The 107,894-nt window shown below is 67.2% G+C and carries 107 protein-coding genes, 4 tRNA genes and 1 pseudogene; 40 read left to right on the plus strand and 72 right to left on the minus strand.

The genetic code is table 11. The features are described 5' to 3' along the window. Positions 1-403 (plus strand): annotated as a pseudogene (locus tag ACFXKN_RS08425) (hypothetical protein); the annotation flags it as partial. A gap of 282 nt (positions 404-685) precedes the next feature. Here ACFXKN_RS08425 and proB read toward each other — a convergent pair. The 9 genes from proB to ACFXKN_RS08470 form a co-directional block, all read right to left on the minus strand. Further along, positions 686-1,801 (minus strand): glutamate 5-kinase, encoded by a 1,116-nt coding sequence (gene proB, locus ACFXKN_RS08430; RefSeq protein ID WP_378972383.1) that lies wholly within the window; start codon positions 1,799-1,801, stop codon positions 686-688. A 105-nt stretch (positions 1,802-1,906) separates the two neighbouring features. Beyond that, positions 1,907-3,370, minus strand: a complete 1,464-nt coding sequence (gene obgE / locus ACFXKN_RS08435; protein WP_378972372.1) for a GTPase ObgE — start codon at positions 3,368-3,370, stop codon at positions 1,907-1,909. A 122-nt stretch (positions 3,371-3,492) separates the two neighbouring features. After that, positions 3,493-3,759, minus strand: a complete 267-nt coding sequence (rpmA, locus tag ACFXKN_RS08440; RefSeq protein ID WP_056821498.1) for a 50S ribosomal protein L27 — start codon at positions 3,757-3,759, stop codon at positions 3,493-3,495. A 24-nt stretch (positions 3,760-3,783) separates the two neighbouring features. Then, on the minus strand, positions 3,784-4,095 hold the full coding sequence (rplU, locus tag ACFXKN_RS08445) for a 50S ribosomal protein L21 (RefSeq protein WP_194828727.1): 312 nt from the start codon (positions 4,093-4,095) through the stop codon (positions 3,784-3,786). A gap of 262 nt (positions 4,096-4,357) precedes the next feature. Beyond that, the gene (locus ACFXKN_RS08450) at positions 4,358-7,540 is read right to left on the minus strand and encodes a translation initiation factor IF-2 N-terminal domain-containing protein (protein ID WP_378972354.1); all 3,183 of its coding nucleotides are present in this window, start codon (positions 7,538-7,540) and stop codon (positions 4,358-4,360) included. 534 nt (positions 7,541-8,074) lie between these two features. Next, the gene (ndk, locus tag ACFXKN_RS08455; RefSeq protein WP_266298471.1) at positions 8,075-8,491 is read right to left on the minus strand and encodes a nucleoside-diphosphate kinase; all 417 of its coding nucleotides are present in this window, start codon (positions 8,489-8,491) and stop codon (positions 8,075-8,077) included. Between the two features lie 108 nt (positions 8,492-8,599). Continuing rightward, positions 8,600-8,995 carry a DUF4233 domain-containing protein gene (locus ACFXKN_RS08460; RefSeq protein ID WP_378972345.1) on the minus strand — a complete coding sequence of 132 codons (396 nt, stop codon included), beginning with the start codon at positions 8,993-8,995 and terminating at the stop codon, positions 8,600-8,602. A gap of 71 nt (positions 8,996-9,066) precedes the next feature. Continuing rightward, on the minus strand, positions 9,067-10,437 hold the full coding sequence (locus tag ACFXKN_RS08465) for a bifunctional folylpolyglutamate synthase/dihydrofolate synthase (protein WP_378972524.1): 1,371 nt from the start codon (positions 10,435-10,437) through the stop codon (positions 9,067-9,069). 107 nt (positions 10,438-10,544) lie between these two features. Beyond that, positions 10,545-13,223: a valine--tRNA ligase gene (locus ACFXKN_RS08470; RefSeq protein WP_379432796.1), complete on the minus strand. Its 2,679-nt coding sequence runs from the start codon at positions 13,221-13,223 to the stop codon at positions 10,545-10,547. 298 nt (positions 13,224-13,521) lie between these two features. Here ACFXKN_RS08470 and ACFXKN_RS08475 point away from each other — a divergent pair, with 298 nt between their 5' ends. After that, on the plus strand, positions 13,522-14,220 hold the full coding sequence (locus tag ACFXKN_RS08475; protein WP_378972326.1) for an AAA family ATPase: 699 nt from the start codon (positions 13,522-13,524) through the stop codon (positions 14,218-14,220). Positions 14,221-14,231: 11 nt separating this feature from the next. On the opposite strand, the gene ACFXKN_RS08480 is transcribed toward ACFXKN_RS08475, so the two are convergent. Both ACFXKN_RS08480 and ACFXKN_RS08485 read right to left on the minus strand, forming a co-directional pair. After that, positions 14,232-15,179, minus strand: a complete 948-nt coding sequence (locus ACFXKN_RS08480; RefSeq protein WP_378972321.1) for a diacylglycerol kinase family protein — start codon at positions 15,177-15,179, stop codon at positions 14,232-14,234. Further along, positions 15,176-16,804 carry an FAD-binding oxidoreductase gene (locus ACFXKN_RS08485; protein ID WP_378972304.1) on the minus strand — a complete coding sequence of 543 codons (1,629 nt, stop codon included), beginning with the start codon at positions 16,802-16,804 and terminating at the stop codon, positions 15,176-15,178. The genes ACFXKN_RS08480 and ACFXKN_RS08485 overlap by 4 nt, the downstream gene beginning before the upstream one ends. A gap of 195 nt (positions 16,805-16,999) precedes the next feature. On the opposite strand from ACFXKN_RS08485, the gene ACFXKN_RS08490 reads away from it, so the two are divergent. Both ACFXKN_RS08490 and ACFXKN_RS08495 read left to right on the plus strand, forming a co-directional pair. Then, positions 17,000-17,617: a TetR/AcrR family transcriptional regulator gene (locus tag ACFXKN_RS08490; RefSeq protein ID WP_378972297.1), complete on the plus strand. Its 618-nt coding sequence runs from the start codon at positions 17,000-17,002 to the stop codon at positions 17,615-17,617. Then, positions 17,607-19,163 carry a glycerol-3-phosphate dehydrogenase/oxidase gene (locus tag ACFXKN_RS08495; RefSeq protein WP_379432797.1) on the plus strand — a complete coding sequence of 519 codons (1,557 nt, stop codon included), beginning with the start codon at positions 17,607-17,609 and terminating at the stop codon, positions 19,161-19,163. The genes ACFXKN_RS08490 and ACFXKN_RS08495 overlap by 11 nt, the downstream gene beginning before the upstream one ends. 160 nt (positions 19,164-19,323) lie before the next feature. On the opposite strand, the gene ACFXKN_RS08500 is transcribed toward ACFXKN_RS08495, so the two are convergent. Together ACFXKN_RS08500 and ACFXKN_RS08505 are read right to left on the minus strand one after the other, a co-directional pair. Further along, on the minus strand, positions 19,324-19,989 hold the full coding sequence (locus ACFXKN_RS08500; RefSeq protein ID WP_378972285.1) for a GNAT family N-acetyltransferase: 666 nt from the start codon (positions 19,987-19,989) through the stop codon (positions 19,324-19,326). Next, positions 19,986-20,645 (minus strand): TetR/AcrR family transcriptional regulator, encoded by a 660-nt coding sequence (locus ACFXKN_RS08505; RefSeq protein WP_378972281.1) that lies wholly within the window; start codon positions 20,643-20,645, stop codon positions 19,986-19,988. The genes ACFXKN_RS08500 and ACFXKN_RS08505 overlap by 4 nt, the downstream gene beginning before the upstream one ends. 177 nt (positions 20,646-20,822) lie before the next feature. Between ACFXKN_RS08505 and ACFXKN_RS08510 the strand changes: the two genes are divergently transcribed. After that, positions 20,823-22,031 (plus strand): FHA domain-containing protein, encoded by a 1,209-nt coding sequence (locus tag ACFXKN_RS08510; protein ID WP_378972271.1) that lies wholly within the window; start codon positions 20,823-20,825, stop codon positions 22,029-22,031. 77 nt (positions 22,032-22,108) lie between these two features. Here ACFXKN_RS08510 and mihF read toward each other — a convergent pair whose 3' ends face one another. Continuing rightward, entirely contained in the window at positions 22,109-22,423 is a 315-nt protein-coding gene (gene mihF, locus ACFXKN_RS08515; RefSeq protein ID WP_019045768.1) for an integration host factor, actinobacterial type, read from the minus strand. Positions 22,424-22,899: 476 nt separating this feature from the next. On the opposite strand from mihF, the gene ACFXKN_RS08520 reads away from it, so the two are divergent. Continuing rightward, the gene (locus ACFXKN_RS08520; RefSeq protein ID WP_378972253.1) at positions 22,900-23,715 is read left to right on the plus strand and encodes a hypothetical protein; all 816 of its coding nucleotides are present in this window, start codon (positions 22,900-22,902) and stop codon (positions 23,713-23,715) included. Between the two features lie 66 nt (positions 23,716-23,781). On the opposite strand, the gene clpX is transcribed toward ACFXKN_RS08520, so the two are convergent. The 5 genes from clpX to ACFXKN_RS08545 all read right to left on the minus strand — a co-directional run bounded on the left by clpX (position 23,782) and on the right by ACFXKN_RS08545 (position 28,821). Continuing rightward, positions 23,782-25,062, minus strand: coding sequence for an ATP-dependent Clp protease ATP-binding subunit ClpX (clpX, locus tag ACFXKN_RS08525; protein ID WP_266298437.1), 1,281 nt, complete (start codon positions 25,060-25,062; stop codon positions 23,782-23,784). Between the two features lie 242 nt (positions 25,063-25,304). After that, on the minus strand, positions 25,305-25,970 hold the full coding sequence (locus tag ACFXKN_RS08530; RefSeq protein WP_067456730.1) for an ATP-dependent Clp protease proteolytic subunit: 666 nt from the start codon (positions 25,968-25,970) through the stop codon (positions 25,305-25,307). Positions 25,971-26,013: 43 nt separating this feature from the next. Beyond that, positions 26,014-26,589: an ATP-dependent Clp protease proteolytic subunit gene (locus ACFXKN_RS08535; protein ID WP_378972517.1), complete on the minus strand. Its 576-nt coding sequence runs from the start codon at positions 26,587-26,589 to the stop codon at positions 26,014-26,016. Positions 26,590-26,756: 167 nt separating this feature from the next. After that, positions 26,757-28,121 (minus strand): trigger factor, encoded by a 1,365-nt coding sequence (gene tig, locus ACFXKN_RS08540; protein ID WP_378972234.1) that lies wholly within the window; start codon positions 28,119-28,121, stop codon positions 26,757-26,759. Between the two features lie 151 nt (positions 28,122-28,272). Further along, positions 28,273-28,821 (minus strand): FKBP-type peptidyl-prolyl cis-trans isomerase, encoded by a 549-nt coding sequence (locus tag ACFXKN_RS08545; protein WP_379432798.1) that lies wholly within the window; start codon positions 28,819-28,821, stop codon positions 28,273-28,275. A 166-nt stretch (positions 28,822-28,987) separates the two neighbouring features. Between ACFXKN_RS08545 and ACFXKN_RS08550 the strand changes: the two genes are divergently transcribed. Both ACFXKN_RS08550 and ACFXKN_RS08555 read left to right on the plus strand, forming a co-directional pair. Next, on the plus strand, positions 28,988-29,788 hold the full coding sequence (locus ACFXKN_RS08550; RefSeq protein WP_379432799.1) for a metallophosphoesterase: 801 nt from the start codon (positions 28,988-28,990) through the stop codon (positions 29,786-29,788). A gap of 125 nt (positions 29,789-29,913) precedes the next feature. Further along, positions 29,914-30,267 (plus strand): hypothetical protein, encoded by a 354-nt coding sequence (locus ACFXKN_RS08555; protein ID WP_378972215.1) that lies wholly within the window; start codon positions 29,914-29,916, stop codon positions 30,265-30,267. An 8-nt stretch (positions 30,268-30,275) separates the two neighbouring features. On the opposite strand, the gene fabG is transcribed toward ACFXKN_RS08555, so the two are convergent. The 3 genes from fabG to ACFXKN_RS08570 form a co-directional block, all read right to left on the minus strand. After that, entirely contained in the window at positions 30,276-31,034 is a 759-nt protein-coding gene (gene fabG, locus ACFXKN_RS08560; protein ID WP_378972204.1) for a 3-oxoacyl-ACP reductase FabG, read from the minus strand. 63 nt (positions 31,035-31,097) lie between these two features. After that, positions 31,098-31,174 (minus strand) — tRNA-Pro (locus tag ACFXKN_RS08565). A gap of 42 nt (positions 31,175-31,216) precedes the next feature. Further along, positions 31,217-31,287 (minus strand) — tRNA-Gly (locus tag ACFXKN_RS08570). A gap of 683 nt (positions 31,288-31,970) precedes the next feature. Between ACFXKN_RS08570 and ACFXKN_RS08575 the strand changes: the two genes are divergently transcribed. Further along, positions 31,971-32,924, plus strand: a complete 954-nt coding sequence (locus tag ACFXKN_RS08575) for a GGDEF domain-containing protein (RefSeq protein WP_056821857.1) — start codon at positions 31,971-31,973, stop codon at positions 32,922-32,924. A gap of 160 nt (positions 32,925-33,084) precedes the next feature. On the opposite strand, the gene ACFXKN_RS08580 is transcribed toward ACFXKN_RS08575, so the two are convergent. From ACFXKN_RS08580 to ACFXKN_RS08590, 3 genes are read right to left on the minus strand one after another with little or no spacing between them, the layout of a single operon-like run. Beyond that, positions 33,085-33,591, minus strand: coding sequence for a hypothetical protein (locus ACFXKN_RS08580; RefSeq protein WP_379432800.1), 507 nt, complete (start codon positions 33,589-33,591; stop codon positions 33,085-33,087). Between the two features lie 40 nt (positions 33,592-33,631). Beyond that, the gene (locus ACFXKN_RS08585) at positions 33,632-34,435 is read right to left on the minus strand and encodes an Fpg/Nei family DNA glycosylase (protein ID WP_379432801.1); all 804 of its coding nucleotides are present in this window, start codon (positions 34,433-34,435) and stop codon (positions 33,632-33,634) included. 3 nt (positions 34,436-34,438) lie between these two features. Further along, positions 34,439-34,912: a ribose-5-phosphate isomerase gene (locus ACFXKN_RS08590; protein ID WP_378918204.1), complete on the minus strand. Its 474-nt coding sequence runs from the start codon at positions 34,910-34,912 to the stop codon at positions 34,439-34,441. Positions 34,913-35,209: 297 nt separating this feature from the next. Between ACFXKN_RS08590 and ACFXKN_RS08595 the strand changes: the two genes are divergently transcribed. Continuing rightward, positions 35,210-36,136, plus strand: coding sequence for a M48 family metallopeptidase (locus tag ACFXKN_RS08595; RefSeq protein WP_378972512.1), 927 nt, complete (start codon positions 35,210-35,212; stop codon positions 36,134-36,136). Between the two features lie 40 nt (positions 36,137-36,176). On the opposite strand, the gene ACFXKN_RS08600 is transcribed toward ACFXKN_RS08595, so the two are convergent. Next, positions 36,177-36,821: a DsbA family protein gene (locus tag ACFXKN_RS08600; protein ID WP_378972111.1), complete on the minus strand. Its 645-nt coding sequence runs from the start codon at positions 36,819-36,821 to the stop codon at positions 36,177-36,179. A gap of 150 nt (positions 36,822-36,971) precedes the next feature. Between ACFXKN_RS08600 and ACFXKN_RS08605 the strand changes: the two genes are divergently transcribed. From ACFXKN_RS08605 to ACFXKN_RS08625, 5 genes are all read left to right on the plus strand, one after another. Next, positions 36,972-38,192 (plus strand): NAD(P)/FAD-dependent oxidoreductase, encoded by a 1,221-nt coding sequence (locus ACFXKN_RS08605; RefSeq protein WP_379432802.1) that lies wholly within the window; start codon positions 36,972-36,974, stop codon positions 38,190-38,192. Between the two features lie 94 nt (positions 38,193-38,286). Continuing rightward, positions 38,287-38,685 carry a YciI family protein gene (locus tag ACFXKN_RS08610; RefSeq protein WP_378972095.1) on the plus strand — a complete coding sequence of 133 codons (399 nt, stop codon included), beginning with the start codon at positions 38,287-38,289 and terminating at the stop codon, positions 38,683-38,685. Further along, positions 38,682-39,899, plus strand: a complete 1,218-nt coding sequence (locus tag ACFXKN_RS08615; protein ID WP_379432803.1) for an RNA polymerase sigma factor — start codon at positions 38,682-38,684, stop codon at positions 39,897-39,899. The genes ACFXKN_RS08610 and ACFXKN_RS08615 overlap by 4 nt, the downstream gene beginning before the upstream one ends. 26 nt (positions 39,900-39,925) lie before the next feature. Next, positions 39,926-40,402: an NUDIX domain-containing protein gene (locus tag ACFXKN_RS08620; RefSeq protein WP_379432804.1), complete on the plus strand. Its 477-nt coding sequence runs from the start codon at positions 39,926-39,928 to the stop codon at positions 40,400-40,402. Between the two features lie 18 nt (positions 40,403-40,420). Next, complete coding sequence (locus ACFXKN_RS08625; RefSeq protein WP_379432805.1) at positions 40,421-40,852, plus strand: nitroreductase family deazaflavin-dependent oxidoreductase; 432 nt, start codon at positions 40,421-40,423, stop codon at positions 40,850-40,852. Positions 40,853-40,903: 51 nt separating this feature from the next. On the opposite strand, the gene ACFXKN_RS08630 is transcribed toward ACFXKN_RS08625, so the two are convergent. Beyond that, the gene (locus ACFXKN_RS08630) at positions 40,904-41,851 is read right to left on the minus strand and encodes an AraC family transcriptional regulator (RefSeq protein ID WP_379432806.1); all 948 of its coding nucleotides are present in this window, start codon (positions 41,849-41,851) and stop codon (positions 40,904-40,906) included. A gap of 68 nt (positions 41,852-41,919) precedes the next feature. On the opposite strand from ACFXKN_RS08630, the gene ACFXKN_RS08635 reads away from it, so the two are divergent. After that, positions 41,920-42,720, plus strand: a complete 801-nt coding sequence (locus tag ACFXKN_RS08635) for an NAD(P)H oxidoreductase (protein WP_378972073.1) — start codon at positions 41,920-41,922, stop codon at positions 42,718-42,720. A 187-nt stretch (positions 42,721-42,907) separates the two neighbouring features. Here the strand turns inward: ACFXKN_RS08635 and ACFXKN_RS08640 are convergent, their stop codons facing one another. After that, on the minus strand, positions 42,908-43,726 hold the full coding sequence (locus tag ACFXKN_RS08640) for an NAD(P)-dependent oxidoreductase (protein ID WP_378972070.1): 819 nt from the start codon (positions 43,724-43,726) through the stop codon (positions 42,908-42,910). Positions 43,727-43,852: 126 nt separating this feature from the next. Here ACFXKN_RS08640 and ACFXKN_RS08645 point away from each other — a divergent pair, with 126 nt between their 5' ends. After that, a complete protein-coding gene (locus ACFXKN_RS08645; RefSeq protein WP_378972065.1) occupies positions 43,853-44,209 on the plus strand; it encodes a winged helix-turn-helix transcriptional regulator in 357 nt (118 codons plus the stop codon). Between the two features lie 12 nt (positions 44,210-44,221). Here the strand turns inward: ACFXKN_RS08645 and ACFXKN_RS08650 are convergent, their stop codons facing one another. Beyond that, on the minus strand, positions 44,222-45,049 hold the full coding sequence (locus ACFXKN_RS08650; protein WP_378972058.1) for a phosphoribosylaminoimidazolesuccinocarboxamide synthase: 828 nt from the start codon (positions 45,047-45,049) through the stop codon (positions 44,222-44,224). A 274-nt stretch (positions 45,050-45,323) separates the two neighbouring features. Between ACFXKN_RS08650 and pepN the strand changes: the two genes are divergently transcribed. From pepN to ACFXKN_RS08665, 3 genes are all read left to right on the plus strand, one after another. Then, positions 45,324-47,915, plus strand: coding sequence for an aminopeptidase N (gene pepN / locus ACFXKN_RS08655; RefSeq protein ID WP_378972054.1), 2,592 nt, complete (start codon positions 45,324-45,326; stop codon positions 47,913-47,915). 169 nt (positions 47,916-48,084) lie between these two features. Next, complete coding sequence (locus ACFXKN_RS08660) at positions 48,085-48,690, plus strand: ClpP family protease (protein ID WP_378972049.1); 606 nt, start codon at positions 48,085-48,087, stop codon at positions 48,688-48,690. 127 nt (positions 48,691-48,817) lie between these two features. Then, entirely contained in the window at positions 48,818-49,408 is a 591-nt protein-coding gene (locus ACFXKN_RS08665; RefSeq protein WP_056821542.1) for a ClpP family protease, read from the plus strand. A gap of 36 nt (positions 49,409-49,444) precedes the next feature. Here the strand turns inward: ACFXKN_RS08665 and ACFXKN_RS08670 are convergent, their stop codons facing one another. The 3 genes from ACFXKN_RS08670 to ACFXKN_RS08680 form a co-directional block, all read right to left on the minus strand. Next, a complete protein-coding gene (locus ACFXKN_RS08670; protein WP_378972042.1) occupies positions 49,445-50,278 on the minus strand; it encodes an SDR family oxidoreductase in 834 nt (277 codons plus the stop codon). 34 nt (positions 50,279-50,312) lie between these two features. Continuing rightward, positions 50,313-51,788 (minus strand): flavin-containing monooxygenase, encoded by a 1,476-nt coding sequence (locus tag ACFXKN_RS08675; protein ID WP_378972037.1) that lies wholly within the window; start codon positions 51,786-51,788, stop codon positions 50,313-50,315. Positions 51,789-51,972: 184 nt separating this feature from the next. Beyond that, a complete protein-coding gene (locus ACFXKN_RS08680; RefSeq protein WP_378972031.1) occupies positions 51,973-52,968 on the minus strand; it encodes a patatin-like phospholipase family protein in 996 nt (331 codons plus the stop codon). A 60-nt stretch (positions 52,969-53,028) separates the two neighbouring features. Here ACFXKN_RS08680 and ACFXKN_RS08685 point away from each other — a divergent pair, with 60 nt between their 5' ends. Further along, positions 53,029-53,643 (plus strand): TetR/AcrR family transcriptional regulator, encoded by a 615-nt coding sequence (locus ACFXKN_RS08685; RefSeq protein WP_378972027.1) that lies wholly within the window; start codon positions 53,029-53,031, stop codon positions 53,641-53,643. A gap of 139 nt (positions 53,644-53,782) precedes the next feature. On the opposite strand, the gene ACFXKN_RS08690 is transcribed toward ACFXKN_RS08685, so the two are convergent. The 7 genes from ACFXKN_RS08690 to ACFXKN_RS08720 form a co-directional block, all read right to left on the minus strand. After that, entirely contained in the window at positions 53,783-54,184 is a 402-nt protein-coding gene (locus tag ACFXKN_RS08690; protein WP_378972022.1) for a helix-turn-helix domain-containing protein, read from the minus strand. 182 nt (positions 54,185-54,366) lie between these two features. Next, a complete protein-coding gene (locus ACFXKN_RS08695; RefSeq protein ID WP_378972016.1) occupies positions 54,367-55,566 on the minus strand; it encodes an alpha/beta hydrolase family protein in 1,200 nt (399 codons plus the stop codon). Positions 55,567-55,678: 112 nt separating this feature from the next. Next, the gene (locus ACFXKN_RS08700; RefSeq protein WP_378972011.1) at positions 55,679-56,545 is read right to left on the minus strand and encodes an alpha/beta fold hydrolase; all 867 of its coding nucleotides are present in this window, start codon (positions 56,543-56,545) and stop codon (positions 55,679-55,681) included. A 207-nt stretch (positions 56,546-56,752) separates the two neighbouring features. Next, complete coding sequence (locus ACFXKN_RS08705) at positions 56,753-57,217, minus strand: DUF5130 family protein (RefSeq protein ID WP_378972006.1); 465 nt, start codon at positions 57,215-57,217, stop codon at positions 56,753-56,755. Beyond that, positions 57,204-57,479 carry a hypothetical protein gene (locus tag ACFXKN_RS08710; protein ID WP_378918236.1) on the minus strand — a complete coding sequence of 92 codons (276 nt, stop codon included), beginning with the start codon at positions 57,477-57,479 and terminating at the stop codon, positions 57,204-57,206. Before ACFXKN_RS08710 ends, ACFXKN_RS08705 begins: the two co-directional genes overlap by 14 nt. Before the next feature lie 73 nt (positions 57,480-57,552). Beyond that, a complete protein-coding gene (locus ACFXKN_RS08715; RefSeq protein ID WP_378972001.1) occupies positions 57,553-59,154 on the minus strand; it encodes an alpha-amylase family glycosyl hydrolase in 1,602 nt (533 codons plus the stop codon). A gap of 190 nt (positions 59,155-59,344) precedes the next feature. Then, positions 59,345-59,755: a globin gene (locus ACFXKN_RS08720; protein ID WP_378971995.1), complete on the minus strand. Its 411-nt coding sequence runs from the start codon at positions 59,753-59,755 to the stop codon at positions 59,345-59,347. Between the two features lie 164 nt (positions 59,756-59,919). Here ACFXKN_RS08720 and ACFXKN_RS08725 point away from each other — a divergent pair, with 164 nt between their 5' ends. Next, entirely contained in the window at positions 59,920-60,633 is a 714-nt protein-coding gene (locus tag ACFXKN_RS08725) for an HNH endonuclease (RefSeq protein WP_378971991.1), read from the plus strand. 14 nt (positions 60,634-60,647) lie between these two features. Here the strand turns inward: ACFXKN_RS08725 and ACFXKN_RS08730 are convergent, their stop codons facing one another. Next, the gene (locus ACFXKN_RS08730) at positions 60,648-61,217 is read right to left on the minus strand and encodes a helix-turn-helix domain-containing protein (RefSeq protein WP_378971985.1); all 570 of its coding nucleotides are present in this window, start codon (positions 61,215-61,217) and stop codon (positions 60,648-60,650) included. Between the two features lie 67 nt (positions 61,218-61,284). Between ACFXKN_RS08730 and ACFXKN_RS08735 the strand changes: the two genes are divergently transcribed. Then, on the plus strand, positions 61,285-61,977 hold the full coding sequence (locus ACFXKN_RS08735) for an AzlC family ABC transporter permease (protein ID WP_378971976.1): 693 nt from the start codon (positions 61,285-61,287) through the stop codon (positions 61,975-61,977). A gap of 79 nt (positions 61,978-62,056) precedes the next feature. After that, a complete protein-coding gene (locus ACFXKN_RS08740) occupies positions 62,057-62,377 on the plus strand; it encodes an AzlD domain-containing protein (protein ID WP_378971970.1) in 321 nt (106 codons plus the stop codon). 497 nt (positions 62,378-62,874) lie between these two features. On the opposite strand, the gene ACFXKN_RS08745 is transcribed toward ACFXKN_RS08740, so the two are convergent. The 7 genes from ACFXKN_RS08745 to ACFXKN_RS08775 all read right to left on the minus strand — a co-directional run bounded on the left by ACFXKN_RS08745 (position 62,875) and on the right by ACFXKN_RS08775 (position 74,601). Beyond that, the gene (locus tag ACFXKN_RS08745; protein ID WP_378963548.1) at positions 62,875-63,546 is read right to left on the minus strand and encodes a hypothetical protein; all 672 of its coding nucleotides are present in this window, start codon (positions 63,544-63,546) and stop codon (positions 62,875-62,877) included. Between the two features lie 4 nt (positions 63,547-63,550). Then, a complete protein-coding gene (locus ACFXKN_RS08750) occupies positions 63,551-64,021 on the minus strand; it encodes an acyl-CoA thioesterase (protein WP_378963546.1) in 471 nt (156 codons plus the stop codon). Beyond that, positions 64,018-68,904 (minus strand): NAD-glutamate dehydrogenase, encoded by a 4,887-nt coding sequence (locus ACFXKN_RS08755; protein WP_378963544.1) that lies wholly within the window; start codon positions 68,902-68,904, stop codon positions 64,018-64,020. The genes ACFXKN_RS08750 and ACFXKN_RS08755 overlap by 4 nt, the downstream gene beginning before the upstream one ends. Positions 68,905-69,137: 233 nt before the next feature. Continuing rightward, positions 69,138-70,814, minus strand: coding sequence for an energy-dependent translational throttle protein EttA (gene ettA / locus ACFXKN_RS08760; protein ID WP_378963543.1), 1,677 nt, complete (start codon positions 70,812-70,814; stop codon positions 69,138-69,140). Between the two features lie 69 nt (positions 70,815-70,883). Then, complete coding sequence (locus ACFXKN_RS08765) at positions 70,884-71,450, minus strand: single-stranded DNA-binding protein (RefSeq protein ID WP_378963541.1); 567 nt, start codon at positions 71,448-71,450, stop codon at positions 70,884-70,886. Positions 71,451-71,578: 128 nt separating this feature from the next. Continuing rightward, positions 71,579-72,556 carry a serine/threonine dehydratase gene (locus ACFXKN_RS08770; protein WP_378963540.1) on the minus strand — a complete coding sequence of 326 codons (978 nt, stop codon included), beginning with the start codon at positions 72,554-72,556 and terminating at the stop codon, positions 71,579-71,581. Continuing rightward, on the minus strand, positions 72,553-74,601 hold the full coding sequence (locus ACFXKN_RS08775) for a cytochrome c oxidase assembly protein (RefSeq protein WP_378963539.1): 2,049 nt from the start codon (positions 74,599-74,601) through the stop codon (positions 72,553-72,555). The genes ACFXKN_RS08770 and ACFXKN_RS08775 overlap by 4 nt, the downstream gene beginning before the upstream one ends. 137 nt (positions 74,602-74,738) lie before the next feature. Between ACFXKN_RS08775 and ACFXKN_RS08780 the strand changes: the two genes are divergently transcribed. Both ACFXKN_RS08780 and ACFXKN_RS08785 read left to right on the plus strand, forming a co-directional pair. Continuing rightward, positions 74,739-74,812, plus strand: a tRNA-Arg gene (locus ACFXKN_RS08780). 98 nt (positions 74,813-74,910) lie between these two features. Further along, the gene (locus ACFXKN_RS08785; RefSeq protein WP_378963538.1) at positions 74,911-75,843 is read left to right on the plus strand and encodes a tyrosine-type recombinase/integrase; all 933 of its coding nucleotides are present in this window, start codon (positions 74,911-74,913) and stop codon (positions 75,841-75,843) included. Between the two features lie 129 nt (positions 75,844-75,972). Here the strand turns inward: ACFXKN_RS08785 and ACFXKN_RS08790 are convergent, their stop codons facing one another. The 17 genes from ACFXKN_RS08790 to ACFXKN_RS08870 form a co-directional block, all read right to left on the minus strand. Then, a complete protein-coding gene (locus ACFXKN_RS08790) occupies positions 75,973-76,308 on the minus strand; it encodes a hypothetical protein (RefSeq protein ID WP_378963537.1) in 336 nt (111 codons plus the stop codon). A 20-nt stretch (positions 76,309-76,328) separates the two neighbouring features. Beyond that, a complete protein-coding gene (locus ACFXKN_RS08795) occupies positions 76,329-76,826 on the minus strand; it encodes a hypothetical protein (RefSeq protein ID WP_378963536.1) in 498 nt (165 codons plus the stop codon). A gap of 742 nt (positions 76,827-77,568) precedes the next feature. After that, positions 77,569-77,700: a hypothetical protein gene (locus ACFXKN_RS08800; RefSeq protein WP_378963535.1), complete on the minus strand. Its 132-nt coding sequence runs from the start codon at positions 77,698-77,700 to the stop codon at positions 77,569-77,571. An 880-nt stretch (positions 77,701-78,580) separates the two neighbouring features. After that, positions 78,581-79,036, minus strand: a complete 456-nt coding sequence (locus ACFXKN_RS08805; RefSeq protein ID WP_378963534.1) for a hypothetical protein — start codon at positions 79,034-79,036, stop codon at positions 78,581-78,583. 79 nt (positions 79,037-79,115) lie between these two features. Next, the gene (locus tag ACFXKN_RS08810) at positions 79,116-79,907 is read right to left on the minus strand and encodes a DUF2637 domain-containing protein (protein ID WP_379432807.1); all 792 of its coding nucleotides are present in this window, start codon (positions 79,905-79,907) and stop codon (positions 79,116-79,118) included. Beyond that, the gene (locus tag ACFXKN_RS08815; RefSeq protein ID WP_378963533.1) at positions 79,904-80,230 is read right to left on the minus strand and encodes a hypothetical protein; all 327 of its coding nucleotides are present in this window, start codon (positions 80,228-80,230) and stop codon (positions 79,904-79,906) included. Before ACFXKN_RS08815 ends, ACFXKN_RS08810 begins: the two co-directional genes overlap by 4 nt. Then, the gene (locus ACFXKN_RS08820; RefSeq protein WP_378963532.1) at positions 80,227-81,237 is read right to left on the minus strand and encodes a hypothetical protein; all 1,011 of its coding nucleotides are present in this window, start codon (positions 81,235-81,237) and stop codon (positions 80,227-80,229) included. Before ACFXKN_RS08820 ends, ACFXKN_RS08815 begins: the two co-directional genes overlap by 4 nt. Next, positions 81,234-83,258: a hypothetical protein gene (locus ACFXKN_RS08825; protein ID WP_378963531.1), complete on the minus strand. Its 2,025-nt coding sequence runs from the start codon at positions 83,256-83,258 to the stop codon at positions 81,234-81,236. Before ACFXKN_RS08825 ends, ACFXKN_RS08820 begins: the two co-directional genes overlap by 4 nt. A gap of 179 nt (positions 83,259-83,437) precedes the next feature. Beyond that, positions 83,438-83,950 carry a hypothetical protein gene (locus ACFXKN_RS08830; RefSeq protein ID WP_378963530.1) on the minus strand — a complete coding sequence of 171 codons (513 nt, stop codon included), beginning with the start codon at positions 83,948-83,950 and terminating at the stop codon, positions 83,438-83,440. A gap of 28 nt (positions 83,951-83,978) precedes the next feature. Then, the gene (locus tag ACFXKN_RS08835) at positions 83,979-86,069 is read right to left on the minus strand and encodes an AAA family ATPase (protein WP_378963529.1); all 2,091 of its coding nucleotides are present in this window, start codon (positions 86,067-86,069) and stop codon (positions 83,979-83,981) included. Next, positions 86,066-86,848 carry a hypothetical protein gene (locus ACFXKN_RS08840; protein WP_378963528.1) on the minus strand — a complete coding sequence of 261 codons (783 nt, stop codon included), beginning with the start codon at positions 86,846-86,848 and terminating at the stop codon, positions 86,066-86,068. Before ACFXKN_RS08840 ends, ACFXKN_RS08835 begins: the two co-directional genes overlap by 4 nt. Further along, a complete protein-coding gene (locus ACFXKN_RS08845; protein WP_378963527.1) occupies positions 86,845-87,264 on the minus strand; it encodes an RRQRL motif-containing zinc-binding protein in 420 nt (139 codons plus the stop codon). Before ACFXKN_RS08845 ends, ACFXKN_RS08840 begins: the two co-directional genes overlap by 4 nt. Continuing rightward, positions 87,264-87,569: a hypothetical protein gene (locus ACFXKN_RS08850; RefSeq protein WP_378963526.1), complete on the minus strand. Its 306-nt coding sequence runs from the start codon at positions 87,567-87,569 to the stop codon at positions 87,264-87,266. The genes ACFXKN_RS08845 and ACFXKN_RS08850 overlap by 1 nt, the downstream gene beginning before the upstream one ends. Further along, positions 87,566-87,964 carry a hypothetical protein gene (locus ACFXKN_RS08855; RefSeq protein WP_378963525.1) on the minus strand — a complete coding sequence of 133 codons (399 nt, stop codon included), beginning with the start codon at positions 87,962-87,964 and terminating at the stop codon, positions 87,566-87,568. Before ACFXKN_RS08855 ends, ACFXKN_RS08850 begins: the two co-directional genes overlap by 4 nt. After that, positions 87,961-88,110, minus strand: coding sequence for a hypothetical protein (locus ACFXKN_RS08860; RefSeq protein WP_378963524.1), 150 nt, complete (start codon positions 88,108-88,110; stop codon positions 87,961-87,963). Before ACFXKN_RS08860 ends, ACFXKN_RS08855 begins: the two co-directional genes overlap by 4 nt. Beyond that, a complete protein-coding gene (locus ACFXKN_RS08865; protein WP_378963523.1) occupies positions 88,110-88,382 on the minus strand; it encodes a hypothetical protein in 273 nt (90 codons plus the stop codon). Before ACFXKN_RS08865 ends, ACFXKN_RS08860 begins: the two co-directional genes overlap by 1 nt. Further along, positions 88,379-88,588 carry a helix-turn-helix domain-containing protein gene (locus ACFXKN_RS08870; protein ID WP_378963522.1) on the minus strand — a complete coding sequence of 70 codons (210 nt, stop codon included), beginning with the start codon at positions 88,586-88,588 and terminating at the stop codon, positions 88,379-88,381. Before ACFXKN_RS08870 ends, ACFXKN_RS08865 begins: the two co-directional genes overlap by 4 nt. A 141-nt stretch (positions 88,589-88,729) precedes the next feature. Between ACFXKN_RS08870 and ACFXKN_RS08875 the strand changes: the two genes are divergently transcribed. Together ACFXKN_RS08875 and ACFXKN_RS08880 are read left to right on the plus strand one after the other, a co-directional pair. After that, entirely contained in the window at positions 88,730-89,497 is a 768-nt protein-coding gene (locus tag ACFXKN_RS08875; protein ID WP_378963521.1) for a helix-turn-helix domain-containing protein, read from the plus strand. Further along, positions 89,472-89,939: an NUDIX hydrolase gene (locus tag ACFXKN_RS08880; RefSeq protein WP_378963520.1), complete on the plus strand. Its 468-nt coding sequence runs from the start codon at positions 89,472-89,474 to the stop codon at positions 89,937-89,939. Before ACFXKN_RS08875 ends, ACFXKN_RS08880 begins: the two co-directional genes overlap by 26 nt. On the opposite strand, the gene ACFXKN_RS08885 is transcribed toward ACFXKN_RS08880, so the two are convergent. Further along, the gene (locus tag ACFXKN_RS08885; RefSeq protein ID WP_378963519.1) at positions 89,932-90,480 is read right to left on the minus strand and encodes an HD domain-containing protein; all 549 of its coding nucleotides are present in this window, start codon (positions 90,478-90,480) and stop codon (positions 89,932-89,934) included. The two genes, ACFXKN_RS08880 and ACFXKN_RS08885, sit on opposite strands and share 8 nt — an antisense overlap. 116 nt (positions 90,481-90,596) lie before the next feature. Between ACFXKN_RS08885 and ACFXKN_RS08890 the strand changes: the two genes are divergently transcribed. Beyond that, positions 90,597-90,659 (plus strand) — tRNA-Arg (locus ACFXKN_RS08890). A 165-nt stretch (positions 90,660-90,824) separates the two neighbouring features. Here the strand turns inward: ACFXKN_RS08890 and ACFXKN_RS08895 are convergent. Beyond that, positions 90,825-91,682, minus strand: a complete 858-nt coding sequence (locus ACFXKN_RS08895; RefSeq protein ID WP_379432808.1) for a hypothetical protein — start codon at positions 91,680-91,682, stop codon at positions 90,825-90,827. A 342-nt stretch (positions 91,683-92,024) separates the two neighbouring features. Here ACFXKN_RS08895 and ACFXKN_RS08900 point away from each other — a divergent pair, with 342 nt between their 5' ends. Beyond that, complete coding sequence (locus tag ACFXKN_RS08900; protein ID WP_379432809.1) at positions 92,025-92,549, plus strand: OmpA family protein; 525 nt, start codon at positions 92,025-92,027, stop codon at positions 92,547-92,549. Positions 92,550-92,595: 46 nt separating this feature from the next. On the opposite strand, the gene ACFXKN_RS08905 is transcribed toward ACFXKN_RS08900, so the two are convergent. After that, positions 92,596-94,086 (minus strand): alpha/beta hydrolase, encoded by a 1,491-nt coding sequence (locus ACFXKN_RS08905; protein ID WP_379432810.1) that lies wholly within the window; start codon positions 94,084-94,086, stop codon positions 92,596-92,598. Between the two features lie 187 nt (positions 94,087-94,273). Here ACFXKN_RS08905 and ACFXKN_RS08910 point away from each other — a divergent pair, with 187 nt between their 5' ends. From ACFXKN_RS08910 to ACFXKN_RS08935, 6 genes are all read left to right on the plus strand, one after another. After that, positions 94,274-94,897, plus strand: coding sequence for a TetR/AcrR family transcriptional regulator (locus ACFXKN_RS08910; RefSeq protein WP_379432811.1), 624 nt, complete (start codon positions 94,274-94,276; stop codon positions 94,895-94,897). Further along, the gene (locus ACFXKN_RS08915; RefSeq protein WP_379432812.1) at positions 94,894-95,301 is read left to right on the plus strand and encodes a RidA family protein; all 408 of its coding nucleotides are present in this window, start codon (positions 94,894-94,896) and stop codon (positions 95,299-95,301) included. The genes ACFXKN_RS08910 and ACFXKN_RS08915 overlap by 4 nt, the downstream gene beginning before the upstream one ends. Before the next feature lie 268 nt (positions 95,302-95,569). Continuing rightward, entirely contained in the window at positions 95,570-96,076 is a 507-nt protein-coding gene (locus ACFXKN_RS08920; protein ID WP_379432813.1) for a hypothetical protein, read from the plus strand. Between the two features lie 283 nt (positions 96,077-96,359). Next, complete coding sequence (locus tag ACFXKN_RS08925) at positions 96,360-97,223, plus strand: ABC transporter permease (RefSeq protein ID WP_379432814.1); 864 nt, start codon at positions 96,360-96,362, stop codon at positions 97,221-97,223. A gap of 67 nt (positions 97,224-97,290) precedes the next feature. Next, a complete protein-coding gene (locus ACFXKN_RS08930) occupies positions 97,291-98,049 on the plus strand; it encodes an ABC transporter permease (protein ID WP_378963510.1) in 759 nt (252 codons plus the stop codon). 3 nt (positions 98,050-98,052) lie between these two features. Beyond that, positions 98,053-99,045, plus strand: a complete 993-nt coding sequence (locus tag ACFXKN_RS08935; RefSeq protein WP_378963509.1) for an ATP-binding cassette domain-containing protein — start codon at positions 98,053-98,055, stop codon at positions 99,043-99,045. Positions 99,046-99,047: 2 nt separating this feature from the next. On the opposite strand, the gene ACFXKN_RS08940 is transcribed toward ACFXKN_RS08935, so the two are convergent. After that, positions 99,048-99,368 (minus strand): hypothetical protein, encoded by a 321-nt coding sequence (locus ACFXKN_RS08940; RefSeq protein ID WP_378963508.1) that lies wholly within the window; start codon positions 99,366-99,368, stop codon positions 99,048-99,050. Positions 99,369-99,703: 335 nt separating this feature from the next. Here ACFXKN_RS08940 and ACFXKN_RS08945 point away from each other — a divergent pair, with 335 nt between their 5' ends. Further along, a complete protein-coding gene (locus ACFXKN_RS08945; RefSeq protein WP_379432815.1) occupies positions 99,704-100,234 on the plus strand; it encodes a DUF4254 domain-containing protein in 531 nt (176 codons plus the stop codon). A 4-nt stretch (positions 100,235-100,238) separates the two neighbouring features. Here ACFXKN_RS08945 and ACFXKN_RS08950 read toward each other — a convergent pair whose 3' ends face one another. The 3 genes from ACFXKN_RS08950 to ACFXKN_RS08960 are packed head-to-tail and all read right to left on the minus strand — an operon-like array spanning position 100,239 to position 102,830. Beyond that, positions 100,239-100,556: a hypothetical protein gene (locus ACFXKN_RS08950; protein WP_379432816.1), complete on the minus strand. Its 318-nt coding sequence runs from the start codon at positions 100,554-100,556 to the stop codon at positions 100,239-100,241. Then, positions 100,556-101,704: a fatty acid desaturase family protein gene (locus tag ACFXKN_RS08955; RefSeq protein WP_379432817.1), complete on the minus strand. Its 1,149-nt coding sequence runs from the start codon at positions 101,702-101,704 to the stop codon at positions 100,556-100,558. The genes ACFXKN_RS08950 and ACFXKN_RS08955 overlap by 1 nt, the downstream gene beginning before the upstream one ends. Before the next feature lie 34 nt (positions 101,705-101,738). Then, positions 101,739-102,830, minus strand: a complete 1,092-nt coding sequence (locus ACFXKN_RS08960; protein ID WP_379432818.1) for a ferredoxin reductase — start codon at positions 102,828-102,830, stop codon at positions 101,739-101,741. A gap of 153 nt (positions 102,831-102,983) precedes the next feature. Here ACFXKN_RS08960 and ACFXKN_RS08965 point away from each other — a divergent pair, with 153 nt between their 5' ends. Next, the gene (locus tag ACFXKN_RS08965; RefSeq protein ID WP_378963558.1) at positions 102,984-103,631 is read left to right on the plus strand and encodes a TetR family transcriptional regulator; all 648 of its coding nucleotides are present in this window, start codon (positions 102,984-102,986) and stop codon (positions 103,629-103,631) included. A 51-nt stretch (positions 103,632-103,682) separates the two neighbouring features. Here ACFXKN_RS08965 and ACFXKN_RS08970 read toward each other — a convergent pair whose 3' ends face one another. Beyond that, positions 103,683-105,020 (minus strand): MFS transporter, encoded by a 1,338-nt coding sequence (locus ACFXKN_RS08970; RefSeq protein WP_378963502.1) that lies wholly within the window; start codon positions 105,018-105,020, stop codon positions 103,683-103,685. 168 nt (positions 105,021-105,188) lie between these two features. Between ACFXKN_RS08970 and ACFXKN_RS08975 the strand changes: the two genes are divergently transcribed. Both ACFXKN_RS08975 and ACFXKN_RS08980 read left to right on the plus strand, forming a co-directional pair. Then, entirely contained in the window at positions 105,189-105,743 is a 555-nt protein-coding gene (locus ACFXKN_RS08975; protein WP_378963501.1) for a PadR family transcriptional regulator, read from the plus strand. Beyond that, entirely contained in the window at positions 105,740-107,770 is a 2,031-nt protein-coding gene (locus ACFXKN_RS08980) for an FAD-dependent oxidoreductase (protein WP_378963499.1), read from the plus strand. The genes ACFXKN_RS08975 and ACFXKN_RS08980 overlap by 4 nt, the downstream gene beginning before the upstream one ends. The last annotated feature ends 124 nt before the right edge of the window (positions 107,771-107,894 follow it).

The raw sequence follows: 107,894 nt of genomic DNA on the forward strand, positions 1-107,894 counted from the left end.
ACAGCAGGATTCGAACCCACCTGCACCGAAGCCGCCGACCGCAGAGAATCCGCAGCCGGCGCAAACCCCCGCGCCGGCCTCGGAACAACCCGCGCCACCACCGGTCTCGACGTCACCGCAGCCGCTTGTCACCGAGCCGGCGCCGCCGCACGTCCCGGAACCACCCGCACAGCCGAACGTCCCCACGCCGACCGCGGAGCAACCAGCCTCCCCGGCACCACCCGGCCGCCAAGCGCCACAACCACTTCCGCTGCCCGGCATGCCCGACATGTCCGACCCAGGCGGACAGCCCGGTGTCACCGGCCCGGTTCCCGGGGCAGACGTGTCGCCGTCGCAGCCCGCCACACCGAAGGCACCACCGCCGGAAACCGATCAGCCGGGCGTCGTGCCGCCACAGCGGTAAATCCGCCATGACCGCACTCCCAACCCCCACCCGCGACCCATAGGGAGCGACGGCCACGAAGTGGCCGGTCCGCGGCCGGGTCGCCGGTTAGCGCTCGAAAGCGCTGAGCCGAAGGCTCTAGTCTCGAGCGCTAACCGGCGGCCCCTCAGGGCCGCGGACACGCGCGCGCCAGCGCGCCAATAAACACAGCGTCAAACCTCCTGGGACTACTCAAACCCCGGTCATCTCTTCACGACCCGCGCCTGCCGACCGCGGACAGCCCAAACGAACAGAAGTCCCTGTTCAGACCTTGACCAGATCGTCCGCGTGAATCACCGGACGTTGCATGGTGTCGGGAAGGTCGATGGTGGACCGCCCGAGCATGGAAGCAAGTTCGGTGCTGTCGTATTCGACGACGCCCCGGGCGACGACCTCGCCGTCAGGACCGACCAGGTCCACCACATCGCCGCCGAAGAACCGGCCGCGGATCTCGGTGATGCCCGCAGCCAGTAGGGAGTGCCGTTGAGCTACCGCGTCAACAGCGCCCGCATCGAGCAGGACCGCACCGCGGGGATCGGCGGCATGGCGAACCCAGAACTTACGACCGGACAGGCGAATCGGGCGCGCGGCGAAGGCCGTGCCCACGGCCCCGTCGGTGAGCGCGGACGAGGCGTCGGCAGCCGAGGCCAGCAGGACCGGAATGCCCGCGTCGGCAGCCAGCCGGGCGGCGGAGAGTTTGGAGGCCATGCCGCCGGTGCCGAGCGCGCCACCGCTGCCCGCGATGACGCCGTCGAGGTCGGCGCTGCCGCGCACCTCGGGGATGAAGTTGGCGGCGCCCTTACGCGGGTCACCGTCATAGAGGCCCGCCACATCCGACAGCAGGATCAGCGCTTCGGCGCCCACCAGATGCGCCACCAGGGCGGCGAGGCGGTCGTTGTCGCCGAAGCGGATCTCCTCGGTGGCGACCGTGTCGTTCTCGTTCACCACGGCGATCGCGCCGAGCGAACGCAACCGGTCGAGGGTGCGCTGGGCGTTGCGGTGATGCTCGCGACGGGCGAAATCGTCGGCGGAGAGCAGGATCTGGCCGACGGTACGGTCGTAGCGGGCGAACGAGGTACCCCAGGCGTGGGCGAGAGCCAGCTGGCCGACGCTGGCCGCGGCCTGCTTCGTCGCCAGGTCCTTGGGCCGCTTCGACAGGCCGAGCGGCGCGAGTCCCGCTCCGATCGCGCCCGAGGACACGACCACCACATCCGAACCCGCCCGCATCCGCGCTTCGACCGCGTCGGCCAGCAGATCGAGTCGACCGGTATCGAGCCCGCCTTCGAGGCTGGTCAACGCCGACGAACCGATCTTCACCACGACGGTGCGCGCCGACACGATCGCCGCGCGTCCCTGACTCAGCTTCGAACCCACCTGCATCGTTGCACTCCCTGCACCACGATCACCGAGCTAACCGGAACCATCGCAGTATGCCGATCGAACGGCCGTGCCCGACAGCGAATTTCGCCGGGCACGACCCCACTCTCACTCTTTTCGTTCGCCGTTTTCGTCGAGCAGACCACGTCGCGCCTGCGAGGCGAGCTTGCGCTCGGCCGCACCGATGCGGTCGTTGGTCTCGAGCCGGAGGTCGGTACCGCGGCCGGTCGGCTGCATATCGACACCCGCCGAGATCATCGGCTCCCATTCGAAGGTGACGCCGGCGATGGTGACCGGGCAACCCGGCTGGGCACCCTGCTTGACCAGCGCGGCTTCGACACCGAGTCGAGCCAACCGGTCGGCCAGGTAGCCGACGGCCTCGTCGTTGTTGAAATCGGTCTGCCGGATCCAGCGCTCGGGGCGAGTGCCGCGCACGATGAAACCACCGGGCTCGTTCGGATCGGCGATGACGCTGAAACCGGTCTCGTCGGTCGCGATCGGGCGGATGATGGTGCGCTTGGGCGCGGCCTTGGGGTGCGCTTCGCGGTACTGGCGGACCATGTCGGCCAGCGCGAAGGTCAACGGGCGCAGGCCGGCACGGCTCACCGCGGAGATCTCGAACACCGGCCAGCCACGTTCGGCGAACTCGGCCGACACCATCTCGGCGAGTTCGGCAGCGTCGGGCACGTCGGTCTTGTTGAGGATCACCACGCGCGGCCGGTCGGCCAGGTCACCCAGGCTGGCGTCACCTGACAGTGCAGGCTTGTAAGCGGCGAGTTCGGCTTCCAGCGCGTCGACATCGGAGACCGGGTCGCGACCGGGCTCGAGTGTCGCGCAGTCGACGACGTGGGCGAGCACCGCGCAGCGTTCCAGGTGGCGCAGGAAGTCCAGGCCGAGACCGCGGCCTTCGCTGGCACCGGGGATCAGGCCGGGCACATCGGCGACGGTGAAGGTGGTGTCACCGGAGAGCACGACGCCGAGGTTCGGGACGAGCGTGGTGAACGGGTAGTCGGCGATCTTGGGCTTGGCGGCGGACAGCACCGAGACCAGCGACGACTTGCCCGCCGACGGGAACCCGACCAGGCCGACATCGGCGACCGACTTCAGTTCGAGAACGAGATCGAGCTCTTCGCCCTCTTCACCGAGCAGCGCGAAACCGGGCGCCTTGCGCGCCTTCGACGCCAGCGAGGCATTACCGAGGCCACCACGGCCGCCACGGGCGATGATGAACCGGTTGCCCACGCCGACGAGGTCGACGACGACCTTGCCGTCGCCATCGACGACCACGGTGCCGTCGGGCACGGCGAGCACCAGATCGCCGCCGTTCTTGCCTTCGCGATTACTGCCCTCGCCCGGCTTGCCGTTGCCCGCCTTGGCGTTGGGGTGGAAATGGAAATCGAGCAGGGTGTGGACGTTGGCGTCGACCTCGAGGATCACGTCACCGCCGTTACCGCCATTGCCGCCGTCGGGCCCGCCCAGCGGCTTGAACTTCTCACGATGCACCGAGGCGCAACCGTGTCCACCTCTACCGGCACGAACATGCAGCACGACGCGGTCGATGAATTTGGACATGGGTTGATCCTCCTCCTTCTGACTGGTCGTTTGCGGTAAGGGGTGGGGAGAACACGACAGAGCGGATCAGGGAATCAACCCTGACCCGCTCTGGTGTCTGTGGGGAGCGAAGCTCCAGGCGGTCAGGCCTGGACCGGCTCCGGTACGACGATGTTGACGGTCTTGCGGCCACGCTTGGTGCCGAACTCGACCGCGCCCGCCTCGAGGGCGAACAGCGTGTCGTCGCCACCACGGCCGACGTTCACGCCCGGGTGGAAGTGGGTTCCACGCTGACGGACCAGGATCTCGCCCGCGCTGACCTTCTGGCCGCCGAAACGCTTCACGCCGAGGCGCTGGGCGTTCGAATCGCGGCCGTTCCGGGAGCTGGATGCGCCCTTCTTATGTGCCATTGCTTCGTCTCCTCGGGAAAATTCTTACTTGATGCCGGTGACCTTGATGACCGTCAGCGGCTGACGGTGACCCTGGCGCTTGTGGTAGCCGGTCTTGTTCTTGAACTTGTGGATCCGGATCTTCGGGCCCTTGGTCTGGTCGATGACCTCAGCGGCCACGGAGATCTTGGCCAGCTTGTCGGCGTCGGTGGTCAGATCGGTGCCGTCGACGACGAGAACCGGGGTCAGCGCCACGGCGGTGCCGACGGGACCCTCGATCTTCTCGACCTTCACCAGGTCACCGACCGCGACCTTGTACTGCTTTCCGCCGGTCTTGACGATTGCGTACGCTGCCATCGGTCGGCTTCCTCCACTCACATTGGTCCTGCACATGTCCACGCCGCAGCTGCGACGCGTATTACTGGGCTCATCCCCGCAAGAGCGGGGGAAGAACGTTTGCTGCCTGCGGTATACACCCGGCCTGTTCGGCCAGATGCTCAATCACTGGGCAGCGACCGACCTAGGTTACCAGAGCGGTATCCACTCCCCCAATTCGGCCGGTCAGGGCCCGAATCGAGGCTTGCGTGCGCGGAGGGGATCCGCGCACGCAAGCGTCGGGCTACTTCGATTCGGCGGCCGGAGCGCCCGCGGGACGACCCACGGCGCGACGACGCGGCTTGCGTTCCGGGACGATGACCGGCTCCGCGGCGAAGTCGACGACAGCCGCTGCGGGCGGCTGCTCGTTCGCCGACAGCACGAACACGGCTCCCGCGCTGTCCGGTGCGGGTGCTGCCGTCGACCGGGCTACGCGACGCCTACGAGGCGCCCGCGGTGCGGGTTCCTCGGCGGCCGGAGCCGGTTCGGACGTCTCGGGCTGTGGCGTCTCGACGACCGCGGCCGGTTCGGGCTGCGCGGTCTCGGCGACAGCGGCATCGGCAGGCGCCGAGCTCACCACTTCCTCCTCGACCTCGGCGGCCTCGGGCTCTGCCTCGCCGGCGATGACCCCGGTGAGCGGACCCTCGGTGCTCGGCTCGGTATTCGCGGCAGCGGCACCGCGACCCGATCGGCGCGACCGAGACCGTGAGCGCGACCTGGTCGGCTCGGCGGGCGCTTCCTCGACGACCTCGGTGCGCTCGTCGGTCTGCTCGTCGTCGTGATGACCTGCCATCGCGAGCACCACCGGGTGGGCCCGCTTGACCGCGATGTCCTCCTCGGCGTGTTCGGCGGCAGGCGCGGTGCCATTGGTCGCCGGTGCGGCGGTGGTGGTGGCGGGCTTGTCGCGGTCCTTGCCGCGGCGACGGCGCGAACCGCCCTCCTTCGCCCTCGGTTCTTCGACGCCCGACCCGGAATCCACCGGGTAGGAGTGCACGAGGATGCCGCGACCGTGGCAGTGCTCACAGGTGGTGGAGAACGCCTCGACCAGTCCGGTGCCCAGCTTCTTGCGGGTCATCTGGACCAGGCCCAGCGAGGTGACCTCCGATACCTGGTGGCGGGTGCGGTCGCGGCCGAGCGCCTCGGTGAGACGACGCAGCACCAGGTCACGGTTGGACTCGAGGACCATGTCGATGAAGTCGACGACGATCATGCCGCCGATATCGCGCAGCCGCATCTGGCGCACGATCTCTTCGGCCGCTTCCAGGTTGTTCTTGGTGACGGTCTCTTCGAGGTTCGACGAGCCCGAGCCGGTGAACTTGCCGGTGTTGACGTCGACGACGGTCATCGCCTCGGTGCGGTCGATCACCAGGGTGCCGCCCGAGGGCAGCCACACCTTGCGATCGAGAGCCTTGGCCAGCTGCTCGTCGATCCGGAACGTGTCGAACACGTCGACACCGTTGTTCTCGTGCCGGTTGACCCGCGGTAGCAGGTCGGGCGCCACGGTGCGGACGTAGGTCTCGACGGTGCTCCACGCGCGGTCACCCTCGATGACCAGCTTGGCGAAGTCCTCGTTGAACAGGTCGCGGATGACCTTGACCAGCATGTCGGGCTCTTCGTAGAGCGCCTTCGGTGCGTTGGTCTCCTTGGCGGCGGCCTCTTCGATGGTGCGCCAGGCGGCCTGCAGTCGCTCGACGTCGCGAGCCAGTTCGGGCTCGCTGACACCCTCGGACGCGGTCCGGATGATCACCCCGGCGTCGGACGGGACGATCTCGCGCAGAATCTCCTTGAGCCGCTTGCGCTCGGTGTCGGGCAGCTTGCGGCTGATCCCGGTGGAGGTGCCACCCGGCACGTACACCAGGAAGCGACCGGCCAGGGAGATCTGGGTGGTCAGGCGGGCGCCCTTGTGACCGACCGGGTCCTTGGACACCTGCACCAGCACCTGATCGCCGGGCTTGAGCGCCTGCTCGATCTTGCGCTCACGACCACCGAGACCGGCGGCTTCCCAGTTCACCTCACCGGCGTAGAGCACACCGTTGCGGCCGCGGCCGATGTCGATGAACGCGGCTTCCATGCTGGGCAGCACGTTCTGCACCTTGCCGAGGTAGACATTGCCCACCATCGACGCCTGACCGGAACTGGTCACGAAGTGCTCGACGAGGATGTTGTCCTCCAGGACCGCCACCTGCGTGGTGGTCTGGTGGCCCGGCGCGTGTTCGGCGGGGTCGAACGACTTCTCGCGCACGACCATCACCCGGTCGACCGCCTCGCGGCGGGCCAGGAACTCCGACTCGGTCAGGATCGGCGGACGGCGACGCCCGGCCTCCCGACCGTCACGGCGACGCTGACGCTTGGCCTCCAGGCGGGTGGAGCCCGAAATGCCCTGTACTTCGTCGGGGTTGGTCGAGCTGGAACGGCCGCGGCTCTTGTTGCGGGGCTCGCGCTCGTGCACGACAGTGTTCGGCGGATCGTCCTCGGTCGCCGCCTCGGCGTCGGCGGACTCGCCACCGACCTTGCGACGACGGCGACGACGGCGACGACGGCTCGCGCCATCGGAGGATCCGTCTTCGTCCTCGGTCTCGGCTTCGGTGTCTTCGGCCTGTTCGGCCTCGTCGGTGACCTGCTCGGCCTGCTGCTCGGCCTCGTCGGTGTCGTCGTCTTCGGTGTCGGACTCGTTGTCCTCGCCGTCGGCGGACTGCTCGCCACGGCCACGGCCACGGCCACGGCGGCCACGGCGACGGCGGCGCGGCTGGCCGTCGGCGTCGTGGTCACCGGACTGATCGGCGGACTCGTCCTCGACCTCGGCTTCGAGCTCCTCGGCCTTCGGCGCGACAGGCTCTTCGACCGGCGCAGCGGCGGGCTCTTCGGTCCGCTTGGGAGTCCGCTCGGCCCGACGGCGCTTGCGGGCTTCCTCGGCGGCGGTGGCATCCGGCGGGAGGAACAACGGCATGCCCACAGACGCGGGCGCCTCGAAGGTCACCGGCTCGGCCTGCACGGGGGTTTCGGACACCCGGTGGGTGAACAGATCGGTATGCGCGTCCTCGCGCATCGTGGCGAACACCTCGTCGGTGCGCGCGACGTGATGCGCGGAGAACAGCGACGCGGGCGCCGCTGACGTGTCGGCCGGCTGCTCGGCGACGGGTGTGGACGCGGCGCGTTTCTTCGCGCGCGTCGTGGGTGCGGGTGCGGTGGCTTCGTCGGGGGCGCCGGGTTCGGCGTCAGCGGCGGCGATCGCGTCGCGCACCGTTTCGGCGACCGAGCGGTCGACATTGGATTGAACGCTGCGCGCCTCGGCGCCCAGCTCGGCCAGTTTGGCCAGGATGCGTTTGCTGGTCACTCCCAACCGTTTGGCCAGTGCATGAACTCGAATTCGCTCCGGCAATTGATCGGCATCCTGTTGTGTTGTGTCCAGCGGCTCTTTTTCGGCCACGAAGTCTCCTCGGGCCCCCGGGCGCGTCCTTCCCCGGTACGGGAGTGACGCGGCCGACGCGGGGGCATCGTCCGTGCACCTCGTACCCGATGGTACGAGGGTCATCTGGTCTCGCCCCGCGTGTCCGGTCGCACCTTGATCGATCGTCTGGCGCGCCAACCGGTCACACGGCGCCTGGCTGTACGGCGTGGCACCGCGCTTTCGAGCGCTCATCCAGCGTGCCTGCGCGGGCAACCCCAGCAACAGGGTTGTCCGTGGCAGCGATGATCGGCATCAACCGCGGTGTCATCCGGTCATGTCCGCCGCCGCGTCACGTACCTGCGCGACAGGTCGGCGTCGAACACATCCGTAGTCAGTATCCCATACGGTTCGCGCGGGGATCGCCATCGGCGCAACTCACGCGAACTCCGCCCCGCTCACGGCTGTCGTTTCAGCGGCGGATCCAGCGAGCGAGGGTGACCCGGCCGAGCGGAGTTCGATACCGCCTGACCGGGTGTCCGACTATCTCTCTCGCGCTGGGCGAGGCGAGGCGGGTCAGGCGGGAAATTCGGGGAACCAGAGGGCGATCTCGCGCTTGGCGGACTCGGGCGAGTCGGATCCGTGGACCAGGTTGAACTGGGTCTCCAGGCCGAAGTCGCCGCGAATGGTGCCGGGCACGGCCTTCTCCACCGGGTCGGTGCCACCGGCGAGCTGACGGAACGCCGCGATCGCGCGCGGGCCTTCGAGCACGGCCGCGACGACCGGGCCGGAGGTGATGAATTCGATGAGCGAACCGAAGAAGGGCCGCTCGGCATGTTCGGCGTAGTGCTCGGCCGCGAGTTCCGCGGACACGTTCTTCAGCTCCAGCGCCTGGAAGGTGAGGCCCTTGCGCTCGATGCGCGCCAGGATCTCGCCGGTGAGGCCTCGGGAGACACCGTCCGGCTTGATGAGTACCAACGTCTGCTCAGTCACCGGGTAACCCTAGCGTCGCCCGGGTCAGTACGCCGATCGGGCCCTCGAGCCGTCAGGACTTCGTCTGGGTTCGCTGGCTGGGGAGCAAGCCTGCGTACCCGGCAACCGTCAGGGCTTCGTCTGGGTTCGCTGGCTGGGGAGTAGGCCTGCGTCCATGCGTCGCTGGACGTCCGAGCGCAGGATCAGGATGAATGCCCATACCGCGATGAACACCACCGCGATCACACCGATCGACAGGTGGATGAACGTGCCTGCGAGCAGCAACACCTGCAGACCCATGTTGAACGGGATCGCCCACGACTTGCGCTGCACACCCGCGCCCAGGATCATCAGCAGCGAGAGCACCACCAGATAGGTCCCGGACAACCAGGTGACACCGCCGCCGACATCGGCGACCACCGGCAGCGCCAGCAGGACCACGATCGCCTCGAGAACCAACGTCCCCGCCATGACCCCGCGCAACCCCTTCCAGGGATCGTTGGCGGGAGGAGGCACTTCACTCATGCTGTGTCCATTCGGCGTGCTCGGGCGGCCTCCGTGGTCACGCTCCGCTTCCTCCTCCGGCCGCTGACCGTTCACGCCGGAGCCTTTCCGAACAGGGCGCGCGCCGCACCCGCGGTGACGACCGACCCGGTGACGATCACGCCCGCACCCGAGATCACGTCGCCTTCGTCACCGGCCTGCTCGGCCAGCGCGATCGCCGACTCCAGCGCGTCGGGCAGCGTGTCGGCGGTGATCACTCGTTCATCGCCGAACCGCTGCACGGCCAGGTCGGCCAGTGTGTCCACATCCATGGCTCGCGGTGAACCGTTGCTGGTGACGACGATTTCGTCGAAGACCGGTTCGAGCGCGTCGAGAATCCCGGCCGCGTCCTTGTCGGCGAGCACCGCGACCACCCCGACCAGCTTGCGGAAGTCGAACTCGCCGGTGAGCGTCGCGGCCAGCGCCTGCGCACCCGCCGGGTTGTGGGCGGCGTCGACGAAGATGGTCGGCGCGTTGCGCATCCGTTCCATCCGCCCCGGGCTGGCTACTGTCGCGAAACCGGTGCGCACGGCCTCGATATCGAGCTGGCGATCCGCGCCGGCGCCGAAGAACGCCTCAACGGCGGCCAGCGCCAGCGACGCGTTGCGAGCCTGGTGCTCGCCGTGCAGCGGCAGGAAGATCTCGTCGTAGACACCGCCGAGTCCCTGCAGGGTCAGCAGCTGTCCGCCGACGGCGACGGCCCGTTCCAGCACCCGGAACTCCGCGCCCTCGCGCGCCACCGCGGCGTCCTCGGCGACGGCCCGGCGCAGCAGCACATCCATCACCTCGGGCTCCTGCTCGGCGATCACCGCGACGGTATCGGTCGGGATCAGCGCCTCGGGGGCGCGCTTGATGATCCCGGCCTTCTCCTTGGCGATCGACTCGAGGTCGGGACCGAGGTATTCGGTGTGGTCGAGGCCGATCGGGGTGATCACCGCGACCTGGGCGTGGATCACATTGGTGGCGTCCCAGGTGCCGCCCATGCCGGTTTCCACGACGGCCACGTCGACCGGTGCCTCGGCGAACGCGGCGTAGGCCATGCCGGTGAGCACCTCGAACTTGCTCATCGCCGGGCCGCCGGATTCGGCGGAGCGCTGGTCGATCATGCCGATATACGGCGCGAGCTCGTGATAGGTCGCCACGTAGTCGGCCGGCGAGATCGGCGCGTTGTCGATGCTGATCCGCTCGGTCGCCAGCTGCAGGTGCGGGCTGGTGATCCGGCCGGTGCGCCGGTGCAGCGCGGTGAGCAGAGCGTCGATCATCCTGGTCACCGAGGTCTTGCCGTTGGTGCCCGCGATATGGATGGCCGGATAGTTGTTCTGCGGGTTACCCAGCAGATCCATCAGGGTGGCGATCCTGGTGAGCGACGGCTCGATCTTGGTTTCGGGCCAGCGCTTGTCGAGTTCGGCCTCTACCAGGGCCATTTCGGCGAGGTCGACCGGCGACGGCCCGGTGCCGATCGGGGCCGCGTGGTAGTCGCTGCCGCCGAAGTCGGCGTCTTCGGGGTCGAGGTCACCGGGGCCCAGGTCGCTCACTTGGCGCTCAGCTCCGCCAGGCGGGCGCCGATGCGCGTGACTTCGGCCGCGGCCACCTCACGTCGCCCGGTGATCTTGTCGACGACCGGCTGCGGCGCCTTGGCCAGGAAGGCCTCGTTGCCGAGTTTGGCCGTGGTGGTGTCGAGGTCCTTCTGCGCGGCCGCGAGATCCTTTTCCAGCCTGCGGCGTTCGGCGTCGAGGTCGATCGCGCCGGAGGTGTCGAGCTGCACGGTGACGGTCGCGTTCGACAGCCGGACCTGCACCTCGGCGGTGGTGGCGAAGTCGTCGCCCGGTTCGGTGAGGCGGGCCAGGTTGGCCACCGAGTCGGCGAACCCGCCGAGCCCGGCCTCGTCGATCCCGACGAGGGTGGCCTTCACCTTCTGCTTGTCGGCCAGCCCCTGGTCGCCGCGGAACCGGCGGATCTCGGTGATCAGCCGCTGCGTATCGGCCACTCGCTGGGCGGCGACTTCGTCGGTCGCGATGCCACTGGCCTGCGGCCACGCGGCGATCACCACCGATTCGCCGCCGGTGAGCGCCTTCCACAGGGTCTCGGTGACGAACGGGATCACCGGGTGCAGCAGGCGGAGCACCGCGTCGAGCACGCTGCCGAGCACCACCGCGGTGCTCTCGGCGCGCGCGTCGGATTCGGCGAACTGCACCTTGGACAGCTCCAGGTACCAGTCGCACAGCTCGTCCCACGCGAAGTGGTAGAGCGCCTCGCAGGCCTTGCCGAATTCGTAGGCGTCGAAGGCGGTGTCGACCTCGGCGCGGACCTCGTCGAGCCGGTCGATGATCCAGCGGTCGGCGTCGGTGAGAGTCTCGCGCGGGGGCAGCTCGCCGATGCGCGCGCCGTTCATCAGCGCGAACTTGGTGGCGTTGAACAGCTTGGTGACGAAGCTGCGCGAGGCCAGCGCGTGCGCGTCGCCGACGGAGAGATCGCCGCCGGGCTGGGCGCCGCGGGCCAGGGTGAAGCGCAGTGCGTCGGCGCCGTAGGAGTTGATCCAGTCGAGCGGGTCGATGCCGTTGCCGCGCGACTTCGACATCTTCTTGCCGTGCTGGTCGCGGATCAGTCCGTGCAGGAACACATCCTGGAAGGGCACCTGCTCGCGTCCGCTCTTCCCGGCGGTGAGCACCGGGTCGTCGCTGACGTACATGCCGAACATCATCATCCTGGCGACCCAGAAGAAAATGATGTCGTAGCCGGTGACGAGCGCGCTGGTGGGATAGAACTTCGCCAGCTCGGGGGTGGCGTCGGGCCAGCCCATCGTGGAGAACGGCCACAGGCCCGAGGAGAACCAGGTGTCGAGCACATCGGGGTCCTGCACCCAGCCCTCTGGCGCTTCCTCGCCGGGGCCCAGGCACACCATCTCGCCCTCGGGGCCGTACCAGATCGGGATGCGGTGTCCCCACCACAGCTGACGCGAGATGCACCAGTCGTGCATGTTGTCGACCCAGTCGAACCAGCGCGGTTCCTGGCTGGCCGGGTGGATCTTCACATCGCCTTCACGCACGGCGTCCCCGGCGGCCTTGGCCAGGGTGTCGACCTTGACCCACCACTGCATCGACAGGCGCGGCTCGACCGGCTCGCCGGAGCGCTCCGAGTGACCGACCTGGTGCTTGTAGGGGAACTTGCGGCCGACGATGCGACCTTCGGCCTCGAGCCGCTCGCGGATCTTGACGCGGGCCTCGAAACGGTCCATGCCGTCGAATTCGGTGCCGCTGTCGGCGATCCGGCCCGTCTTGTCCATGATCGTCGGCATCGGCAGACCGTGGCGCAGGCCGAGTTCGAAGTCGTTGGGGTCGTGTGCCGGGGTGATCTTCACTGCGCCGGAACCGAATTCGGGGTCGACGTAGTCGTCGGCGACGATCGGGATCTGGCGGCCGGTGATCGGGTGGTAGAGCGTGGTGCCGATCAACGCCTGGTAGCGCTCGTCGTCGGGGTGCACCGCCACCGCGGTGTCGCCGAGCATCGTCTCCACGCGGGTGGTGGCAACGACGACGTGCGGTTCGTCGTCGTTCAGCGAACCGAATCGCATGCTCACGAGCTCGCCGTCGACCTCCTTGTGGTCCACCTCGAGGTCGGAGATACCGGTCTGCAGCACCGGCGACCAGTTCACCAGTCGCTCCGCGCGGTAGATCAGCCCCGAGTCGTAGAGCCGCTTGAAGATCGTCTGCACCGCGCGCGAGAGACCGTCGTCCATGGTGAAGCGGTCGCGGCTCCAGTCGACGCCGTCACCGAGGCGACGCATCTGCCCCTGGATCTGCCCGCCGGACTCGCGCTTCCAGTCCCACACCTTGTCGATGAACAGCTCACGCCCGAAGTCCTCCTTGGACTTCCCGTCGACGGCGAGCTGCTTCTCCACCACCGTCTGCGTCGCGATACCGGCGTGGTCCATGCCCGGCAGCCACAGCACCTCGTAGCCCTGCATCCGCTTGCGGCGCGTGAGCAGGTCCATGATCGTGTGGTCGAGCGCGTGGCCCATGTGCAGGGTGCCGGTGACGTTCGGCGGCGGCAGCACGATCGAGTACGGCGGCTTGTCCGAGGAGGCGTCGGCGGCGAAGTACCCGGCGCTTACCCAGCCCTCGTACAGGTCGGCCTCTACCTCGCTGGGGTTCCAGCTCTTGGGCAGGGCATCGGCACGATTACGCGAGTTGTCAGGGGCTGCGCTGGTCACGTCCCAATCCTAAGGGGAGGCGGCAACCAGCTTTTTCCCGCCTACCCCAGCACAAAAAAAGACGGAATCTTCGGTGGATGAGGGACACCGAAGACTCCGTCTACACCAGTGATCCTACCGGCGATCAACCCCACCGAGCAGAATCCATATGGAATTCTCAGCTTCGCCTCGCGCTGGTCGGCAAGGCCTGTGACGCGCCATGACGACACGCGGAAACCCTTGTGCCCCAGGCCTCGAACCCGAATATCCGGGTAACCCCGGATTGCCGTTTTGTCCCTTTTACCGGACCCTGGAGAAGGTGACGCCCCCGCTCGATTCCTCGTCCCCCGTTCCCGCATCGGCGCCGAGGATCATCACCCCGACCGCACTGGTCGACCTCCGCGCGAGCGAGGTCGAGGAACTGCGCTACCCGAACACCACCGTCCTGGTCTTCGCCGGTGTGCCGGGCGCGGGAAAGTCCACCGCGTTACACCGCTTCTTCGGCGCGGGCCCCGACGCCGAACATCCGGTGCGCACCGCGTCCGGCGCCCTGGTTCTCGACTCGAACCACACTCGCAACCGCCTGCGCCATCGCTTGGGCTGGGCGCCGTACTCGCTGTGGCGCCCACTGGTCCACCTCGCGCACTATCGTGCGATCCGCGACGCACTGCGCGAGGGTGCCGGACCGGTCGCCATCCACGACTGCGCGACCTTCCGCTGGAGCAGGCGCCTGATCACCCGCTGGGCCGCGCGGAGTCAGCGCGAACTACACATGGTGCTCATCGACGTTCCCGCGGAGCAGGCCAGATCCGGTCAGATCAGTCGAGGCAGAAGCGTCAACAGCATCGCCTTCACCGCGCACTGCCGCCGCTGGGAAACGATGATGGGCTCCCTCGGAGCCCGCGACACCACCTACGCGCCGGACCCGGAGACGCGACCGCTGTCATCGACCTCGGTGGTGATCATCGACCGTCCGACGCTGCACGCGGTGTCGCGCATCGCCTTCGACCCGGCCTGATCGAGGCGCGCTCACGGCACCAGCACGCTCAGCGCCCCCGGCATCGCCTGCACCGTCACCGGCAACATCCCCGCGGGCTCACCGTCGGCCGTCGCGTACCCGCCCTCGGCGCTGACCGTGATCCGCCGGGCCCGATAGCGCTTCGTTGCGGGATGGTCGATCCGCTTGCCCGCCGACAACGCGGGCAACAGCCGCGCCATCTCCAGCCGCGACACCGCACCGACCACCGTGATGTCGAGGTAGCCGTCGTCGGCGAGTGCTTCCGGACACACCAGCATCCCGCCGCCGTAGGTGCGGGTGTTGCCGATGGGTGCCATCACCGCGTCGGTCAGGATCACCACGTGCGAGTCGGGTGGATTGTCGAGCGCACCGGGCGCGAGGCCCGACATCTCGATCCGGAACGGCAGTGTGTAGCCCCGCATGAGCTCGGCCACAGCGGCCGCGGTGTAGCGCAGGGGGCCGCGTGGGTAGCGCATCTTGTTGGCGCGCAGGGTGACTCGCGCGTCGAACCCGGTGCCGACCACGGTCGCGAACCAGGTGGGGGTGGCATCCGGCGATTCGATCCGCCCCAGATCGATGGTCCGGGCTCGACCGCCGAGCACGATCTCGACGGCGGCCAGTGGGTCACCGGTCGGTATGCCGAATTCGCGCGCCAGGTCGTTGCCGGTGCCCGCGGGCACCAGCCCGAGCGGTACTCCGCTGTGCGCGACAGCGGCCAGCAGCACGTTCATCAGCCCGTCACCGCCGACGCAGATCACCGCATCCGGCCGGTCCTCGCCCGCGATCAGCGTCCTGACCTGCGTCACCGACTCGTCCGCACTCGGCGCGCGCACCTCGACCACGTCGACATCGCGGGCCAGCAGTTCGGCCAGTACCGCCTCGGCGACACCGTCGCCACGGCCCGACCCGGAATGCGGGTTCGTGACAACTACTACGCGCCGCACCGAATGTTGGTTCACGGCACCAGCTTCCCAGGGTTGAGCACGCCGGTGGGGTCGAGTTCGCGCTTCACCGCACGCAACACCCGAACCCCCAGGTCACCGATTTCGGCGCCCATCCACGGACGGTGGTCGGCGCCGACGGCGTGGTGGTGGGTGATGGTGCCGCCCGCGGCGACCATCGCGTCGCTCGCGGCGGATTTGGCGATGCGCCACTGCGCGATCGGATCGTCGAGCTGCTTGGTGACCACGGTGAAGTACAGCGACGCCCCGGTCGGGTAGGTGTGCGAAATGTGGCACATGACCAGCGCGGGCGTGCCCTGCGCCCCGAGCGCGTCCATCAGCGCGCCGGTGACCTTCACCTTGAGATTGCCCAGGTTGGCCCAGCTGGTGGCGGTTTCGAGGGTCTCGCACAGCACGCCGACATCGAGCAGCGCGTCGCGCATGTAGGGCGCGGCGAAGCGGCCGTGCTCCCACTGCTGCGCGGGTGCCTCGCCGAGCGCGGTGCCGCCCGCGGCGGCGAGCAGGTCACTCGCCTCGACAGATCGGGCGGCGACGTGGGCCTTACTGCCCTCGAAGGTGGTGATGGCGAGGCAGCCCGAGACCGGGTTGCCGCCGACATCGGCGGAGCGGGCCAGGTTCAGGCCCGTTTCGGCTTCGTCGGACAACCGCATCACCGTCGGCGCGGCACCGGCCTGCACCACACTGCGCAGCGCGGCTGCGCCGGTGGCGAAGTCGGGGAACGACCAGGCTTGGTAGCCAACGGTTTCCGGCACGGGGTGCACCCGCAAGGTGACCGAGGTGATGATGCCGAGCGCGCCCTCGGACCCGACGAACAACTCGCGCAGGTCGGGTCCGGCCGCCGACGCGGGGGCGCGACCGAGGTCGAGGGTGCCCTGCGGGGTCGCGATCACCAGGCGTTCGACCATGTCGTCGAACCGGCCGTAGCCCGCCGACGCCTGACCCGACGACCTGGTCGCGGCGAACCCGCCGATGCTGGCGAATTCGAAACTCTGCGGAAAGTGCCCGAGCGAGAGCCCGTGCGCGCCGAGCAGCTCCTCGGCCTGCGGGCCGGTGAGCCCGGCGCCGAGGGTGGCGGTGCCGCTGGCCGGATCGACCTCGGTGAGTGTGTCGAGCCTGCGCAGATCGAGCGCGATCACAGTGGCGAACTGGCCGCGCACCGGATCGACGCCACCGACCACGCTGGTTCCGCCGCCGAACGGGACTACGGCGATGCCGTGTTCGGCGCAGTACTTCAGCAGCGCGAGAACCTGGGGGTGATCGGCGGGGAAGACAACGGCGTCGGGGGCGTCCTGCGGGGTGCTCGCGCGACGGCGCAGCAGGTCGGGGGTGCTCTTGCCGCCCGCGTGCCGGAGCCGGTCGATGTCGGCGGTGGTGAGATGTTCGTCACCGACGATCCCGGCCAGACCGGACCGATCGGCGGCGGTGAGCGTGGTGGGGATCAGCGGCACATCGTGCTCGTCACGGCGCGCGACCGGCTCACCCGAGATCCCGAAAACCTGCGCGAGCAGGCCACGGATCTGGGCTGACAGCGGCTGGTGACCGGCGGCGACGCCCCAGGCGTCCCACACCATGTTCGGTGCCACGGTGGCAGACCCCGATTGTTCGCGTTGCGTCTCGACCATGCGTTACATAATGACATATAGTGTCAAGCAGTAACCAACGACATGTCCCAGAGTCGGCATCCACACCGCTGTCGGATGTCACTACCGAACATTCGCGACCGCGACCCTGCTGGTCCGCTCGATACCCTTGGGCGGTTCCAGCCCGACCATGGCGCCGCACCACGGCGCCACCGAACACACCGGCGGTGAAGCACGATGATCGACCTCGCGACCCACGCTGACCAGCTTTCGCCCACCGACGTGGCGATTCTCGATGCCACGCGGGCCTGCGTCGTCGATTTCGGTGTTCGCCGAACCACGCTCACCGAGGTGGCGCGGCGGGCAGGTGTGAGCAGGCCGACGGTCTACCGCCGCTGGCCCGACACCGGGTCGCTGATCGCCGAGCTGCTGGTCCGTGAACTGCGCACGATCGTCGCCGAGACTGTGCCCGACACCGGCCTCGGCCGGGATCGGCTGGTCCACGGCATCGTGGCGGGTGCGGCGGCGATCAGGTCGAACGCGGTGTTCGCCAAGATCTTCCGCACCGACACCGACCTGATGCTCACTTATGTGTTCGGCCGGCTGGGCCGCAATCAGCGCACGCTGATCGGGCTGTTCGCGACCGTGATCGAGCTCGGCCACGAAGACGGGTCGATCCGGGCGGGTAATGCCGAGCACATGGCCACCATGCTGCTGCTCATCACCCAGTCGGCGGTGCAGTCGGCGGGCACGGTGGAGTCATTGCTGGCCGGTGCGGAGTTCGATGCCGAATTGTCCAGGGCTGTCGAGGGTTATCTGCTCCCGCTACCCGACAAGGACTGTGATGACTCCTGACTCCCCCTCTTCCAGTGCCCTGAACGCGGCGCGACGCACCGCCGACCTCACCGCGCTCGGCGAGAATCCCGAGGTCGATCTGGTGGTGATCGGCGGCGGTGTGACCGGGGCCGGCGTCGCCCTCGACGCCGCCGCGCGCGGGCTGCGCACAATCCTGGTGGAGCGCAACGACTTCGCGTTCGGCACCAGCCGCTGGAGTTCGAAGCTGGTACACGGTGGGCTGCGGTATCTGGCGAGCGGACGGGTGGGGATCGCGCACGAGAGCGCGGTCGAACGCGGCATCATGTTGCGCACCACCGCACCGCATCTGGTGCGCCCGTTCCCTCAGCTCGTGCCGTTGCTGCCCGGCATCAAAATGGGCCAGAGTTCGCTCATCCGTGCGGGTTTCGCCGCCGGTGACGCGCTGCGGATCGCGGCGCGTACCTCCGTCGATACGTTGCCGCGCTCGCGCCGGGTGGCCGCCGCCGAGGCATTGCGCTTGGCGCCGACCGTGCGACGAGACGGGCTGCGCGGTGGGTTGCAGGCGTGGGACGGTCAGCTCGTCGATGACGCCCGTTTGGTAGTCGCATTGGCTCGCACCGCGGCCGGGGCGGGCGCGACGGTCCTCACCCGCATGGAAGCCGTTGCGGCAACCGGCGATTCGGTCCAGCTGCGCGACACTCTCACCGGCGAGACCTTGGCGGTCCGAGCACGCGCGGTCGTGAACGCGACCGGCGTGTGGGCGGGCGAGGTCGACCACAGCATCGAGCTGCGGCCCAGCCGCGGCACTCACCTCGTCTTCGACGCCGCGGCCTTCGGTGGGCTCAGCGCCGCGCTGACGGTGCCGGTGCCGGGCAGCATCAGCCGGTTCGTCTTCGCGTTGCCCGCCGCGCACGGCCGTGTCTACCTCGGCCTCACCGACGAGGACGCACCGGGCCCGATCCCCGACGAGCCCCAGCCCACCGAGGCCGAGATCGACTTCCTGCTCGACACCATCAACACCGCCCTGCGCGAACCGTTGACCCGCTCCGACATCCGCGGCAAGTTCGCCGGCCTGCGCCCGCTGCTCAAAACCGCCGATGACAGCACCGCCGACATCTCCCGTGAACACGCGGTCCTCACCGCCCCCGACGGCCTGATCACCGTCGTCGGCGGCAAGCTCACCACCTACCGTCAGATGGCCCAGGACGCCGTCGACGCGGCGGTGGCCCGGTCGGCACTCACCGCCGCCCCCTGCCGCACCACCCACCTCCCCCTCATCGGCGCGGTCGCCGGTGCCGCCCGCGACCGCATCGACGCCCCACCGGTCCTCATCGAGCGCTACGGCAGCGAAGCGAGCCAGATCGTCTCCGCATGGCTCGCCGACCCCACCCTCGCGGAACCGGTCGCCCCCGGAATCGACGTCACCGCAGCCGAATTCGACTTCGCCATCACCCACGAGGCCGCCCTCACCATCGACGACCTCCTCGACCGCCGCACCCGCATCGGTCTGGTCGACACCGACCGCGAAGCCGCCACCCCCGCCGCTGAAGCGGCCTTCGCCAGACACGCCGCGATCACCAACTGAGCCCGCAGCTCAGCGGCTGGTGGCGGCCGGCTTGCGCGCCGCCAGATCAGCCCGGAACCGCCGAGCCGGGCGGGTACTCATCGAGGCCCGCTCGGCACGCGGCGTATGCCAGCCGATAACGGCCGTGTGCGGAGCTATGGGGCAGTCCGGCCACCGCCGGTCAGTCGAATCTCCACTTCGCGAGCTCGGCGCGCATGGACGCGCGTGGCCATGCGTCGAGGCCATGCGCCACTTCGGTGGCACGGATCGCGCGCAGGCCCGGCGGTTCGGCTGCCGCAGGAAGGTAGACGAAGCCGAGGCGTTCGTAGTACGGGCCGTTCCACGGAACCTGGGTGAACGTGGTGAGCGTGATCTCTTGTAAGCCACGGTCGTTCGCCCAGCGCACCGCGTGATCGATGAGCCGCTTGCCGATCCGCGCGCCCGCGTACGCCGGGTCGACGGAGACCTGGTCGATGTGTGGCTGCTCGTCGACCAGGCCGAGAACCAGGTAGCCGATCGGGTGATCGCGGTCGTCGGGCCAGACCCATGCGCGACCCTCGACAACGAAGGCGCGCAACACTTCCCACGGTGGTGGCTCATCGTCGGCAACGGCGATCATCCCCACCTCGGCGAACGGTGCGCCCGCCCGCCGCTCGATCTCCTGCAGCGCCGCGATCTCCGCCTCACGCGCAAGGCGCACAGGTCCACCGACCACCGGGCGCCGGACGGGCCGTTGTGCGGAATCCACGCCGGTCGCCCCACCGGTCATCGGCGAGCCGACAGCTCCCGGCTCGCCGGCGCCCGACAAGACCGAGCTGAGTTCCGCCGGCTGATCGCCCCCGCTCATCGCGCACCCACCGGGGTGGCGACGATTCCGTTGAGCAGGGCCCGCAGGGCCCAGCGGGCACGGGCGGCACCGTCGCCGTCGCGCAGGTGCGTCTGCCACGCGGTCATCGTCGGGAATCGAGCGGGCAGGTCGGCCAGGCGCCGGGAGACGTCGGCGCGGTACGCCGCGCCCCCCGCACCGGAATTCTCGGCGGCCTCGGCGGCGATGTGGAGGTAGATCAGGTCGACGGCCCAGGTGGCGGTCGCGGGGTCGAGACCACCTTCGCTCAGCAGGCACAGCAACTGTTCGATCAGGCCGAGGGCGTGTTCGGTGGTCGGGAACCGGCCGAAGGCGACGAGCGCGAGACCGTCGTGGCGGCCGAGGGCGTCGATCGAGGTCTCGACCAGCTGGGTCACCCGCGTGCGCCAGTCACCGTCGGCGGGGACCGGAACCTGGGACAGGACGTGATCGAGCATGCCTGTCAGCAGGTCGTCGCGATTGGCGACGTAGACATACAGCGACGCGGCGCCGGTGTCGAGTTCCTTCGCGACCCGGCGCATGGTGAGCGCGGCCGAGCCGTCGGTGTCGAGGACGCGCAAGCCGGTCTCGATGACGAGGTCCCGGCTCAAGGGGACTTTCGCCGGTCGGGCCCGGCGACTGACGGGTGCGGCGTTCATGCGCCGATCCTACGCGGCCGACGAACATCGTTTGGCACGAACGCCGTTCGAAGTTCGCCTTCGGACGCTATCCCCGAGCGTCGGGCAACTATGCTGACGCGGAGACCTCGGTCGCGGTCTGCCGCACAGCGGGTCGGCCGAGGCGGCGGTGAAGACCAGTCCGACAAGGAGGCGTTGATGCACGCGCATTCGTCCACCGTGGCCATCGTGCCGGGGACCGGAATCGTCGCCAGATTCGGCGATGTCGTCGTCTATCTGGCCGGGGAGACGCCGTCGACCGACCGGTTACTCGGAGCGGTGGAAACCGTCGCCAACAGCACGGCAGCGAGCGCGCCCGGTGCGGCATTGGCGCAGCGTCTGGCGGGTGTGGTGTTCGGCGGAGCTTCTGCCCCACCGCCTTTCGGTGTGCTCGCCCCGACCGCCGACGGGATGCTGATCCTGCTGCGCGGCGCGGTGATCGCCGAGATCTCCGGCGCGGAGGGCAACCGCCGCCTGGCCGGCGACCGGGCCTTCACCTGGGTCGACGAGATCATCCGCGAACCGGTCCGCCGAATCGCGGTCGGCGCCGAGATGGCCGATCCAACCAGCGCCAATCCGCGCACCGACCTACGCGCGGGCATCGTCACCGGCAACGGTTTCGTCCTCAACCTGGGCCGTCGCCGTAATCCACCGCCCCGCCGGGTCGAATCCGTCGACGAACCCGCGCCGACCGAGGCCACCGGTTTCCAAGCCTTGCGCCCACCGACCGCGCGACCCACCGACACCAGCGACGCGCTCCCGGCCACCGCCGGATTCCCGGCACCCGACCAACCCGCGACCTCGGGTTTCCAGCCCGACGCGGGCCGACCCGACAGCGAGACGGTGAGCACCGGCAGCCGACCGAGAACCGGCGACGTCGTCAGCACCGGGCCGAGCAACTCCGACGGTGTCACCGTGAGCACCGGCCCGCGCAACTCCCCCGCCGCCAACGCGCCCCGCGCGTGGTCTCGAGCACTCGATGCCGCCGAGCGCGGCGAACCGGTCGCGTTGAGCAAAGGCACAGCGCCCCACAGCAGTTCGCGCGGCGCCCTGGTCACCGAAGACGGGCTCAGCTACCCACTTGACCGGCCTTACGTCCTCGGCCGCAACCCCTCGGGTGAAGAATCGGTACGCGCTTCCGCGGCGACGCCGATACTGATCGAGCGCGATCGGCTCGTCTCGCGGGTCCATGCCTTCGTCGCCCCCGACCGTGGCAAGGTGTTCGTCCGCGAGGCCCCCGCGACCTCCGGAACCTTCTTCGCCGCACCCGACAGCGAACGCTGGTCACGCGTGGGCACCCTCCCGATCGAGTTGCAACCGGGATGGCGCCTGCGGATCAACGACTTCCTGCTGACCTACTGCGTGTAATCACCTACTGCGTATCACTCACAGACCATCCCGACGCCCGTGCATCCAGCTCCACGGGCGTCGGATCGCGAATCGGCTCAGGCCTCGAGGGCGTCGAGCAGTGCCGCGCGCTGGCGAGCACCGAGGCCGCCGATGCGGCGATCCTCGGGAATCTCGGCCTGATCCATCAGCTTGGCAGCCTTGACCGGGCCAACGCCCGGCAGTGCCTTGATCACGGCAGCGACCTTGGTCTTTTTCACCAAGTCGTCGCTGTCGGCTTTCTTGAGCAGATCGGCGACGGTGACCTTGCCCTCCTTCACCTTGCCGATCAGTTCCGAGCGCGCCTTGCGCACGGCAGCCGCTTTGGCCAACGCCTCGGTGCGCTGTTCGGCGGTCATCGTAGGCAGTGCCATGTCTCCTCCGCTTCCACTCGTCACTCGAACATCTGATTGACGGACCGAGTAAACAGCACGAAATCGGCAGCACCAGTCCGACACACCGCGAGGATACGCCGATGAGTTTTGCTTGCCGAACCCGTCGTATTCAGTGAAGGGCCTCCCAAGACAGACCAAACGGACGAAATGACAAGCGGTCAAGGCCCGCGTAACACCCCGATGACCAGCAGCGACACATCATCAGAAGCACTTTTGCGGGATCAAGGTTCAACGGCGAACCACGGAGGATCAACGAAGCTCCTCGGCCCGGGCGCGACCCGTTCTCGAACGGTCGTCACCGTCTCCCGCATCGCTGCATCGACAGCTACACAGTTGTGCGCCAGACATTTTCAGCGCCCGCGGGTCGAGCTAATTCGGGCCCGCGGGTGTGCTACCCCCGCTCGATGCGCAACAATGACGCGACCCGGCGAACCCTTTTGCTACCTGGAGTTGCGATGCGCGAGGAACACCCGCTCGATCACGAGGTCACCGCTCTGCCTGTGCGGGTGGAACGGGCCAGGCGTCGCATCGCCTATCAGTCCGATCCGGCACTGACCGACGCGCTGTCCGAAGACGAGTTGCGCGCCGAGCGCGAACTCGCCGAGAAGATCCGTACCTACGAGCGCGACCAGCGCTGGAAGCACATCAAGGCCGCCTCCTCACACGCCGACCGCTTGCGTGACACCACCGCGGAGCTCGAGCGCGCCGAGATGTCGGACCTGATGCTGGCCCGCAAGGCCATCGCCGCGCAACGTCGTGAGTCCAACCCGCGCGCCCGCCTCGCCTCGCTCTATCAGCACCGCACCTGGTCGCTGCGGGCGCTGGCAGGCGTGGTGATCACGGGCATGCTGTGGTCGGCGGTGAACGTCCAGCACAACATCGCTCCCGGTGGACCGAGCGATCCGCTCTACTGGGCCAGCTTCGGCCTGGAGGCGATGATCAGCGTGTGCCTGATCATCATCATGATCGGCACCACGCGGGTGGCCGAGTGGGGCGTGATGGGCAACCGCAACCAGGTGCTGATCGCCGAGCTGTTCCTGCTCACGCTGACCATCGCCCTCAACACCTATCCGCACTTGAGCCAGCAGCACTGGTACGACGCCGCTGTGCACGCGGTGGCCCCGGTGATGATCGGTGTCGCACTGCTCATCCACAACGCCGCCAGTGCCCGCTACAGCACCGCGATCGTCCGTGCCAGCGCGGAGATCCCGGCAGACGACGGCGACGATCTCCTGGCCGCGCCGAGCCTGGGGAACCCCGCCGTCAACTAACGGCCACCCGCACACAGCGAAGGGCCCCTCGGATCAGATCCGAAGGGGCCCTTTGCCGTTGGTTTGTTAGGCCGACTTCTCGCGACGCTCGGGCCGCTGCGCCTTGCGCGGCACGATCGTCGGGAGGACGTTGTCGACCACGGTGTCGGCGTTCACGACCACCTTGGCGACGTCGTCACGGCCCGGGATGTCGTACATCACCGGCAGCAGGACTTCCTCCATGATGGCGCGCAGGCCACGGGCACCGGTGCCGCGCAGGATGGCTTGATCGGCGATCGCTTCGAGGGCGTCGGTGGTGAACTCGAGATCGACGCCGTCCATCTCGAACAGCCGAACGTACTGCTTGACCAGTGCGTTCTTCGGCTCCGAGAGAATGGTGACCAGCGATTCCTTGTCCAGGTTCGTCACCGAGGCGACGATGGGCAGGCGGCCGATGAACTCGGGGATCAGACCGAACTTGATCAGATCCTCCGGCATCACGTCGGCGAAGTGGTCGTCGGTGTCGACCTCGGCCTTGGAGCGCACCTCGGCGCCGAAGCCGATGCCGCGGTGACCGGTGCGGTCGGAGATGATCTTCTCCAGGCCCGCGAAGGCGCCCGCCACGATGAACAGCACGTTGGTGGTGTCGATCTGGATGAACTCCTGGTGCGGGTGCTTGCGACCGCCCTGCGGCGGCACACTCGCCTGGGTGCCCTCCAGGATCTTCAGCAGCGCCTGCTGCACACCCTCACCGGAGACATCGCGGGTGATCGACGGGTTCTCGCTCTTGCGGGCGATCTTGTCGACCTCGTCGATGTAGATGATGCCGGTCTCGGCGCGCTTGACGTCGTAGTCGGCGGCCTGGATCAGCTTCAGCAGGATGTTCTCGACATCCTCGCCGACATAGCCTGCCTCGGTGAGCGCGGTGGCGTCGGCGATGGCGAACGGGACGTTCAGCATCTTGGCCAGGGTCTGCGCGAGGTAGGTCTTACCGCAACCGGTGGGGCCGAGCATCAGGATGTTCGACTTCATCAGCTCGACGGCCTCACCGCGGCTGTCGCGGCCCTTGTCGCCCGCCTGGATGCGCTTGTAGTGGTTGTAGACCGCGACGGCGAGGGTCCGCTTGGCGGTGTCCTGGCCGATCACGTAGTTCTCGAGGAAATCTCGGATCTCCGAAGGCTTGGGCAGCTCGTCGAGCTTCACTTCGCTCGACTCGGCCAGCTCTTCTTCGATGATCTCGTTGCACAGGTCGATGCACTCGTCGCAGATATAAACCCCGGGGCCCGCGATGAGCTTTTTGACCTGCTTCTGGCTCTTTCCGCAGAACGAGCACTTCAGCAGATCGCCGCCGTCTCCGATGCGCGCCATCTCGTAGGTCCCTACTTCCTTGTCCGAGTGCGACCGTCGTCCCCCGATTGGGCCGGAAATACGTCTCGGTGCCGTCAATCAGAGCAATGGTCCCTGAGTCGACCGTACCTGTTGTGCGCGAGACAGGTCGACAACTCGCGCATGTTCGATGTGAAGGGTTGTGCGGGTTCTCACCATTGTGGGCCAAGCCCGGTGAAAAAACCGGGCCCGCCGCCCAGATCAGGACAGCGGGCCCGGGCGTGTCACTTCTGTCCGCTGAGCTTGCGGTAGTCGAAGACCTGATCGATGATGCCGTAATCCTTGGCTTCCTCGGCGGTCAGGATCTTGTCGCGATCGGTGTCCTTGCGGACCTGCTCCTCGGGCTTGCCGGTGTGGCGCGAGATGGTGACTTCCATCAGGCGACGCATCCGCTCGATCTCGGCCGCGGCGATCTCGAGGTCGGACACCTGACCCTGCACACCGCCGGAGGACGGCTGGTGGATCAGGATGCGCGCGTTGGGCAGTGCGGCACGCTTGCCGGGGGCACCGGCGGCCAGCAGCACCGCGGCGGCCGAAGCGGCCTGACCCAGGCAGACCGTGACCACGTCGGGGCGCACGTACTGCATGGTGTCGTAGATCGCCATCAGCGCGGTGAACGAGCCACCGGGTGAGTTGATGTACATGGTGATGTCGCGGTCGGGGTCCTGGGACTCCAGCACCAGCAGCTGCGCCATGATGTCGTTGGCCGAGACGTCGTCGACCTGGTTACCCAGGAAGATGATGCGCTCCTCGAACAGCTTGTTGTACGGGTCGGAGGTCTTGACGCCGAACGAAGTCTGCTCGGTGAACTGCGGCAGGATGTAGCGCGACTGCGGCAGGCCGGCAGCGGAGCCGCCGTGGCCGGCGCGCGGGTCGAAGAGGTTGGCCATCTTTATCTCCAAGCTTGTCTCGAGTGAGGGGGGACGGCGGCGGTTACTTCGCCTGGCTCGCGTGGGCGACCACATGGTCGATGAAGCCGTATTCCAGGGCTTCCTTCGCCGTGAACCAACGGTCGCGGTCCGCGTCCTCGGTCACCTGCTCCACCGACTTGCCGGTGTGCAGCGACTGCAGTTCGTTGAGCTCACGCTTGGTGTGGGCGAACTGCTCGGCCATGATCGCGATATCGGCCGCCGAACCACCGATGCCCGCCGAGGGCTGGTGCATCATGATCCGGGTGTGCGGCAGCGCGAAACGCTTGCCCTTGGTTCCCGCGGTCAGCAGGAACTGCCCCATCGACGCCGCCAGGCCCATGCCATAGGTGGCGATGTCGCACTCGGCGAACTGCATCGTGTCGTAGATGGCCATGCCCGCGGTCACCGAGCCACCGGGCGAGTTGATGTAGAGCGCGATGTCCTTCGTCGCGTCCTCGGCCGAGAGCAGCAGGATCTGCGCGCAGATCTTGTTCGCGATCTCATCGTCGACCTGGGTGCCCAGGAAGATGATGCGCTCGCGAAGCAGCCGTTCGTATACGGAATCACTGAGGTTGAGTCCAGCGGTAGCGGCTGTCATGACCCCTGCCTGGTTGATCGTCACGGATACCTGCCTTCTCTTCTCACCGATTGCTACGGCCATACGAATACGGTTCGTCGTCACAAACACTAACGAAGGAGGGCGGCACCGAACTCCCGGCACCGCCCCTATTCGCTCACAGCGCAATCAAATCACGCCGCCGAAACCTACTCGGCAGCGGCTTCGTCCAGCTCGATTTCAGCGGATTCCGCAGGGTCACCGAACATTTCGGTGGTGTCGACCACGTTGCCGTCGGAGTCGGTGACCTTCACCTGACCGACAACTCCGGCAAGGGCCTTGCCGCGTCGCACGTCGGCGAAGACCGCACCGAGCTGACCCGCCTGCTGCACCTGCTGGATGAACTGCTCGGGCGACATGCCGTAACGCTGTGCCTGGAACAGGATTCGCTCGGTCAGCTCCTGCTGGCCGACCTGGGTGTTCTCGGCCTCGGCGATGGCGTCGAGCAGCAGCTGGGTCTTCACCGACTTCTCGGCAGCTTCCTGGGTGTCCTTGTCGAACTCCTCGCGGGAGGAGCCCTGCGCCTCGAGCGCCTCGGCCAGCTTGGCCTCGTCGTGGTCGAAGCCGTGCACGGCGTCGTGGACCACGGCGTCGACCTCGGCCTTGACGACGGCCTCGGGCAGCGGGACCTCAACGGTCCCGAGCAGGGTGTCGAGCACCTTGTCGCGGATCGAACCGGCCTGCTCGACCTTCTTGACGCGCTCGACGCGGCCCTTCAGGTCTTCCTTGAGCTCGTCGATGGTGTCGAACTCGCTGGCCAGCTGGGCGAACTCGTCGTCGGCCTCGGGCAGCTCGCGCTCCTTGACCGACTGCACGGCCACGGTGATCAGGGCTTCCTTGCCTGCGTGGTCGCCCGCGACCAGGGTGGAGGTGAACTCGGCGGACTCGCCGGCCTTCAGGCCGATGACGGCCTCGTCGAGGCCCTCGATCAGCTGACCCGAACCGACCTCGTGCGACAGGCCGGTGGTGGCCGCCTCGGGGACGTCCTCGCCATCGACGGTGGCCGACAGGTCGATCGACACGAAGTCGCCATCGGCCACGGCACGCTCGACACCGGTGAGGGTGCCGAAGCGCTGACGCAGCGAGGTGAGCTGCTCCTCGATGTCGTCGTCACCGATGGTGAAGGAATCGACAGTCACCTCGATGCCCGAGTAATCGGGCAGGGCGATCTCGGGGCGCACGTCGACCTCGGCGGTGAACGCCAGCTCTTCGCCGTCTTCGATCTTGGTGATCTCGATCTCCGGCTGGCCGATGACCTTGACCTCAGCGGTCTGGATCGCCTCGGCGTACTTGTTCGGCAGCGCGTCGTTGACGACCTGCTCGAGCACGGCGCCACGGCCGACACGGGTCTCGATCAGCTTGGCCGGAGCCTTGCCGGGACGGAAGCCGGGGATCTTGACCTGCTGTGCCAGCGCCTTGTAGGCCTTGTCGAAGTCGGGCTTCAGCTCCTCGAAGGGCACCTCGACGTTGATCCGGACCCGGGTCGGGCTCAGCTGCTCGACGGTGCTCTTCACGGACATACTCCTTGGTTCGTAGTTCATGGTGGTGTCCCCGCATGGGGAAACGCGCCCTGAGTAGGAGCGGCGCATGCATCCCGACCAGGGTAGTTGACCGCCTGCGCGGTCGCGCAATCGGCGGTTGGTTGTGGGCCTGTCCAGTACCGCGCTAGCGGCCGACCTGCACCGCGTCGGTCACGAAGACCAGCGTCTCGTTCGGCGCGACGCCGTTGCCGCCTTCGCCGTAGCCGAGGTTCGGCGGCACGATCAGCAGCCTGCGCGTGCCCTGCTGCACGCCGATCAGACCCTCGTCCCAGCCCTGGATGACCTGGCCCGCGCCGAGGGTCAGCCCGAACGGCTTGCCGCGCTGGAAGGAGCTGTCGAGTACCTGCTTGTCCGACCAGGTGACCAGCTCGTAGTTCATGGTCAGCGGCTGCCCGGCCACCGCGCCGGGCCCGCTACCGACCACCAGGTCCTTGACGATCAAGGTCTTGGGGGCATCGCAGGTGTCGGGGATGGTGATCTTGGGCGCCTCGCCGAAGCCACCGCTGACTTTCACGTCGTCGGCAGTGCATTCGAGGCCCGTGCTCGCGGGGTTCCCGCCGGCCGCGCTCGAGCTCGGCGAACTGCTCGAGTCCGTGTCGGAGCCGCAGGCCGCTGTGGCGATCGCGGCGGCCGCGACGAGTCCGATTCCGATGATCCTGCCGAGAGAATGCATGGCCCGCACAGTAATCGACCGCCGTCGCCTGGTCGGGAACCGGCACGACGGTAGGCACCGCGGTGTGTTTCTCCACCGGGTGTCGATCGGCGCCCGTGCAGTCCCCGCGGCCCCACAGGGAACGCAGTTGCGGCGCGGGCCCGCCCTGCACGACGATGAAAGGGATATGACCGAACCCCGCCGCACCGACCTCCTCCCCCGCGACCGCCGCGATCTGACCGGACCGTTCGATGTGATCGGCGATGTCCACGGTTGCCGCAGCGAACTGGAGACCCTGCTCGGCGAGCTCGGCTATGCCGTGGACCGCGACGACCGCGGCCGCCCGATCGGTGCCACCCACCCCGGCGGTCGCACCGCGGTCTTCGTCGGCGACCTCGTCGACCGAGGCCCCGACACCCCCGGCGTGCTCCGCCTGGTGATGGGGATGATGGCGGCGAAAACCGCCCTGTGTGTCACCGGCAACCACGACCACAAGCTGATGCGCGCCCTCGACGGCCGCAACGTCCGCATCGCGCACGGCCTCGAGCAGTCGCTGTCCCAACTGGCCGACGAGGACCTCGAATTCCGGACCGCCGCACACGCTTTCCTGCGCGAGCTACCGAGCCATTACCTCCTTGACCGCGGCAGGCTCGTCGTGGCACACGCCGGTCTGCCCGAAAGTCTGCACGGCAGCACCTCCGGCCGAGCTCGCTCCTTCGCCCTCTACGGCGCCCCCACCGGCGAACTCGACCAGCACGGCTACCCCATCCGCTACGACTGGGCCCAGGACTACCGAGGCACGCCAACTGTGCTCTACGGCCACACCCCGGTCCCCGCCCTCACCTGGGTCAACAACACCCTTTGTCTCGATACCGGCGCCGTCTTCGGCGGCACCCTCTCGGCCCTGCGCTACCCCGAGCTGACCACGATCTCGGTTCCCGCCGAACAGATCTGGAGCGAACGCGCCGGCATCACCCCGACCGCCTGATGGGTGCCGGTTGGCGGATCGTCGCCGAATCGTCAACGCCGAACCTGGGTATGACGTGCGGATTCCCGCCCGGATAGGCCTACCATCAGCAGCGGACGACCCGACTCATCGACGAGGAGAGGTTCATGCGCCGTACATTTCTCGCACTGTCCGTACTCGCTCCGCTCATGGTCACCGGTGTCGCGAGCGCAGATCCGGCGCCGCAGGGAACATTGACGGCATGGGCGTTCACCGGACGGGAACCGATTCCGGTGAATCGGGCCGATATCGAGGTGACGCCGTGTGATGCGAAACAGGTGGTCGCCACGCTGGTCAGCGGGGCCGACGGGCGCGCCACGGTGGCGCTGCCGGTGGGCTGTTACGAGGCGAAGGTAGTGACCGTGCCCGGCGGCTGCGGGTTGGCCGTCACCGAGCCGGTGCGGGTCACCGTGGCGGCGGGCACCGAGACCCGGGCGGACTTCCGGTTCGGCTGCGCCTGAGGCGACATTCAGTCCTTCGGGCCACCGGCCACGTAGATGACCTGACCCGACACGAAGCCTGCGCCTTCGCTCACGAAGAACGAGGCGGTGTTGGCGATGTCGTCGGGCGTGCCGACCCGGTTGACCGGGATCTGCGCCGCGGCAGCCGCTTTGAACGCCTCGAAGTCGGCACCGACGCGGGCAGCCGTCGCGGCGGTCATCTCGGTCTCGATGAAGCCAGGGGCGATCGCGTTGGCGGTGACGCCGAACTTGCCGAGTTCGAAGGCGAGGGTCTTGGTGAAGCCCTGCATGCCCGCCTTGGCCGCGGAGTAGTTGGCCTGGCCGCGGTTACCGAGCGCCGAGGTGCTCGACAGGTTGACGATGCGCCCGAACTTCGCCTCGACCATGTACTTCTGCACGGCGCGGGTCATCAGGAAGGCACCGCGCAGGTGCACGTTCATGACGGTGTCCCAATCGTCGACCGACATCTTGAACAGCAGGTTGTCGCGCAGCACGCCCGCATTGTTGACCAGGATCGTCGGCGCGCCGAGTTCGACGGCGATCCGGTCCACCGCGGCCGCGACCGCCGCTTCGTCGGAAACATCGGCGCCGACGGCAAGCGCGGCGCCGCCCGCGCCCTCGATGGCGGCGACGGTGCCGGCACAGGCGGCTTCGTCGAGGTCGAGCACGGCGACAGCATTGCCGTCGGCGGCGAGCTTGATGGCGACGGCAGCACCGATTCCGCGTGCGGCACCGGTGACGATCGCGACCCTGGAGTCAGAAGACATGAGCGCCACTCTATCGCGCCCCGAATCGAAAAAAGCCCCTGGTCCGGGGCTGGATTCGAGTGATGGTCGGGGTGACAGGATTTGAACCTGCGACCCTCCGCTCCCAAAGCGGATGCGCTACCAAGCTGCGCTACACCCCGATACCTCACCGGCGAGAACACCGTTGAGGCAATACATGTTTGAGCGGGTGACGGGAATCGAACCCGCACCATCAGCTTGGAAGGCTGAGGTTCTACCATTGAACTACACCCGCAGGCATACGACATCGATGGGATCGCCACGATGTCGTGTGCGCCATGACTGTACCGAACGCCGCGCGATAAATGCCAATCCGGCCCCTGCCTGCCCGATTGATGCGCCTCGGCCGCCGGTGTACCCGAACTCCCCACGCGACCAACCGTCGCTATGCCCGATTAGGGCCTAAGGACCCTAGCCCCGAAACATCCTCCCGGCGACGATGGTTGGTGCGCTCACGGGGACCGGCGCCAGCTCCACCGGGGGATTAAACAGGAGAATTTTCCTAAAAAACCTGGCACGTGGGCGGCGAGTAGGCCACCATGAGAGTGCGCGTGACGGCTATTGCCACATCGTCACGACTCGCATCCCGTGCCAGGAGGGACCCATGGCGACGCAACGTCCACCGCCCAGCGGAGGGCATCACGCTGCATGTTTCTGGCTCCCGAAATTTTTTCGGGAAATGTGTAACGCCGGAGACGCTGCAGCGATGTCATAGCCGATCGCCATTCGCGAGAGACCAGAGAACGCGTTCTAGAACGTGACTTTTCGGTCTCGGGTGGCTTGCTAGGATCCTTTTTGCCGGACGGGGGTATCTGGAAAGGGGGCGGTGAGCGTGTGCCGAACTCGGTGGACCCAACCGCGTAGCAGTGCGAATGATCGAGGTGGCAAGACCGTCGCCACCTACCGCCGGTGATATCGATGACCCACATCGAGCCACCGGTAGCCGCGATGGCCCGCGCCTGGGCCCGCGCGGTATGCGCCGAACCGGGCTCGTCCACGGCGCCGCACCAGCTGGAGCCGGTGCTCGTCGACATCGTCGAGCGGCTGCTGCACCTGGCTCGGACCGAACCGTTCCCGGTACCACAGGCGCGCAAGCTCGGCGCGCGATTGGCCGAGGCGCCCTTCGAACGCACCAGAATGCTGGCCCATGCCAGTCGCTGGCTGCTCGGTTTCCCCTCGGGGGTCCCGGGTTCGCTGGTGGCGACCCGCTGGCCGTTGGTGGCCAGCCAGGCCATCGACAGCTACGCACAGGCACTCCAGGAACGCGCTCTGGCGCAACAGGAACAGAACATCTCGGCGAAAGTGTCACTGCGCGTTCAGGAGATCGCCGCGCTGCAGCACCGCTTGCGCCACGAGGCGACCCACGACGCACTCACCGATCTGGCGAACCGCACACTGCTGCAAGAACGGGTACGCGCGTTCGCCGCCGACCCGAGCCGCGGCGTCGGTGTGCTGGTGGTGGACCTGGACCGCTTCAAACAGATCAACGACGGCTACGGACACGCGATCGGCGACGAGGTACTGGTCGAACTGGCCAACCGCTTGCGTGAGGTGTGCCCGCCCGACACGGTGATCTGCCGATACGGCGGCGACGAGTTCGTGGTCGCGGCGAACCCGCGCCGCGACACCCTCGGCGAGCTGGCACACCGCGTGGTCGCCGCACTGCGCGACCCGGTGTGGTCGAGCGCGGGCCCCGTGCCGGTTTCGGCCAGCGTGGGCACCGCTTTTTGCCCACCGGGAAAGACGTGCGATTTCACCGACCTGTTGCGTCGCGCCGACCGCGCGATGTACTCGGCGAAATCGGCGGGCGGGCGGCGTTTCGCGCTCGCTGAATCGGGCGACCCCGAACTGGGAACGGCGGTCGCCGGCTGAGTCGGATCGCGAAGCCTGCACTTCGCGGTCCGGCTCAGCCGACTCAGCCCGATGTTGTTGACATGTTCTTGGCACAGTACGAACGGGACACGCTCGTATTCGAAGAACGACGCGACCCGATAGCGGCTCGCGAGACGGCCATCCGGTAGCGGACGCGCACTCAGTGTTCGAGATAGCCGGCCGCAGCGTTCCCGGTGTTGCCGACGTCTACGGCAGACCGATCCTCGGCGGTGTCGCATCGGCGTACCACGACGATCAGCGGCGCGCACTGAGCGACGCCGCCGAGACGAAAAATGGTGCGGTGCAGGCGGAGCGCTCGCCTCATGTCACGTGCGTTCGGCCTGACGCCATCCGAGCCACGAATCCACACCAGGCCCGTCAGGAGCTGACCGGCGGTCGCGCCGAAGACGCTCGGCAGCACCGTAGAGTTCGCCACCAGCATGACCACCAGGAAGATCATGGACCCGAGCATCACCGGGGCCTGATCATCCATGTCGAGGATCCCCTCGTGCCCGACGAGAAGCACAACAGCCGCGAACGCGACCATGAGCACGACGTAGGGAAGCACGATGTCGGCGACATTGGCCGCCACGTTGCGTAACTTGCGCGGTGACGGATAGCGCGGATCACCTTCGGCGCCATGATATTCCGACGCGAGTTGTGTCATCCGACCATGCTCGCATACCGGCGAATCCCTCCGGCGGCTGTCAGCGGGGCTGGCAGGTGGGGCACCAGAAGAGGTTTCGGGCTTCCATGACCTTGTGCGCGATGGGGGTCGCGCAGACTCGGCAGGGTTCGCCCTGGCGGCGGTAGACGTAGGTGCGGGGGCGGTCTTTGCTGTAGGACGGTGCGCCGGTGTCGTGTTCGGGGCGGACCACGTGCATGCGGCCGGTGGTGACGCCGATCGGCATGAGATCTACCAGGTCGGCCCAGAGGGCGTCCCATTCGGGGGCGGTGATCGAGGTGCCGGGGCGGAAGGGTGAGATGCCGTGGCGGAACAGGACTTCCGCGCGGTAGACGTTGCCGACGCCGGCGATCAGGGCCTGGTCCATCAGCAGTGCGCCGATTGCCCTGCGGGAGCGGCGGATTCGCGTGCCCGCTCGTTCGTGGTCGGCGTCGGCGCGTAACGGGTCGGCGCCGAGGCGCGCGGTGAGTGCGTCCACTTCGGGCGGCATCAGCACTTCACACGCCGTCGGCCCGCGCAGATCGGTGCCGAAATCCGTTGCGGCACCGAGCATGCGCATCCGCACCTGCCCGACCGGCGCCGCCATCGGCAACTCGACCTCGCTGAAGGTGCCGTACAACCCGAGATGCACATGCACCGTCAGCCCGGACGCATAGTGATGCAGCAGATGCTTTCCGTAGGCCTCGGCCCGCTCGAACACCTGCCCGTCCACCAGCGCGGCACCCTCGACGAACCGGCCCTGTGGACTCGAAACCCGCACCACCCCACCGGAGAACCGCTGCTGATGCAGCGCGGCGATCCGGTGGAGGGTATGTCCTTCGGGCACTACTCAGTAGGCGGGGACCGCGGGGGCTTCGCCGGACTTCTCGTAGTCGGCCAGGATGTCGATGCGACGCTGGTGGCGCGGCTCTTCCGACCAGGCCTGCGCGAGGAACGCGTCGACGATGGCCAGCGCTTCCTCGGTGGAGTGCATGCGGCCGCCGATGCCGATCAGCTGGGCGTTGTTGTGTTCGCGGGCCAGCTTGGCGGTTTCGACGCTCCAGGCCAGGGCGCAGCGGGCGCCGGGGACCTTGTTGGCGGCGATCTGCTCGCCGTTGCCGCTGCCGCCGAAGACCAGGCCGAGTGAGCCGGGGTCGGCGACGGTGCGGCGCGCCGCCTCGATGCAGAAGGCGGGGTAGTCGTCGAGAGCGTCGTATTCGAGGGCGCCACAATCGACGACCTCGTGTCCGGCCTCCTGCAGATGGGCCTTGACGTGATTCTTCAGTTCGAAACCGGCATGGTCGGCACCCAGGTAAACGCGCATGGCTGCGATTGTCGCAGGCCCGCTTAGAGTCGTTTCATGCACCCGCACGAACCGCATTCCCCGCATTCGGCAGGTTCCCCGCCGGAGCACACCGCCCAGCAGCCCGACCGAACACCGTCGCTGGACAAGAACACTGCGCCACCGTCGCCGTGGGACCGACCCGATCCACGGACCGGCGGTTTCCCCGCGCAGAGCAGCCACGCGCAGCCGCCGACCGGCCCGTACCCACCCGTCGCCCCCGGCTATTACCCGCCGAGCGGTCCGCCCGCACCGCCGCAGCACCGGCCGCGCGGGCTGATGCCGTGGGATCGCCCGGCCCGGCATCCGTGGGAGATCCCGCTGCTGATCGTGGTCATCATGATCACCGCGGTCGCCTACCTGCTGGCGCTGCTGCTCATGACGGTCGAACTGTTCACCGATCCCGTCGTCGACGAGAAGGGTGTGGAGCAAACCAGTTCGATCGTCACCAGTCCGTATGTGCTGCTGCTGTTGTTCGCGCCGGTGCTGCTGTGGGCCGGTCGTGGCCTGAACCTCGCGGCCCAGCGCGTGAACGGCGTGAAGATGTCGCCCACCCAGTTCCCCGAGGGGTTCCGGATGGTGCAGGAAGCGGCGGCACGATTCGGGATGCACAAGGCACCGGACGCGTATGTGATCCTGGGCAACGGCCAGATCAACGCCTTCGCCTCCGGGCACGGGTTCCGCCGGTTCGTCGTGGTCTACAGCGACCTGTTCGAGATCGGCGGCGCCGCACGCGAACCGGACGGGCTCGCGTTCATCATCGGCCATGAAGTCGGCCATATCGCCGCGGGTCACGTGTCGTATTGGCGCCAGCTCGGCATGTTCGTGGCACCGTGGTTGCCGCTGATCGGGTCGTCGCTGATCCGCGCCCAGGAGTACACCGCCGACAATCACGGCTTCTGCTTCCGGCCGCCCGGCGCGGCCACCGCGATGGCGACTCTCGCCGCGGGCAAGTACCTCAATACCGATGTCGGTGTCGACGAGATGGCCGATCGGGCCGTGCTCGAGCGGGGCGGTTTCGTCTGGCTGGTCAACGCCATGGCCAGTCACCCGGTGCTCACCTGGCGGATGTGGGCGCTGCGTGATCGCAGCAGGCCCGGTCCGATGTTCTGGCGCCCGAGCGCACCGCGGCCCGGCATGATCCCGCCGCAAGGCGGTTATCCGCTGAATTCGGCGCCGCCCGCCCTGCCGCCGAAGCCGGTCTGATCGGGCGGGGGCGCCGATACCAGTGCCCCCGCCCGCACGATCAGTCGAAGACCGGGTCCTCGGTACGGGTGCGCTTGAGCTCGAAGAAGTGCGGGTACGAGGCCAGCGCGACCACGCCGTCCCACACCCGGCCCGCGTCCTCGCCGCGCGGGATACGCGAGAGCACCGGACCGAAGAACGCGGTCCCGTTCACGTGGATGGTCGGTGTGCCCACATCGGGCCCGACCTTGTCCATGCCCGCGTGATGGCTCGCCCGCAGCGCCTCGTCGTAGTCGGTGCTGGTGGCGGCCTGCGCGAGTTCGGCGGGCAGGTTCAGCTCGGCGAGCGCGTCGGCGACGATCGCGGCGAAGGTCTCCTGCAGCGTCTCGCGCTCGTACTCGGCCCGGCGGTCGTGGACCCGGGTGCCCATCGCGGTGTACAGCGGCGACAGGATCTCGTCCCCGTACTTCTGACCCGCGGCGGTGACCACCCGAACCGGGGCCCACGCGGCGGCCATCATGTCGACATACTGCTCCGGCAGGTCGTCGTTGCCCTCGTTGAGCACCGACAGACTCATCACGTGGAAGCGCGCCTCGATATCGCGCACCTTCTCGACTTCCAGGATCCACCGGGAGGTGATCCAGCACCACGGGCACAGCGGGTCGAACCAGAAATCGGCGACATCCTTGGTGGCCTGCTCGCTCACGATAGGTTCCTCTCGGGTCAGCGGCGGCGGGTCGGGTCGCCCCACCGACTGGTGCAACCGCATCACCCCCTGAATCGTTCCCGTCGGCGAAAACGCGCACTAAGCTCGGGTTGCGAGGAGTCCGGGTCGTCCGCGAGAAGGGGTCCGTTCATGAGCTCGAATCAGCATTTCGTCGTTATCGGTGGAGGTCTGGGCGGCGCGAAAATCGCCGAAGCCCTGCGCGCCAACGATTTCGACGGTCACGTCACTCTGCTGGCCGCCGAAGAAGAGCTACCGTACGAGCGGCCGCCACTGTCCAAACAGCATCTGGCGGGCACCCAGCAACTGCCCGATTTCACCGTCGACTCGGCCGCCTGGTACCGCGATCACCACGTCGACCTGCGGCTGGGCACCACCGCGACCGCGTTCGATCCGGTCGCCAAGACCGTGACGCTGCCCGACGGTTCCACGCTCGACTACGACAAGCTGGCCCTGGCCACCGGTTCACGAGCCCGCACGCTCGACATTCCCGGCGCCGATGCCCCGAACGTCTACACCCTGCGCACCATCGGCGATTCGAACGCGCTGCTCGAGATACTGCGCACGGATCGCCGCCTGGTCATCATCGGGGCGGGGTGGATCGGTCTCGAGGTCGCCGCGCAGGCCAGGGCCAAGGGTGTCGAGGTAACGGTGATCGAGACGGCCGAGCTGCCGCTTTTCGGTGTACTCGGCCCGGAGATGGGCAGCTTCTACGCCGATCTGCATCGCGCGCACGGCGTGGACCTGCGCACGAGCACCTCCGTCGACGCGATCCTCACCGACGAGGGCGAGGCGACCGGCGTGCAGCTCGGCGACGGCACTGTCGTCCCGGCGCAGGCGGTGCTGGTGGCGGTGGGCGCGCAGCCCAATATCGAGGCGGCGACCGCGGCCGGCCTGTCGGTCGACGGTGGCGTGCTGGTGGACGCGGCGCTGCGCACCAGCAACCCCGATGTGGTCGCGGTGGGCGACATCGCTGAGGCGGCGCATCCCCTGTTGCACCGGTTGGTCCGTGTCGAGCACTGGGCGACCGCGTTGAATCAGCCTGCCGTCGCCGCCAAGACCATGCTGGGCAAAGTCGCTGTCTACGACCGGCTTCCGTACTTCTTCAGCGACCAGTACGACGTCGGAATGGAGTACACCGGCTACGTCGGGCGCGGCGACGATGTGCGGGTAGTGGTGCGTGGCGACCTCGGCAAACAGGAGTTCGTCGCGTTCTGGCTCGACGAGCAGAACAAGGTGCGAGCGGGAATGAACGTCAACGTCTGGGATGTGACCGAGCGGATCAAGGAGCTGGTCCTGTCGGAGGTACCCGTCGACCCCGACCGGCTGACGGACACGAACATCCCATTGTGACCCAGTTCACAGCAATGATTGTGTCGAAGACCGCTCGTCGGCTCCGACCAACCGTCGAACGCGCCACAAGGGCGCCGCGAGCAGGAGCCGAACCATGAAATTCATGCTGGTCAAGACCTATTCCGAGACCGCTTACTGCGACCTGCCGCTACCGGAGTGGGCACCCGAGGACATCGCCGCCCACATCGACTTCCAGCGAGCACTGGGTGAACAGCTCGCCGCCGCGGGCGAGCTCGTCGACGCACAGGGCCTGGCCGCACCCGATCAGGCGATGATCGTGTGCTCCGACGGCCGCTCGGCGCCGGTCGTGACGGACGGACCTTTCCCGGAGACCAAGGAGTTCCTGGCCGGTTTCTGGGTGGTCGATGTCGATTCGGTCGAGCGCGCGGTCGAGATCGCCGCGCAGGCCTCCGCGGCGCCCGGTCCCGGCGGCAAGCCGATCGGTGAATACATCGAGGTGCGTCAGATCATGAGCGCGCCCGACGTCGCGTGACCGAGACGCTACCGCGCATCGAGGACCTGCTGCGTGAACTGTCGCCGCAGTTCCTCGGCGTATTGGTCCGCCGCTTCGGCGATTTCGACCTCGCCGAGGACTCGGTGCAGGACGCTCTGCTCGCGGCATCGACCCAGTGGAACAGCGAAGGGCTGCCGGACAATCCGCGTGGCTGGCTGATCCAGGTCGCGCAGCGGCGGATGGCCGACGCGGTGCGGGCCGAAGTGGCGCGGCGACGCCGGGAGACAACGGTGTCCGTGCGGGATGTGCCCGCCGAGGCGGTGGACCGCGATGACACCCTCGATATGTATTTCCTGTGCTGCCATCCCGACTTGCCGCCCGCCGGGGCCGTTGCCCTGACGCTGCGGGCGGTCGGTGGCCTGAGTACCGCCGAGATCGCCGCTGCCTTCCTCGTACCGGAATCGACTATGGGGCAACGTATCTCGCGGGCCAAGAAGCGCCTCGCCGAATCGGATCGGCCGTTCGCCGACGGCGCGCACGACAGCGCACGGGTGAGTGCGGTGCTGGCTGTGCTGTACGTGATCTTCACCGAGGGGCACACCAGCAGTTCCGGAGCGGGATTGCGGCGCGGGGATCTGTCGGCCGAGGCGATCCGGCTCACCCGCGCCCTGCGCGCCCTGCTACCCGAAAACACCGAGGTCACCGGCCTTCTCGCGCTGATGCTGCTCACCGATGCCCGCCGCGCGGCCCGCTCCGGACCACACGGCGAATTGATACCCCTGCCCGAACAGGACCGGTCACGGTGGGACCGCCGCCAGATCACCGAGGGCCTGCGCCTACTCACCGCGATCATGCCCACCGGACTGACGGGGACGTACCAGATGCAGGCCGCCATCGCGGGACTGCACGCCGAGGCCCCGCGCCACGAAGACACCAATTGGTCGCGAATACTGGTGCTCTACACCATGATCGAGCGTCTGACCCCCAACCCGATGATCACCCTCAACCGTGCCGTCGCCACCGCGATGGTGCACGGTCCGGCCGCTGGGCTGGCGGTAGCCGACAGCGTCGCCGAACCACTGTCGCGCTCGCATCGCCTCGCAGCCGTCCGCGGGCACCTCCATGAGATGGCTGGTGAGCAGACCGCGGCTATCGCCGAATATCGCCGCGCCGCAACGCAAACGGCCAGCGTGCCGGAACGCGACTACCTGGTGCTGCGCGCCGCTCGCCTGCGCGTCGGCGACGCGAAGTGAAGCCCGCACCTGGCAGACTCGCTCCGATGACGGACGTTTTCAGCGCGGGCGTGCTGGTGTACCGCCGAGCCGAGGCCGGGATCGAAGTGCTGCTCGGCCACATGGGTGGGCCGCTGTGGGCCAAGAAAGACGCTTCGGCGTGGTCGATTCCCAAGGGCGAGTATGTGTCCGAGGAGGAGTCCGCGCGCGACGCCGCCCGGCGCGAATTCACCGAGGAGCTCGGGTTGCCCGCGCCCGAGGGCGAGTGGATCGAGCTCGGCGAGGTGCGTTATCGCAGCGGGACCAAGCGCAAGTACCTCACCGTGTGGGCGGTCGAGGGCGATCTCGACCCAGCCGACGTCGTGCCGGGAACATTCGAGATGGAATGGCCGCCGCGGTCGGGGCGGCTCGCGGAGTTTCCCGAGATCGACCGGGCTGCCTGGTTCGACCCCGCCACCGCGGCGGAAAAGCTCGGCAAAGGCCAGCGGCCCTTCCTCACCCGCCTCACCGATCAGCTGCGCTGATCGGAGTAGATTTCAGCTATGCCCAGCGACCTGCAGCTGAAGATCATGAATACCCTCCACCGCACGCTGCTCACGGTGACCGGCGGCCGCGTCGGCAACTCGTTCCTCGGGATGTCGTCCCTGCAACTCACCACGATCGGCCGCAAATCCGGCGATCCGCACAAGGTCATGCTGACCGCACCGGTCATCGACGGCGACACCATCGTCGTCGTCGCCTCCCGCGGCGGCGACCCCACCCACCCGGCTTGGTTCCTGAACCTGCGCGACAACCCGAACGTCGAGGTGTCGTTGCGTAACGGTCCCGAGCGCCCGATGACAGCTCACGTCGCGAGCCCCGACGAACGCGCGGCACTGTGGCCTCGGGTCATCGCGTCCTACAAGGGGTACGCCGACTACCAGACCAAGACCACCCGCGAGATCCCCTTGGTCCTGCTCGAACCGAGGAACTGACCCACCCGCCGAGGGCATGTCGCGAGCTCTGGCATGGCGGACACGATGCGTTTACACCAGCGCTGCCCGGAACTCGGTGGGACTGGTCCCGCGTAGTCGTTTGAAGGCCGCGCTGAAGCCGAAGGCATCGGAGTAGCCGACGGTGGTCGCTACCTGGGCGACGCTGCGGGCGGGGTCGGCCAGCAGTTCTTCGGCTTCGGCCATGCGCCATTCGGTGAGGTAGGCCAGCGGCGGTTCGCCCATCACTTCGCTGAAGCGCCGAGCGAACAGGGCGCGCGAGACCGCCGCCTCGGTGGCCAGGCTCGCCACGGTCCAGCGGTGGAACGGCCGGTCGTGGATGGCGGTGAGCGCCGGGCCGACGATCGGGTCGGCCATCCCCCGATACCAGGCGGGCGCGCAATGCTGCTGTTCGGCGAGCCATGAGCGCAGCGTGCAGACCAGCGCCCAGTCCAGCAGCCGGTCCATCAGCGCCTGCGCACCCGCGCTGATCCGGACTGCGTCGGCGGCGGATTGTTCCAGCCACAAGCACATTTCAGGGTCCTCGTGGACCACCATCACCTGCGGTAGCGCTCGCAACAGCCGTTCGTGGCGTCGCCCCGCCGCCCGATAGGCGCCGACGAGCAGCGAAGTCTCCTCCGGCACACCAGTTGTCGATGGCGTGACGATCAATTCCGATGTCGCGCAACTGGTGTCGGTGGGACCGAAACCGTCCGGCACGAAACAGGACAGCTCGTAGCGCTCGTGCGGCCGGTCGAGCGCGGCGGGGGTGTCGGCCAGGTGGAAGGGTTCACCCGCCTGCACGAGCGCGGTGTCACCGGCGACCAGACTCGTGCGTGATCCGTCGGCGAGCACCAGTGTGCCGCCGCCACGCAGCACCGTCACCATGATCAGGGGTGCACGGTCGGCGAAACGAATCGTCCACGGTGGGCGCAGCACGGCATGAGCCACGACCGATCCTTCGGCACGAATGCCGCTCAGCAACGAACTCAACGGGTCCACCCCATCAGCGTAGACGAATTCCTATCGACTGGAGATGATCACCCATAGATCGTCCACACGATCCGCGATTGACTCTAGGGACCGGGCCGACCAGCCCGCACCCGATCGAACAGGAGCTCACCGTGACCCAGTCCGCCGCCACCACGACTGCCACCGCCGAACTGACCACCACGGGTCCAACCGAGGCGGTGCCCACTGGTGACAGCTCCGCACCGACCGCGCTCGTGGTTCTCGGCCACCATCGCGCCGACTCACTTTCTGCCCATGTCGCCGACCGTGCCGTCGGCCGCCTCACCACCGCCGGGTACGCGATCGATTTCCTTGATCTGCAGGCCGAGAATTTCGACCCGCGGATGACCGTGGCCGACCAGCCCGAGTGGGGCAATCGCGACAAGGTCTACTCCCCTACCGCCGAGGCGCACATGCGGCGGATGCTGGCCGCCGATGTCGTGGTGGTGGTGTTCCCGGTCTATTGGCAGAGCGTGCCCGCCCTGCTCAAAGGCTGGATCGATGCCGTGTGGAACTACGGTTTCGCCTACGGCCGCAGCAAGCCGCGCCTGGCGGGCAAGCGCATCCTGTGGCTCGGATTGGCCGGAGCGACAGCCGATGACGCGATCATGCCTGGCATGCAGCAGCTGCTGGAGGCCCAGCTCAACGAGGGCCTGGCCTACTATAGCGGGTTCGCGGACTCGCGGGTCGGCCTGCTTCCCGACGCCGAGGAGCAGCCCCAAAGTCTCGACGCCGAAGGCAATCTCGTGATCGGCGAGGCGATCAGCGGGGACGCGCGGACCACCCACTACGCCGCCTTCGACGCGAAAGCCGAAGCCTTCGTCGACGCCCTGCTGGCCGCCGATCTGGTCAACGCCTGAGCCCCGGGATCCCGACTTCGACAACGCCGTCGACGCGCAGTGACCCACCTCGGTCACTGCGTGTCGGGTCGACTGCGGGCTCGGGACTCGTAGTCCGGCGAAATCGACCAATCGGCCGCCACCCAGTCAGATAACTGATTCCGGACCGCCGTTGTGGGCGATTACGCCGGTCGAGCACACCGACCGGTCACAGGCCGGCGAGACCGCCGCGCAGGACCGCGTAGAGCTCTGTGGGGTTGCCGGATTCAGCGGCGGACTTGTCGATCAGGTCGATGGCGGCGGCGGTGAAATCGTCACTTTGCGGTTGCACGTAGTCCGCCGGGTTGTCGATGCCAGGTGCGTACCCCTCGAGCAAGGTCCCCATCGCCTGCAGGAAGGGCACCATCAACTCGGCCAGGCGCGCGGCCGAGCCGCCGGTGGAGCGGACCATTGCGCCGCCCTGGCGGAACGCGGCGAACATGGCGTACATGCCACCGAGGATCGAAACGTCGTACATGGCGGCAGCGCCGAGATCCTCACCGACGAATTCGGCGCGACCGAACAACTCCAGCACCGCGCGGAATCGCTCGAACCCGGCGGCTGCACCGCTGTAGAGAACGAAAGCCGCAGGCCCGCCGATCATTTCGGGCACCGCCATGATGCCGCCGTCGACCAGCTCGACCGCCTCGTCCGCAGCCCAGCGACCCAGCGAGCGCGCCTGCTCCGGCGAAGTGGTGGTCAGGTTGACCACCACCTTCCCGCGCACCTGTGCCACGGCGGGCTCGATGTGTTCACGCACCGCGGCATCGTCGAGCACGCACAGGATCACCAGATCCGCCGCCGCCATCGCCTCGGCGGAGTTCGCCGCGACCTTCGCGCCATCGGCCACCAGCGCCTCGGCCCGCGCTGGGGTGCGGTTCCATACCGTCACGTCATGGCCGCCCGCCAGCAGCGCCTTCGCCAGCGCGGTGCCCATCGCGCCGAGTCCGATCACCGAAACACGCTGTGCTGCAGTCTGGTCGGTCATTGCTCTCCTTGTTCCGAAGCTCTTCGCTGCCGCTCGGCAACGCCCTCCTAGAATCGCCGGTTGCGCTACACTCGACAAGTACCGACTATTAAGTGCAATACCTACCAAAAAGTAAGTAAGGCGGCCATGAAGCAGCGAGAGCGCCCGTATTCCTGCGGTATCGATGCCGCCCTGGACATCGTCGGCGGCAAGTGGAAAGCGCTGATCCTGTGGGCCCTGTCCACCGGAACCCAACGCTTCGGCGACCTGAAACGCCTGGTCCCCGGCGTAACCGAGAAGATGCTGATCCAGCAGCTGCGCGAACTCGAGCACGACGGCATCATCAACCGCGAGGTCTACGCGCAGGTACCCCCGAAGGTCGAGTACTCACTCACCGAACGCGGACTCTCACTCAACGCGGCCCTCACCACGCTCGGCGCCTGGGGCCGCGAGAACATGAATCACATCTGCACCGTCAAGGGCGTAGACGCACCCGTGCACTGACGCGACAAGGTGTTACTGCACCCACTTCTGGCCGGTGATGCGCTCGTAGGCCTCTTCGTACTTGCGGCGGGTGCCTTCGACGACGTCGGCGGGGATCTCGGGGCCCGGGTATTCCTTGTTCCAGCCGGTGGAGGTCGACCAGTCGCGCACGAACTGCTTGTCGAAGGAACCCTGGGCGCGGCCCGGCTCCCACTCGTCGGCAGGCCAGAAGCGCGAGGAGTCGGAGGTCAGTACCTCGTCTCCGAGGGTGAGAACATCACCGTCCCAACCGAATTCGACCTTCGTGTCGGCCACGATCACGCCCGCCGTCGCCGCGTGCTCGGCCCCGCGCGAGTAGATCTCGAGGGTCAGATCGCGCAGCTTCTCCGCGACCTCACGTCCCTCCTGGTTCACCACGTCAGCGAAACTGATCGCCTCGTCGTGCCCCTCGGAAGCCTTCGTCGACGGCGTGAAGATCGGCTCGGGCAGCTTGTCGCCATCGCGCAAGCCCGCGGGCAGCGCGATCCCCGACACGGTCCCCGACCGCTGGTACTCCTTGAGTCCCGACCCGGTCAGATACCCACGCGCGATGCACTCGACAGCCAGCATCTTCAACGGCTTGACCCGAATCCCACGCCCGGCGAACTCCGCGGGCACATCGGTCGCCGAGACCACGTGATTCGGGATCCCGGTGAAGTACTCGAACCACCAGTTCGACAGCTGCGTCAGCAGCGCGCCCTTGTCCGGAATCGGCGTCGGCAGCACCACGTCGTAGACCGAAACCCGGTCCGACGCGACGAGCAGCAGGGTGTCGCCGTCCTCGTAGAGGTCACGAACTTTCCCGGCGTGCACATGCTTCAACGTCGAGCCTCCGAATCTCCGGTGCGGTACCTGCGGGTTTCCCCGAACTCTACCGGCCCACCCGTGGCCGGTATCAGGCCTGGTCATCGGTAGGCGAAACCGGTCACATTCCGCACAGGACCGGTCGTGGGATCACTGACCCGCGCCAGCACGGGTGCAGGTCGGCGACGTCGACCCACATCGTCGCCGGAAACCCGTGGGCGGGCACCGACGGCAGGTGGCATTGTGGACGCCGAACTACCGTGCCGTGTTCGTCGAGGAACGAAGGAGATCAATGTCCGCCCCGAATCTCACCCGCGACCAGGCGGTCGAACGCGCGGCCGTGGTGGCCGTGCAGAACTACCGGATCGAACTCGACCTCACCGATCAGCCACGCGGTGCGGGGTCCGAGGTGTCGGACACCTTCGGGTCGACGACCACTGTCAGCTTCACCGCCACCGCTGGTGCGAGCACCTACATCGATCTGGTGGCGTCGCGGGTGCGGTCGGCGGTGCTCAACGGGGTCGCGCTCGATGTGAGCGCCTATGACGAGTCGACCGGAATCGCGTTGCCGGGGCTGGCCGAGAACAACGAGTTGGTTGTCGAGGCCGATTGCGAGTACTCACATACCGGCGAGGGTCTGCACCGGTTCGTCGATCCGACCGACGACAATGTGTACCTGTACTCGCAGTTCGAGACCGCTGATGCCAAGCGGATGTTCGCCTGCTTCGATCAGCCCGATCTCAAGGCCACCTTCGACATCGTCGCCACCGCGCCGTCGGACTGGGTGGTCATCTCCAACGGTGCCGATATCGAGCAGCACAAGGTCGGCGCGGTCGTGCGCCACACCTTCGCTACCACCCCGCGGATGAGCACCTATCTGGTCGCCATGATCGCGGGCCCGTACGCGAAGTGGTCCGACACTTTCACCGACGCCAGCGGCGAGATCCCGCTGGGTCTGTACTGCCGTGCCTCGCTCGCCGAGCACATGGACGCCGAGCGGCTGTTCACCGAGACCAAGCAGGGTTTCGAGTTCTACCACAACAACTTCGGCGTGCCGTATGCCTTCGGCAAGTACGACCAGCTGTTCGTGCCCGAGTTCAACGCGGGCGCGATGGAGAACGCGGGCGCGGTCACCTTCCTCGAGGACTACGTGTTCCGGTCCAAGGTGACCCGCGCGTCCTACGAGCGTCGCGCCGAGACCGTGCTGCACGAGATGGCGCACATGTGGTTCGGCGACCTGGTCACCATGAAGTGGTGGGACGACCTGTGGTTGAACGAGTCGTTCGCGACCTTCGCCTCGGTGCTGTGCCAGGCCGAGGCCACCGAATACACCAGCGCCTGGACCACTTTCGCGAATGTGGAGAAGTCCTGGGCATACCGCCAGGACCAGCTGCCGTCGACTCACCCGATCGCCGCCGACATCCCTGACCTGCACGCGGTGGAGGTCAATTTCGACGGAATCACCTATGCCAAGGGCGCTTCGGTGCTCAAGCAGCTCGTCGCCTATGTGGGGCTGCAGCCGTTCCTGGCGGGCCTGCGCGACTACTTCGCCGAACATGCCTACGGCAACGCCACTTTCGATGATCTCCTCGCGGCGCTGGAGAAAGCCTCCGGGCGTGACCTGTCGGACTGGGGCGCGCAGTGGCTCAAGACCACCGGTCTCAATATCCTTCGGCCCGATTTCGTCGTCGCTGCGGACGGCACGTTCTCGAGCTTCGCGGTCGTGCAGGAGGGCGCCGCGCCGGGTGCGGGCGAGTACCGCGTGCACCGGATCGCTGTCGGTGTCTACGACGATGTCGACGGCAAACTGGTGCGCACCACGCGCGTCGAGCTCGACCTCGATGCCGCCGGGCGCACCGAGGTGCCCGAGCTCGCCGGCGTGCCGCGCGGTGCGCTGGTACTGGTCAACGACGACGACCTCACCTACTGCTCGCTGCGTCTGGACTCCGATTCCCTCGACGTGGTCGTGCAACGCGTCGGTGACATCGCCGACTCGCTGCCGCGCACGCTGGCCTGGTCGGCGGCCTGGGAGATGACCCGTCAGGCCGAGATGAAGGCCCGCGATTTCGTCGCGCTCGTGCAGCGCGGAATCGGCTCCGAATCCGAGATCGGGGTGGTGCAGCGACTGCTCATGCAGGCCAACACCGCCATCTCGAGCTACGCCGATCCGGTGTGGGCCGAGCAGGAGGGCTGGGCGGCATACGCCGACCGGCTGCTCGAGCTGGCCCGCGCCGCCGAGGCGGGTTCGGATCATCAGCTCGCCTTCGTCAACGCGTTGACCGGGGCGAAGCTGGCATCGCGCCACATCGAGGTGCTGGCGCAGCTGCTCGACGCTGACCCGGCGGCGGCCGGTCTGCCCGGTCTCACCGTCGACACCGACCTGCGCTGGCGCATCATCACCGCGCTGGCCGCCGCGGGCCAGATCGATGCCGACGGTCTGGACTCACCGACCATCGACGCCGAACTGCAAGGCGACCCGACCGCGGCCGGCAAGCGTCAGGCAGCCACCGCGGCCACCGCGCGCCCGATCGCCGAGGTCAAGGCGCAGGCCTGGAACACGGTGATGGGCGACGACTCGGTGCCCAACATCACCGCCCGCGCCATCGTCGGCGGGTTCGCCCCGGCCGGTCAGGGTGCGGTGCTCGCGCCGTACGTGGACAAGTACTTCGCCGAGATCCCCGCGGTGTGGGACCGCCGCTCGAGCGAAGTCGCCCAGACCGTCGTGATCGGCCTGTACCCGCACTGGGCGATCACCGAGGAAGCCGTCACCAAGGCCGACGAGTTCCTCGCAGGCGACCACCCACCCGCCCTGTACCGCCTCGTCTCCGAGGGCCGCGCAGGCATCGAACGTTCCCTGCGCGCAAGGGAATTCGACGCGAAATAAGAACCCACTAGTGGAGGGCGGCCGGACAATCCCGCCGCCCTCCCCGCGCACCCGACCCCACGGTTCACACCAGCCCGTCCCCGTCTTCCACACCCCTCCCTGCTGAGAGCAGATCCGCCCACAGCAGCATCAACAGCGAATCACCCTGTCCGCGAGGCACCGTGGACTCATGGCACACGACGACAAGACCCCGATGTTCAGCTGGCGAGCCCGCGAACAACTGTTCGGCCGCCGGATCCTCGTCCTCGACGGCCCCCTCGACGACGACAACGGCACCCTGCTCATCACCCAACTACTCACCCTCGGCGCCCAGAGCCCCGAGGCCGGGATCTCGCTGTGGATCCACTCCCCCGGCGGCTCGGTGCCGTCGATGCTGGCGATCCGCGACGTGATGCGGCTGGTGCCGTGCGAGGTCTCCACGCTCGCTCTCGGATTAGCCTGCAGCGCAGGACAATTCCTGCTGTCATCCGGCACGCCGGGTAAGCGCTACGCCCTGCCACACGCCCGCGTCCTCATGCACCAGGGATCGGCGGGCATCGGCGGTAGCGCGGTGGAGGTGGAGGTGCAGGCCGACGACCTGCGCTACACCGTCGACACGGTGCTCGGCCTCATCGCCGACGACACCGGCCAGCCGTTCGACCGCGTCTACGAGGACTCACTGCACGACCGCTGGTTCACCGCACCCCAGGCACTCGAGTACGGGTTCATCGACCACATCGTCGAATCGTTCGATCAGGTCGTTCCGAACCGCCATCGCATCGGGATCACTGCATGAGAGTCACTGCCGCACAGATTGTTTCGAGTAATCTCCGCGAATTCCTGTCCGGCGCCCTGCGCGGGCCGATACCGGAGACCGCTCGGCCCTACTCCACGTCGTTCATCACCGCCAGGAAGGCCACCTCATGACTTACACGATCCCGAACGTCGTGTCCCAGCATCGCGGCGGTGGTGAGCGGATCACCGATATCTACTCGCACCTGCTGAGCGAACGCATCGTCTACCTGGGCACCCCCATCGACTCCGGGGTCGCCAACGCGCTCATCGCCCAACTGCTGCACCTGGAATCCGACAGCCCCGGCCAGGCGATCAGCCTCTACATCAACTGCGAGGGCGGCGACCTGTCCGCCATGCTCGCCGTCTACGACACCATGCGATTCATCAAGGCACCGGTGCACACCACCTGTGTCGGCCAGGCGATCGCCGTCGGCGCCGTCCTGCTCGCCGGCGGCGCGCCCGGACATCGCGCGATGCTCCCGCACACCCGAATCGTGTTGCACCAACCAGCGACTCGCGGCCAGGGCACCATTCCCGACCTGATCCTGCAGGCCGACGAGATCGTCCGGATGCGCGCGGCGATCGAGGCGATCCTGTCCAAGCACACCGGCCAGACCCCGGAAACCCTGCGCCGCGACACCGATCGGGACCGTGTGTTCACGGCCGAGACCGCACTCGAATACGGACTGGTCGACCAGGTCCTGCACGAACGGGAGTGACCCGCCGAGCGCACCACAGTCGGGACTACCCGGCGCTCACTGCTTTTCGATGCGGTCCAGGTACACGCGACGGACGTCGTCGTCGACGCGGGTGATGGCGGCGTCGTCGTGGGCGGCCTTGCGGAAGGCCCGCATCACGGGCTCCGGCACCAGACCGGACGCGTTCGCCATCACGCCGACATACCCGGGCACCGCGGTCTCGGCTGCCCTGGTCTTGACCGTGCGCACCACCGCGGCCGCGATGTCCTCGGGGTCGACGGCGGGCAAGATGCCGTAGTCGATACCAGAGCTGAGTTCGGTGCGCACCGCGGACGGGAGGACCGCGCTCACACTGACTCCGGTGGCGTCCATTTCCAGCCTGGTGGCGGCGGTCAGGCCGACCACCGCGTACTTGCTGGCGTTGTACACGGCCAGGCCCTTGATCGGGAACTTGCCCGCCAGCGAGGCCACATTCACCACGTGGCCGTAGCCGCGCTCGACCATGGCGGGCAGGGCCAAGCGCATGCCGTGGATGACGCCGTAGACATTGACGTCCATCGTGAGCTGGTCGATGCGGTCGGACTGGTCGAGGAACGGGCCGTTGGGCATCACGCCCGCGTTGTTCACGAGTACGTCCAACGGACCGCGCCACTGGACAGTCGCCTCGAGAAACGCTGCGTAGGAAGTCTTGTCGGTGACGTCGAGCGCGTGACCCATCGCGTGGTCGCCGATCTCGGCGGCAGCCTGCACGGCCAGCGCTTCGTCGAGGTCACCGAGCGCGACGTACGCGCCGGCCTCGACAAACGCTCTGGCCGTGGCGAGTCCGATGCCGCGGGCGGCGCCGGTGATCGCGATGGTGGCGCCGTCGAGGTCGATCCGTGGGTAGCTCATGTGCTGGCCTCTCGTCGGTGGTGTGCGCGTGCGCTCATGCGAGCACCGTCACGTCGTCGGTGATGGTGAAGTCGGCCGGGTCGAACGTGCTGACCCGGGTGGTGAGCGCGCCGGTGGACCAGGGCCAGCTGAAACTGTTGCGGCCGTTGGCATCCATGTAATAGCTGTGGCAACCGCCCGCGTTGTAGACGGTGCCTGCCAGCGCGGCTTGCACCTGGTCGACGTAGCGCGCCTGTACCTCGGGACGCACGTCGAGCACCGCCCAGCCTGCGCGCCGGGCGCTGTCGATCGCGGCGACGAGGAAGGCGACCTGGGCTTCGAGGATGGCGAATGCCGAGGAGTGGCCGGTACCGAGGCTGGGGCCGAGCACGGTGAACGCGTTGGGGAACCCGGTGGTGACGGTGCCGAGGTAGGCCTCGGGCGAGCCCTTCCAGTGCTCGGCCAAGGTGCGGCCGTCGGCGTCGCGGACGATGTCGGCCAGTGGGGTGTCGAGGATGTGGAAGCCGGTACCGAGGATGACGGCGTCGACCTCGGCGGTCGTGCCGTCGGCGCCGACCACGGTATTGCCACGGAATTCGGTGACTCCGGTGGCATGCACGTCGACGTTGCTCTTGGTCAGCGACTGGAGATAGCTGTTGGAGAACAGGATTCGCTTGCAGCCGAGCAGATAGTCCGGCGTCAGCTTCGCCCGCAGTGCCGGATCACGCACCACGGCACGAAGATACGCCGACCCCACGGCCTGCACGGTCTGCATCAGCGGTCGCGGATGCCGGAACGCGACCCCGAGCCCTTCCATCAGCGCGTACTCGACCGAACGCAATGCCTTGTGCGCGAACGGGAATCGTCGCATCACCGTCTTCTCGAAGCCGGGTACGCGATGATCGAGTTTCGGCAGCACCCACTGCGCGGTGCGCTGGAACAGGTGTAGTTCGGCGACCTCGGGCTGGATCGCGGGCACGAACTGCACCGCGGACGCACCGGACCCGACCACCGCGACTCGCTTGCCACGCAGGTCGTAGTCGTGGTTCCAGCGCGCGGAATGGAAGACCTCGCCGGGGAATTCGGCCAGACCCGGAATCTCGGGCAGGCGCGGTTCGTTCCACGGACCCGCCGCCGAAACGACGAAGCGGGCGCTCAGCGGGCCCGCACTGGTATCCAGCCGCCACAGCCGCGCGGCATCGTCGAACTGCGAACCGACCACCTCCACCCCGAACCGGGTGCGCTCGGCCAGCCCGTGCTCGCGCGCCACCCGGTCGACATAGTCGAGGATCTCGGGCTGGGGCGCGAACAGCCGCGACCACTCGCTGTTCGGCGCGAAGGAGAACGAGTACAGGCCGGACGGAACGTCGCACGCGCAGCCGGGATAGGTGTTGGCCCGCCAAGTGCCGCCGAAGGTTTCGGCCTTCTCGACGATCACCACATCCTCGACCCCGGCCTCGATCAATTTGATCGCGGCACAGATGCCGGAAACACCCGCTCCGATCACAACGACCTCATGCTGGCGGCTCATACGACTTCTCCTTCGAACGAAACGAGCGGCGCGCCGATCACAGCGCGAGTAGTTGTGGAACCGGCTCCCTGAGCACGAGGGAGCCGGGCACCGGTGGCGCCGGACCGCCCGCCCACGAGTCGGAATCTCGCCGCGGGGCTATCGATCGCTGGATGCCGGCAGACACTGCGCGTGGGAAGGCGATTCATGCGAGTCGGGCGGGACCGGAAACGCGCAGCGCATCGGCGACTCGGGTCGCCATACCGCGGCGGGCAGCGGCGATGGTGGCCGGGCGGCGGGCCGAATCCATGAAGTTCGGGCCCATGGCGGCGAGCTCTTCGGGGCCTGGTTCGACGCGGATCACGCGGGCGCCCGCGGCGCGCAGCAGCGCCACTTCGCGGTCGAGGCCGCGGGTCATCTGGGCGCGGAGCAGGCGTTCGACGCGGTTCAGGCCGGTGGCCGACGCGCCACCCTCGGACGTCATCGGGGCGATGACCACCACCTCGTCGAGTTCCAGTGGCACCAGCAGATCGGCCGACACCGACGACACCGAACCACCGTCGATGTAGTTCTTCCCGTCGATCCGCACGGGCGGGAACCAACCGGGGATCGCCCAGGACGCGGCGATCGCATCACCCAGATCGACCGGCGCCGCACCAGCCGCGACCGATTCTCCGGCCGTCGCGAGGTCATTGCCCGCCCCGTTCGCTCCGAAGGCGACTCGCGCACCCGTTGCCGCGTCGGCGCCGACCACCCAGGTCGCGGGGTGGCTCACCCAGCCGCTCGGGGCGGCCAGCGCCTGACCGAAGGAACGCAACCAGCCGGCGTCGCCGCGGCCGCACGGAAGGAGCCCGGCCAGCGCGGTGTAGGGCGCATGAGCGCGCAGACCGGCGCCGACCAGGCCGAGGCCGGGGAATCCGAGTCTCGGCAGCGGGGGAAATTTGCCGGGATCGACGGCGACGTGGCCGGCCAGGATCGGGTCGGCGCCCGGAGCCGCGTCGAGGGCAGCGAGCAGGTCGGCGGGAGTACGCCCGGACCCGAGCGCCGCCACGAGCTCCGCGCCCGCGGAGGTGCCGATCAGGACATCGGCGGTCCGGGTGTCCCAGTTCATCGCGCGTTCGACGGCGTCGAGGGCTACGGCGGTCCAGGCGAAGCCGAGTAGGCCACCGCAGCCGATCGCTAAGCCACGTCGTGTAGTCATGTTTCGAATACTAACGGTATTTGAATTCCGGCGGTAGCCCATTTTGCTAAACTCCTGCGCATGGCCAGGATGACGCGCAAGGAGTCGCACGCACTCACGCGTGAACGGCTGGTCGAGACCGCCAAACGGCTGTTCATGGCCGACGGCTACAACGTGACCCCGCTGGAGAAGGTGGCCACCGAGGCCGGATTCTCCAAGGGCGCGGTGTACTCCAACTTCGCGACCAAGCACGAATTGGGCCTCGCGGTGCTCGACGTCGTGCACGTGGAGCGCGCGCAGACGCTCGTGGACGCGATGCTGCCGCACGACACCATGGCGGAGCGGATCGAAGGTTTCGCGCGATGGGCCGACGAGAACATCGGCGATGTCGGCTGGACCGCGCTGGAAGTGGAGTTCGCGACGAGCACCCGGCACATGCCCGAGATCCGCACCGAACTCGCCGAGCGCAGACGCACCCTGACAGCGATGCTCGCCACGGTGATCCAGACGCAGGCCGACCAGCTGGGCCTCGAGCTCCCGATGTCCGCGGATGATGCCGCGCTGCAACTACTCTCGCTCGGCATCGGCCTCGGCGTGCAACGCGCGATCGACCCCGAACTCCCCGTCAGCGCGATCGTCGACCTACTGCGCAGCCAGATCGCCGCCGCCCGAACAAGCGCGACGCTGGACGGTTGATCACCAGGACATCACGCAAACATCGCCCGAGTGGGAAATGCACCGAGGCCTGTTGATCTTGATAGACCGGGCTCGGATGAGGACGGTTCGGCTCGGGTGAGCCGACCTCGAGCCGGGCTCCATGCCGACCTGGGTCAGATCAGGCGGCGAGCAGTACGGCGTTCGGGGCGTGCGCGATGGGGGCGGCGTGGGCGGGGGCGATGCGGTGCTGTCCGCCCAGCACCACCGCGCGAGCAGGCACGAGCGCGTGCCTGCGCATCGATTCGGCGACCTGGGCCACGAGATCGCCCAGCGAAGTACCGAGGGCGCCGGCCAAGGCCGCGATCATCTCGCTCGAAGGCTCCTTGCGACCGCGCTCGACTTCGGAGAGGTACTGCGGCGAGATACCCGCGCGACCCGCGGTGTCGACAAGGGTGGAGCGCTGTTCCAAGCGCAGCGCGCGCAGGCGTTCGCCCAGCGCCTCACGCCAGAGTGGTTCCGGCCGCGACCGCTGTTCGCCGCGTCCGCCTGGAATCACCCGCAACCCGTTGTGCTCGCCCATACTCCGAGCGTAGGGATGCCGAGCCCGAAACACCCGGCTCTTCTGCTCTCGGCGTAACCCGAGGAACAAGGGGCCCGCCCTGATCTGGACTGAGTGGAGGGTGCGACGAAGGAGTGTCCGGAGGGAGGGAAGATCTCCGGGCCCGAAGGGCCCCGCCTCGAGCGCGCCAGCGCTCCAATAACTCAGCGATTGATGCCGAAGCGGGTGTCGGCCCAGCCGAGCGCGTCGGCGAAGGAGGCGGAGACGATTTCGCTGTGGTCGACGTCGTCGTACTTGCGGTAGTCGACCGACTCGCCGCGTGCCTGCTGTTCGGCGACCATCGCATCGGTGGCCTGCAGCGGGACGGTGAGGTCGGAACGGCCCTGGAGAACGAGGACCGGAACGGTGAATCGCAGGCTGCTCGGGTCGTTGTCATCGAGGACTCGCAGCAGCCCGGAGACATCGCCGTCGGAGGTGAAGACATCCTTCGCCGACAGGCCGCCCCATTTGCTCTTGTCGCGCAGTCCGCCGGTGCATTCGGAGTCGGCGACCGGCAGCAGGGACTGCGCGCGGCCGGTGAGGAATCGGGCGGGGTCCACATCGGTCACCGTCTGGGCGCCGCGGACCAACAGCGGCAGGTATACCGACACGTCACCTGTACCGAGTTTGCCCAGCGGATTCGAGACCGCCCACTTCGCCATGCGGACCTGTTCGCCGAGGTGCGAGGCGGGTGCCAGCGCGATGGCGCCGAGCAACGGCGAATTCGGCGTCCACCCCGCAGCGTCGACGGCGGCGAACAGCGCCGCGTGACCGCCTTGTGAATGCCCCATCGCCACCCAGCGCGACCCGACCGATTTGTCGATTTCCCTTGCTGCCGTGGCGATATCGGCCATCGCACGCTGTTCGGTCTCGCCGATCATGTACCCGTGCGCGCCCGGCGTCCCCAAGCCCTGGTAGTCGGTTCTGGCGACCGCGTACCCCTTGGCCACCCAGCGAGCCTGTTCATCTCTGCTCGGCGAGGAGCCTTCCGAGCGCGAGGCCGCGCACACATCGGCGACCCCGGTGCTACCCGGCCCCCAGGAAATGAGTGGCCAACCACCCTCGGGCGCAACACCTTCGGGCACCGCGAGCGTCCCTGACACCGCGACGGGCTTTTCCTGCGCGTCCAGCGACCGGTACAGCGTCAGGTAGTTGCGGGCACCGGGCACGACCTGCGCACCGGTGAGCGGCTGCGAGCGGATCACCGAACCACGCTGTCCCGGAATCGAATCCGCACCGGGGTTGTAGAACGCGGAAAGAGGTGCGGCGGCGGCGAATTCGACCGGCGGGCTGTCCTCGGCGCAGGCCGACGCCGTCAGCGCCAGGCACGCCGCCGCGAGCACCCGAGTGATACGTGCGTGCAAGTTTCCCCCCGATAGGCCGACGGCCGATGATGTGGCCGATAGACCGCCGACCAGGTTACTCGATGCCGCCCGGACGGCTGGGCGCCCCTCGATGCTCAGCCGTCCGCCGGACTCAGCGCACGACCCGGCCGAGGAAGTCGCGGATCAGCGCGGCGATCTCGGGTCCGTGCGTCTCCAGCGCGAAGTGGCCCGCGTCGAGCAGATGCAGTTCGGCGTCTGGCAGGTCGCGCAGGTACGCGCGGGCACCGTCGGCGCCGAAGATCTCGTCGTGCTCGCCCCAGGCGATGAGCGTCGGCGGCTGATGCGTGGCGAAGTACTTCTGGAAGGCGGGGTAACCGTCGAGATTGTTCTTGTAATCGAAGAACAGTTGCAGCTGGATCGCCTTGTTGCCGGGGCGGTCCAGGTAGGCCTGGTCGAGGGTCCACGCATCCGGGCTGACCAGCGCGAGCCGGTCGGCCGGAACACCGTGCGTGTACTGCCACTTCGTGGCGTCGAGCTCGAGCAGCTTGCGCACTTCGGGCTCATGGGTCACGCGGTCGGTAGCGTGCGCGAACAGCACCTCCCAGAACGGGGTGAAGCCCTCCAGATAGGCATTGCCGCTCTGGGTGATGATGGCGCTGACCCGCTCGGGATCACGCGAGGCGATGCGCAGACCGATGGGGGCGCCGTAGTCCTGGATGTAGAGCGCGAAGCGTTCGATACCGAGGGTGTCGAGCAGTTCGCGGGTGATCTCGGTGAGCTTGTCGAAGGTGTAGTCGAACTCGTCGACCGGCGGCATGGACGACTGGCCGAAACCCAGGTGATCGGGGGCGATCACGTGATAGTCGTCGGCGAGGGCAGGGATGAGGTTGCGGAACATCGCCGAGCTGGACGGGAAGCCGTGCAGCAGAAGCAGCGTCGGCTTGTCCGGGTCGCCCGCCTCGCGATAGAAGACGGACTGACCCTGGATCTCGACGGTGTGGTGGCTGATCTGATTCATCACGAAGGTTCCTAACTGTTGAACTCGATTTCAACGGTTAGAACACGATGGCCGACGGCCGTATTCCTTTGTCACGAAAGTCATCGGCGTACGGAATCGCTTCGCAGCCGGGCAATCTCGGATTCGACGGCGAGCCGGTCTCGCACGCCGCAAATACGAAACGGCGCGCTCACCATGAGGTGAACGCGCCGTCCGGAAGTGAACGAACTAGCGGAGCAGCTCGGCGGCCATCACACGGACGGCCGAGATCAGGCCGTCGATCAGGTGGCCCTGACGGAACGGGGACAGGGCGGCGGTGGCGCCGAGCTGGCAGATGTTGTCTTTGGCGCGCGCGGCCACGTCGACACCGGCGCGGACCTCGATCGCGCCCTGGTTCGGGGACACCGCGATGAGCAGCGAATTGGCCGCCTCCGGGGTGTTCGGCAGGATCGCGTCGGCACCGGCCGCCGGATCGGCACCGAGATCGCCGAGGTAGATGTTGAAGCGGACCTTGGTGGCGCGGGTCGCCTCGGTGAGCGCGTTGTCGAGGGAGATACGCTCGTGATCGGTGAACGGCACCTCGTCGAACACAGTGCCTGGCTCATGCACACCGGACACCCGACCGCTGCTGGTCATGGCGAACCCGTGCGGCAGGTCGGCCTCGACCACCGCGGGCCAATTAGAACTTGCCACTTGCCCGGCCTCCGATCAGCTCCGCATGCGCGGTTTCGAGAGCCGCATGACCATGCGGCTCGGCGGTGTGGTGCCCCGCCGCAGCGGTCACCTCATCGGTAGCACTCCACAGCACCGGCCGGTGGGTCCACTTCTGCCCGAGTGCGAAGTGGGCCGGCTTCTCACCGGGGAATGGCTTACCGAGATAGGACAAGCCCGCGATCGCGAAGTAGATCGCGGCCGGGATGCCGACGAAGATCAGCACTGTCTCGAGAATGCTCACGCACCAACGGTAGACGATGCTGTGTAGTAGTTCATCCTCCGGCCATAGGTTGCCGCACGCGTGTCCGCCGCGGCTACACCAACCAGGCCGCCGCGTTCGGGGGCAACCGATCGTCGGCGACCGGCGCGCTGGACAGCAGCACCTCCCCCGGCGGCAGCTGGATCGGGCCGTCGGAGGCGTTGAGCACGCAGATCAGCCCGCCCGGACGACGGAAGGCGAGGCAGCCGTCGGGACTGCCGTACCACTCGATCCGCTGGCCGGCGAACTCCGGCCGGGTGGCGCGCAGGTCGATCCCCAGCCGGTACAGCGACAGCGTCGAGTGCAGGGTTTCCAGTTGCGCTTCGACGGTGCGCTCGGCCCAGTCGGCGGGGATCGGCAGCCACGGCTTGCCCTCGGTGAAACCGAACGGCGTGGCCGGTCCCTCCCACGGCATCGGAACCCGGCAACCATCACGACCGCGTTCTTGATGGCCCGTGCGCTCCCACACGGGATCCCGCAGGACGTCGTCGGGCAGGTCGTCGACATTGGGCAGGCCCAGTTCGGCGCCGTTGTAGATGAACACCGCACCGGGCAGGGCGAGTTCGACCATCATCATCGCCCGCGCCCGGGCGAGGCCGGTCTTGCCGCCGCCGTAGCGGGTCACCTCGCGTTCGATGTCGTGGTTGGACAGCGTCCAGGTGGGCGGGGCGCCCGCGTCGGCGACGGCCGCGAGGGAGTGGGTGATCGCGTCGTGGACGCCCTGCGCGGTGAAGGGGGTCTCGGCGAGACGGAAGTTGAATGCCAGGTGCAGCTCGTCGGGGCGCACGTACTCGCCGAAGCGGACGTTGTCGTCGACCCACACCTCGCCGATCGACACCGCGTGCGGGTAGTCGTCGAGGACTGTACGGATGCGGCGGTGGATGGCGTGCACGCCGGGGTTGTTGAAGCGGGGATCGTCGTCGTCGTGCACCAGCATCTTGGTTTCGACCTTGGTCATGTCCGGCAGACCTTCTGGTTTGGCCATGCCGTGTGCGACATCGAGGCGGAAACCGTCGACGCCACGGTCGAGCCAGAAGCGCAGGGTCTTCTCGAAATCATCGGCGACCTCGGGGTTGTCCCAGTTCAGGTCGGGTTGTTCGAGCGCGAAAATGTGCAGGTACCACTGTCCGGGGGTGCCGTCGGGCTCGGTGATCCTGGTCCAGGCCGGACCGCCGAAGATGCTCGGCCAGTTGTTGGGTGGCTCGTCGCCGTTCTTCCCGCGACCGTCGCGGAAGATGTAGCGGGCGCGTTCAGGGCTGCCCGGCACCGCCTCCAGCGCCTCGGCGAACCACGCGTGTTCGATGCTGGTGTGGTTGGGCACCAGGTCCATCGTCACTTTGATCTCGCGGTCGTGCGCTTCGACGATCAACTCGTCCAGCGCGTCCAGCCCGCCGAAGAGCGGGTCGATATCGCGTGGGTCGGACACGTCGTAGCCACCGTCGGCCTGCGGTGACCGCATCACCGGACAGATCCACAGTGCGTCGACGCCCAATAGCTCCAGGTACCCCATCTTCTCGCGGACACCGCCCAGATCGCCGACACCGTCACCATCGGAATCGGCGAACGAACGCGGATAGACCTGATAGAACACGGCGGTTTTCCACCACGGAGCGGTGCTTGCTTCCCCCGGCACCGGCGAGGCAGGTGTCTGTGTCACACCCGCAATATTGCCAAAGATCGCCCGCAATATTCATGGGGGGCCGAGACTTTCTGCGAATCCGGCAAATCACCAGCGTTCGCCACGCCACGGAGAAACCTCGTGGTAAAGGAGGGCATCGGTGCGAAACTGGGCCACTATCCGCCGGTCATCAGCGAACACCGGGCACCCACGGGCTCAGGCGAGGCGTCTATGGGGCGTTCTGGAGGGAAGCTGCGGCCATTTGGAAATAGTCCAGCAGGGCCTTGCGGTGTTCGTCGTCCAGGATCGACGGTTCGATCTCGCCGACGGCGATCCGCATGCAGCGCATCCAGGCGTCGCGCTCGAGCGGCCCGATGACGAACGGGTTGTGGCGCATGCGCAGACGCGGGTGCCCGCGCTCGTCGGAGTAGGTGCGCGGACCACCCCAGTACTGTTCGAGGAACATCCGGAACCGGCGCTCGGCCGGTCCTAGATCCTCCTCCGGGTACAGCGGACGCAGGATCTCGTCGGCCGCGACCTCGCGATAGAACACCGACACCAGACGGCGAAACGTCTCGGCGCCGCCCACGGCTTCGTAGAAGGAGGTCGTTGTCTGCTCACCGGTGCTCACGCGTTCCATTGTGCCCCGATCGCCAGGGTCACGAACGCGCCGCCCTTCAACCACAGTTCATCCGGAAGTTTGAAAAATAGCCGTGCAATACCGCCGGAACCATGGTCAACTGGGGGCAGTATCGGCCCCAGATACCACATGATCCTGCCAATCATGAAATTGAGGTCAAGAGGATGAAGCAGCGACCGAGCGCCCGTTCACACGAGGCGCGCACGCATCGACAACTCCAGCCCGCCGACGTCCACAACCGTGGCTCGGGGGCTATTCCGCTGCATATCCTGTCCGATCACCATCCGGGCGCACACGGTCTTCACGACCTGCCGCATCTCCCCGCGCCACTGCACCTCGCCGGAGACCACGACGCCGCCGCATGGCGCAAACGCCGGGTCCTCCTCCTCAACGCCACCTACGAGCCGCTCACCGCGCTGTCCGCGCGTCGCGCTGTCGTACTGCTGATCTGCGCCAAAGCAGACGCCGTCCATGACAATCCCGAAGGACCGGTCCTGCATTCGGCAGGCGCCCAAGTGGCGATTCCGTCCGTCATCCGCCTGCGCACCTATGTGCGGGTGCCCTATCGCGCCCGCGTGCCGATGACCCGCGCCGCGCTCATGCATCGCGACCACTACCGATGCGGGTACTGCGGCGGCAAGGCCGAGACCATCGACCACGTGATCCCCCGCAGCCGCGGTGGCGAGCACTCGTGGGAGAACTGCGTCGCCAGCTGCGCCCCTTGCAATCACCGCAAGGCCGACAAGATGCTGACCGACCTGGGCTGGCACCTGCGCCACCCACTGGTCTCCCCCAAAGGCCCGCACTGGCGGCTGCTGTCCACCACCGCCGATCTGGATCCGATCTGGTTGCAGTACCTCGGCGAAGGAGCCGCCTGACACGCTCGATCGGTTCAGGCGCTCTCGATGACCATCGTCGCCCAGGTTCCCGGTTCGAGCGCTTCGAAGATATGCGGGAGATCACCCAGGTAGCGGATGTAGTCGCCCGGGCGCATCTCGACGGGCTCATCGGCCGGACCGACCATGGCGTGGCCCGCTGCGAGCACGACATGTTCCACGACGCCGGGGGTGTGCGGCTCCGAGCGCCGGATGTGACCGGGTTCGGCCGCGATGCGGTAGACGTCGCAGCGGGTGTGTGACTGGCCCGCTGCGAGCAATGTCACCCGGTAGTCGGCGTCGGCTGCCGGGACCGGCGATCCCTCGTCGGCGCGGATCACCTGAACGTTGGATCGGGGCGGGTCGAGCAGCCGGGAGAACGGCATTTCCAGGGCAACGCACAGTGCCCACAGGGTTTCCAGGCTGGGATTGCCGGTGCCCGATTCCAGTTGGGACAGTGTGGATTTCGCGACACCTGCCCGATTGGCGACCTCGGTGAGCGATAGGCCCGCGCGGGCGCGTTCGCGGCGCAGCGCCGCCGCAATCACCGCCTGGGGCGGTCCGACGACAGGGTCCTGCCGGTCCATCTACGCCTCCTGAGGGCTGGCGATACCGCGTTGACTTTACCCACCAGGTGCGTTCAATATAAACAACATGCGTTCGATCTGGCGAACACTCGACCGGGGAACCGTGGCTGCCGTAGCCGCGGCGTGCCTTGCCGTCGGCTTGTTCGGTGTGTCCTACGGCGCGTCGACGATCGCGGCCGGGTTTCCCATGTGGATGCCGATCGTGATGGCAGTGACGGTGCTCGCCGGCGGGTCGGAGCTGCTGTTCTTCGGGATCGTCGCGGCCGGTGGTAGTCCAGTGGCGGCGGTGGTCGCCGGGCTGCTGCTCAACGCGCGGCACCTGCCGTACGGGTTGTCGGCGCCGGAGGTGTTCGGGCGCGGCTGGAAACGGGTGCTCGGCATCCACGTCCTCAACGACGAGTCGGTGGCCTTCGCCGCGGCGCCGGGCAATCAGGAACGCAAACGCGCCGCGTACTGGGCGTGCGGGATCGGGGTCGCGCTGTGCTGGCCGCTGGGTGCGACCCTCGGTGCGGCGCTGGGTTCGCTGGTGCCGGATACGTCGGCGCTCGGACTGGACGCGGTGTTCCCGGTGATTCTGCTGGCGTTGATCCTGCCCGCGCTGCGCGACCGGGCGACGTTGCGGCCGGTGCTGGTCGGTGCGGGACTGGCCGTGGCCGTCGCGCCGTTCGTACCGGCGGGGCTGCCGGTTTTGATCGCGCTCATCGGGCTGGTCTTCGCATTGCGTCCACCCGCGTCGATCGCGGAGCCGGTGGCGTCATGAGGCCGCTCGACTCGATGCCGGTCCGGCCGACGATGTTCTCGCCCCCTCCGCCCGCACCAGCGGTCGGTGCGGTGGCCGCATGAACGCGCCGTACCTGCTGCCCGCCATGTTGGCGCTGGCCTTGGGAACGTACGCACTGCGCTGGACCGGGCCCGCGATGCGCCATCGACTGCGGCTGTCCCCCAGAGCAATTCACCTCCTCGACACCGGCGCCCTCATCCTGCTCGCGGCCCTGGTCGCGACAGCCACGCTGCCGACCGGCTCCGGCCATCTCGGCATAGCCCTGCCCGCAGGCGTCTGCGTCGGCGGATTCCTCGCGTGGCGGCGCGCCCCCCTGCTCGTCACCGTGCTGGCAGCAGCCACGACAACCGCACTGCTACGCCTCATCGGCGTGCACTGACCCAACCGCCAGGCGACAACACTCCCAACCACACTGTCCACCTCGAGACCGCCACGACCACACTCCAACCACCCCGTACACCCCAGCTCCGCCATGACCACACTCCCACCCACACCGCGCACCCAGCTCCGCCATGACCACACTCCCCCACCCACACCGCACACCCCTGCTCCACCATGACCACACTCCCCCAACCACACCGCACACCCCGAAGACCACAGCCCTACCGCACTCCCAGCCCCACCGTGCACCCCAGGTCCGCCATGACCGCACTCCCAACCCCCACCCGCGACCCCTGGGGAGCGGCGGCCACGAAGTGGCCGGTCCGCGGCCGGGTCGCCGGTTAGCGCTCGAAAGCGCTGAGCCGAAGGCTCTAGTCTCGAGCGCTAACCGGCGGCCCCTCAGGGCCGCGGACACGCGCGCGCCAGCGCGCCAATAAACACAGCGTCAAACCTGCCTGGGACTACCAAATCCCGGACATCCCTAAACCACCCAACTCAACTGGGCGACAAGGGAATCCCACCACCCAATCGCCGTGCAACAGACCCGTACCGAGCATCCAGCCGCAACCAGGTGCGGGTAGCACGCACGCGAACAAGTTCCGAAGGCTGGATCCGCCGTGACTCGGTCTTCTCCCCCGCATGCGGGATGAAATCCATCGCGGTGAGTGCGAAGACGACCCGCATCGGTACCTGGACCTCGATTTCGCCGGGCCCGGTGACGGTGAGAACCGACTGGTCGAGCAGAGAGGCGGGCGGACCTTTGGGACCGCCGTGTTCGCGGGCCACCTCCGCGCCGCGTTCGGCCAGCTCGACCAGGGTGCGCGCGGGGACGTCGTCGACGTGCGTGAAGCCGTCGGTGGGCGGGAGGGCGCCGCGCCAGGCGGAGTCCATCGAGTAGCCGAGGTCGATCGGATGGCCGGTACCCAGCCCCGCGAGGACCGCGTCCGCACCGACGGTGACATCGTCGACGCCCAGCTCAGCGGTGATCGTGCGCACCGCGAGAGTCTCGAAACCCGTTGCCACCCAAGCTGATACGAGGCTGGATCCGCGCCGCCGTAGCCGGACGACAGCGGCCGGGTCGAGACGGATGGCGCGGGTGAGGAAGGTGGCCAGGTTCTCGCGTTCGGCCGGGTCGGGCGTGTGGAGCACCCGCTGTTCGGAGCTCACGAAATCAGACCCGCCACAGTGCCAGGTAGTCGCGTTCGGACTCGCTGAGCCTGCGTAGCCGCTGGGTGTCGATGTCGAACGCGGCGAGCTGGGTGGTCGCCATCACCGCGGGCGGCGAATCGGGGGCCGCACCGCTGGCACGAACCTCGTAGCCGATGGTGAAATCGACCGCGCGCAATTGCTTGACCCACATCGCGATGTCCAGCGGGGTGTCCTCGTGACGCAACTGCCCGCGGTACTTCACATGCAGGTCGACGAGCACACAACCCTGCCGCCCCATCGACGCCGTCGGCTTGTCGTCGTCGAACAGCCACGGAATCCGCGCCTCTTCCAGCAGTGTCACCATCCGTGCGTGGTTGACGTGCTGGAACACATCCATATCCGACCAGCGGATCTCGACCTTCGCGTGAAAACGCTGCGGCAACACCAGATCCGGTGTGGGCGTGGCGGTGTTGCCGTTCGGCGAACTCGTCACCGTGGTACCTCCGATTGGGCGCCCACCCCGCTCACCATGCTCCGCACCTGTCGCGCGGCAACCGACAGTGTGGCGAGGTCGTGGGTCCCGGACTCGAACAATTCCGACAGTGCCGCGCGCGCACGGCCCAGCCGGGACTGGTTCTTCGACTCCCAGTATGCAATTTTCTCGTCGGAGGTTTCCTCCGGGTCACCCGCGGACAGCACATCGAGGGTGAGCGAGCGCAACGAACCGTACATGTCGTCGCGCAGGGCGAGGCGGGCCAGCGCGTGCCAGCGGTCGCCGCGTTCGAGGTGGCTCACCGCCTCGAGCAGCCAGTCGATCTTGAGATGCTCATTGAGCGCGTAGTACAGGGCGCCCACCTCGGCACCGTCGCGATCGGTGATATCGGCGATGTCGACGATGTCGAGCAGCGGGAACAGCCCGAGCAGCCCGAACACCTCCGTGGCCAGGTCGGTCGGTGCGCCGCGGGCGATCAGCTCGGCGGCGCCCTGGGTGAGCGAGGTGACGTGATGCCCGCGCAACCAGCCCGGCACCTGCGGCGCCAGCGCCTGCACCCGGCGGTGATACCGGTTGATCTCGGCGCCGACCGCGATCGGCTGCGGCCGGTTGGTCAGCAGCCAGCGCGATGCACGGTCCAGCGTCCGCTTGGATTCCAGTTCCAGCAGGTCACAGACCCCGGCCGGAGCATCGGCGCTGCGGATGCGCGACCACACGTCGTGCAGCTGGAAGATCTCGGTGGCCGCCGCGAACGCGCGGACGGAGTCGGAGGTGGTGGCGCCGACCTCTTCATTGAGCCGATGGGCGTAGGTGATGCCGCCGTAGTCGACGACCTCGTTGACGATCATCGTGGTGATGATCTCGCGGCGCAGTCGGTGCTTCTTGATCGCCGCACCGAACTGTTCGCGCAGTGGTGTCGGGAAGTAGAGCGGCAGTTTGCTCGCGAAATGGGCACTATCGGGCATGTCGGTATCGAGCAGGTCGGACTTGAGTCCGAGCTTCACGTGGGCGAGCAGGTTGGCGAGCTCGGGCGAGGCGAGCCCGGCGCGCTCCTCGCCGCGGCGAGCCAGTTCGGCAGTCGACGGCAGCGCTTCGAGCTCCCGGTCGAGGCCGCGTCGCTGTTCGAGATCGGCGATGACGCGGCCGTGCACGTTCAGCATCTGGGGCGCGTCGGTGCGTGCGATGCCGATCAACGCGTTCTGATCGACGTTGTCCTGCAACACCATTCGGGCAACTTCGTCGGTCATGGAGGCCAGCAGCGGATTGCGGTCGGCGGTGGCGAGGCCACCGGCACTGACCACGCCGTCGAGCAAGACCTTGATATTGACCTCGTGGTCGGAGCAGTCGACGCCCGCCGAGTTGTCCAGGGCATCGGTGTTCATCTTGCCGCCGGCGCGGCAGAACTCGATCCGGCCGAGCGCGGTGGCACCGAGGTTGCCGCCCTCACCGATCACCTTGACCCGCAGCTGATTTCCGTCGACTCGCACCGCGTCGTTGGACTTGTCGCCCACCTCGGCATTGGCTTCGGTGCTCGCCTTCACATAGGTGCCGATGCCGCCGTTCCACAGCAATTGCACCGGCGCGAGCAGGATCGCGCGCACCAGCTCCGGCGGCGAGAGAGCCTGCACCGAGTCGGGCAGGCCGAGCGCGGTTCGTGCCTGCGGCGAGATCGGCACCGACTTCACGGTCCGCTCGAACACGCCGCCACCCTCGCTGATCAGGCTCCGGTCGTAGTCGGCCCACGAGGATCGCGGCAGCGCGAACAACCGCTCACGTTCGGCGAACGAACTCGCGGCGTCCGGGCTCGGGTCCAGGAAGATGTGCCGATGGTCGAACGCGGCGACCAGCCGGATGTGCGGCGAGAGCAGCATGCCGTTGCCGAAGACGTCACCGCTCATATCGCCGACGCCGACGACGGTGAATTCCTGGCTCTGGGTGTCGATGTCCATCTCACGGAAATGGCGTTTGACCGCTTCCCACGCACCCTTGGCGGTGATGCCCATCGCCTTGTGGTCGTAGCCCGCCGAACCACCGGAGGCGAACGCGTCGCCGAGCCAGAAGCCGTAGCGCATGGCCACGTCGTTGGCGATATCGGAGAAGCTGGCGGTGCCCTTGTCGGCGGCGACCACCAGGTAGGTGTCGTCACCATCGCGGCGCACGACCCGATCGGGCGGCAGCACCGCACCGGTGGCCAGGTCGACATTGTCGGTGACGTCGAGCAGCCCGGAGATGAAGGTGCGGTAGCAGGCGACGCCCTCGGCGATGCTCGCCTGGCGGTCGACGGCCGCGTCACCGATCGGGGCGGGCGGGCGCTTCACCACGAAACCGCCCTTGGCTCCGACCGGCACGATCACCGCGTTCTTCACCGCCTGCGCCTTGACCAGCCCCAGGATCTCGGTGCGGAAGTCTTCGAGCCGGTCCGACCAGCGCAGACCGCCACGCGCTACCGAACCGAACCGCAGGTGCACGCCCTCGACGCGCGGCGAGTACACGAAGATCTCGAATTGCGGTCGCGGCTTGGGCAATTCGGCGATCTCACGGGGCTCCACCTTCAGTGCCAGGTAGTCGCGCGGGCGGCCTTCGGCGTCGAGCACGTAGTTGTTGGTTCGCAGCGTGGCCTTGATCAGGCCGAGCATGGCGCGCAGGATGCGGTCGGCATCCATGCTGACCACCTCGTCGATCCCGGCCCGCACCCGCGCTTCGAGCTCGACGGCGGCCTCGGCGGAGACGGTGGCCGGATCGAATCGGGCGGCGAACAGATCGACGAAATCGCGCGCGACCTCAGGATGAGCCAGCAGCACGCGGGCGATATTGATCTGGGAGTACGGGAATCCGGCCTGTTGCAAGTACTTCGCGTACGCGCGCAGGATCGCGACCGACCGCCATGGCAGACCCGCACGCAGCACGAGTTCGTTGAGGCCGTCGGCTTCGGCTCGGTCGTACCAGACCGCTTCGAAGGCATCGGTGAACCGGGTACGCAACGCGTCGAGGTCGCCACGCGCTTCGAGCAGCGCGGCGTCCAGATCGCCGCCGAGTGCGTTGCGCAGCAGTTCGGGACGAGCCTGCAGGCCGAAATCATAGATCCAGCGCTCGGTGCCGCCCTCGTGTTCGAGCTGGTAGGGCCGTTCGTCGAGCACCTCGACGCCCAGGCTCTGCAGCACGGGGAGCACCTGGCTCAGCGATACACCGGAGCCGGCGATGTAGAGGCTGAACCGCCACGAGCCGGGCGCCGCTTCGGGCCTGCGGTACAGGTGCTGGTCGATACCACCCTCGGCGAGTTGCTCGAGGCGCACGATGTCGGCCAGCGCGCGAGCCGGCGCGAAGTCCTCCTTGTAGCCCTCGGGCAGCGCATCCGAATACCGTTTCACCACAGCGGGATCGAGCACCGTGGAGGACGCGACCGCGTCACCGATCCGGTCGTCCCAGGTGTGGCTGGCGGCGTTGAGCAGGCTCTGCAGCCGCAGCCGGTTGTCCTCGGAGGTGTCGGGGGCAGCCTCGCCGGTAGCCTCGCCGGACCGCATCACCGTGAAATACACACTGGCGAGCTCACTTTCGCTCACCCGCGCCGAATAGTCGATATCGACGCCGCCGAGTTCGGCGACCAGGATCTCCTGCATCTCCAGGCGCACCGCGGTGGTGTAGCGATCGCGCGGCAGATACACCATGCAGGCCACGAAGCGGCCGTAGTCGTCGCTGCGCAGGAAAAGCCGGACCTGCCTGCGCAATCCGACGCCGAGCACCGCGACGGCGGTGCGGCGCATGGTCTCGGTGTCGGCGGAGAACAGTTCGGTGCGCGGGAAGGACTCGATCACCTCGAGCATCGCCTGCCCGGAGAAGGAATCCTTGTCGAACCCGGCGCCCTCGATCGCGGTGCGCACCCGGCGATTGATCACCGGGATATCGAGAACGTTCTCGTGCACCGCGCTCACGGTGAACACCCCGATGAACAGGTGCACCCCTACCTCCGTGCCCGCCTCGTCGACATCGGCGACGCCGACGAAGTACGGGTACACCGAGCGGTGCACGGTCGCGCGCACCAGGCCCTGGGTGAGCAGCAGCAGCGGGCGGTCTTCACCGTTGATGGGCACCTGAAAATCGGTACCGACATCGGGGCGAAGTACACCCAGGCTCGCGCCGGGCACCGCTGTGGACACCGTGTGGCCGTTTTCTACGCCACGCTGGTAGCGGGCATAACCGAGCAGGGTGAAGTTGCCCGCGGCCAGCCAGCGCAGCAACTGCGCGCAATCGGCCACATCGACGCCGGGGAACGGTGTGGAGCCCGCGGCGGCGGCGCGGTCGAGCTCATCGGCGAGCGAGCTCTGCACCGTGGCCATGGCCTCGGTGTCGTCGATCACCTGGCGGACGTCGTCGATCACCTCGGGGATGGTGCGTTCGATGTGATCGAGCTGGGCCCGGCTCGTCGATGGGTGCAACTGCAGGTGCATCCACGATTCGGCCAGCCCGGTCGCGCCGTGGCCGTCCACCTCGTGCGCCGCGGCGCCGGTGAGGTGGCCGTTCTCGTCGCGGGTGACCTCGAAGATCGGGTGGATCAGCTCGGAGACACTCACCTGCATCCGGCCCAGCGCCGCGGTGATCGATTCCACCAGCAGCGGCATGTCGTCGGTGACGACCTGCACCGCCGCGCCCATCCCGGTCCCGTCGTCGGGGTGGTGCACCCGCACCGTGGCCTTACCGGGGCGACGAACGGCGGCCAATTCCATGTGGTGCCGGAAGATCTGGGTGATTCCCGGGATCGGGAAGTCCACGTCACCGGCATCGACGTGTCGGAAATACGCCTCCTCGAGTGTCGCGAGATCGCCGCGCAAGCTTTGCGGCATTCCCGCGGCCCACGCCGCGCTGGAGATTTCCGACGAGACCGTCATCGTTTAGCCCACTCCCATGGATTGTGGTTCGCTTCGATTTCGCAACGCAGGTGACGCATTTTCGAGACTAGCTCTGGGTTCTCGAACGCGCTCAGGGAATTCGGGCTTGCCGCGCCGGTAACTTGCGGAATGCTGGATGAACGCCAGGGGGCACCGGTCGACACAACGCCGACGGCCCGGCAGAGCGACCGTTCACAGATCGTTCCACCGGGCCGTCATGCGGGCCGCGCGTATCAGTCGCGCGTCAGCTTGCGGTGCGTAACACGGTGCGGGCGAGCAGCTTCGGCGCCCATGCGCTCGATCTTGTTCGCCTCGTACGCTTCGAAGTTGCCCTCGAACCAGTACCACTTGGCGTCGTTGTCGTTGTCGCCCTCCCACGCCAGGATGTGGGTGCAGGTGCGATCGAGGAACCACCGGTCGTGGGAGATCACGACGGCGCAGCCGGGGAACTGGTCGAGCGCGTTCTCGAGCGAACCGAGGGTTTCGACGTCGAGGTCGTTGGTCGGTTCGTCGAGCAGGATCAGGTTGCCGCCCTCCTTGAGAGTCAACGCCAAGTTCAGGCGGTTGCGCTCACCACCGGAGAGCACACCGGCCGGCTTCTGCTGATCCGGTCCCTTGAAGCCGAACGCGCTGACGTAGGCGCGCGAGGGCATCTCCTGGTTGCCGACCTGGATGAAGTCCAGGCCTTCGGAGACGACCTGCCAGACGTTCTTCTTCGGGTCGATGCCTCCGCGGTTCTGGTCGACATAGCTCAGCTTGACCGTCTCGCCGACCTTCACCTCACCGCTGTCGGGCGATTCGAGACCGACAATGGTCTTGAACAGCGTGGTCTTACCGACACCGTTGGGGCCGATGACGCCGACGATACCGTTGCGCGGCAGCGTGAACGACAGATCCTTGATGAGCTGACGATCGCCGAAGCCCTTGTCCAGGTTCGACACGTTGACCACGATGTCGCCCAGTCGCGGACCCGCGGGGATCTGAATCTCCTCGAAGTCCAGCTTGCGGTGCTGCTCGGCCTCGGCCGCCATCTCCTCGTAGCGACCCAGTCGAGCCTTGTTCTTGGCCTGGCGGGCCTTGGCTCCGGACCGCACCCAGGCCAGTTCGTCCTTGAGGCGCTTCTGCAGCTTCTGGTCCTTCTTGCCCTGGACCTCGAGTCGCTGCGCCTTCTTCTCCAGGTAGGTGGAGTAGTTGCCCTCGTAGCCGATGGCGCGGCCACGGTCGAGCTCGAGGATCCACTCGGCGACGTTGTCGAGGAAGTACCGGTCGTGGGTGACGGCCAGCACGGCGCCCGGGTAGTCGGCGAGGTGCTTCTCGAGCCAGAGCACACTCTCGGCGTCGAGGTGGTTGGTCGGTTCGTCGAGCAGCAGCAGATCGGGCTTGCTCAGCAGCAACTTGCACAGTGCGACGCGGCGACGCTCACCACCGGAGAGGTTGGTGACCGGCTCGTCCGGCGGCGGGCAGCGCAGCGCGTCCATGGCCTGCTCGAGCTGGGAGTCGACATCCCACGCGTCGGCGTGGTCGAGGAACTCCTGCAGCTTGCCCATCTCGTCCATGAGCTCATCGGAGTAGTCGGTGGCCATCAGTTCAGCGATCTCGTTGAACCGGTCCAGCTTGACCTTGACCTCGCCGAGACCCTCCTCCACGTTGCCGCGGACGGTCTTCTCCTCATTCAGGTCCGGTTCCTGCATGAGGATGCCGACCGTGGCGCCCGCGCCGAGGAACGCCTCACCGTTGTTCGGCCGGTCCAGTCCCGCCATGATCTTCAGCACGCTGGATTTACCCGCGCCGTTGGGACCCACCACACCGATCTTGGCGCCGGGAAGGAAGTTCAAGTACACGTCGTCGAGGATGACTTTGTCGCCGTGCGCTTTGCGAACCTTGATCATCTGATAAATGAACTCAGCCATACGCGGAAGCCTATCGGTGGGAGAAACGGGAACGGGATGCGGAAGGGTCGAGTGCCGCGGAAACGACCCTCATGCGTCGACCTGCTCGGCGCCGTTGGTGCTCGACACCACGTCCGGCGATCGCGCGGCGAGAGGATCCGCCACGGTCGTACAGGCTACGGCAACAGGTTCGGTCGACGCATACCCGGTGGCAGCGTCGTCGACCTTCGGTAGCGCAGCGCCGCGGGGGTCGGAAATATTCCGCACCGCCGCATGCGGCAGCGATCGCATGCCCTCGGACCGGCGAATAACGCTCGCGTGGCATCGCGCCAGATCGGGCCCGACCGCGGCGGCACGCATCTCCAGATCCCGCCGCTCGGTGCCGTCCTTGCCGCGGTACTCATGCGAGCGGAGTTGCCCGTAGGCGATCACCGGATCGCCACGATGCAACGATCGATCCACCCCGGCCACCAGCCTGCGCCAGCACGAGACCGTCAGATACAACGTCCCGTTGTCGGTCCAGTCCCCCGTTTTGGCGTCGAATCGGCGTGAATTGCTCGCCATCCGGAATGTCAGCATCTGCTCGCCGTTGCTGAGATCGCGCCGCACCGGATGGGTGATGACGGTCCCGACCACCGTCGTGTGTGCCTCGTACATCGAAGTTCGCCCCCCGCTCGAATCCACCGTTGTTGCTCTGACCACCCAAGGATGACCTGGCACACGGCGGTACGGGCGATGCCGAGTGAATCTGTGGATGAATCGGGCGGTTGTGGATATCTACCGTGTCAGAGCACGGGGAGCTCGGTGTTCGCCCCGCACAGCACCACAATCGGGCGTACGCCGGGCTCGGGCGTGTACACACCGCTCTGCACGGCGGCCAGCGCGGCGGCACCTTCGAGCTCGACCACCACGCGGAACTCACGCCAGAGGTATTCCCGAGCGGCGGCGACCGCGTCGTCGGCGACCGCGAGCGCGGGCATCTGGTGCCGCTGGGCGATATCGAACGCGATATCGCCCAGTCGAGTCGCGCACAGCAGCTCGGTCGCGCGCGACGGCGCATCGATATCGACCGGCTTGCCCGCCGCGAGCGCCGAGGAGAGAACCGGGATGTGCTCGGATTCGATACCGACGATCTCCCTGCGCTTGCCCAGCGCCGCGCCGAGGCCCGCGATCAGCCCACCACCACCGACCGCGGCCAGCACCGGTGGCCTGCCGCGCACCTGCTCTTCCAGCTCGAGCCCGATGACACCCGCGCCCGCCACCACGGCAGGCATGTCGTAGGCGTGCAGATGGTCGGCCCCGCGCTCGGCGGCCAGGGTGCGGGCCCGACGTTGCGCCTCGGCGTAACTCGTTCCGTGCCACAGCACTTCGGCACCGTGCGCCCACATCGCGGCAACCTTGGTGTGCGGCGCGGATTCGGGCACGACGACCGTGCATTCCTTGCCGAGCTGCGCGGCGGCCAACGCGACCGCGATGCCCGCATTGCCCGCCGAGGCGACAACCACATGGCCGGCCCCGCTGTCGGTGGTGAGCAGGGCGTTGAGGGCGCCACGCACCGTGAATGTGCCGCCGTGCTGCAGGAATTCCATCTTCAGCGATACCGGCACCGGTCCGTCCGGCCCGTCCACACTTGTATGGAACACCGGCGTCTTTCGCACCCGCCCGGCCAGCCGTCGCCGCGCCGCCCGCACATCGGTGCGCAGCACCCGCTCCGGTTCGGCACGCTCGGTCGAATCGTTCGACGGCACACCGAATCGGCTCACCGGCGGACCTCGCCGTCACGACGAGCCAGCTCGGCGTACATCGCGTTGTAGGCGGTCAGGTCGGCGTCGTTGTCGCGATCGGCGGCCCGGTCAGTGCGCTTGGCCAGCTTGGTATCGCTGCGTGACCACTGGATCAGCAGGGCGAGCATCACCACTACCAGCGGAACCTCGCCGCTGGCCCAGGCGAAACTGCCGCCGTTGCGCTGATCGGCGAGCAGGTCGATGTTCCAGCCGAGGTCGAGGGTGCGATAGAACCAGTCACCGAGCACGGTCGTCATGCTCATCAGCGCGATGCCGAAGAACGCGTGGAACGGCAGCGTGCCGAACACCATCGCGAGCTTGGTCAGCGGCGCCACCTCACGCGGCTTGGGATCGATGCCGATCACCACCCAGTAGAACAGGTAGCCGCTGAGCAGGAAGTGCGTGTTCATCATCAGGTGGGCGGCGTGCGAGTCGACATAGGTGTCGAAGATGCCGCCGAGATACAGCGCGTAGAAGCCGGCGACGAAGATCAGCGACGCCACCACGGGCTGAGTGAGGAACCGTGAGACCGGGTTGTGCACGGCCGCCAGAATCCACTCGCGCGGGCCCGGCACCCCGCCGCGCCCGGCGGGCGGGAGCGCGCGCAATGCCAAGGTCACCGCGCCACCGAGGGCGAGCAGGATCGGTGCCAGCATCGACAACGCCATATGCGCGCCCATGTGCACGCTGAACATCGCCGGTGCGTAGCGCCCGACGCCCGACGACGTGGCAAGCAACAGCACCAGGCAGCCACTGCACCAGGCGATGGTGCGCCCGATCGGCCACGCGTCCCCGCGCTTGCGCAGCCGACGGACACCGAGCAGGTAGAGCGCGGCGAGCACGATCGCCAGGGTTCCGAAGATCAGATCGAAGCGCCAGTCGAACAGCAGGCGGCTCACCGTGGGCGGGCCCGCGAGGTTGTAGCCCAGCTCCACCTCGACCGGTGTCGGCACCGCGGTCGGCGGCGGTGGGGGCGTACGGCCGAGGCCGACGGCCAGGCCGATGGTCGCCGCGAAGATCAGCATCTCCACCCCGGCGAAGCGGATGAGCGCACCGCGGTCGCGCGGGTCGGCGGCCAGCGCGGGCAGCGAGGCCCGTCGCTGCAGGTAGCCGATGGCGCCCAGCACCAACAGCGCGGCCGCTTTCGCGAGTACCAGCCTGCCGTACGTGGTGGTGAAAAGGTCCGACACGGGCACCCGCACCCAGGCATTGACCACGCCGCTTATGCCGATCACCACGATCGAGATGGTCGCGGCCACCGAGAACCGCCGGGCCGCGACATCGGTATTCGCGCCGCCGCGCATCGCGTGTGCCAGCACCGCGACCAGCCCGCCCACCCAGACCGAGGCCGACACCATGTGCAGGATCAGCGAATTGGTCGCCACGTCATGTGAGCCACCGGAGGACGAATGCCCGGTCAGTGCCAGCGGCATCATGGTCACCAACGCGCCGACCAGCAGCACCGGCGTCCAGCCCCAGCGCAGCGCGCACCGGCACCCGATTGCCACGATCAGCGCGAACAACACCGTTGTCCGCCAGGCACCCGCCACCTCGACCTGCGTGATCACCGGCCACAGCACTTCGGGTCGCCAGATCGCGCTCACCGGCTGACCGGTCGTATCCGACACCGTCAACGGCACCAGCAACGCCGCACTCGCAGCCCACATCAGCGCGGCGTCCGAGGCCCGCCGCACCGCCCGATACCCACCGACGTCGAGCAGACCGCCGTCCCGCGGGGGCAGCAGAAACGCCGCGAACAACAGCGACCCGACAGTCACCGCGGCAGCCAGATCGGCCACCGCACGCAGCGCGGGCAATCCATATGTTGTCAACGCCCCCGGATCGGGTATACCGAGCAAACTGAGCGCGTGCGCCGCCGACAACCCGACCACTATGGCCGCGACTACCGCGGCGATACACCCGGCCACGACGCTGAGCACACCGAACGACGCCGCCGGACCCGTCTCCGCCGGGGGTCCGCCGTCGATGGCGGGTCCAGCGGAGGGGTCCTGCGATAACGACATGACAACGAGGGTAGTTCGACGTGCCCGGCCACGCCCCGATGGGGCGCCACACCCGAGCCCCCGCTCGACGATCCGGTCGGTCGCTATACTTTTCGAGCTGGACAGCGTGGCCGACTTCGGCCAAGGTGGATGCGACTGCCTCCGTAGCTCAGTTGGATAGAGCAAGAGCCTTCTAATCTCTAGGTCGCAGGTTCGATTCCTGCCGGGGGCGCAAATGGCTCCTGACCTGCATTAATTGCCGGTCAGGGGCCATTCCTGACTTCACCACAATGCTCAAACAGCTAGAAACTTTGCAGGTAGAGTGGTCTCATGGGCCAGGACCTCGACGACATAGACGAGCTGCTCGAGGACTTCACGAGCGAACTGCGGCAGCAAAACAAGGCCAAGGGAACAATCGACCTCTACGCCAGGGACGTCGGATACTTCCGCAAGTACCTGATCAGCGAGAACCTGCCGCCGACACTCGAATCCCTGACGCGTCAGCGGCTCGGCGGATACATCGAACACACGCTCAATCGCCTGAATCAGCGCACAGGAAAACCCGTGACACCGGAGTATGCGCACCGCCAGTACCGCAGCCTGCAGCAGTTCTGCAAGTACCTCGTTCGCGAGGAACTGCTCGAGGTGGACCCGTTCGCGAAGATGTCGCCTCCGATCGTTCCGGAGAAGAAGATCCCAGTTCCTCCCCTGGACGCACTGCGCAAGATGCTCGCCGACTGCGACGGCACAACCTTCGAGGACCGCCGCGACACCGCGATCATTCGGCTTATGGTCGACGCCGGCCCCCGAATCGGCGAGGTGGCCAACCTCGACATCGATGCACTCGACTTTGCCGAGAACACCGTGACAGTGCTCGGCAAGGGACGCCGACCGCGCACACTTCCGTATGGCGACAAGACTCGCACCGCCCTACGGAGATACCTGCGTATCCGGTCGAAGCACACATTCGCGGTAAACGACAACCCCGCCCTGTGGCTCGGCAAGGCCGGTGCGATGACAGCCTCGGGCATTCAGCAAATGATCGAGCGGCGCGCCCAAGCCGCGGGAATCGACCACATCCATCCGCACCAGCTCCGCCACTTCTTCGCCCACAACTGGCTCGCCAACGGCGGCCAGGAGCAAGACCTGATGATGCTGGCAGGCTGGCGATCTCGTCAGATGATTAGCCGCTACGGTGCATCAGTCGCCGATGAGCGCGCCCGAGATGCCCATCGACGCGCCCGGCTCGGTGATCAGCTGTAGCTGCTGATACAGGTCAATCAAGCCCCTACCAGCTGATTCATGCCTCGACAGTGGCGAATCATTCGCCGCGAATTGGTAGCCCTTTTCGCGCCGAGTGCGACAACCACCCAGCACTGCAGGAAGGTCCGGTCAGCGCCGGCGCATGCTTGCACGGTAGGGAGAGACGTCTCGTTCCTCGATGTCCCACTTGGCAGGGGGATACAACTGACGGACAGTGTCGATCTCACCCGTCACGCCCGATATGACCACCGGGCCATCACCGAGCGCGATCTTTGAGGTGAGTCGGTACTCGGTACCGAAATCAGCGAGCCCTTCGGCCGTACCGATCGCGTAGGCGCTGATCGCGCGGCGGATTACGGCGGATAGCGTCTCGCCGTTGCGGCTGGCGGCAGCCATCGCCGCGGCCCATTCCTCGTCGGGCACACGGATTGTGCGCCGCGCAACGCCTCCCTCATCGATAGCCATGGCGCCAATTCTCGCATCCGTCATGACGCAGCCGAGTGTTCACGGCCTGCACGATGGTGCCGTACTCGGCACGAGCCGGAGCAGAAGCGCCGCGGCCTGCCGGTTGTGGGCTGCACGATCGGGGCGGCACATCCTGGTGCCTGGCAACGGGTTTCGTTACACGCCTCGACGGCGGAAAGCTCGGCGATGAGTTGGCGGCCGAGGAATTCGGTGTAGGCAGGTGGGATGGCTTCGGCGAGTTCGACGCGATCGGAGGTCCAGTCGATGCCCATCGCCGACTGCCATTGCCGGACAGTGCCTTTGCCACCTCCCTGCCCGTAAACGGCTACATAGGGGCCGTCGAATCGTTCCCCATGTCGGTAGCCCGCAACCCTGCCGCGGTGCGCGACGTGGGCCGGCTGCGGCATCGACCAGCCGCCCAATTCGAAGTAGCGGTGCCGGATCACCCCGAGTCCGAACATTTCCCCACACAGGGTGAGATCGCGACGCAGCTTAGAGCCCTGCACGTTCTCGATCACGGTCGGAACGTTCAGTCGGGCCAGGGCTTCCTGGGTGTTCGGAATCAGCTGTGGATACTCGCGGCCTTGATTGGTACCAGCAGTGAGGGTGCACGACGCCTGACACGGCGGACTGGCGTGGACAGCGTCGAATTTGCTTCCATGTCTGGCCAGAAACTCAAGCGCGTCGGCCCTGTGGAACTCGAACGGATAGTTCGGCTGCGGTTCGATATCGACACCGACCACGTCGAAACCCGCCCGGTGATACCCCGCCGCTGCACCACCAGCACAACAGAACAGATCCAGCAATCGCGGTCGGCGCCTGTTCCGAACAGACAACGCAGGGACCGAAAAGAGCCGGTTCGTCATGACGTAATTTTACCATCTGTCATGACGGCTCGTGCGGAATCGTGGCGATTCCGAGTCAGATTCACCAGCGATGACAACACAGTTTCGTTACATCAACGAATGCGAGAGTTGCTGGCTCACAGGCATTTCCGGAGCGCTGCGAAAGATCACTAACCGGTAGCTGCCCTCGTGCCGCAAGGTTGCCGACGGACACGACACCCGACGGGGGCGCCACCTCGGGCCGCCTGCTCGTGGCTGCGGTAGACCGCTTATCGGTCCTTGCCTTGCCCACCCTCTTGGGCGGCCTGCCCCCGCGGCGAGCGGATGCCTTTCCGCGGCCACGGCCGCGATCTCCCGATCCTGAGCGCTGCTCGGCCTGTGTGGTGTCTGTCCCTCTCGGTGTGGCCTGATGGCGTCACATCACCACGGCGGCGGGCGTCAAGGGTGGCCCTTGGGCCATCGGCGTGCCGACGCCGAAGGCGCCCTTGATGCTTGTTGCCGTGGTGATAGCCATCGAGCAGGCCGCGCCGAGAGGGACAGACACCACGCCCCCGCGATGGACCGCGCGACCTCCGGTCGCGATACCCGCCACCCGGCGCCAGCCCGCGCCGCACAGCTCCCGCTGACACACGAGCCAGCGCACCACGCACCCACGCACACGCGCTACACCACCACACCCACCACGACAACCGCGGCACTACACCGCAGCCACGCACACACGACGCCACCACCGTCACCGACTCCCAACGCACCACGCACCCAAACCCACCGATGTACTCCCAACGCAACCCATGTCTTTTTCTTTTTTCTTTGTCACTACCTACCACCCACCCTCCCTGACTTCTTTTTCAGATTTTTGATTGATTCCCCCCACCCCCTTCCACATCTCACTTTCGTTTCACGTAGTGAAAGTGAGATGTGGAAGGGGGTGGGGGGAATCGAGCGAAAATCTGGGCGCGAATGCGCAGGTCAGGGAGGGTGGGTGGTAGGTAGTGACCCGCCAGAAACTAGCCACAACTTCTGACACTTATTGTCTCGGCGTTTGCTGAGCCTTTGGCTACTTTTTCGCACCACTGACCTGCACCAAGATCGAATCTCCGTGGCAAGCGAGCGCAGCGAGTGCGGCAGCACCAAGAACCCGACCACGCTCGAACCGACAGCCGAAACACGAGACCCGGCCCTTCCTCGGCTGGACATTGTCCGCCCGACTGCCGGGCCCCTCAAGGGCGCTGCGCGTCGCCTCCGGCGATGGCCCAAGGGCCACCCTTGACCGACCCAACAGCCGGGCTAAGCAATGCCTTCGGAGGAAGGGCCAGGGGAACAGTCGGGGGAGCAGCAGGCCGAGGACAGTTCCACGACTGCCGACCGAATCCGGACACGAAAAAGCCCCCGACCCGTAGGTCAGGGGCTTTTCGTCTGGGCTGCGGTTACGCGGCGGGCGGGATGTAGGCGCCCAGGTCATAGATCCGGCCGTAGCCGCCACCGGCGACCGGGCCGACGTAGAGCAGCCCTTCGAGGCGACCGCCGACAGCGACACCGGCCACCCGCGCCCGGCGCAGACCAGCGCGAACCGCGCGCTGCACGTCACGGTCCAGGGTGACCACGCGCAGCCCTTCGTCCTGATCGTCGACGTAGTTCTCGGGCGCGATCTCCACGACCAGCTGCGAGTCGATCACCGGGTCGCCGGCCTCGGCCACCATCGGCTTGCGGTCGATCCAATACAGAGGCAGACCCTTGCCGTTGCGGCGGTGACGGCGGATCACGGCGATGATCTCGCCCGACACCCCGGCCCCAGCCTCGATGTCCTTTCCGAACGGGTTGGTCGCGCCCGCGCTCATGATCTCGGCGTTGATCTGGTCCAGGTCGGTCAGTGCGTTCGTCATTGTTTCTGTCCTTCGTTCGTGTGTTGGTTGAGGTGAGAAGTAGGCGGGGCAGGCTCGACACCTGCCCCGCAGTAACCGGTCAGCGAATGAACGTGAGCACCTCCGCTCCGGTGTCCACCGGCTCGGTAGACGCCAGGATCTGACCGACCCGAGCTTTGGACAGACCGACCGCGTCAGCGATCTCGCGGTACGACTCGCCCTCGGCATGGCGGCGCCGGATCTCCGCATCACGCTCGGCGAGCGGGTCCAACACCGGGGCGCTGTCCAGTGCGGCCAGTGCGGTCGTCAACCCGCCGTCCAGTGCTGTCCGGTCGCTGTCCAGTGCTGTCCACTCGGCGTCTACCGGTGTCGAGCCGCCGTCTAGTCCGGTCGCGGGGCTGTCTACCGGGCTCGGCGGGGTCCGGGGAACCTCGATCAGCGCCGTCAGGCCGTGCGTGGCGGCCAGACCGAACAGCGGGGCGGCACCGGCAACGGCCGCCGCGATGGCCGCAGGCAGAAGCCGCTGACCTGATTCCGCAGCGTGTAGACCATTTCCGACCACCGAAATCAGCTCGGCGGCGAACAGCTCACCCCAGAAGAACCACTTCGTCGCCACGGGGATCTCAATCTCCAGACGGGCCCGGCGCTGGAGCGAAACCAGCGCCACAGCCGACTGGACAATCGCTCCGTCGACGAAAATCGGGCCCGCCCACGCTAGACGGCTGTCAATCCCGGCCATGACAGCCAGCTCGGTCAACGCCGCGAACGACCACGCGAACGCCCCAAAAGCAATAACGATTGTCATCGCCAGTGCTGTCAGTTCGGCAGCGTCTCGCTTGTCACTAGACACCGGCTTGACCGGCTGTACAGCGGTTGTACGGGTGGTGCTCATCGGTCGTGTCCTTCCCACTCGATCGCGGCGAACGCGTTGACAGGCACGTGCACCAGGCGCTCCTGGTGGTCGTGCAGGGCGTGCCCGGCGAGCTGATCCAGGGCATCGTCCAGGTCGGTGGCCATCTCCCGGTTACGGTCTTCAAGGTCGGCGACCTGCTGCTCCAACACCGCGATCCGGGCGTGCAGATCGGTCTCCGGATCTGCGACGACCTCGGCCTGCGGCGAGCGGTGCAGCGGGATCACCTTGGCCAGCGTCACGGCCTGGCCGTGCTCGGCGACCGCGGTCGCCGGCATCGTCGACTCGACCGCTGCCGCGCTCACCTGTCCATCCCTTCTCGCTCCATACCGGCAGCGAATGCGTTCACCGACTGGGCGGCGTTGCCGAATGCATTCACCGCGCTGGTGCGGTCTGCGACACTGGCCGCGAAGGCCGGGACCGGGCGTGCTGGATCGTTGCGGGAGGCATCCCAGCTCGGTAGCCCAGCCTCGAAGTGAGTCAGCGGGTTCGCGACCGGCGGGAGCTCGGGGATCGGGGAGCTGCTGTCCGCGGTCGCGGTTACACGGTCGATGACCTCGTCGACGTCACGGACGTAGATCCCGCGCGACATGTCGCGACTGTGTTCGAGCGTGCGGCGCTGCAACGGCGTGGTGCTGGTGTCTGCCAGCTGGGCCGCAGCGGCGTCGGGATCGGTGTGCCACAGCTCCTCGGCCTTGTTGATGGCGACCCACTCGTCACCGAACCGGTGGTCTTCGTGATCCAGCCACACCCCCTCGTACTCGTTGGCGTCGAGCTGATCGGCGGGGTCGTACTCCTCCGGGTCGCCGCGGTAGAGCTGCGCGACGCGTTCGTAGTCGGTGCGCATCTGGGCCTCGATCTCGCTCTCGGTCTCGGAATCGAGGACGTGGGCGGCGGGGGTAATGTCGGTCATCGGTTCGTGCCTTTCGAAACTGCTGTTCAGGGAAATGGTTGGTTCGTGGCCGGGCCAGTAGCCCTTGTCGGCCAGCTCGCGTGCTTGCATGTGGGAAGACCAGCGAGTGGTGTCCATGTCGGGCGGCCGCAATCCGCCCGGCATGGTCTTCTCGTGGGCCTGTTTCATCGCTTCCGGCGCGAAGATCCACGCGCTGTAGATCTCGTCGAGCTCATGCCACCGGGGCCCGACCTGTGCATCGGTCGCCCATCGGGCGCGGACCTCGGCCGCCTGCAACTCCGGCAGCACCGGGTCTGCGGTGAGCCGGGCGAAGTCGGCCCGCCACAGCACCTCGTTCTCGTCGGCAACCCGGTCGGCGTAGCGGGCGATGAACGGGTCGTCCAGGTCGTCGGTGCTCATCGCTCATGCCCGTCGCGCTCGGTCTCGGGGGCGAACGCGTTCACCGACGTGCTGGCGTTGTTGAACGCGTTGACCGGCGTCCCGACTTCGGCGGCGGATTTAGTGGGGCGGTCGACTTCCTTTTGCTCCGGACGCGGGCTCTTGGTTACTGAGGTGGTCTCGGCGCCGACCGGATCGGCCAGACCAGCGTCCACAAGCCTGTCGTGTGTGAACACCGCGTCCCGTACTCGGGCCCGGGTCTCCTCGGAAACACCGATAGTCGCCAGCGCGCCGTCCAGGGCACCCCTTCCCGCCAACAGGGCCATGACCTCGTCGATCTTCTTGTTCGACTCGGTATTCGTCCCTTTTGCGGCGGCAGTCGGGGTAGTACTCGCCTGACGCGCCGCGCTACCGAAACGTTCCTTCGCCGGCGTCATCGACGCGACCTTCTGCACCGCCTGGTCCCGCTCGCCACGGAACTTGTCGCGGTCGGCGAGGGCCTGGTCCCGCTCGGCGGTCAGCGCTGAAAGCTGCCTGGTCAGCTCAGCATTGCGGTCGGTCAGGTCGCCGTTGTGCTCGATCGACAGGTTGTGCCGCTGCCGCAAACTGTCGCGGTCACCCGCCACCCGCGCGGCGGCGGAACGGGACTCCTCAACTTCCCGATGCCACAAGGTCACCTGCTCGTTGAGCGCCCGGTTCTGGACACCCGCCGGTGTACCGCTCATGCGGTACAGGCTGGTGCTGCCGGGGTATTCCCAGTCGACCTCGGCATCGTCGATATCGAGCTCGACTCTCTCGCCGGCATTCCATTCGGCGCATTCGATGGTGCGGTCCGCGTATTGGAGTGCACCATGCTCATCGGTGCGCACGAGGACGCGCTCGGCCCGCACTTCGCGGCCGGTGACCGGGTCGGTTCCAGCAATCGAGATCTCGGTGCGGTGACCGGCTCGTGTGGTGCCCGACTCCACCTCGATTTCGTGATCGCCTCGCCACCAGGAGACAGCCTGGGAAGCGAACATGTGGTCACCGTGAACCGACCGGGTGTTGCCCCCGGGATCCTGGCCGTACCGCGGGGCGACCTGCACGCCCACCGATTCAGTCGTGGCAGGCACCCGCGCCACGGCCGACTCGGCGTGTGCCAGCGCCACGGTCTCGCTCGGGTGCCAGCTCGACGACGGCTCCCACCCTGCATAGACCGTGACCTCGTACTTCGAGTTCGCGACGATGTTGTCGCGTTCATGGGCGACCTGCCGCAACGGAAGGCCAGCCGCTCTGACTTCGCGGGCAGCTGCACGCATTTCACGGTCGCGACGTGCCATCGTCACCGCATCCGCGGTGCCGACTCGACGCAACGCCAGCTCCGCACCACGCAGCTGCTGGACCGCGTCCTGCTGTACTGGGTTCATGTCCTCCCACGCCAGCGGCGGGCGGGCGTTGAGGCGGGCCTGCTCGCGGTTGCGCTGCGCGACCAACACGCGTTCGTTGGCCTCGCGGCGCCCCTGAACCCAGGTCTCCGACCGCACCGCCGCGGCTCGCGCGTTGCGCGCCTCGTCGGCGTCCATCGGCTTGAACACGGCCCCCAACGGGCGGGAGGGGTGAGCCTGAACCTGCGACAGCGCCTGCGAGACCTGCCCACGCTGCTCGAACGAGAGCGGCGAAGCGTGCGCTCCGGCCTCGATCGCGTACCGGATCCGCGCCAACCGCTGATGATCGACCTCGGCCTGGTCTGAGGTATAACCAGGCGACTGTCGGCGCTCCTGCTCGGCGAGGACTTCGGCGTGATAGTCGTTGACTCGTTTGGTGCTCCACGCCTGCGCCATGCGCTGCTCGCCGACCTGCGTACGCAGGGTCTCGACCAGTTCGCGGCGCTCCTTGCGCGAGAGCTTCGGCATCTTGGTCTTACCCTGACGGCCACTGTGGGAGGCAATGAATGCCCGTGCAGCGGCCATGATCTGGCCTAGCGCGCGACCGGTGTCGCGGGTGATCTCGTCCTCGGTGGACGGGCCGCCGTTAGCGTGGCCACTATTGCTTTCTGACGTCATGAACATTGGTGAATCTCCTTCTTGGGGTTGGGGTTAGAACTCGTCGCAGTAGCAGTCGCCGTCATGGCCACCGCAGCTGGAGCAAACGGAGTTGGCGTCGCGGTAGGTCGGTTCGGCGCAGTAGCACTCATCGGGTGGGCACTGGCGGCGGCATGAACTCTGGACGTTGTTGTCGGGCATCAGTTCTCCTTCTTGATGGGGTTGGGGTTTGCGCGGCGGGTCTCGTAGCTGGCGCGACGGTGCGCCAGCTGCTCGACATGCCGACGGATCCAGCTGCCGGTATCGGCGACGGCGTAGTAGGCCATGCGGGCGGTCTCGATCGCACCGGGCCGACCTGCGCAGTGCCACCACCCGAACGCCGCTACAGCCAGCACGTACAGCGACAGCGGACCGGGCAGCGGCAGCACCGTCACCGCGGTGGCAGCGACCGCGGTACCGGCCACAGCCGGACCCCAGATCCGCGCCCAGTCATGGACCCGGGTGGCACGCTTCACGTGCGGCTTGGCGACGCGGCCGAACTGGCCACCGTCCTGGGCGACTGGGACCAACTTCGCAGCGAGCTTGGCCGCCGCACTGCCGTCCAGGTCGTCTTCGAGGGCTGCGAGCTGGGCCTGCTGCGGGGCGGTCAAACCGCCGCCCAGCAGGTCTTCGCCGTGCTCGTCGGGACCAGGTAGCGGATTCGGTGTAGACATGATGAATCTCCTTTCAGCTCAGGCGGTTTCAGGCCGGACGGCGCTTGGTCATCGGGATAACCGGCGCCAGTTCGGCGGTGTCCGCCTCGGCCGGAGCGGGAGCCAATGAGGCGGTCATGCCCGGCAACGGGCGCTGACGTTCGAGAGCGGCGTCGTCGAGCATCGACACTCGGCCCCACCGGGTGCGGCCACCGGCGACCCACACGACGTCGCCTTTCTGCATGGCGCGCAACCGGTTCGGTGGGGTGATGTACTCGTCGTTGGCCTGGACGTTGCCTTCGTCGCCGACCTTCGAGCCGCCGATCAACTTGCGGCTGAAGTCGAACTTGCGGCGGGTGCCGTAGATGTTCGCGATCTGTTCGGGATTGGTCGTGCGACCGATCAGCGAGCCACCTGAGGCCGCCGAGACCAGACCGGTGCGGGCGTCGTCGTCATAGCCCAGGCCCTGCCAGGTCTGCGCGATCCACCACGAACCGACACCTGCTTTGCGCAGGCGTTCTACCCATTTCACCGCGCGGGTTTTGCCGTCGGCGACCGCGCTGAATTCATCTACGGCCATGAGGATCTGGCGTCCGTGCTCGACGTCGGCGAGCTGTTCGAGCATGCAGCCGATCGCACCGAACTGGCCGCGGGCGCGGTCCGGGGTCTTGACGCCTTCCAAGACCACGTAGAGGAAGTCGTAGTCGGTGATCGACTTGCCCTCGTCGAATTTCTCGCCCAACGAGCGCCACAGGTTGCCGAACTCGGCACGTGCCGAGTGCAGCACCTTCTGCTTGCCCGCGATCGTGGAAGCGATCTCGTGATCGACACCCGGCACACCAGCCCACGGAATGTCCTGGTCGTAGATGCCGCCCCACAGCTGAGCGAGCTTGCGCTCGTCGAAGCGGGACATGAACTCGAACCAGTCACGCGGCGGGTTCTCACCCTCCGCCGTGGGCACGCCGTCCTTGATCACCACCCGCGCCGGCGCATCCACGATCAGGTGGATCAGCGTCTCGCGGATCTCGTAGAAGTACTTCTCGGTGTCGGTCGTCGGCGTGGAGCCGCCGGAAATCATCGACGACAGGATCGAACGCAGGTCATCGCGCTTTTCGGTGCCCCACATGTTCAGCGACACCTCAGGGAAGATGCCGATGCGCTCGTCGGGCACACCCATCGCCTTGAACCACGCGGCCATGCTGCGGGCGACCTTGAGGCTCTCCGGACCGCCGTTGCAGTCGAGCACCAGCACCTGCGGGCGGCCCGGGCGGTTGCTGCTCCACCACCGACGATGACGAACCCAGGTCGCCACGAACCAGCTGACCAGCACCCGGCGCATCAAGGTCGTCTTGCCCGAGCCCGACGACGCGACGGTGGTCATGTGCTCAGACAATGCGATCCACGGCACGATCAGGCGGGTCTCGTTGCGGCCCAACAGGGTCCGCACCATCGACTTGGTCGGAGCCTGGGTCTGCTCGTGCGCCAGGCGCCCGATCACCACATCAGGGCTGAACCCACCCGTGGTGAAAGGCAAGCGACGCTTGGCCATGCGGGCGGCACCGCGCTGCTCACGCTGGGACTGGGCCCACAAGGCGCGCTCGGTGCGGGCGGGCGACTGCAGACCGACCGTGGACAACTGCACCCGAAAGTGCGTGTACGCCAACGTCGCAGTAAGCCACGCGGCCGGAACCAGGACCACGGCCATACCCAGCAGACCGGCCACATGCTGACCGGCCATGAACTCCCGGCTGGCCTCGGTCGCCATCGTGCCCGGCGCCAGGATGTCCCAGTGCCACAGCGCGGTCGCGCCCGGCATCACCGCCAGCGACCCGAGCAACCAGTTACGCAGCTTCGTCGGATTCCAGGCGTGCAAGGTGGCCGGAACCATGATCATCACGGTCAGCACCAACACCGCGACCAGGCACGTACCGGCCAACAAGGCCGCGTCGGTCACACCGTCGAGGGAAACCTCCGACAGCTTCGGCAGCCACCCGATCGGGTCGGACTTCAGCCCGATCGGCGGCATCGTCGGGTCGACCTGGATTTGTGGTGCCTCGGTCGGTGACGGCTGGGCCGACAGCACCGGTGTCGGAGCGTAAGGGGCGCAGTCTTTCGGGGTGATCATCGGCGTGCAAGTCATGACGACACCGCCTCTCCATGCTCGTTCGGGTCTGTGACCTGGTAGATTTCGTGATCAGCGGCTCCGCCCGCGATCACCCGGAGACCGGGTCGCAGATCGGAAGCGGGCTTGGTGGGCTTGAGCAGCTCTGCGTCGAGATCGGCCAACCGCATCCGGATCGGGTTCTGCTCGAACAGGCCGGCCGCTTTCAGCTCGGCCGCGGCCTTGGTAATGACCTTCTTCACGCGGTCACCGCGGTAGTAGTAGATGAGCCCGGCGCAGTCGGCAGCACGCGCGGCCTGAAAGGCTTGGGCAACAGCGGTTTTCGCTGCCTTGAGGTTCTTGTCGGTCAGCTCGACCTCGACCGCGATCAGCTCGCCCGACGCGTTGATGTAGCGGCCGTCGTGGATATGTGGGCGGGTCTCGCCCAGCACTGCGGGCGCGACTTCCGACCGCAACTGACGCTCTGAAATCCAGCGCTCCAGATCCATCCCGACCAATGCAAGCCGCACCTCAAGGACCGTGCGGGTGTGGTTAGCCATCTTCGGCGACGGCATCCAGTACTTCGTCGACCGGCCCAGCAGCGCGTCAGCGGTCGAGCGGGTCGGGGTGATCCACGACGGGCCCGGAACCGGGCGCATCCCCAGCTCGGAAACCACCTTGGCCTTGCGCAGCTTCTTGACGATCCGGTACGCGCGGGACTCACTCACGCCCAGCATTTGCGCCACCAGATCCAGTGGGGCTCCGTACATGTCCGACAGCACCGTCAGCAGCACCATCTCGCGAGAAGTCAGATTCACCTCTCCATCTCCTCTTCTCGTTCGTGTTCAGCGACGGCCGCAAACGCGTTCACGGAAGCGGTCGCGCCGAACGCGTTGACTGACTCGTTGGTGTTCCATGCCGGACCTGGATCGCCGGTTGGCTCGTCGAACTCGGCACGGTCCACGCCGCGGCGTTCCGCGGCCCGCAGCTGGCGCTCGCGGGTGGCCTTCGCCAGCGCCACGCGCTGCGCCTCACTCGGCTGACGCTTCGGCGCGGCCTTCGCCACGTCGAATAGGTGCGCCACCAGCGGTTCTTTGCGGCTGCCGCGTGAGCGAGTGATTCGGCCTGCAATGTCTTGGCCGTTCGGGCGCAAACCCTCAGCAGCCAACTGGCGACGAGTGCGCAAATGCGCTGGCGCGGAACGCCACTCGTAGGTCGGGATTCCCTCGCTCATCACGGCACCTGAGTGGGCTGCGCACGCTGCACGTGCACGCAATCGGTCCGCGTGGCCTCGTGCGCCCGGCAGATATTCGGCGACGGCACGTAGCTTTGCTGGTCAACCCATGCGATCGAGCAGCCAACCATCCCGATCAGGACACATACGGCCAGCACGATCAGACGCAGAGCAGGCGGCAGGTGGTTCACCGGGGCGTAGACCGCGCCGATACCAGCGAACTCCGGCCGAGACATCGACCCGAGTGCGCTGCGCCCGACCTGGTTGCGGTCCTCGTGAGGCGCCCGGAACACTCCGCCGCTCATCGCTCGACGCCGTCCCGCTCGACAGTGCGGGCGATCGCATCGGCAATCGTGTTGTCTGGCTCGCGGGCGACCTGCTCGCGATTGACCTGCGGATACTCGCGGATCTTCCACGCGCTGTCACGGGCCGACGTCAACCAACTGGTAAGGCCGGGGGCGTATGACACGGCGGCATCGAGACGCCTTGTCGCAGACTCGACGTTCACGCTGCCGTATGTGAGCGAGAGGTAGTCGATCTCCGGGTCGGGCTGGTTGTATCGCTCCGCGTACGGCTCCAATGCCGCGTAGCGGGCCTGCAATGCGACCGTGCGACGCTGCAGGATCTCCTGCTCAGCGATGATCGAGTCCAACTCGTCCAGCAGGTCATCCGGATCGAAGAACGGTTCGTCGATGGTCATCGCCGCACCCCTGCCCGCTTCGACGAACGCCACAGCCACACTGCACCGACGACCATCAGGACGAATCCCAGGACGTCCGGCGCGATCAGCACCATGCAACCGACTGACAACAGCGCGACCGCGGTCATGAATGTCTTGCCGCGCATCACCGCTCACCGCCGTTGGCGTTCCGTGCCCGACGCCGGCGGGATTGAGCCGACTTCAGCGCAAGCCGCGTGTAGTGCGCCTTGCGGGCCTGATCGGATCGATAGGCGCGCTCCTCAGGGCTCAACAACCCATCCGGATCGACGAGGCGGTCGAACTTGCTCAGCATCGCCGCGCGAGCCTTCGCAGTACGCTCTGCGCGATCGCCAGTACGTGCCCAGGACTCGTGAGCTGCGATCCGCGCCTGCAATGTGCGTTCGGTCGGAGTGCTCATGCCACACCGCCCGTGGCCAGCTCTGCCGGACGCACCAGCGCGAGCAGCTCGGAACGCTCGACGCGGAGCAAACGGCCGTTGATCCGGTACCCGGCGATGTCGCCGGAAGCGATCCAGTTCCGGATCGTCTTCGAGTCGACGTCGATCAGCGCTGCAGCCGTCTTCAAGCTGATCAGGTTTCGCGTCTCCGATGCGGATTTATCCACGTTCCATCTCCTTGCAAAGTGGGAAAGTTCCTGTCTTTCACCACTTTTCGGGAATTTGGAGGACTTCTTCACCGCATAGGTGGACGAACGTAGACGTCTGACGTAGATTTAAGACGTCCCTAGACGTCCCCTGGAGGAATCATGGCGAACGAACGACTTCGCGAGGCGCTCCTGCGCAATGGCCTCGACATTTCCGACGTCGCCGAGCGCGCTGGCGTGGACTCGAAAACAGTCGAGCGCTGGATCACCAAGGGGCGCGCGCCGTATCCACGCCATCGGCACGCCGTCGCGGCGCTCGTTCGGGAGACCGAGAACTACCTGTGGCCGGACGCCGTGTCGTCAGAACGACGAGCGGAGGTAGGCGAGTCCGAGGTGATCACCGTATTTCCTCACCGCAACGACATCCCTTCGGACCTGTGGAAGCGGCTGCTGGCCTCTGCGACGGAGCGGCTGGACATCCTCGTGCTCGCAGGACTGTTCCTCGCCGAAGAGCCCGAGTTCACCAAGGCCGTCCGGAAACGCACCCGCGAAGGATTGAAAGTGCGGATGATCTTCGGTCGGCCGACCGCACCCGAAGCCGACAAACGCAGCGCGGAAGAACGCCTGGCATCTGGAACTGTAGGGGCACGAATCAACAACGCCCTCGCGTTGGTGCGGCACCTAGGCGATGTCGACGGCGTGGAGCTCCGCTATCACGACACGACGCTGTACAACTCGATCTTTCGATTCGACGACGAGATGGTCGTCAATATGCACGCCTACGGCCTCCCCGGCGCCCACGCCCCCGCCATGCACATCCGTCAACTGCCCGCCGGCGACCTCTTCGATACGTACATGACTAGTTTTGAGTACGTGTGGGCAACCGCGACGGAGGACGACGGCAATGGGACGAACCGACTACTTCCATGACCCAGCAGCACCGCAGCCGAACGCCATCAAGGTGGCGGTCAGCGCGGTCGTGCTCGACGAATTGGGCCGGATCTTGATGATCCGGCGTACAGATAACGACCTGTATGCCATACCCGGCGGCGGACTCGAAGCAGGCGAGACCGTCAGCGAAGCCGTGGCGCGCGAAGTCCTCGAGGAGACCGGCATTCGGGTGGAGGTCACCGACCTCGTTGGTGTCTTCTCGAACCCGGAGCACGTCATCGCCTACGACGACGGCGAAGTCCGGCAGGAGTTCTCGATCTGCTTCCGCGCGCGACCTGTCGGCGGATCGCTGCGCACCAGCGAGGAGTCCAAAGAAGTGCTGTGGGTCGCACCGACCGCGGTCGAATCGCTCAACGTTCACCCCTCGATCAAGCTGCGAATCAGCCGAGGCATGGAAGACGCAACACCGTACTTCACCTGACCTCTACGCCTGCGAGCCGCACGGCGGCCTCTGTGCGCTCGGCAGCAGCCACCAATTGAGGCGCCGATTCCGCGACAGACGCCGACACGACGTGATCGGGACCATACCGGTCAAGAACCTCCGCGATACGGCTGTGAACGTTGGTCGGCTCGCCCGTCGGCGTTGTGGACATGTCCGCCCACCACAGAGCATCCCGCAGCGGCGTTCGCTCGTCCTCCCAGAGCAGCGGAACCCCGCGGCGTCGGGCTTCCACGCACGCACACGAATGGTTCGCGACAAGCGCGCACAGCCTGTGTGACGCCCCCTGTGCGCGTAGGAACTCGGCACCATCGACAGGATGGAACCCCGTCGTCGCCAGCTCGGCGCTGTAGCCGATGTCATGTAGCCAGGCCGCCGCGACAAGCAGCTCCGCGTCGTCGACCGCGTCGGCAACAGTCGCTGCTCGACGCGCCACACCCTCGACATGCTGTAGTCGCCGGGGAAGGTCACGCAGGTACGCTCGCGCGAGTTCCTCAGCTCTGGTAACGATGTCGTCGGTCACAACTAATACGGTATCGAGCAGGGCAAGCTCGGGGTGTTCTCAGCCACGTTGGGGCGGTTTCCACCACCTAGAGACTTTACGATTTTGCTCGCGCCTGACTTGCATATCCACAGGTCAGCACAGTGTTCAGTGCCAAGGAACTTCTAATCTCTAGGTCGCAGGTTCGATTCCTGCCGGGGGCGCAACCCTCCACCTGCATTTTCGCAGGTGGAGGGCTAGTTTTGGCGTCGCAGGTTCGATCCCTATTGGAACCGTGACTTCGTTGACCCCGCCGCACACCGCGTCCATCACCTGAGACTTCCGTGGACCCATAGCTGTCACCCGACATCTAGGGCGTGGTGCCGTCAGGACTCGGTGGGCAGCGCCAAGGCGGCGTCGATGGTGGTGTCCAAGAAGGCGAGGGTGTCGCGGCGGCGGGCCAGCGGGTTGCGATAGCTGCGATAGCCCTCGGCACCGTTGGTGCGCAGGTACAGGCTTTCGGAGATGATGGGCTGCCAGCGCGGATCGAACACCTGCTGGGCATACCGACCGGCGCCGGATTTGGAGGTCATCGTTCCGGTGGCGAGCAGATGGTGCAGCCGACTCACACCGAGAACAGCCCAGACTGGGAACCACGCGCTGAGGCCGATGATGAGAGGCAGCGGACGCCGCTGCTGGTTCTGTTGCCACCACGGCCGCCAATAGGCGCGGAGGTTATCGATGGTGAACTCGTGCAACGCATTCCGGTCGGCCCATAGGTCGATATCGGCCGGTTGTGGGCCGCGTACTGCGATCCCGTGCCAGGCCAGCTCGCAGAATGTGACCGGGTTGATGCCAGACCGTCCAGCCGGTGCGAACCGGCTCTCCTGGGCGCAGGGGACGTCGGGGCAGACGCTGGGTCCGGCAGCGAGGTCGGCCCAAGTGAGAACCACGCCATCGAAATTCGGCCGAGGAGAAGCAGCCACTGTCGCGGCGTGCGCCCGGGCCAGCGCCTCCATCTCTCGAGACTCCCTCTCGAGGCGCTGGTCGGTCACCGCGACGAAGTCGATATCGCTGGCCGTAGTGAGCCGGCCGCGCCCGGCCCCGTGTGAATGGAAGTCGCCCAAGGCGACCGATCCGACAAGATAGAAGCCGGTGACCAGGCCCGGTGCCAACTCGTCGATGGCATTCAGGAACAGGTCCGCACTCCGACCGACCTCGGCCGGAAGATCGTCGCCAGACATGCCAGACAACCTACCGGCCGACCTCATTCTCCGAACGACCCCACCATCAACGACATCGGCGAACCGGGAGCAGCCCTCCCCTACCCATACCGGTGGTTCGACCCCCTGAACCCGCCGCGTTCGGAGGACTCATCCTTTTCGGGTGAGCCACGTCCGCTCCCGATATGTGAATCTGAGCATCGTCCTAACCTTCGGCCGTCTGGTCACAGAAGCGAGGCCCCGAGATGCCCGGCTCATGAGTTCGAGCGGCCTGTCGAGAGCGGCGGCCGCCGGTTCCGGGGGCTGCTCGAGTATCACCGACCCAAGGCCCACTTTCCGGCATCTACAGACCAGGAGAATCCGATGAAACTCAGAAACTGCATCTGTGGGATCGCATCGATCGCGATGGTTGTGCTGATGACCGCGGCTTGTGGATCCGACGATGACTCCTCCGCCCCGGCAACCACCTCGACCACCCAGACCGACGCCGTGCGCAGCAGTGTCGCCGCGACCGCGTCCTCAGTGGTGAGCTCCGTGCGCGACACCGCGCAGCAAGCGGTTCAGGACGCGATCAACACGGTCTTGGCGGCCGCACCGATCACCTTCGACGCGGGTAGTTCCGACCTTGGCGCGGGCGCCGTCGCGACCCTCAAAGCGGTAGCGGTCCCGTTGCAGGGCAACGACACCGAGATCCAGATCGCGACCTACGCCGAGGATTCGAATGTCGTCACGGCAAAATCGCTGGCCGAGGCCCGCGGTGACAACATCGCGGCCGCGCTCGAGGGCGACGGCATCGACAAATCGCGGATCACGGTGAAGTCCGATGCGAATCCCTCCGACCCGGCGGTCGATGCCGACGAGGCCACGATCACGGTGGTCAACGAATAATCGATATCAGCGCCGACGGCCCGTTCGCCTTGTGCGGAGTGGAGCGTCACAGACTGCAGCGTGCGTCGGCGGGCGGGGTTTCGAGGTCGAGGAGATACGCGTCCACCACGGCGTCGACGCACTCGCTACCGCCGAGGAGGTAGGCGCCGTGCTGGTTGCCGTCGACGGTGAGCAGGCTTGCCCCGAGGGCTTGCGCCATCGCGATGCCGCCCTCGTGTGGCGTCGCGGGATCACCGGTGGTCGACACGACGAGCGTCGCGGGGAGACGTTCGGCATCTGCGAGCCAGGGCTCGTCACGCGTGGAGGGTGCGGGCCACGCCTCGCACTCGCTGTGGTAGTTCCCCGCCGTGAACACGTTGAGGTCGAACATCGGCGCGATATGCCCGATCTCGCGTGCGAGCGCTGTGTGTTCCGCGGGCGTCAGGCGGGGCCAGTCCATGCACCGCACGGCGATGCTGGTGTCGAGGTCAGGGAAGCCGTCGCGCAGGGCGAGCACTTCGTCGGCGCGCCCTGCCGCGAGCGCTGTCAGGGCGGAGATGACTTCGGGCCATTTCGCCTCCGCGTACAGGCCGCCGCTGATGCCGAGGTAGACGTCCCAGACGCTGGCGGCTCGGCCGCCGGCCGCCTGCGTCTCGATGAGAGGCCGCACGATCTCGTGCAGGCGATCGTTCGTGGCCGCGGGATCGGTGCCGAGTACGCAGTCGGGCGATTCGGCGCAGAGCGCGGCGAGGTCGTCGAACCGGGCCTGCAAGCCTTTGAATTGGGACAGGCGGAATTGGCTCGCCGTCAGGTCGGGCGCGACGGCTCCGTCGAGGACGATCGCGCGGACCTTCTCGGGGTAGGTCGTTGCGTACATGGCGCCGAGCTCGGAGCCGTAGCTGTAGCCGAGGTAGGTCAGCTGGTTGTCACCGAGCGCCGCTCGCATGATGTCCATATCGCGCACAACGTTCGTCGACCCGGCGTTCACCAGGTTCGCGATGCCGCCGGAGCCGTCGGCGCAGCGCTGCGCGAGCTCGACTGCCTGCTCGGCGCTCGTGATGTCGTACACCGCGCCGAAACGCGGCCCGTCGCCGGCGTCGTATTCCTCGTCGGTGTAGCAGTCGAGGGCCGGGGTCGAGGACCCGATCCCGCGAGGGTCGAAGCCGACGATGTCGAAGCGCTCGCCGACGGGGCTCGCCTGCCACAGCGGCACGGTCGACGCGACGAGGCTGGTGCCGGATCCTCCCGGGCCTCCCGGGTCGATCAGCAACGAGCCCTCGGCCTCGCCCGTGGCGGGTAGGCGCAGGAGCGCGACCCGTGCCCTCTCGCCCGCTGGCTCGTCGTAGTCGAGCGGCACATCAACCGAGGCGCATTCGAGCGCGGGGTTCGCGAACAGCTCGGCGTCGGCCGCGCCCGTCGCGGTGCCCTCGCACCTGCCCCAGGCGAGCTCTTGCGCGAGGTAGGCGCCGAGGTTCGCATCCGCGCCGGAGCCCGGTGGCGGGGAACCGGGCGTACAGCCGGCGAGTAGGAGCGTGGCGGCTGCGGCGAGCCCGGTCATAAGGCGTCGAGACCTTCGTAGGCGCCGATCGCGTCGTGCGACCTTTGCCACGCCGCACCGCCCCAGGGGTCGCACCAGCCGCTCGCGTCTGGCCCCGTCCAAGGTCGGGACCACAGCAGCAAGGGTTTCTAGCATGACCATGCCAGAAAAATAGCACGCACATGCTAAAAACGCTACAGTGAGGTTCGTGCCCAAAAGAGTTGACCCGGATGTCCGCCGGGAGCAGATCGCCGACGCCGTGATCGACGAGATCGCCGAGCACGGGCTCCGGTCGGTGACCCTCGCCCGGATCGCCGCCCGCACCGGCTTGGCCATCGGGAGCATCCGGCACTACTTCGGCGACACCATCCGCGAGGTCATGCGCTTCACCTTGGGCGTTCTCATGCAGCGCGCCGTGGGCCGTGCCGCGACGATGTCCGACGACCCGACAACACGGATCGTGGACGTCATCGCCTTCGCCGCACCCACCAGCGAGCAGGAGCGCAAGGAGAACATCGCCATGGTCGAATACCGCGTCATGGCGCGCACGGACCCCGAGCTCGCGGCCGACGTCGCCGCAACCTCTCTCGCGGGCGCGGAAGTGATCCGCTCGCTGCTGCGTGATGCGCTAGCCGACCGCGCGGTCGACGGGGAAGCGCTGCACCGCGAGGCGCTCCTGTTGTTCGCCCTGATCGAGGGCTTCTCGTTCAGTTCGGCGCTGTTCTCCGCCCCGTTGCGCGAGACGGACATCCGTGCCGTTGTGACGGCCACCATGCACCGCCTGCGCGGCGCTTATCCGGCTTCCGAACAAGACGAAGGAGATCCACGATGACCGTGCACCTCAGCCACCCCGACGGCCTGCTCCAGCAGAAAGACTATGCGCCCGTCGCCATGACCACCGGCTCCCGCCTGCTCCTGCTGGCCGGCCAGCTGGCCGTCACGCCCCTCGGCGAAACGACGGCGACCGACCTCGCGGCCCAGGTCCATGACGCCCTTCGCAACGTCGCGACAGCCGTGAGGGGCGCGGGGGGCGATGTCACCGACATCGCGCGATTGACTTTCTACGTCGCCGGCTGGACCACCGACATGGCCGACGAACTGTGGGAAGGGACCTCACGCGCCCAGGAATCCGACGGCTTCAGTGCGCCTCTGCCTCCTGTCACCGTCATCGGCGTACAGACCCTGTGGAGGCCCGACCTCCTCGTGGAGATCGAAGCCACTGCCGTCCTGGACTGACCCATCGGCCACCAAGCGTTGTCCAGCTCCTCGACGGCGCCCGACGTCGACTATCTCGCATTGACTGACCAATCGAGTTCTGTTGCTGGACAAGCTCTTTCATCGGTCGTCGACAGAGGTACGGCCAAAGCGCATTACATAGGTTAGGCTAACCTGATTTATTGGGCACCGTGGCGCCCTTGCACCACCACGGGTCCGGATTCATGCCCGGCGCGACGCAACTGCTCTATTCGGCGTTGTGCTGGGCCACCGCCAACCAGAGGAAGACATGCTGACAGTCCTCGAATCGGGTACGCCGATCGATATCTCGTTCACCGACCTGATGAAATACCACGGCCCGCACTTCCCCGGCGGGGTGGCGCACGCGTACTGCGCGATGCGGCACGCTGTCGCGGTGCTCGGCCCCGTCGAGCGCCGCGAGGTCACCGTCCGCACCGCGTTCCCCGGTCCCGGCGGACGAGACGCGATCGAAATGGTGTTGCGAGCGGTCACCGGCGACCGTTTCGTCGTCGCGCCCGAACTCGCCGAGACCGACCGTGGGACCACCCTGGCCCGCTACGTCTGGGAATTCAGCTATCGCGACCGGACCGTGTCGGTGCGGTTGCGCGACGCGGGATTCGTCACCGACGAATTCATCGCACTCGGTGCCCGGAGCGACCGCACCCCGGCGGACGACGAACGACTGACCGTGCTGAAGCAGGAGATGACCGACCGGCTGCTCGCCGGCGAAGTGGGCGAGGTCTATGAAGAGGTGCCGCGGGTCCAGGCACGATAGATCCGGCGTCGCCGCCATGCGCAAGCCTGTTTCGGCAGGTCAGGCCGTGAGACGGCGGTCACGCCGATGCGATGCCGGGCGGAGCCGCGCAGACAGGTAATCTTTCGCTTCATGTGGATCATCCTTGCCAGCTCCGTGGTCAGCTCGGTCGCCATCGCGATCTTGTTCGCGACGGGCTTCCCCAAGGACTGAGCATGTCCCGGTAGCTCTGCGCGCGGCGAGCACCAGCGATCCGAGCCGTTCTCGTCCTGATTCGTGGTGATCGGCCTAGAGTTGACTGATTGTGCGGGGCAATGTGGCGGGGGATGGTGGGCTTGCTTTCGCGGTGCGGCGTCGTCGTAAGCCTGGGGCTTTCCGGGTGTATTGGACGCTGGCGCGGGCGGGATTCAAGCGGCAGGCCCAATACAAGCTGGCGATGTTCGCCGGGCTGTTCACCAACTGTGTGTTCGGGTTCGTTCGTGCGGCCGTGATGGTCGCGGCGGTGCGTTCCGCCGGTGATTTCGGCGGGTACGACGAGGGAACCATCGGCGCCTATGTGTGGTTGTCGCAGGCACTGCTCGGCGCCACCCAGTTCATGGGACCGCAGATCGACCTCGTCGACCGGATCAAGACCGGTGACGTGGCGATCGATTTCCTGCGCCCGATCGACGTGCAACTCGGCTACCTGGCCACCGACATGGGTCGCGCCGCCTGCACGATCCTGCCCCGCGGAGTACCGAGCATCGCCATCGGCGCTGCCACCTTCGGCTTGTCGATGCCGAGCACGCCGGTGGCCTATCTGCTCGGTCTGATCAGTGTGCTGCTCGCGGTGGCGTTGTCGTTTCTCTGCCTGTTCGCGGTGGCACTGATCGGGTTCTGGGTGGTCGAGATCCGCGGCATCCGGGTGCTGTACCAGATCGTCGGAACGTTTCTGGCCGGGCTTTTCGTCCCGGTGCACATGTTCCCCGACTGGCTGCGTTTGGTCGCCATGTCTACGCCGTTTCCCTCCATCCTGCAGGCCCCGATCGATACGCTGTCAGGGCGGGCCGCCGGGTGGGATGCCTTGATCATCGTTGCGATACAAGGCTTCTGGGTGCTGGTGATCGGACTGCTCGGCAGGGTGTTGCTGCGAGCGGGACAACGCAGGCTGGAGGTACAGGGTGGCTGAACCGGATTCCGCGCGCGTTGTTGCCGGGACCTGGTTCACTCCCTATCTCGCAGTATTGCGTTCGCGTGTGAAAGCACAGCAGGTGTACCGCCTTTCGTTCGCCACCGAGGTGTTCAGCGCCTTCCTGATCGGCCTGGTCGAGTTCGGCGAGGTGTGGGTGATCTTCCACAATGTCGGCACACTCGGTGGCCTCGATGTCGACGCGGCGCTGCTGCTGTTCGGGTTGTCCAACACCTCGTTCGCGCTGGCCCAGGTCGCGGTCGGGCATCTGGATTCGCTGCCGTCGATGATCCGCATGGGCACCCTCGACGCCTATCACCTTCGCCCACAACCGTTGCTGTTGCAGCTGGTGACCAGTGATATCTCGTTACGCAGACTCGCGCGGGCCGCAGTGGCGGTGATCGTGCTCGGGATCGGGCTGTGGCGCAACGATATCGACTGGGGCATCGCCCCGGTTACCTTGATCGTGATCACCCTGATCAGTGGAATCGCGCTGTTCTGTGGCCTTTTCGTATGCGCAGCCGGACTACAGTTCTTCCTGATCGACGGTGCCGAGCTCACCAACAGCTTCACCTACGGCGGTTCGTTCGCCGCGATGCAGCCGGCCTCGGTGTTCCCGACACCGCTGAAACTGTTGTTCGGGTTCGCGATTCCCGTCGCGTTCACGGCGTACGTGCCGACCATCGCGCTACTCGGACTGCCGGGGCCCGCTCTGCTGCCCGCGTGGTCGGCGTGGCTCACGCCACTCGCCGCGGCGTGGGTGTGGCTGCTCGCATCGGCGGCATGGCGGATCGGTACGAGGCACTATCAGGGAGGAGGGGGATAGCAGATGGACGAGCACGAGAACCGGGAACCGATCATCGATATCGATGACCTCACCCGGCAGTTCACCGTCTACCGCAAGAACGGCAGCCGCTGGCGCCGACATCGCGACACCATCACCGCCGTCGACCGGATGAGTTTCCGGATCGAACGCGGCTCCGCGGTCGGCTATATCGGTGCCAACGGCGCAGGCAAGTCGACGACCATCAAGATGCTCACCGGCATCCTCGTGCCGACCACCGGAACCGTGCGCACCTGTGGCCTCGAACCGGTGCGCCAGCGCAAGGAACTCGCCTCGCGCATCGGCGTCGTGTTCGGGCAGCGCTCGCAACTGTGGTGGGATCTGCCACTGCACGAGTCGTTTTCGATCCTGGCGGCGATCCACCGACTCGATCCCGACATCGCCGACAAGCGGACACACGAACTGGTGGAACAGCTGGAAATGGCCGATACCCTCGACACCCCGGTGCGCCAGCTCTCGCTCGGTCAGCGCATGCGCGCGGAAGTGGCGGCCGCACTGTTGCATTCGCCGGAGCTGGTGATCCTGGACGAGCCGACGATCGGGCTCGATGTGCTGTCCAAACAGCGATTACGTGAGTTCCTGCGCGCCGAACGCATCGAGCGCGGCACCACGCTGCTGCTCACCACCCACGATATGGGCGATATCGAACGGCTCTGTGATCGGGTGCTCGTCGTCGATTACGGCCGGCTGGTGTACGACGGTTCACTGACCGGGCTGGGCGCCACCGTCGGCGCGCGCCGGGTCCTGGTGGTCGACCTGGCCGCTCCCACACCGGATCTCGACGATCTGCCGTGCGGGGCACAGTTACTGTCCAGCGAGGCGGGCGGGATGCGCCAGCGCCTGGCCTTCGACGCCGAGAAGACCACCGCGGCGGCTTTACTGGCGGCGGTGTCGGACCGGGCACAGGTGCGCGATCTGTCGATCGAGGAACCCGATATCGAGGACGTGGTCCGGCGGATCTACGAGTCGACTCGCTGAATTCAGCTCGATCCGTCCGGGTGTCCCGCGTACATGCTCACCTCGCCGCCCTCCCCGAGGAAGGCGTTGACCAGCATGATCCGCTGTGCGCGCAGGTCCTCGTCGTCCGGGGCTCCGGTGGTGATGGAAATCTGCGGGATGGCAGTCCAGTTCACGACGTAGCGCTCCGGTGGGCCGTCGTCGTCGGATAGGCGCGCGAGCCGGAACACCGACACCACATGACGTTCCATGAGGCCGCGCACGACATCGGCGATGCGCTCCGGGGATTCCAGGGCGAACAGGAACCCGAAGGTCAGCTCTGGCGAGGACACGTAGGCGGGCACAATTATCTAGGTTAGTGCATTCGGCGCCGAAATGATTGCCGGAAATGTGCCACCGCGGTTACCGGGGAGTGCTCGCGGGGACACCCGGCCGTAATGGTGGATAACAATTTCCACCGACCGCCGAGTTTGTACACCATACTATTGCGCGCCGCGGCCGGATCGCGCTTTCCTGAAAGGGTCCCGATTTTCCCCGGGCCGTCTTCTCCACCCGCAGCGTCGCGGACTCTTGTCGACGTCCGGGCGGGGCTACGCCGGTGCCGGGGAGTGCACCCCCATACATCCTCCTCGGCTCTGGCGTATCCATGCACAAGTGCGTTATCAGGGGGGCAACCACCATGTCGATCGATCACGGCCATCGTCTGGATGCCGCACAACTGCCGACTCCCTCGGCACTGTTGCGGGCTTTTCTGGAAACCGATCACCCCGACCCGACGCGACACCGGGTTCTCGACGCGGCCAGCGGGCTCGCGAACTGCCACGATCGTCGGCGCAGAGTCCTCGAGCAGGCACGCGACCCCGCCGCGTCGAGCAGCACCGGCGCGGCGTGCGGGCGCCTCGTCGACGACATCGACAACGACCGCGTCGCACTGATCGCCCGCATCGATGATTGGGTCGCTACCCATGTCGAACACCGCGACGGCGCCTCGCTGCACACCGAGACCCTCGGCGCGGTGATCGACCGGATGGCCGCGAAATGGATTGCCGCCCAGCAGGCCATGGCCGGACCGGCACCAACGACGACGACACCACGGCAGCGGGAGGCTCGCACCCATCTGCAGTGGTGTCGTCTTGCCGAATTGACCGACGGCTACCGGGATCTGATCACCGATGTCACCGAACGCCGCAGGCGGCTGCCGGTGTGGTGAACCTTCAGGCCTTGTCGCCCGGCTCGGCGAACAAGGGCGCCGCGCCGACCTCGCCCTCGGCCGGAGCGTCGAGGTCGACCGGGTCGGTCTCGACGACTCGCTCCTTCGCGAACTCGGCCTCGGCCCGGTCCTGCGCCGCATCGCGACGAGCAGCGGCCGCGGCTTCTTTCATCTCGATCGCGTCGGTGACGAACTCACCGATCTCCCGGGCAACCTCGGCGACGGTTCCGGTGATCAGGGTGGCGATCTTGCCCACCCGCTGGGCACCGGATGACGTCAGTTCCTGGACCAGATCCTTATTGCTTTCGAATTTGCCGACCATTACACGCCCACTTCGGTTGCCTTCCGATTACGCATAACGATAACACCGGGCTCGGGCGCCCTCTTGACGAAACGATCCGGCACCGAGAGCAGGAAGATCTTGGCCCAGACCGACCCGATCTGCTTGGAGAAACGCCCGGTGTTGTAGGGCAGGCCGTACTTCTCCGCCAGCGCCTTCACCTCGGGCGCGATCTCCGGGTACCGGTTTGCCGGGATATCGGGGAACAGGTGGTGCTCGATCTGGTGCGACAGGTTGCCCGACATGATGTGGAACAGCCGCGAGCCCTTGATGTTGGCCGAGCCGAGCATCTGCCGCACGTACCACTCACCGCGGGTCTCGACTTCGGTCTCTTCCTTGGAGAACGTCTGTACACCCGACGGGAAATGACCGCAGAAGATGATCGAGTAGGTCCACACATTGCGCACCAGGTTGGCCGCCGCGTTGCCGGCCAGGGTGTGCAGGAACAGCGGACCGGTCAGCGCCGGGAACATCACGTAGTCCTTGAGGACCTGCTTGCCCGCCTTCTTGCCCTGCCCCTTGAGCAGCGGCTTGAGGTCGGACCACTTGCGCTTGCCCTTGATGATGTTGTCGGCCTCGAGGTCGTGGAGCATCACACCCCACTCGAAGAAGGTCATCAGCAGGAACGCGTAGAGCGGGTTGCCCAGGTAGTACGGGTTCCACTTCTGCGCGGGGTCGATTCGCAGGATGCCGTAACCGATGTCGCGGTCCATGTCGACGATGTTGGTGTAGGTGTGGTGCATGTAGTTGTGCGAGTGCTTCCACTGGTCGGCCGGGCAGACCGTGTCCCAGTCGAATTCGCGGGAGTTGATGCCGCGCTCACGCATCCAGTCGTACTGGCCGTGCATGACGTTGTGGCCGATCTCCATATTGTCGAGGATCTTCGACACCCCGAGCGCGGCGACACCGGCCAGCCAGAACGGCGGCAGGAAGCCCAGGTACATCAGACCGCGGCCGGCGATCTCGAAGCCACGCTGGGTCTTGATGATGTTGTAGATGTAGTCACGGTCGCGTTCGCCGAGGTCATCGACGACGCGGGCACGGATCGCGTCGAGCGCGGCGCCGAGTTCTTCGACCTGCTCCGGACTCAGGATGACCGGGCCGTCTTTGCCTTCGGTGAGGATCGTCATGGCTATATCTCCCCTTGTGGTTGGTCGGTGTGATCTAGAGGGCGATGTCGACGTCGCCGACAGGAGCGTTGATGCAGATCTGGATCTGCTTGTCGGGATCGGCGTTGAGCTCACCGGTACGGAGGTCGCGAGTGCAGCCGGAGAGCTTGGTCGCGGTGCAGGTGAAGCAGATCCCCATCCGGCAGCCGTGCAGCGGCGTCAGGCCCGCGGCTTCGGCCTGTTCGAGCAGCGAGGCTCCGGTGTTGTCGGCGGCGACGTCGCTGTCGGAGAAGGTGATGGTGCCGGTGGCCTCGGACGGATCGGTCGGGATCGTGGTGAGCGTGAATTCCTCACTGAGCACCCGATCTTCGAGGCCCTCGGCGGCGAAGATCGTCTGCACGGCCCGCATCAGCGGCGGCGGCCCGCAGACGAAGGTCTGCGCGTCGGCGAACCAGGGCGCGACCCGCTCGAGCTCGTCGTAGTCGAAGAATCCACTGCCGGTGGAGGTTTCACCGTCGATCACCGTGCCCGGCTCGACCGGGTAGCGGTATTCGATGCGGAAGTTGGCGCGGCGCTGCGCGATCGAGGACAGTTCGGCCCGATGCGGCACCATCTCGGGCTGTCGGGCGTAATGCAGGAACGTGACCTGCCCGCGGTAACCCTCGGCGTCGAGGGTCCGCAGCATCGACAGTACCGGCGTGATGCCACTGCCGCCGCTGACCAGCAGCACCTTGTCGGGTCGCCGCTCGGGTAGGTGGAACACACCGGAGGCGGGCGCCAGGTCGACGATCATGCCGGGCTTCGCGTTGGCGTGCAGGTAGTTCGACACCAGCCCGCCGGGGTGGGCTTTGACGGTGAGCTGCAGGTAGCGCTCGCCGCGGCTCTCCGGGTCGATCGGCGAGTAGCAGCGGGTGTGGCGCACGCCGTTGATCGAGACACCGATCTGCACGTACTGACCGGCGGCGTGGCCGCGCCACTGCCGCGAGGCGCGCAGGGTGAGCGTCACCGAGCCGGGCACCGCGTGCGAGACATGGGTGACCTCGGCGCGCAACTCCCGAGCGGTGAGCCCAGGGCGGACGAGCTCCAGGTACCGGTCCAGCGGGTGCGGCGTGGTCAACGTCTGCACCAGATCGATCAGTCCCACCATGTCGTGTTGCCCCTTTTTGCGCGGTACGGAGAAGTCCTTCGACGCGCTTCGAATTTCAGTGCACGTCTGTACACTCACCAGTGTGCCTGACGACCCCGGGCCACTGTCAACCGGCAATGATGTGAGGCGGACAACATAATGACGAAGGCCGCTATGGTGAACGGATGTATGCTCACCGATGTGACTGAGCAGGCAGGAACCCGCAACGAGCGCAAAGCGCATACCCGCGCGGCTCTCCTCGACGGCACCCTGACCTTGGCTTCGGAGCGCGGATTCGCGGCATTGAGCCTGCGCGAGATCGCCCGTTCGGCGGGCATCGTGCCGACCGCTTTCTACCGCCACTTCGCCTCGCTCGACGACCTCGGCGCGACGATCGTCGACGAGGGCGTCACCGCACTGCGGTTGGCATTGCGCGAGGTCAGGCGCAAGCCGGACGCCCATCTGGCCGATACGGTCCGCTTCGTCTTCGAGCAGGTACGCGTCAAACGCGCACTGTTCGGTTTCCTCATTCGCGAGCGTCACGGTGGGCCTGCCCCGCTGCGTCAGGCGATCGCGATGGAGATGCAGTTGATCGTGCGCGAGATCGTCGCCGATCTCTCGCGCCTGCGTGCACTGGATTCATGGAGCACCACCGAGCTGGAGATCGCCGCGGATCTGCTCGTCACCACCGTTACCGACGGTATTGCCGCGTTCGTCGCGTCCACCCCCCGTGAGGAATCGGCGATCGTGGAGCGCACCGTCATGCAGATGCGTCTGATCGCTTTGGGTATCGCAGGCTGGTTACCCAAAAACGCGGACTGAACTCAGAGTACGGGCGTTCACACAACTCGATGACGCCCTATCAGTGACGCCTCACATCCCGGCGGACACCGCACGCGACGGCGCGCGCACCGGGAGAAGTACCAGCAGACCGACCGCCAGCACGACGAGCAGTCCGGCGATTCCGGCGCGGTCGCTGTGGAAAACAGAGACGAACACACCGAACAGGGCAGGCGCCAGGAACGACACCGCTCGGCCGGTCGTGGTGTACAGGCCGAACAGCTGACCTTCCCGTCCCGGCGGTGCGAGTCGCGCCAGGAACGAACGCGCCGAAGCCTGCGCGGGACCGACGAACACGGTGAGCGCGAGCCCGAAGATCCAGAACATCGTCGAGCCCGACACCAACAGCAGCGCGACACCGCAGGCGAGCATCCCCGCCAGCGACGCCACGATCACCCGCTTGGGCCCGATCCGGTCGTCGAACCGCCCGGCCAACACCGCGGCCGCCCCCGCGACGACATTCGCGGCGATCCCGAACAGCAGCACATCGGCGTCGGCGAATCCGTACACCGTCACCGCGAGCACTCCACCGAAGGTGAACACGCCCGCCAGTCCGTCCCGGAACACCGCGCTGGCCAGCAGGAAATAGACCGTGTGCCGATCCTGACCCCACAGCACGCGCACGTCGCGCCACAACACCCGGTAGGAACCGAGGAAGCCGACCTTCGCCGCGCCGGGGTCGGCACCGGTGCGCGGCATCTCCGGCACCGCGAACAGCACCGGCAGCGCGAACACGGTGAACCACACCGCCGCGAGCACGATGACGAGCCGGACATTGAGGCCCTGATCGGTGGGCATCCCGAGCAAACCGCGGGTGTCACCGTCACCGGCGAGGAATCCCGCGTAGCAGATCAGCAGCAGCACGATGCCACCGAAATAGCCCATCGCCCAACCGAATCCGGAGACCCGGCCGACCGTGGCCGGGGTCGACACCTGCCGCATCATCGCGTTGTAGGGCACGCCGGCGAGCTCGAAGGTGGCCGAGGCGAACGCGAGCAGCGCCAGGCCGAGCCAGAGATCGTGGTAGTCGTCGCGGACGAAGAACATCAGCGACATCGCGCCGACCGTCAGCGCCGTCAAGGTCGCCAATGCCCGTTTACGTGAGCCGACCGCGTCGAAGTACTGCCCGCAGACCGGCGCCGTCAGCGCGACGACCAGCCCTGCCCCCGCCAGCGCCCAGCCGAGCCAAGCACTCGCCGGTGTCGTGCCCGGCAGATCGTCTCCCACCTTGTCGGTGAGATAGACCGAGAACACGAAGGTCAGCGTCACAGCCTGGAACGCCGACGACCCCCAGTCCCACAGTCCCCATGCCAGCACCTGCCCGCGCCCGGCCGCCTCGCCAACCGTTTCGGCCGCGTTCACCTCGGTCATAGGCCGAAGAGTATCGGCGATCAGACCCTTACGCCGCCGATAACGCGCGCACCGCGTTTCCGCCGAAGAGGAGCGGCGAACCAACACCCACGCCGTCTATTACATCCGCGCCAGAAGTTCATATGAACCTGGTTGCATAGTACCCAGCGTTCCAGATATCCTCGTGCCATGGCATTGGAGCACGCGCTACTGGTCTCGCTCACCGAGCGGGCCGGGTCGGGGTACGAGCTCGCACGTCGATTCGACAAGTCGATCGGCTACTTCTGGAGTGCCACCCACCAGCAGATATACCGGGTGCTCAAGCGGATGGAGTCCTCTGGCTGGGTCACCGTCGAATCGGTGACCCAGCAGGGCAAGCCCGACAAGAAGGTGTACTCGGTAGCGCCGGCCGGCCGGACCGAGATCGCCCGCTGGCTCGCCGAACCCACCGACGCCACCCCCGCCCGCGACGAACTGGGCGTGAAGATCCGCGCCGCCGCGTACGGCGACATCGATGCCATCTGCGCCGAGGTGGCGCGCCATCGCGCGCAGCACGCCCAGCGCCTCGACGAGTACCGCCTCAGCGAGAAGAAATTCTTCCCGGCGCCGGACCAGCTCTCCGGCACCGCTCTGCACCAGTATCTGGTGCTTCGCGCGGGCATCCGCGCGGAGTCCGGCTACCTCGAATGGTGCGACGAAGTACTGCAGGCCCTGCGACCGCGAAAAGGTGAAGACCGCCCATGACCGCTTATCCCCATCTGTTCGAGCCACTCGACCTCGGCCACACCACGCTGCGCAACCGTGTGGTCATGGGCTCCATGCACACCGGTCTGGAAGACCGCGCCTGGGACACCAACAAGCTGGCCGCCTACTTCGCCGAACGGGCCCGTGGCGGCGTCGGCCTGATCATCACCGGCGGCTACGCCCCCAACCGCACCGGTTGGCTGTTGCCGCTCGGCGGCAAGCTCACCAACAAGACCGAGGCCTACCGGCATCGCACGATCACCAAGGCGGTGCACGCCGAGGGCGGCAAGATCGCCATCCAGATCCTGCACGCGGGACGTTATTCCTATATGCCGACCAGTGTTTCGGCGTCGGCGATCAAGTCCGCGATCAACCCGTTCAAGCCGAGGGCATTGTCGTCGAAGGGTGTCGAGCGCACCATCGACGATTACGCGCGCTGCGCGGGCCTGGCCAAGTTCGCCGGGTACGACGGCTGCGAGATCATGGGCGGTGAGGGCTATTTCCTCAACCAGTTCCTCGCCCCGCGGGTGAACAAGCGCACCGACAAATGGGGTGGCACACCGGAGAACCGCCGTCGACTGCCCGTCGAGATCGCCCGGCGCATCCGTGCCGAAGTGGGCCCCGATTTCATCATCGTGTTCCGGTTGTCGATGGCCGAACTCGTGGAGAAGGGGCAGACCTTCGACGAAATCGTCGCCCTGGCACAGGAATTGGAGGCTGTCGGTGTCGATATCCTCAATACCGATATCGGCTGGCACGAGGCGCGGGTGCCCACCATCGTCACCTCGGTGCCGCGCGGGGCGTTCGTGGAGTTCACCGCGAAGATCGCGCGCAAGGTGAACATCCCGGTCTGTGCGTCGAACCGCATCAATATGCCCGAGATCGCCGAGGAGATCCTGACTCGTGGCGACGCGGCGCTGATCTCGATGGCCCGCCCGCTGCTGGCCGACCCCGAATGGGCCAACAAGGCCAAGGGTGACCGTGCCGACGAGATCAACACCTGTATCGCCTGCAATCAAGCCTGCCTCGACCACGCCTTCGGCAACAAGAAGGTGTCGTGCCTGGTCAACCCTCGGGCAGGCAGCGAGACCACCCTCAACCTGCTGCCGACGCGCCGTGCCAAGCGAGTTGCCGTCGTCGGTGCGGGTCCGGCCGGTCTGTCGGCCGCGGTGAGTCTGGCCGAGCGTGGCCATCACGTCGACCTGTTCGAGTCCGACGACAAGATCGGCGGCCAGTTCGACATCGCCCGCCGCATTCCGGGCAAGGAGGAGTTCGACGAGTCGATCCGCTACTTCCGCCGCAAGATCGACCTCACCGGCGTCACCCTGCATCTCGAAAAGCGGGTCAGCGCTGAGGAATTGATCGCGGGCAAGTACGACTCGGTGATCCTGGCGACCGGTGTGCGCCCGCGCATCCCCAACATCCCCGGTATCGACCACCCGATGGTGCTCTCGTACGCCGAACTGGTGAAGGAGGAGAAGCCGGTCGGCAAGAAGGTCGCGGTGATCGGCGCGGGCGGTATCGGTTACGACGTGAGCGAATACCTCACTGTCGAAGGACATCCCACGCTCAAGCTCGACGAGTGGAAAGAGGAATGGGGCGTCGATTCCGAGAACGAGCAGGTTCCCGGCCAGCTCCGCAAACCCAAGCCCTCCCCCGCGGCCCGCGATGTCGTACTGCTGCAACGCAAGTCGACCCCGTTCGGCAAGGACCTCGGCAAGACCTCCGGTTGGGTGCACCGCGCGGCCCTCAAGGCCAAGGGTGTCGAGCAGGTCGGCGGCGTGAACTACGACCGCATCGACGACGCGGGCCTGCACATCAGCTTCGGTGAGAAGCACGAGAACCCGCGGGTGATCGAGGTCGACAATGTGATCGTCTGTGCCGGACAGGAATCCGTGCGCGAGCTCGAAGAACCCCTGCGCGCCGCGGGCGTCGACCTGCACCTCATCGGCGGCGCCGACCTGGCCGCCGAACTCGACGCCAAGCGCGCGATCGACCAGGGCACCCGCCTGGCCGCTGTGTTGTAGGAGCGCTGGCGCGCTCGAGCGCGGCCCCTGAGGGCCGGGGGGGGGGGGGGGGCGGCAAGGGGGGGGGGAGGGGGGCGGGCACGGAGCTCGGAGAAGGAGGGTCGGCTCCGGCGGGCGAGGGCGT

Origin of the sequence: Nocardia sp. NPDC059195 (assembly GCF_042754695.1) — a bacterium.
In the GTDB taxonomy this organism is placed as follows: domain Bacteria; phylum Actinomycetota; class Actinomycetes; order Mycobacteriales; family Mycobacteriaceae; genus Nocardia.

Coding starts and splice junctions, on each gene's coding strand:
- proB (WP_378972383.1), bottom strand. CDS start 1,801: ATGCAGGTGGGTTCGAAGCTGAGTCAGGGACGCGCGGCGATCGTGTCG.
- obgE (WP_378972372.1), bottom strand. CDS start 3,370: ATGTCCAAATTCATCGACCGCGTCGTGCTGCATGTTCGTGCCGGTAGA.
- rpmA (WP_056821498.1), bottom strand. CDS start 3,759: ATGGCACATAAGAAGGGCGCATCCAGCTCCCGGAACGGCCGCGATTCG.
- rplU (WP_194828727.1), bottom strand. CDS start 4,095: ATGGCAGCGTACGCAATCGTCAAGACCGGCGGAAAGCAGTACAAGGTC.
- ACFXKN_RS08460 (WP_378972345.1), bottom strand. CDS start 8,995: ATGAGTGAAGTGCCTCCTCCCGCCAACGATCCCTGGAAGGGGTTGCGC.
- ACFXKN_RS08465 (WP_378972524.1), bottom strand. CDS start 10,437: ATGGCCCTGGTAGAGGCCGAACTCGACAAGCGCTGGCCCGAAACCAAG.
- ACFXKN_RS08485 (WP_378972304.1), bottom strand. CDS start 16,804: ATGGTCGAGACGCAACGCGAACAATCGGGGTCTGCCACCGTGGCACCG.
- ACFXKN_RS08490 (WP_378972297.1), top strand. CDS start 17,000: ATGATCGACCTCGCGACCCACGCTGACCAGCTTTCGCCCACCGACGTG.
- ACFXKN_RS08495 (WP_379432797.1), top strand. CDS start 17,607: ATGACTCCTGACTCCCCCTCTTCCAGTGCCCTGAACGCGGCGCGACGC.
- ACFXKN_RS08500 (WP_378972285.1), bottom strand. CDS start 19,989: ATGAGCGGGGGCGATCAGCCGGCGGAACTCAGCTCGGTCTTGTCGGGC.
- ACFXKN_RS08505 (WP_378972281.1), bottom strand. CDS start 20,645: ATGAACGCCGCACCCGTCAGTCGCCGGGCCCGACCGGCGAAAGTCCCC.
- ACFXKN_RS08510 (WP_378972271.1), top strand. CDS start 20,823: ATGCACGCGCATTCGTCCACCGTGGCCATCGTGCCGGGGACCGGAATC.
- mihF (WP_019045768.1), bottom strand. CDS start 22,423: ATGGCACTGCCTACGATGACCGCCGAACAGCGCACCGAGGCGTTGGCC.
- ACFXKN_RS08520 (WP_378972253.1), top strand. CDS start 22,900: ATGCGCGAGGAACACCCGCTCGATCACGAGGTCACCGCTCTGCCTGTG.
- clpX (WP_266298437.1), bottom strand. CDS start 25,062: ATGGCGCGCATCGGAGACGGCGGCGATCTGCTGAAGTGCTCGTTCTGC.
- ACFXKN_RS08530 (WP_067456730.1), bottom strand. CDS start 25,970: ATGGCCAACCTCTTCGACCCGCGCGCCGGCCACGGCGGCTCCGCTGCC.
- ACFXKN_RS08535 (WP_378972517.1), bottom strand. CDS start 26,589: ATGACAGCCGCTACCGCTGGACTCAACCTCAGTGATTCCGTATACGAA.
- ACFXKN_RS08545 (WP_379432798.1), bottom strand. CDS start 28,821: ATGCATTCTCTCGGCAGGATCATCGGAATCGGACTCGTCGCGGCCGCC.
- ACFXKN_RS08550 (WP_379432799.1), top strand. CDS start 28,988: ATGACCGAACCCCGCCGCACCGACCTCCTCCCCCGCGACCGCCGCGAT.
- ACFXKN_RS08555 (WP_378972215.1), top strand. CDS start 29,914: ATGCGCCGTACATTTCTCGCACTGTCCGTACTCGCTCCGCTCATGGTC.
- fabG (WP_378972204.1), bottom strand. CDS start 31,034: ATGTCTTCTGACTCCAGGGTCGCGATCGTCACCGGTGCCGCACGCGGA.
- ACFXKN_RS08575 (WP_056821857.1), top strand. CDS start 31,971: ATGACCCACATCGAGCCACCGGTAGCCGCGATGGCCCGCGCCTGGGCC.
- ACFXKN_RS08580 (WP_379432800.1), bottom strand. CDS start 33,591: ATGACACAACTCGCGTCGGAATATCATGGCGCCGAAGGTGATCCGCGC.
- ACFXKN_RS08590 (WP_378918204.1), bottom strand. CDS start 34,912: ATGCGCGTTTACCTGGGTGCCGACCATGCCGGTTTCGAACTGAAGAAT.
- ACFXKN_RS08595 (WP_378972512.1), top strand. CDS start 35,210: ATGCCGTGGGATCGCCCGGCCCGGCATCCGTGGGAGATCCCGCTGCTG.
- ACFXKN_RS08605 (WP_379432802.1), top strand. CDS start 36,972: ATGAGCTCGAATCAGCATTTCGTCGTTATCGGTGGAGGTCTGGGCGGC.
- ACFXKN_RS08610 (WP_378972095.1), top strand. CDS start 38,287: ATGAAATTCATGCTGGTCAAGACCTATTCCGAGACCGCTTACTGCGAC.
- ACFXKN_RS08620 (WP_379432804.1), top strand. CDS start 39,926: ATGACGGACGTTTTCAGCGCGGGCGTGCTGGTGTACCGCCGAGCCGAG.
- ACFXKN_RS08625 (WP_379432805.1), top strand. CDS start 40,421: ATGCCCAGCGACCTGCAGCTGAAGATCATGAATACCCTCCACCGCACG.
- ACFXKN_RS08640 (WP_378972070.1), bottom strand. CDS start 43,726: ATGACCGACCAGACTGCAGCACAGCGTGTTTCGGTGATCGGACTCGGC.
- ACFXKN_RS08645 (WP_378972065.1), top strand. CDS start 43,853: ATGAAGCAGCGAGAGCGCCCGTATTCCTGCGGTATCGATGCCGCCCTG.
- pepN (WP_378972054.1), top strand. CDS start 45,324: ATGTCCGCCCCGAATCTCACCCGCGACCAGGCGGTCGAACGCGCGGCC.
- ACFXKN_RS08660 (WP_378972049.1), top strand. CDS start 48,085: ATGGCACACGACGACAAGACCCCGATGTTCAGCTGGCGAGCCCGCGAA.
- ACFXKN_RS08665 (WP_056821542.1), top strand. CDS start 48,818: ATGACTTACACGATCCCGAACGTCGTGTCCCAGCATCGCGGCGGTGGT.
- ACFXKN_RS08670 (WP_378972042.1), bottom strand. CDS start 50,278: ATGAGCTACCCACGGATCGACCTCGACGGCGCCACCATCGCGATCACC.
- ACFXKN_RS08675 (WP_378972037.1), bottom strand. CDS start 51,788: ATGAGCCGCCAGCATGAGGTCGTTGTGATCGGAGCGGGTGTTTCCGGC.
- ACFXKN_RS08680 (WP_378972031.1), bottom strand. CDS start 52,968: ATGACTACACGACGTGGCTTAGCGATCGGCTGCGGTGGCCTACTCGGC.
- ACFXKN_RS08685 (WP_378972027.1), top strand. CDS start 53,029: ATGGCCAGGATGACGCGCAAGGAGTCGCACGCACTCACGCGTGAACGG.
- ACFXKN_RS08690 (WP_378972022.1), bottom strand. CDS start 54,184: ATGGGCGAGCACAACGGGTTGCGGGTGATTCCAGGCGGACGCGGCGAA.
- ACFXKN_RS08700 (WP_378972011.1), bottom strand. CDS start 56,545: ATGAATCAGATCAGCCACCACACCGTCGAGATCCAGGGTCAGTCCGTC.
- ACFXKN_RS08720 (WP_378971995.1), bottom strand. CDS start 59,755: ATGGAACGCGTGAGCACCGGTGAGCAGACAACGACCTCCTTCTACGAA.
- ACFXKN_RS08725 (WP_378971991.1), top strand. CDS start 59,920: ATGAAGCAGCGACCGAGCGCCCGTTCACACGAGGCGCGCACGCATCGA.
- ACFXKN_RS08730 (WP_378971985.1), bottom strand. CDS start 61,217: ATGGACCGGCAGGACCCTGTCGTCGGACCGCCCCAGGCGGTGATTGCG.
- ACFXKN_RS08735 (WP_378971976.1), top strand. CDS start 61,285: ATGCGTTCGATCTGGCGAACACTCGACCGGGGAACCGTGGCTGCCGTA.
- ACFXKN_RS08740 (WP_378971970.1), top strand. CDS start 62,057: ATGAACGCGCCGTACCTGCTGCCCGCCATGTTGGCGCTGGCCTTGGGA.
- ACFXKN_RS08755 (WP_378963544.1), bottom strand. CDS start 68,904: ATGACGGTCTCGTCGGAAATCTCCAGCGCGGCGTGGGCCGCGGGAATG.
- ettA (WP_378963543.1), bottom strand. CDS start 70,814: ATGGCTGAGTTCATTTATCAGATGATCAAGGTTCGCAAAGCGCACGGC.
- ACFXKN_RS08765 (WP_378963541.1), bottom strand. CDS start 71,450: ATGTACGAGGCACACACGACGGTGGTCGGGACCGTCATCACCCATCCG.
- ACFXKN_RS08775 (WP_378963539.1), bottom strand. CDS start 74,601: ATGTCGTTATCGCAGGACCCCTCCGCTGGACCCGCCATCGACGGCGGA.
- ACFXKN_RS08785 (WP_378963538.1), top strand. CDS start 74,911: ATGGGCCAGGACCTCGACGACATAGACGAGCTGCTCGAGGACTTCACG.
- ACFXKN_RS08790 (WP_378963537.1), bottom strand. CDS start 76,308: ATGGCTATCGATGAGGGAGGCGTTGCGCGGCGCACAATCCGTGTGCCC.
- ACFXKN_RS08805 (WP_378963534.1), bottom strand. CDS start 79,036: ATGACGAACGCACTGACCGACCTGGACCAGATCAACGCCGAGATCATG.
- ACFXKN_RS08810 (WP_379432807.1), bottom strand. CDS start 79,907: ATGAGCACCACCCGTACAACCGCTGTACAGCCGGTCAAGCCGGTGTCT.
- ACFXKN_RS08820 (WP_378963532.1), bottom strand. CDS start 81,237: ATGAGCACCGACGACCTGGACGACCCGTTCATCGCCCGCTACGCCGAC.
- ACFXKN_RS08825 (WP_378963531.1), bottom strand. CDS start 83,258: ATGACGTCAGAAAGCAATAGTGGCCACGCTAACGGCGGCCCGTCCACC.
- ACFXKN_RS08830 (WP_378963530.1), bottom strand. CDS start 83,950: ATGTCTACACCGAATCCGCTACCTGGTCCCGACGAGCACGGCGAAGAC.
- ACFXKN_RS08835 (WP_378963529.1), bottom strand. CDS start 86,069: ATGACTTGCACGCCGATGATCACCCCGAAAGACTGCGCCCCTTACGCT.
- ACFXKN_RS08845 (WP_378963527.1), bottom strand. CDS start 87,264: ATGAGCGAGGGAATCCCGACCTACGAGTGGCGTTCCGCGCCAGCGCAT.
- ACFXKN_RS08850 (WP_378963526.1), bottom strand. CDS start 87,569: ATGAGCGGCGGAGTGTTCCGGGCGCCTCACGAGGACCGCAACCAGGTC.
- ACFXKN_RS08855 (WP_378963525.1), bottom strand. CDS start 87,964: ATGACCATCGACGAACCGTTCTTCGATCCGGATGACCTGCTGGACGAG.
- ACFXKN_RS08860 (WP_378963524.1), bottom strand. CDS start 88,110: ATGCGCGGCAAGACATTCATGACCGCGGTCGCGCTGTTGTCAGTCGGT.
- ACFXKN_RS08865 (WP_378963523.1), bottom strand. CDS start 88,382: ATGAGCACTCCGACCGAACGCACATTGCAGGCGCGGATCGCAGCTCAC.
- ACFXKN_RS08875 (WP_378963521.1), top strand. CDS start 88,730: ATGGCGAACGAACGACTTCGCGAGGCGCTCCTGCGCAATGGCCTCGAC.
- ACFXKN_RS08880 (WP_378963520.1), top strand. CDS start 89,472: ATGGGACGAACCGACTACTTCCATGACCCAGCAGCACCGCAGCCGAAC.
- ACFXKN_RS08895 (WP_379432808.1), bottom strand. CDS start 91,682: ATGTCTGGCGACGATCTTCCGGCCGAGGTCGGTCGGAGTGCGGACCTG.
- ACFXKN_RS08900 (WP_379432809.1), top strand. CDS start 92,025: ATGAAACTCAGAAACTGCATCTGTGGGATCGCATCGATCGCGATGGTT.
- ACFXKN_RS08905 (WP_379432810.1), bottom strand. CDS start 94,086: ATGACCGGGCTCGCCGCAGCCGCCACGCTCCTACTCGCCGGCTGTACG.
- ACFXKN_RS08915 (WP_379432812.1), top strand. CDS start 94,894: ATGACCGTGCACCTCAGCCACCCCGACGGCCTGCTCCAGCAGAAAGAC.
- ACFXKN_RS08920 (WP_379432813.1), top strand. CDS start 95,570: ATGCTGACAGTCCTCGAATCGGGTACGCCGATCGATATCTCGTTCACC.
- ACFXKN_RS08935 (WP_378963509.1), top strand. CDS start 98,053: ATGGACGAGCACGAGAACCGGGAACCGATCATCGATATCGATGACCTC.
- ACFXKN_RS08945 (WP_379432815.1), top strand. CDS start 99,704: ATGTCGATCGATCACGGCCATCGTCTGGATGCCGCACAACTGCCGACT.
- ACFXKN_RS08950 (WP_379432816.1), bottom strand. CDS start 100,556: ATGGTCGGCAAATTCGAAAGCAATAAGGATCTGGTCCAGGAACTGACG.
- ACFXKN_RS08955 (WP_379432817.1), bottom strand. CDS start 101,704: ATGACGATCCTCACCGAAGGCAAAGACGGCCCGGTCATCCTGAGTCCG.
- ACFXKN_RS08960 (WP_379432818.1), bottom strand. CDS start 102,830: ATGGTGGGACTGATCGATCTGGTGCAGACGTTGACCACGCCGCACCCG.
- ACFXKN_RS08965 (WP_378963558.1), top strand. CDS start 102,984: ATGGTGAACGGATGTATGCTCACCGATGTGACTGAGCAGGCAGGAACC.
- ACFXKN_RS08970 (WP_378963502.1), bottom strand. CDS start 105,020: ATGACCGAGGTGAACGCGGCCGAAACGGTTGGCGAGGCGGCCGGGCGC.
- ACFXKN_RS08975 (WP_378963501.1), top strand. CDS start 105,189: ATGGCATTGGAGCACGCGCTACTGGTCTCGCTCACCGAGCGGGCCGGG.
- ACFXKN_RS08980 (WP_378963499.1), top strand. CDS start 105,740: ATGACCGCTTATCCCCATCTGTTCGAGCCACTCGACCTCGGCCACACC.